This is a genomic window from Chryseobacterium sp. PCH239 (assembly GCF_018924625.1).
Lineage (GTDB): Bacteria > Bacteroidota > Bacteroidia > Flavobacteriales > Weeksellaceae > Chryseobacterium > Chryseobacterium cucumeris.
The window spans coordinates 2,542,672-2,658,014 of sequence record NZ_CP073027.1; the positions used below are offsets into that span (position 1 = coordinate 2,542,672).

A 115,343-nucleotide genomic window follows, 5' to 3' on the forward strand; every position below is an offset into this window, starting at 1 on the left:
CCATATTGTCTAAAATTTTCTTCTGATAAGTTCGCCAGTCGTATTTAAAAGTTGTGTTTTTAGGGAAAACATTCATAATCACAATTTAATAAAACTAAACATACAATCATAGAAAATCATCTGATCTCATGTTTTATTTCTGCAAAGCTAAAATGTACTTGTCTATATAAAGCTGTTTTTCTTTCAATTTGTACTGCTGGATATATCTTGGATGTTCCAACACCGTCATTGTATCAAACAATTTTGCTTCTTTATTTAATTTTGAAATAAAATCGGCATTCTTCTTACCAAGAACAAAAACTTCTGAAGTATCGAGATTAAGGCTGATATGATTATTCAGAGATTCTATCATAAAGTCTTTTACCGCTTCGAAAAGTTTTTTATCATCATAGTAATTGGCATTAAGCCATCCGTTTTTTGTTTTCCTTACGATAGCCAATGGAAATGGAGAGTTGATATAAATATCTTTGTAAAAAAGATCAGCTCCACCATAGCTCTCCATCATGTCATACATAAATACGGAAGAAATTTCATGGGTATGGGCAGATTCCATTTTGATTCCGCAGACACTTTCCAATCTTTTGGTATCGGTAAACGGGACTCCTGTTACTCCAGCTCCATGACGGCTTGGATTGATTCCAATGATAAATTTTCTTCGAGATGAATCATTATAATATTTATGATAAAACTTCTGCATTACCATCAATGTTTCAGGATTTTCCAGATACGGATTCAGAACATCAAAACCTTCAGGTAGATTCCCGATATAGTTCAGATTTTCATTGAATGTAATAACATGGTCTGCAAAAGTTGTATTCATATTTAGTTTTTAGAAAAAATAAAATTTTCAGGCTGATCATCATCAATATCCTCATCTTCATCTTCTTCACTTAAAGCCAGTTCAATATCAATAAATTGAATATATAAACCACATATCTCTCCATTGCCATCATAAGCAAAATAAACAGGGTAGCTGCCGTCACCAAAGCCGCTGGCAAACATCGGAATCTGATAGTCGGTACCTGGAACCGTCCAGTTTATCCAGTCTCCTGCTTCTCTTTGATTGTTGGGATAATCTTTATAGCTTTGTGAGAAAAGCTCTGCAAAATAATCATCATAAACATTGTCGACATTTATTTCATCAACAAATTGATCTACAAAAGGAAGCACTTCTTTATCCGCAATACAACCTAAACCAGCATCCACCTCAAAACCAAAAAAATCATCATCGGTTACGCCTTCCAATTCTTCAATCCCGACCAATGCTTCTCTATAAATAACAGGTTTTTCTTTGGTAAATTCAACTTTTATAACAGCATATCTATCTCCCCAATCTTCAGATTTTACTACAGCAATAGCTACAGGAAAATTCCCTTTCGGAGCCTGAATAAAATAAGGCGATTGATTGCCATTCAGGGATACCAGCGGATCTCTTACCACCACTTTTCCGGAAGGAAGAGAAACATTTCCAATTTTCATGGTCTCCATTTTCAGCCCCATAATTTCATCAGAAATAAAATAGGTTTCCAGATCTGTAGGACAAACCAGAATATTTTTTACTTCTTCCCATTTTTGCATCCAGTTTTCGTTCATTGCTCTCGATTTTATGATTGAATTTTAAAATTAGTACTTTTTTACCAGGGAAAGAAGAGGCTGAAACTAAGAATATGTTAAAACTTAATCATTCACTTAAATAAATTATCGATCAAAAAGAAACTGAATTATCATATTTCATGATCCCCTTCCTAAGTTCTAATTCATATTATTTTTTTTATTAAATTCGTTTTCAATGAAATAGCGATTTCACCTAACTAAAACTTTTAACCTATGATCGGAATTATCATTGAGCTTATCATTTCATGGCTTCTCCTTAAGTTTATAGCAAAAAAGGATCTTTCTGTTTTAGGATTTAAGCCTAATTCAACAAGGCTGGCTCATTGGAGCATTGGTCTTCTTTTGGCTGCTGCTATTTGCAGCCTTTATCATATCATGACAACTGCATTCATCAATAATGGCTGGATTCTGAATAAGCAACTTACATTATCCGCTGCATTAATGGGTATATGGTGGGTTCTGAAGTCTGTATTGTTTGAAGAATTACTTTTCAGAGGAGCTTTGCTTTATCTTGCTATAGAAAAATGGGGTACGACAAAAGCCTGCCTTTTATCTGCTGCGTGCTTCGGAATCTACCATTGGTTTTCTTATAATGCATTTGGAAATCCTTTTCAGATGGGAATTATTTTTGGAATGACTGCTATCTTTGGGTGGATGCTGGCTGTATCTTTTGCTAAAACTCAATCTCTATATCTTCCTATAGGTCTCCATCTGGGCTGGAATTTGTTTAATATTATTGTATTTTCAAATGGTCCGTTAGGCAAACAGCTTTTCATGAAAGCCAATATTAACCATTTGGAAGGAATCCCTTCATTGCTTGTTTTTTTGTTTCAGATATTCGCGTTACCCATTTTAATGTACGGATATTTTAAGTTTAAGAAAAAAATATAAAAAAACTGCCAATCACGAGGAGTAGCAGCTTTGTGTATTGTTTTAAGTTAAAAAAGTCTAAGAATCCGCACAGATATAACATGCTCTGGCAATATCAGGCCATCTTCCAGGAAGACAACAGCTTCCGGGAGGACAAGGATTAAGGGTGCAAGACCAGTTTGGCCCGGCTCCTTTAAGAGATCTCAACTCATGTCTTGAAAGTTTTTTTAAGTTTTTCATAGTGGTTTGTTTTGATGTTCTCTCCTACTCTATATGCTTTTCGGATTTCGCCTATTAAAGTTAGTAATTTTTCAAACAAAAAACCATAACTAACTGAAATAATGAATATTTCAATTTATACAAGACTAATATTCTAAAGGCTTATAATTTCTAAAAACCTTATAGAGATCCTTATCATTTCCTTTGAATACTTTTTCTTCAATAACCTTAAACTTGCCTGTAGAATCTTTTTCTTCCACCACTATTTTATCAGAAACATCCACTCTGGCAAATTCTTGAAGAGAGTCTTTTCTGATTGTAAGAAAGGATGTGATAGTAGAGCCAGTTAAAATCAGTGAATTAATACAATTTAATTTAGGATTATAAGTTAAGTTTGGATAAGATTCAGAATTTTTGATGTGGATGAAATCTTTATTCTCAGGATCATAAACAAATAATGTCATCACTATATTTCCTCCTCTTCCTGCGATTCCACTTTGATAAGTCACATCATTAAAGCCATCATTATTAAAATCACCAATTTGAACATCTAAACCCGTTACTCCATCTTTGATAAATTTAAAAGTATTTTTTAATTCCCAGGTATGAAACATAGATCCTTTACTTTCCACCCAAATATCTTTTAGATCATAAACATTCAAGGTAACAAATACATCACCATTCTTAATATGTCTAAATTTTTCAAACTCTACTTTAGTTTTACCTTTTCTTCCCACATTCAGACTGTCAACAAATTTTTCTTCAGAATAATAGCCGTCTTTATCTTGTTTTAGATTTCCTGAACAGGAAAAAAGAAATAAAATTGAGAAAGCGCAAAAGACAATGTTAAAAGAAGTTTTTAATGATTTCATGATTAAAAATTTTCAAATTTTATTACTTATGTTAAGGTTTCAAACCTTGGCAGGAGTTATTAAAAAGTCCCTTTCAGTTTAAACCGGAAGGGACTCTAAATTTATATTTTATTTTGAATTAAATCAATCCAAATTGTTGGAAGTGGTGTGTAAAATGCTTTTTGTGCATCAGTTCCCACATTTCTTTATTCAGCTTTCCGAAAACGTAATTCATGTGCTCTGCCTGCGGGTTTTCCTTATAGTAGATCACAAACTTCTTCAGGTTATCCATGAATGACAGTTTTGCTGCTTCCAGATTTTTATGTTTGGGTTCCGGAAGTGAACCGTCCTGCGGAAGGAATGGAGCTGTAAATTCTTTTGGCATTGCTCTGTGGTTGTAAAGAGAATCCTGCCATTTTTCAAGATTTTCTTCTGGAGTAAAGCATTTTTCTGCTTCAGGCTCTCCAAAGCTTACCAATACCGTCTGTTCAAGATGTTCTAACATCTGCTGAGGAGACATTTTTCCCCAAAGTGCAGGTGTACTTTCTGTTAATCCATTCAGTATTTTCTGAACATTTTTCAAATTCAGATCAATGAAAGGAGATTGTTTTGCTACCAGTGTTAAAATTGTTGCCACGCAAACTACCTCATCTCTTTGGTTTACAACTTCAACCAGCCATTTTACAACACCTGAAGGAATATTTCTTCCTTTTACTCCTCTGTTGATTTTCTCTTTTGCTGTCAGATAAACAGTGATCGTATCTCCGGCATATACAGGCTTGAAGAAACTACATTCTTCTAATCCGTAATTGGCAATAACAGGCCCTTTTTTACCTGAAACGAATAATCCCGCTGCTGCTGAAAGAATGAAATATCCGTGAGCAACAGTCTTATCGAAAATAGTACCTGTTAAACTTGTAGCATCTGTATGGGCATAGAAATGATCCCATGAAACATTGGAGAAATTAACGATATCTGCGTCAGTAACCGTTCTTCCTGCTGTTTCCAAAGAATCTCCTACTTCCACTTCCTCAAAATATTTCTGGAAAGGATGTTTATCTGAGAATTTTTTCTCTGCTCCCTGCTGGTAGATCTTAGTAATAGCTTTCAACACATCCGGTGATCCCTGAATAGCTGTTTTCTGTAAGAAGAAATGAAGACCGCTAAGTCCGCCCATTTCCTCACCGCCACCAGCTCTACCAGGACCTCCGTGCATTAATGTCGGAAGTGGAGAACCATGACCTGTGCTTTCTTTGGCGTTATCTCTGTTCAATACAAAGATTCTTCCGTGCTGGGAAGCCATTTTCCATGAAGTCTCTGCGATAAAGTTCTCATCGTGAGAAACAATAGATCCTACCAGACTTCCTTTTCCTCTTTTTGCCAGTGCAGCTGCTTCTTCAGCATCTTTATACGGCATCAATGTAGATACTGGTCCGAAAGCTTCTACATCATGAGAGATATTTTTTTCAAAAGGCCTGTCGTTCAGGAATAATTTCGGGCTCATAAATGCACCATTTTCATAGTTAGCATCTATCAGTTCGTGTTTACCGTCATAGACAAGTTCTGTTTCTGATTTTAATAGGTTTACTTTTCTCAGAACTTCTTCGTACTGCTGTCTTCCCACCAAAGATCCCATTTTGGTTTCTCTGCTTAATGGGTTTCCGATTTTTGTTTGATCTAAAGCTTTAGATAAAGCATTCTGAACATCACCGATTAAATGCTCGGGAACGATGATTCTTCTGATCGCAGTACACTTCTGCCCTGCTTTTGTCGTCATTTCGTTACGAACTTCTTTGATGAACAGATCGAATTCAGGAGTTCCCGGTTTTGCTTCCAATCCAAGAATTGAACAGTTTAATGAATCTGCTTCCATGTTGAAACGAACCGCATTTCCTGCAATAGATGGCAGTGATTTTAATTTTCTTCCTGTATTGGCTGAACCTGTGAACAATACAGAATCTCCATCCTGTACATAATCTAAGATATTTCCTGGTTCTCCGCACACTAACTGAACAGCTCCTTCAGGTAATACTCCACTTTCAATCATATCCTGGAATACAGCATTGGTAAGGTAAGACCCGAAAGGAGATGGTTTTACAATAGAAGGCACACCCGCTAACAATGAAGTGGACAATTTTTCCAACATACCCCAAACCGGAAAGTTATAAGCATTGATCTGTACCGAGACTCCTTCACTAGGCGTTAAGATATGTGTTCCCAGGAAAGTTCCGTTAGCAGAAATCTTCTGGGTATCACCATCTACCCAAAATGAAGTATTCGGAAGCATTCTTTTTGCCAATCCGGAATAGGTAAAGAAAGTTCCGAAACCTCCTTCAATATCCACCCACGAATCTATGTGGGTAGCTCCCGTCTTGTATGATAAGTCGTAGTATTTTTTCTTTCTTTCCAGTAAGTAAAGTGCTACTTTTTTCAACATTTCTCCGCGGTCGTAGAAAGTCATTGAAGAAAGGTTTTTGTACCCTACGGTTCTTCCGTAGTCAAGAGCCTGTTCAAAATTAAGCCCTTCTGTATCGGAAACAGCTACCTGTTCTCCTGTAACGGCGTTGTACAAAGGAACTCCGTTTCCGGTACCTTCTACCCATTGTCCGTAGATATAGTTTTTTAACTTTTCCATAAAATATTTAATTTATCAATGTAGAAGTGTAACAGTTTTACCAATAATTGTTTGCTGTGGATTTATTGTTACATTTTTACAGTGGTATATTGTTACATTTATTTTTATTTCGGTTCCTGATAAGGAAACAATTTCACTAATCCTTCATACAAACTTCTGTGAAGAATGGTTGCATGATTGTCTGTTTCCATCATTTTATATTCTAATGTCCAGTTTTTCTTTCCGGCTTTTTTCAAAACATCATAGAAAACTTCTGCATCTTTTATCATTACCGGATGTTCACCTTTTCCTACAGAAACGTAGACAAACTTTTTAGTGTCCGGGGATTTTGAAAGCAGTTGTGGAGCCTGTTTTAACAGGCTTTCATCATCCCACCACAAACTTGGACTGATAATAAAATAGTTATTGAACATTTCCGGCTTTTTTAAAAGGATTTCCGTTGCCAATAGTCCTCCCAAAGACTGACCGAAAAGGTATTTATCTGTAGTTTTAAACTGACTTTCCACATAAGGCTTTAGTTCTTTTTCAACGAATGCAATAAACTTATCTGAATGTCCTGTTGTAGGATAGTCTTTTTGTAAGTCTTTCAAATCCGTATGAAAGGTAAAATCTCTTTTTCTGTCTACATTAGCAACTCCCACCACAATGGTTTCCGGCATGGAATACATCTGATTAAAGAATTGTACTAATCCTGTAACGTGAATAAAATCTTCGTTCATACTTCCATCTAATAAATAAATTACCGGGTATGATTTTGTTTTATCATATCCCTGTGGAAGATATATATTCAGCGTTCTGTCTTCATTTAAGGTTTTGGACTTAATGGTCCTCACTTCTCCTATTGTAAGCGGTTTTGTAGAAACAGTCTGTGCTGATAACGTACACCCCACCGCAAACATTATGCTGCATGCAAGCGCAATTTTTTTAATCATATTTAATTGTAATGGTTATTATTTTATATCATCCCAAATACTGTAATCCACAATTTTAGTTGGGATCTGCTGAACATATTCTGTAAACGGTTCGCAAGGTAGAATAGCTTCTTTTCCTTCTCTTGCCAGCTCCTGATATAATTTTGTTCCTTCTGTTTTCCAGTGAATCATTTCATCAGAAACATCACGGATCACTTTTGCAGGACTTCCTACCACCAGTTTTCTTGGTTCACATCTGAAATTGGCTGGTACAAAAGCTAATGCTCCGACAATACTTTCGTCGCCGATATAGGCTTTGTCCATTACCACAGAATTCATTCCAATCAGACAGTTTTTTCCAATGTGCCCGGAATGAATAATCGCGCCATGTCCGATGTGTGCAGATTCTTCCAGGATCGTTTCTATATTCGGGAAAACGTGAAGGGTACAGTTTTCCTGTACATTAGCTCCGTCTTTAATGATAATTTTTCCCCAGTCACCGCGAATGACCGCATTGGGACCAATATATACTTCCTCACCTATTTCTACATTCCCGATAATGACTGCCTGCGGATGAATATAAGCAGAAGGTTTTATAATGGGACGAATCCCGTGGTATGAGTAGATGTTCATATTTTTTAATTTGAAAATCTGAGAATGGAATAATTTGAAAATTAATAATGGTTTTAAACGTTTTCAACTTCTCAAATTAACTCACTTTCAAATTCATTATACTTTTTCGATGACCATTGCATATCCTTGACCTACACCGATACAAAGGGTACACAATGCATATTTTTTATCCTGCTTCTGAAGTTCCATTGCTGCAGAACCTACGATTCTTGCTCCGGAAACTCCCAGTGGATGACCGATTGCAATTGCACCTCCGTTCGGGTTTATTCTTGCATCGTCATCTTTCAACCCAAAGCTTCTTGTTACAGCCAATGCCTGTGCTGCAAATGCTTCGTTTAGTTCAATAATGTCTATATCTTCAAGAGAAAGATTTAATCTCTTTAATAATTTCTGAGTAGCTTCTACCGGTCCGATTCCCATAATTCTTGGTTCAACACCTGCCACGGAAGATCCCAGAATTTTTGCTTTGGGTTTCAACCCATATTTTTTAACAGCTTCTTCACTTGCTAAAATCAAAGCAGCGGCTCCGTCATTCATTCCTGAGGCGTTTCCGGCAGTTACCGTTCCTTCTTTTCTGAAAGCGGGACGAAGTTTGGCCAACCCTTCCATCGATGAAGTTGGTTTAATGAATTCATCTTTTTCGAAAACGATGGGATCACCTTTTCTCTGAGGAATTTCAACTTTTACAATTTCTTCTGCCAGCCTTCCGCTTTCCTGAGCCTTAGTTGCTTTCTGCTGAGACCAAAGGGCAAATTTATCCTGATCTTCTCTGTTGATCTGGTGAATATCCGCTAAGTTTTCAGCTGTTTCTCCCATTCCATCAACGCCGTATAATTCTTTCATTTTAGGATTGATGAAACGCCAACCGAAAGTAGTATCAAACATCTGGCTGTCTCTTCCGAAAGCTGCGCTTGGTTTTGACATCACGTAAGGTGAGCGGGTCATATGCTCTACTCCTCCTGCAATATAAATTTCTCCTTCTCCTGCAGCAATGGAACGGAATGCATTGGCTACCGCAGACATCCCTGAAGCACACAATCTGTTAACAGTCTCTCCTCCAATTTTATAAGGAAGACCAGCTAATAAAAGTCCCATTCTGGCAACATTTCTGTTATCCTCACCCGCCTGATTGGCACATCCGAAAATAACGTCTTCAATTTCCTCAACTGGAACTTCAGGGTTTCTTGCTACCACTTCTTTGATCACAATAGCAGCCAGGTCATCTGCTCTTACTTCTGATAATCCTCCCTGCAGTTTTGAAATGGGAGTTCTGACATAGTCTATGATGTATACGTTGTTCATTTTTATTTGATTTAGGCTTTAAGCTATATGCAGTAGGCTCTGTCAGCTTCAAAAAAGCTTACTGCCTATTGCTTCAAGCTTACTGCTTATTATAATTCTGTTACTTTTTTCCCGATTTTGTAAACTGTTCCTACAAATTTTGCAATCAGCTCTTTATTTTGATTGGTAATCTGAATGTCATAAACAGCTGTTTTTCTTGTATCATTGACCAAAACACTTTCTGCTCTGAAAACATCACCTTCCTTTCCTGCTTTGGTAAAATTGATGATACAGTTCAATGCTACAGCTGCATCTCCGGTATTATTAGAGGAAAATGCCAGCGCAGAGTCTGCAAACGCAAAGGTAACTCCGCCATGAACTGTTTTAAGCCCGTTCAGCATGTCCTTCTTAATTGGCATTTCTATTAAACAGTAATTTTCTTTTACTTCAATCATCTTAATATTCATCCACTGGGAAAAATAATCCTGATTGAACATATAATCTGCTACTTGTCTTGGATTCATTTCTGTTAATTATATGTTTATTATTTCTTCATACAGCTCATCTGATAATCTGTCGTAAACACTCATGGTTTTCCCAAGAATAATCTGCCCGTATGAAAGGTTTTCTGAGTCTGATGAATTTTCAGAGGGATAGGATTCGTTTAAATCAATTCCATTTTCGTTGGCCAGTCTTTTGATCAGCTCTTTATATTTTTCATTAAATTTTCCTAAAAGCTCAAGTCTTTCATGCTCATCACCGGAGGAAGCTTCCTGAGTTAAATACTGTTTCTCAATTAAAAGTCTGGTCTCCAGTTCAGCCCTGAATTCATCTATATTCATTATTTTTTTAATGTAGCAATTTAGCAATGTATCAGTTTAGCAATGTTTATAAAATGATTGTTCCATTGCTAAACTGATACATTGGTATATTTTATAATTTACGAAGTAAAGGGCTTTGCCTGTATCTTTCTTCCTGATATTCTTCGTAAAGGCTCTGAAGGGTTTCGGAGATTTTTGCATACCCGATTTCTTTCCCCCAGCTTAATAATCCTTTCGGATAGTTAACGCCTTTCTGCATGGCCAGCTCGATATCTTCGTCATTGGCTACTCCTAATCTTTTCGCTTCAACAGCCTCATTGATCAACATGGAAATGATTCTTAAAAAGATCTGCTGGTATAAAGCATCGTCTTTCTGAGGAATAGGTTTTTCTGCTCCTTCGCTGTAATCGTAGAAACCTTTTCCTGTTTTTCTGCCGTGAAGTTTGGCTTCAGACATTCTTTGCTGTAATAAAGACGGCTTGTATTTCGGATCGTAGAAATAATCTTTGTACACAGTAGTTGTTACCGCAAAATTCACATCCACTCCGATAAGATCCATCAGTTCGAAAGGTCCCATTTTGAAATTCCCCAGCGTTTTCATGGCTTCATCAACCTGTTCAGGTGTGGCGATGTTTTCTTCAACAATCCTAAGGGCTTCCCCATAGTAAGGTCTGGCAATTCTGTTGACGATAAACCCGGGAATATCTTTGGCAATAACAGGAGTTTTCCCCCATTCTTTCATGAGGTTGTAAATTTTTTCTGCTAATGTTTTTTCTGTTAATAAGGATGGAATAACTTCCACTAAAGGCATCAATGGAGCCGGATTAAAAAAGTGAATTCCGATGAAACGCTCCGGTTTTTTGAGTTCTGCACCCAGAGAGGTGATAGAAATAGATGAGGTATTGGAACTGAGAACACAACTTTCAGAAACATAGTTTTCAAGTTCTGTAAAGACTTTGGTTTTGATCTCTTTGTTTTCGATAATGGCTTCTATAATCAGCTCACAATCTTTGAAATCTTTCAATTCGGTAGCAATGGAAATATTAGCTAAAATTTCAGTCATTTTCTCTGCCGAAATTTTTTGTTTATCAACCAATTTGGTCAAGGTTTTTTCCAAACCTACCGTTGCCGTTTCTACTTGTTTTGCGTTGGCATCATAAACCCATACTTTGCATCCGTTCGTTGCGGCTACTTGTGCTATGCCGATTCCCATGGTTCCGGCACCGATAATTCCTACATATTTCATAATGTAACAGTGTATCAATGTAACAATGTAACAATCATTGTCATGCTGAGCTTGTCGAAGCATCTCATTGATAAACTGCTACATTGGTACATTGTTATATTAGTTCTTATTTTCCTTTATAATTAGGTTTTCTTTTCTGTAAAAAGGCATTTACTCCTTCAATGAAGTCTTCTGTTTCTGCAGCTTCCTGCTGAAGATCACCTTCCAGTTCAAGCTGTTCTTTCAATGTGTTGTTATAAGAATTGGCAAATGCTTTTTTCGTAAGCTTGATGGCTGCTGTCGGCATGTTTGCCATTCTTTCAAGAATTTCCATAGATTTTGGAATGAATTCTTCTTCAGTGAACACTTCTGCTACAAGGCCATGCGCTTTAGATTCTTCTGCAGATAATTTTTTACCTGTAAATGCTAAATAATTGGCCAATTGTCTACCTAGAAGTTTCGGTAAGAAGTAAGTTCCTCCTGTATCAGGAATCAAACCGATATTTGAAAATGCCTGAGCAAAATATGCTTTCTCATTCGCTAAAACGAAGTCAGAGATTAACGCCAACATTGCTCCAGCTCCTACTGCAGGACCGTTTACTAAAGCAATAACCGGTTTTTTGCAACGGGTAACTTCCATTACTAATGGATTGTAATAGTCTACCACAATTTTTCTGATGATGTCATGATCATGGTGTTCTTTGCCTACTACAAAAGCTTCATCCAGATTCTGACCTGAGCAGAATGCTCTTCCTCTTCCGGAAATGGCAACACATCTTACCGTTTCGTCTTCGCTGCACTCTTTAACAAAGTCTCTAAGATCTGATAAAGCCGGTTTTGTAAGGGCGTTCATCGTTTCCGGTTGATTAAGATATGCGATTTTCAGCTTTCCGTCAAAATGCGTTTCAATATCAAGTTGTGTATACATAGTTTTTATTAATTTATTATTTAACAACGCACTAATTTAACAATATAAATCAATGTAACGGTCTAATAATTTAACATTCTAACAATTCCTTCGTTATGCTTTGCATAGCCGTAAAATTTGTTGTATATGGGTTGATTATTCATCAATGACATTTAAAATAATCAAATGGCTCCAGGCAGTCTAAGCATTGATAAGAGGCCTTACACAAAGTAGACCCAAATCTGCTGATCTGTTTGGTATGCTCGGAACCACAGCGCGGACATTTTTTCGGTTTTCCGATGTGGTGTTCGTCTGCTCCTTTTTCGGGAGGAGTGATTCCGTAAACACGGAGCTTTTCTCTCGCTTCATCAGTAATCCAGTCTGTTGTCCAGATCGGAAACATCTTGGTGACTACTTTGGCATCCCATCCGTTTTCTTTCATGATCTTAATAATGTCTTCCTCAATGGTAAACATAGCTGGACAAGCAGAATAAGTTGGCGTAATCGTTACTTCACAAGAGTTCTCGCTGGTAATTTTCGCTTCTCTTACAATACCCAATTCCACAATATTGATTACCGGAATTTCCGGATCGGGAACCATTTCTAATATTTCTAAAGGATTTTTCAATCTCTTATTATTTTTTTTCTAAACAACATTAAAAGAACAATCACAATAATATCAATAACAATTAATACTTTTTCTCGTTCTATATCCTTACATAAATTTCTTCCTGTTATCTGTGAAACACAATCTCCAGGAATACTGGTTTCGTACTTTAAACTAACCTGCGTATTGATTATTCCAAAGTAAGATATTGGGATTAAAATAATCAATACTATTATCAGCATTTTAAAATATTTCTTTTTCAAAACTGCAATCTCCTACCACGTACAGCCAGGATACGCTCTCTGCATATACTGAAGCTCACAAAGAATATATCCGAAATACTCTGTATGGTATCCTGTTCTTGATTTTGGCTGCATGAAAGCATTTTCAGGATATTCTAACCCAAAATCTGCAAAATCTTTCTTGGTAATTGCAAGAAATTCTTCGTAAAGAACGTCTGTATCCGGAGCAATATTCAAGGCAACAAGATCGTCTTCACCTTCTGTTTTAGCAAAAAGACCTTTCGTATATTCCCAGATATTTTCTATAGCTTTTACCAGACGGGACTTACTTTCTTCCGTTCCCTGAGCAAAGATTTTCATCCAGGATGCAGCGTGTGTATAGTGATATCTTACTTCCTTCAATGATTTTTGAGCAATGGCAGCCAATTCTTCATTAGCAGAGTTTGATAATGCTTCATACATCAGTTTCTGATAGACAGACAATACGTATACTTTAAGAATAGTCTGTGCATAATCTTCATTAGGAAGTTCTACCCAGTGTGCATTCACATATTCATGCTCATATCTTAAAAATGCGATATCATCTTCACTTTTTCCGTTGTCAATCACTCTTGAAGCGTAAACGTAAAAGTTATTCGCCTGACCTAGTTCATCCAACGCAATATTTGTCAATGCAATATCTTCCTCTAAGTAAGGACCTTCACCGCACCATTCAGACAGACGCTGTCCCATAATGAAACTGTCGTCTGCAAGTTTTAATAAATAATTATATAATGGGTTCATTGTTTAGTAGATTTCAGATTTCAGATGCTAGATTTCAGATTGACAAAAAAGTCTAGTATCTGAGATCTCACATCTTAAAGTCTTTATTAATTACATATTTTTTACGTCGTTTGGAATCTCGTAGAAAGTTGGATGACGGTATAGTTTATCATCAGCCGGATCAAAGAATGCTTCTTTATCTACTCCTTCCGAAGTCACAATATATTTACTTGGAACAACCCAAACAGAGGTTCCTTCTTTTCTTCTTGTATAAACGTCTCTTGCGTTCTGCAAAGCCATTTCTGCTGTTGGTGCCTGTACAATTCCAACGTGTTTGTGAGATAATCCCGGTTTAGTCTGAATAAACACTTCCCACATATCTAAATTTGCCATAGTCAAATTAATTTAACAATGTATCAATGTACCAGCTTAACAATGAAATGCTTCGACAAGCTCAGCATGACAATGATTGTTACATTTCTACATTGGTATATTGTTACATTATTATATTACTTCTTTTTGTTGTTTTTCTGCAAAAGCCGCCGCAGCTTCTTTTACCCAAGCATTCTCTCTTTGAGCTTTTCTCTTCGTTTCGATACGCTTTTTGTTGCAAGGACCGTTTCCTTTTAAGATTTCCATGAATTCATCCCAGGGAAGTTCTCCGAAATCGTAATGCTGTCTTTCCTCATTCCATTTCAGATCTTTATCCGGAATGGTTAATCCTAAGAATTCAGCCTGAGAAACGGTAACATCAATAAATCTCTGACGAAGACTGTCATTACTTTCTCTTTTTACTCTGTAGTTCATAGAGATTTTAGAGTTGGGTGAGCTGTCATCATTAGGTCCGAACATCATCAGAGCCGGCCACCAGAAACGGTTTAGTGAAGCCTGAGCCATTTCTTTCTGTTGTTTTGTTCCACGGCACAATGCCATAAGAATTTCATACCCTTGTCTTTGGTGGAATGATTCTTCCTTACAGATTTTCACCATCGCTCTTGAATAAGGACCGTAAGAGTTCCCCATCAACATTACCTGGTTCATAATAGCAGCACCATCTACTAACCAACCGATGGCACCGATATCAGCCCAGCTTAGGGTAGGATAGTTGAAAATACTTGAATATTTAGCTTTTCCTTCCAGCATATCATCATAAGTAGCATCTCTGTCTGCTCGGATGCTTCCGTCTCCTAACGTTTCGGTAGCAGAATAAAGATATAAGCCGTGGCCTGCCTCATCCTGAACTTTGGCTAAAAGAGCCATTTTTCTTCTCAATGAAGGCGCTCTGGAGATCCAGTTGGCTTCCGGCAACATTCCTACAATTTCAGAATGCGCGTGCTGTGAAATCTGACGAACCAGTAGCTTTCTGTAATCATCTGGCATTACATCTTTTGGTTCTACTTTATTTTCTTCGTGAACGTATTGAACAAATTTTTCTAAGTCCATAATTTTTTCAATTTAACAATGTATTAGTCTAGCAATGTACCAATGATTGTTATATTGATACATTGTTATATTGTTACATTAATTTTTAAACATCATAATTAAGCATCACCACATTCGTTGTAGGGTGACATTGGCAGGTAAGAACATAGCCTCTGGCTACTTCTTCTTCGGTAAGCGCATAGTTTTTCTCCATGAAAACTTCTCCTTCCAGAACTTGTGCTTTACACGTACAACAAACACCTCCTTTACATGCAAAAGGTACAGGAAGATTGTCTTTCAATGCTTTATCTAAGATACTCTCTTTTTTAGAATTAAGGTGGAACGAATATTCATCATCATCAATGATAACCGTTACCATACTTTCAATATTGGCAATGGCCTTGAATTCATCGCTCATTTCCTCCGTATTTTCTTCATCCGGAGCGGTGAAATATTCAAATAAAACCTGAATAGCAGGTACTTTTTTATCTTTTTTCAGATAGTCTGCAATCCCCTTAATCATTTCTGAAGGTCCGCAAATAAAATAAGTAGCTTCTTTTACATCAATATCTGTATATCTTTCAAACAGCTGCTCTAATTTTTCTGACGAAATTCTGCCTTCAAAAACAGGGTCCTCGTGTTTCTCACGGCTTACCAGATAAATCACTTTAAGTCTTCCGTTGAAGTGCTCTACAAGTTTATCTATCTCTGCCTTTCTTAAAACATGATTCATGCTTCTGTTACTGTAAAACAGATAAGCGTTACTGTTAGGTTCCTGATAAAGGCTTTCTTTAATATTGGATAATACAGGCGTAATTCCGCTTCCTGCAGCCAGGCCAACGTAAGTTTTTACATTGCTTGGGTGATATGAAGTATTGAAACCACCCATCGGAGGCATTACTTCCAGCACTTCATCCATGTGAAGGTGTTCATTGAAATACCCTGACACCTTTCCGCCTTCCAGCAATTTCACCAATACTTCCAGCGTGTTGCCTTTTTCACTTGGAGCATTACAGATAGAGTAAGAACGTCTTTCTTCATTTCCGTTGATCATCATTCGGAAATTCAGATATTGTCCCTGCTTGAACCTGAACTTATCTTTCAGTTCTTCAGGAATTTCTACCGCCACATTCACTGCTTCGGAAGTATCTTTCTGAACTTTAACTGTTTTAAGTTTATAAAATGAATTCATTATTTTTTAAGTATTCTATTAATTTTTCCACCTTCGCACTTTGGCAGGCTGTCCTGAGCATGAACTTTTACTTTCGTAGTGATTCCTACTCTCTTTTTATTTCGTTTTCTATATTTTTCCCAAAGTTGCCGACAAAATTAAAATAATCATCGGTATTTGATTCTATTTTTTGAGATTTTACCAATTCATCATCGATTTCAACATCAATATCCAAAGCAATACACATATGTTCTTTCTCTACAGGCGTAAGAAAGTAGTTTGGAACCACTCCTTTTACATAAGAAAAAGCATCTTCAATCTGACTTGGATAAACATTGACTCCTCTTACGATCAGCATATCATCTGCTCTCCCGACAATGGGTTTCATTTTTACCATGGTTCTTTTGGCATTTTCATCGTAGTAAAGGCTTGTGATATCATTTGTCCAGTAACGTAAAAGCGGCATTGCTTTTTTGGTTAAAGTGGTAATCACCAATACTCCTTCTTCTCCGAAAGGAACCGGCTGTTTGGTCACCGGATCTAAAATTTCCGGATAAAAATGATCTTCCCAGATATAAGCGCCTCCCTTCTCTTCAAAATCCTCCATGGAAACTCCGGGACCGATAATTTCACTTAATCCATAGATATTGGTTGCATGAACGCCTAATTTTCTTCAATATGGCCTCTGATAATTTCCGTCCATGGCTCTGAGCCTAACACAGCATATTTGAGACTGATCTCTTCTGCAGTAATTCCTCTTCTGGCAAATTCATCCGCAATCGTTAAAGCGTATGACGGTGAACAACAGATCACTTCAGGTTTGAAATCTATAATCAGGTCTACCTGTCTTGCCGTCATCCCTCCGGAAATAGGAAGAACACTCATCCCCAACATCTCGGCTCCGTAATGAAGGCCTAAACCTCCTGTAAAAATTCCGTAGCCATAAGCATTGTGCAATTGCATTCCCGGTCTTGCTCCAGCAGCATGTAAAGATCTTGCCACCACTTCACTGAAAATATCTACATCTTCTTTGGTATACCCTACCACAGTCGGTTTTCCTGTTGTTCCGCTTGAGCAGTGTATACGCTGAAGCTCATTTTTAGGAACGGCAAATAGTCCGAACGGATAGTTATCTCTTAAATCCTGTTTGTAAGTAATAGGAAGTTTAGCGATATCCTCAATCGACCTTATATCCTGTGGAGATATTTGCAATTCATCAAATTTTTTTTTATAAAATTCCGACTTCTCTCCCAAATAGCTGATCAGGCTGATCAACCGGCCGGATTGAAGCTGTCTCAACTGACCCAGCTCCAGATATTCAACTGAAAAATCCATAAAACTAACTAACATTTGTTAGGTGTAAATTTAAAAAGATTTCGGAAGCTGGCAAAATTTTTATGACTTTTGTCATATTTTGAATGATTCTAAATAAGAAAGACGGTTAAAATTATGTTCAATGGTCATTCTGAGCGGAACGAAGTGTAGCGAAGAATCTTTAATCTGATCATTTGGTACGAAATTCATCCTTCGTCAGAAATCGAAGATTCGACGGAGTCAATGACAAACGGAGTGCTTATTTTTTCTGGTTTCCAAGCAGGCCGAAAAGAATTTTCTCTCTGATTTCTTCGGTAATTTCATCCGTAGAATCGCTGCTTCTTTTGAACCAGAAATAGGAATTATTTAAAGTATGAAGGATAAATCTGGTGGTAAATGATGGTGATTTCAGTTCCCAGTTTTCTGCTTTGTAGATCTCAGAAATCAGTTCTTCTACTTCCTGCTGGTAGTTTTTCCTTAATTCTACAAATTCGGGAAGCCTTTCTTCAAGATGTTTCCATTCATTGGAATAGATATGGGTAACATCACGATTTTTAAGAACAACAGATAAGTGTTTATCCAATAAGAGATTCAGTTTTTCTCTGGGAGCGATATTGGTATTTTTTACTTCCTGAAGTTCATCGAAAAACTCCTGGGCAATACCGAAACAAATCCATTCCAGAATTTCTTCCTTTGAACGGATATGTGCATACAGTGATGCTGCTTTGATATTAAGTTTCGTAGCCAGGTCTCTTACTGAGCTCCCCATATACCCTTTCTCTTTGAAAAGTTCTACGGCTACTTCCAATATTTTTCTCTGTTTTTCTTTTAGTTCCATCTGGTAAAATGCAAAAGTAATTATTCTGAATTAAACTGTTCATTTTTTGAGCATAAAAAGAAAAAAGACCCATCGCCTAGATTCTCAATCTTTAGTTATTTTCTGTTACTATGACTTTTTGTTCATGGATTTCCAAGAAATAATTACGAAATCGGAAATTCTGTCAAGTTAAATTTCCGTTAAAAATACAATATCCGGAAAATTTGTCCTATTTTTTTGTAAATTTAATAATTGAATAGTTTTTGCGATACAGTCATCAAATAAATGATTAAATAATTGATGGCATTAAGAAACTAAGCCTCAGAATTTGGTTTCTTGATGTTTTTAAAAACTAAACTTTAAACAAACCATTACCAAAAATATATAAAAATATGAACTTAAACCAATATACCGTAAAATCACAGGAAGCCATCCAGGCAGCACAACAGGTTGCTATGGAACTGGGCAATCAAAGTATCGAACCTCAACATCTTCTTGAAGGAATCTTCCAGGTAGATGAAAATATATCACCTTTCTTATTAAAAAAATCTGAAGCAGATGCTAATTTAGTAAGAGAGCGCAACCGTGAAAATTTAGAAAAACTTCCAAAAGTACAAGGAGGAAACATTTATCTATCACAATCTGCCAACAAAGTATTGCTGGATGCACCCAACATCGCTAAGAAAATGGGTGATGAATATGTAACGATTGAACATTTATGGTTATCCCTTTTGGAAACCACTTCTGAAGTATCAAAAATGCTGAAAGATATGGGTGTGACCAAAAATCTTTTGGAAGGTGCTATCAAAGAATTAAGAAAAGGAAGCAAAGCAACTTCTGCCAGTTCAGAGGAAACTTATCAATCCTTAAATAAGTATGCTAAAAACTTCAACGAGTTGGCAGCAGAAGGCAAACTGGATCCGGTGATCGGGCGTGATGAAGAGATCAGAAGGGTTTTACAAATCCTTTCCAGAAGAACCAAAAACAACCCCATCCTTATTGGAGAACCGGGTGTGGGTAAAACAGCGATCGCGGAAGGAATTGCCCATAGAATTATCAGTGGTGACGTTCCTGAAAACCTGATGGATAAAACTTTATTCTCGTTGGATATGGGAGCTTTGATCGCCGGAGCAAAATATAAAGGTGAATTTGAAGAGCGTTTAAAATCCGTTGTGAATGAGGTAATTAAGTCTGATGGTCAGATTATTCTTTTCATTGATGAGATCCACACTTTGGTAGGAGCCGGAGGTGGTGAGGGAGCAATGGATGCTGCCAATATCTTAAAGCCTGCTTTGGCAAGAGGAGAATTAAGAGCGATTGGTGCCACTACATTGAATGAATACCAAAAGTATTTTGAAAAAGATAAAGCGTTGGAAAGACGTTTCCAGAAAGTAATGGTGGAAGAACCGGATACTGAATCTGCAATTTCCATCCTTCGTGGGATTAAAGATAAATATGAAGCGCACCACAAAGTAAGAATCAAAGACGAGGCAATTATTGCCGCTGTGGAAATGTCTCAAAGATATATTTCAGACCGTTTTTTACCGGATAAAGCCATTGACCTTATTGACGAAGCTTCTGCAAAGCTGAGAATGGAAATCAATTCCAAACCGGAAGAACTGGACGTTCTGGACAGAAAACTCATGCAGATGGAAATTGAGCTTGCTGCTATTTCAAGAGAAGGCAACCAGACCAAGATTGATCACCTTAAGGAAGATATTGCAAAAATATCCGAACAGAGAAATGAGATCAATGCCAAATGGCTGAAAGAAAAACAGAAAAGTGAAGATCTTACCCAGATCAAAAAAGATATAGAATCTCTGAAACACGAAGCGGAAAGAGCTTCCAGAGCCGGAGATTATGCAAAAGTAGCGGAGATCCAATACGGAAAGCTTCGTGAAAAAGAGGAAGAACTTACCAAGGTTGAACTCGAAATGCAGAATCATCAGAATGAGCTGATCAAAGAAGAAGTTACTGCAGAAAACATCTCTGAAGTGATTGCGAAATGGACAGGTATTCCTGTCACCAAATTGCTACAATCAGAAAGAGATAAGTTATTGAATCTTGAAACTGAGCTACACCACAGAGTTGTAGGACAGGATGAAGCTATTCAGGCAGTTGCTGATGCGATCAGAAGAAACAGAGCCGGTTTAAGTGATGATAAAAAGCCAATTGGATCTTTCTTATTCCTGGGAACAACCGGAGTCGGTAAAACCGAGCTGGCAAAAGCACTGGCAGAGTTCTTATTCGATGATGAAAACAATATGACCAGAATTGATATGAGTGAGTATCAGGAACGTCACAGTGTGTCGAGATTGGTAGGAGCGCCTCCAGGATACGTAGGTTATGATGAAGGTGGACAATTGACTGAGGCAGTAAGAAGGAGACCTTATTCCGTAGTGCTTTTAGACGAGATTGAAAAAGCACACCCTGATGTTTTCAACACATTGCTTCAGGTTTTGGATGATGGACGTCTGACGGATAATAAGGGGCGGGTAGTGAATTTTAAAAATTCTATCATCATCATGACTTCTAATTTAGGTTCACACCTGATTCAGGAGAATTTTGAAAACCTTACAGAGGAAAATCAGGATGAAATTGTGGATAAAACAAAAGATGAAGTTTTTGATCTTTTAAAACAGACCCTGCGTCCGGAATTCCTGAACAGAATTGATGAAATTGTACTTTTCCAGCCTCTAAGAAAAAAAGAAATCGGAAAAATTGTTCAGTATCAGCTGAGAGGGTTTAATGAAATGTTGTCTAAACGAAACATCATTATGACTTTCACTCAGGATGCGGTAGATTATCTGATGGATAAAGGTTATGATCCTGCTTTCGGAGCAAGACCATTGAAAAGAGTAATCCAACAGGAAGTTCTAAACAAATTATCTAAAGAAATTCTTGCCGGAAATGTGAATGATGGAGACAGAATTACGCTTGATTATTTTGTAGAAACAGGATTAGTTTTCCGACCTACCGAACAATAAAATAGTTTTTTTCATATACATTATTTTTGTGAATAAGTGCTGCAGAATACTCTGCAGCACTTATTTTTTACACTTTTTATCCTAATTAAGTGAAATAAACTTATCTTTACTATACTAATAACTAAAACAGAATCAGTATGAAAAAGCTAAAAAGAAATGATTTGAAGAAAATTGATGGCGGTCTTATCACTCCTATCATTATGTGTGATGAAAATATGAATTGTCCGGTCAATTTATGTTGTACATCAGGATACATTTGCAGAGACTGGAGAAAGTATCCATGCATTTAAAGAATAGGCGGAGAAAGGTATTTTCTCCGTTTTTTTTGTAACATCCATACAGATTTCAATCGCATGAAAGCTGTATTCTTTACATACAATCCGTAAAAACACGGTAAAAATAACAGTGTAATTCCCAATTAGCAAATACATTTTCTATAATATTTTTTACGAGATTTGCATATTAATTGAGTTTTACCGTAAACCACTAAGCTATGAATACAGAATCAAACAACCCATTACAGCCTGGTACTATGTCAAACAGTCTTATCCAGACTCTGATCGACAATTATCGTCAAAATCATTTAAGTGCTATTAATAACACTTTAGGAATACAAGATGCTCATTCTATTTGGTTTGACCTTCCCAAATTAAAAAATTTTATTGCAAAAATTGAAGAAGAAGCTGCAAAAGTGGATCCTGCTACCTCTGAGGGAGATTTGGGAATAAGATTTTATTACGCTTCTTATCCAAAACAGGAAAACTGGTCTATTATGGACTCCCACCCTGTTCCTGAAGAATATGCAGAAAAACACACACTGGTAATGATCCCAACATTGAAAAAAGCGGACGAAGCAGGAGAACTCATTGATTATGATTTCAATCCTTTCCAAAGCTCTGAAGGGAAATCAATGGCATTAAATGCCCGTTCTGTCAAAGCTATAGGAGGAGGAGAAGATGATGATGATGATAAAGGTCTGGGAGAAAATAGCGGAACACTTATTCCACCATCACCTCCGTTGGGTATATCTTATTAATTATCATTCATATCTTTAAACACAGTATGACTGAGATTCAAAAATTTTTTTCTTCATTTATGTATTGGGGAGAAGCATTTGCTGCCATCACCTCCCTTGTTTATTACAATCGTGTAAAAAAACTGCATTGGAAATATCTGGCCATTTATCTGATTGTTATTTTTTTATGTGAATCAGCTGTAAAATGGGGAGAAAAGCCGCTTAAAATAGACAGAATAAATTTTCATAACTATTTTGTGATTCCATTGCAGTTTATATTCTTTTATTGGCTGTATGCAAAAGAATCTCTGAAGAGAACAAAACTATTCTATATCTTAACAGGAACATATCTTTTAACATATATCCTCAGAGCACTTTTTTTTCCGGAAAAGAAAGTAATCTTTTCTTTCAATTACAATATAGGATGTCTGCTCTTAATGGCTCTTGTCATTATGGAGTATTATAAACAGGTTAATTCATCTGAGATTCTTAATTTCAGTAAAAACAAAATGTTTTATATCAATCTGGGGGTAACGCTTTTTTACATCGCTAACCTACCATTTATGACATTTAACTCTCTTCTTTGGAAATATATTGATATCTGGGATATTTATTTTATATATTTCCAGGTTTCAGGTGCTGTTATGTATATTTTATTTGCAAGTTCATTCATATGGGGAAAACAGAACTCTTAATAACTCTTATTTCATTCAACATCTTTTTTTTGATGTTTGTAATAGCCGTATTTATCTATATCCGGAATTACAGACAACGGAAAAAAGAGTACTTAAATGAAATTGAAAGAAAAAATGAACTTCATCAGAGAGAACTTCTGTCTACCCAACTGGAAATACAACAAGCCACCATGCAGCAGATTGGTCGGGAACTGCATGACAATATCGGCCAGAAACTTACCCTCGTAAGTCTGTATGTACAACAGATGCTTTATGAAAACAAAGTTTCTGAAGCAAGTGAAAGAATTGATCAGGTTTCACAGATTATTAATCAATCTCTGCAGGATCTTAGAAGCTTGTCAAAAACATTGACAGATGATAATATCAACCAGAAGGAAATTGTAACTTTGATACAGGAAGAAGTGGATAACACCAATTCCTTCAAAAAATGTCATGTAAGTTTTGAACACAATTTCAAACAACTGGATCTGGGCTTTGTTCATAAAAATGTTTTACTAAGGATTACTCAGGAATTTATTCAAAACAGTATAAAACATTCCCATTGTAAAAATATTTTTATAAACCTGAATACTTCAGAAGATACTCTTTGGGAGCTTGACATTCGTGATGATGGAATCGGGTTTGACACCTCACAGATCAAGTCCAACGGAATAGGACTCACGAATATGAAAAACAGAGCTGAAATCATAGGAGCAAGTTTCTGTATGGAAAGCCAGGAAAATGCAGGAACACAAATCAATATTATTTTAAAAAAACAGTCATGAAAAAATCTATTGTCATTGTTGACGACCATATACTTATTGCAAAAGCTCTGGAAGGAATTATTGGTAACTTCAGTGAATTTGAAGTAATCTATGTAAGTGAAAACGGGAAAGATCTTATCCAGAAATTCGAAGAGGGCAATACCATTCCTGATATTATTCTTTTGGATATCAGCATGCCTATTATGGACGGTTTTGAAACCGCAGCCTGGCTTAGCAAAAATCATCCTGATATTAAAATCATGGCTCTCAGTATGCAGGGAGATGACAATAGTGTGATTAAGATGATTAGGAGCGGTGCCAAAGGTTATCTGCTAAAAAACACCCATCCAAGAGATCTTGAAACTGCACTTACCCGTCTCAATAGTGATGGCTTTTTTTATCCGGACTGGGCTTCAAAGATCATATTCTCCAATCTTAACAAGGAGACAGAATCTGAGATCGCAATAAGAATTTCGGACAGAGAAAAAGAATTCCTGAAATATACAGTCACTGAACTCAGTTATAAAGAAATTGCAGATAGAATGTGCTGCAGCCCAAGAACAGTAGAAAGTTATCGTGATCAGCTATGTGAAAAGCTGGATCTTAAAACCCGTGTAGGGCTTGCCGTTTTTGCCATTAAAAATGGTTTCGCAAATTAGACTCTACCATAAAAAAATTCTTTCAAAAGCAAATTTAAACGAAAAGTATTCTTATAAAATAATTAAAACTAAGATCATATTAGTACACTATTTCAAATTAATTAAAATTCAATACATTTTAAAAAACATTAAATTAAAACCAACAACACTCAACAATATTTAACGAAATCACAAATAAAAAAGAAAATCATTTGCATATTAATTTTAAATAATATAATTTCACATTCTCAACCTAAATGATTTTGATATGAAAAAACTATTATTTGGAGCTTTTATGCTCACTGTAATGGCTGCATGTAACAATGACAGCATTACCAATCAAAATGAAAACAAAACCGACGAAGCTGCAACTCTTGCAGGTTTAGCTCAAAGAGGCTGTGCTTCTGAGGAGATCAGACAAGAAGCATTGAAAAAAAGCCCTGAACTTCAACAAAGATTTGCAGCATTAGAAAGCAATACAGAAAAATTCGCCAATGATGTGAAATTCGGAAAAGTTCTTGCTGATGGTACTGTAGAAATCCCTGTTGTCGTGAATGTTATCTACAAAACTACAGCTGAAAACGTTTCTGATGCAAGAATTGCAGAGCAAATTGCAGTATTGAACGCAGACTATGCGGGTACGAACAGTGATATTAATAAAATTCCAACCGAATTCCAACCCGTAAGTTCTGGTGATACAAAAGTAAAATTCAGACTGGTAAACACCGTTAGAAAATCCACTTCAAAAACAAGCTGGGCAACTAATGATGATATGAAAAAAGCCTCTAAAGGAGGAATTGATGCTACTAACCCTACCAATTATTTAAACTTATGGGTTGTGGGCAAAATGACCAGCCAGGGACGCACTATTCTCGGATATGCCACTTTCCCTGAATCTGCAGGTTTATGGAATGATGGTGTTGTAATAGCCGCTCCATATTTTGGAAAAACCGGAGCTTCTTCTCCTTTCAACCTGGGAAGAACTGCAACACATGAAGTAGGTCACTATCTGAACTTAAGACATATCTGGGGTGATGCCAATTGTGGAAACGACCAGGTAAGTGATACACCTACACAAACTACTGCTAATTATGGAAAACCTTCTTACCCGCTATACAATACCTGTAGCGGTGTACAAAGATCTGTAATGTTTATGAACTACATGGATTATGTGGATGACGCAGCTATGTTTATGTTCTCTGCAGGACAAAAAACAAGAATGCAATCTGTAGTAGCTTCTTCTGGAGCAAGATCCGGCTTAAGAGTGTATTAAAAATAAAATCTTTTTGCATATTTAAAATCTGTCTCAAGTTTGAGACAGATTTTTTTTCTATCCGTCCTCAAATGAAAAATACTAAAATCAATGGTTTCTTGTTTTTAAAACCTGTATCAGTCGGATTTATTATAAAAAACATTCTACAAAAAACATAAAAACGATAAAATTATTTACCATTAAAATACACTTGAATGTGAAATATAAAATAAATAATAGATTTTAACTAAAATTCAACACATTAATAATTCAATTGATTTTAATTCAAATAAATCAATCAAATATTATTTATTTGTTAAATATTTATGAAAATAATTTGCATATTAATTTCAAATGATATAATTTCACGCCCTCAACCAAATTATATTATAACGATATGAAAAAATTCTTATTTGGAGCCCTGATTCTGGGTCTTATGTCGGCATGCAACAACGACAGCTTAACCAACCAAAATGAGACTTCTCCGGATCAGGAAAACATTGTTCCGAGTGCTCTTAAAAGAGGTTGTCCATCAGAAGAAATCAGACAGGCAATGCTTCTGAAAAACCCTGCATTAAAACAAAAAATGGCTGATATTGAATTCAGTACTGAAAAATTTGCAGAAAATCTTAAAGTGGGAAAAGTTCTTGCAGACGGAACTGTTGAGATCCCTGTTGTTTTTAACGTAATTTACAACACTTCTGCTCAAAATGTTTCCGATGCAAGAATTGCAGAACAAATTGCAGTCCTTAATGCCGATTATGGTGCTACTAATTCTGATATCACGAAAATCCCTTCTGCATTCCAACCTTCAGCAGCAGGTGATGTAAAAATCCGTTTCAAATTAGTAGCTACCAACCGTAAGCAGAGCACGAAGACAGGCTGGAGATCTGATCTCGAACAAATGAAAAAAGCCAGCACTGGAGGTATTGATGCTACTGATGTAAATAAAAACATGAATATTTGGGTTGTTAATTCAATTCTTGACGAAAACAACCAACCTGGAACTCTAGGCTACGCTTATTATCCTGAAAATGCCGGGCAATGGTATGATGGTCTTGTAATTGGATATCAGTATATCGGAAAAACAGGTGCATCTGCTCCATTCAATTTAGGAAGAACAGTAACGCATGAAGTAGGACATTATCTGAATCTTCCTCACCTTTGGGGATCATCCGATGCGGGTTGTCAGACAGATTACTCTAATGACACTCCTACCTCTCCTGGTCCTAACTATGGAAATCCGACCTATCCTCTAAACAGAGTTTGCGGAGGGGTAAGCCGTTCTCAGATGTTCATGAACTATATGGATTATGTGGATGACAAATCTATGTATATGTTCTCTGCGAATCAAAAAACAAGAATGCAGGCTGTAGTATCCGCATCAGGGCCAAGAGCTGGATTAAGATAACCAACAACCTCGATTAGAAAATTATAAAAATATTAAAATAGTCTATCTCAATTTTTGGGATAGATTTTTTTATATTTTTATGCGATTTAAATTTCAACACCACTAAGATGAAAAAAATAGCATTAGCATCAGGAATACTATTGCATTTATACTTTATTAAAGCTCAGGATACGATCAAAATTAAAACACTGCTGGATACCATCCCATCCAGAAATCTCAAAGAAGATCTGGCAATTATCAATTCAGGATATTCTATTCAGGAGAAAACTCCTTTTTTTCAAAAAGAATGGGTAAAAAAATCTGTAGCTCCAGCTATTCTTTTTACTGCTGCTGCTGCAACATGGGGAGAAAAAGAAAATATACGTGAAGTAAGAAACCGCTATCTTCCCAACTTCAAAGTGAAATATGATGATTATCTGCAATATGCTCCTGCGGTAGCTGTTTACGGGTTGAAACTAGCAGGTATAAAGGGGCGTAACAATATAGGAAGAGCAACTTTATCTTATGGTACAAGTTTAGCCATCATGGCCATTTTAGTTAATTCCATTAAATACACAACAAAAGTAGAACGTCCGGATGGATCCAAAAACAACTCTTTTCCATCAGGACATGCGGCAATGGCTTTTACCAATGCCAGTTTTCTGCATAAAGAATATGGTTTGGTAAATCCAGCCTACAGTATTGCGGGCTATGGTTCTGCAACTCTTACGGGACTTGGACGAAATTTAAATAACAGACACTGGGTTCCGGATATTCTGGCTGGTGCGGGTATCGGAATTATATCAACAGAACTGGGATATTTCTTTATTGATAAAATTTATAAGAACAAAGGAGATAATTTAAGCATCTTATCAAGAATACAGGGAAATGATTACCCGTCTTTTCTTGCACTGAAAATGGGAACTGCTTTAGGAACCACCAATTTCCTGAAGGAATCTGAACTGGATGATAAAAAACAAATTGGTTTTGAGGGAGGACTGGAAGGTGCTTACTTCTTTTCAAAAAAATGGGGTGTGGGTGCCGATGTATCCTTCAGCAGCTTCCCTATTAAATCCCAAAGAATAACATTTGATGACGAACAGGATTTTGGCAATCATGAAATCAAAACACAATCTATGGGATTTCTTTCTGCAGGCATCGGACCTTATTTTTCTCATGAACTATCAAAAAAATGGCAGCTTACTTTAAAGGTAACCGGAGGATATGCTGCAACAGCAAGTGGAAAAGTATTTTTAAAAGGAAACGATATTGATGCTCCCAACAACGAACTTCAGATCGCCAGATACAAACCCAGACCGGCTTTCCGCTGGAATACAGGGGCTTCCATGACCTACAAGTTCAATCCGGGATTAGGCCTTACTTTCTATACAGATTATAATAAGATCAACTCCACAATTCAATATTCCTTCAGCGATGAGATCAAGGAAAGTGAAGAACTGGATCAGGAACTGAACAACCTGATTGCTAAAGAAAAAATCAGTTATATTACATTAGGCTTAAGATTAACTGCCTATTTCTAAAAACAAAAAAAGCCTTCGTATTCTGAAGGCTTTTTTTTATAACTTTTTACGATTATCATCCGGAGTATAATCCATAAAGATATCTCCATCCAGCTGTACAGATTTTACTTTCTTTTTAATAGGAATCACCAGATCAGTCAGTTTCTGATCTTTTTCCCAAACTGAAGGAGAAAAATGAATTTTCTCCGTAGTTCCATCATCATAAGACAATATAGCATCAAACGGAATGGCAAAACCTCCTACATTTGCAACGTTTATGGTAAGCATGTCATTCATCTGGGATGCCCCTGTTACTTTTAAGTCAATATAATTATTGGTATAAAACCAATTCTGGAAGAACCAGTTCAGATTTTTTCCTGATCCTGTATTCATAGAATTAAAATAATCCCATGGAACAGGATGTTTTCCCTTCCAGTTGTCCATATAATGGTGCAATGCTTTTTTGAAGAGTTCATCTCCCAAATAATCTTTCAAAGCCAGATAAGACAATGATGATTTTACATAAGAGTTGTTTCCGTATCCGGCGCCACTTACCTGCGTACTCATCGTGATCACTGGTTGATCCTGCTCAGCAGAAGGATCATTGATCCATTTTTTAACACGGAAGTTTTTATAAAATTCTTTAGCTGCAGCCTCACCTTTTTCATCAATTCCTATAAGATATTCCAGCGTGGTTGCCCAGCCTTCATCCATAAATGCATATCTTGTTTCATTGATTCCCATATAGAAAGGGAAATAAGTATGGGCAATTTCATGATCTGCCGTCAACCTGGCATCATTAAGATCATCAGGAATACTGGTATCATTAATCATCATAGGATATTCCATATCTGCATATCCCTGAATAGCCGTCATTACATTGTAAGGATATTCTACACCCGGCCAGTTTTTTGAAAACCAATCCAGATTATAGCGCATCCAGTCTACATAATGTTCAAAATCTTTCGCTCCGTTTTTATATCCTGCCTGAACGCTGGCTCTTTTTGTTTTTAACTCAACACTGGCAGCATCCCACACATAATGGTTACTCATCGCAAAACAGAAATCTGTAATATGATTTGCTTTAAATTTCCAGATATTCCACTTGTTCTGCTTGGTTACTTTTCCTGACTTCATTTCCTGCTCTGTGGCAATATGCATCAGCTTATCACTTTTCAGGGAAGCTTTATACCTTTTTAAATATTCCGGCTGAAGAACAGCTTCCGGGTTCAGAAAATCTCCGGTTGCCCAAACTACATAATTTTTTGGTGCAGTGATGGCAAAACTGTAATCATTGAAATCATTGTAAAATTCCTGTCTGTCTGAGTGCTGAAGCATATCCCATCCATTGTAATCATCATACACGGAAATTCTTGGAAAAGAGTATGCCACATAGAATGTTTCAGGATCAATCTGCCCTTCTCTTCCACTCTGAACTGACAATGGATATTCCCACTCTATTTTAACCTCAGCTTTTGATTTAGATTTTAAAGCAGATTTTAATTTTACTTTTTCAACAGTACTCCAGTCATCACTGTTGATCTCATATTTTATGTTGTTTACAGCAAAGGATTTAATTTTCAGTCCGGATGAAAGAAAATCTTTGGATACAAATCCTGATCTTGGCGACTGTGGTTTGTGAAGGTTATTCACAAATCGTATAGCCAGTTCATTCAGATTATCCGGGCTGTTGTTGGTATAAACAATAGTTTCTTTTCCGGAAACTATTTTTGTAGCAGCATCTACTTTCACCTCTACATTATACACTCCTTTATTCTGCCAGTAGTTTTTTCCTGGCGCTCCGGAGATATCACGTGTTCCACTCTCGTACGCTTTTCTGATATTCCTCGGCATATACAATTCCTGAGCTGACAATTGCAGTAAACAAACTGCAATCAGCATTCCGGAAAAAATTTTCTTCATAGCAATCTTTTTAAAGATAAGCATCAAAAATAGCGAAAATGTACCATCAGACGATTATTCTTTCGCGATAATATTTCACTGTAATAAACTTTTACATTAAAATATTCTACAATCGATCCTGTTCAGCGGTCTTCTTAATTGTTTTTGCATTTTTAACCGATTGATTTCCAAAGTTGAATTTCAATGAAAATGTTACTCCCTGAGTATCGGTATAATCAAGAAAATAATTATCCTGATTTGCATATTTTGTACTGACTTTCTGCTCTGTAGATCTGAAAATATCGCTAAAAATAAGGCTGGCTTCCAGTTTTTTACTAAAGAATTTTCTATTCATTACAAAATAGGCTGACCATAAAGAAGATATTCTGAAAGTTCCCTGTATACCTGGAGAATAGTAACGGTGTCCCATTTCCATTTTCCAGTCGCTGCTTTTATCCAGCGTAAAGCTTGTTGAGATATTGGATACCCAGTTCCAGACTTTATTTTTATACAACATTCCATCAATTCCTTTGAAATAATTTTCATTATGCTCAAGATTTTCAGAAAGGATAATATTCCACCAGGATTTCACCTGGAAATTTTTGTACAAGCTTACTCCAAAAGCTTCTCCTTTCTCAATATTGGTAAAATAATAAATCAAACTGTTGGTACTTGGTTCCTGATAGGAGATTTCCATGGAAGGATATATTTCTTTTCTGTAATACAAATCCAGATTCCAGTCTTTCCAGGAATAAGTAAGATTGAGATTATGAGTAATTGTAGCTTTTAATTTTGGATCTCCCTGATAATAGGAAAAAAGATTATAATAAGATTTTGCAGGATTCAACCATGAATACGAAGGTCTGCTGATTCTTTTCCCATAGGAGAACCCAAATTCCTGTTTGTTTTCTGTGGTATATTGTGCATAAAAAGTGGGAAAGAATTTCCAATAGTTACTTTTATTCAATTCATGAGGTTCTGAAACCACCCCTTCAAGATTGGTCATTTCCGCACGAAGTCCACCTTTGAAGCTCCATTTCCCGACATTGTAGGCTAACGAAGAATATAGGGCAAAATTGTGTTCTTTATAATCAAAAACACTGCTTTTTTCCGGCCTGTATTGTAATGCTCCGTTCTCATTATCTGAGAAATCAAGCTGACTGCTTGTCTTTACAAAACTATATTTTGTACCGGATTCAAGTTCAAGCCTATCATCTTTCCACTGATAATCGAATTGGGTAGAATACAGCTGAACATCCGCTTTATTCTGAGTGAGGAAATTATCTTCTTTCGGTGGCTGTCCTGCAAAGTTTAAGTATGTAATTACATTTTGGTATTTATCCACATTATTTCCGGTAAAATAATTGATCCATGAAAGACTGCTTTTCTTATTCAGCTTGCGATCTATCTGAAAACTTACCGAGTTATTGATGGAACGGGAACGGTGATCATTGATTGTTGTATAATAAGATTCCACTATATCCTGCTGGTTATAGATCAATGTAGGAACATTATAAGTTCCGAAGGACTTTGGAGAAAAATACCCTGAGTAGTTGAGGCTTAGATTGGTTAAACTGTCCAGTTCATATTCCGCATTAAAATTCAGGGTATTCTGGTTATTGTTTTTATCCTTCCTGTTCATCGTACTTACCCATCGGGTTTGGCTTTCCGGATAGTTTACATAATCTGTTCCTTCCCGGTAGTACGTTCCCAGCCCTTTATAATAGCTTCCCATTAAGGAAAGTTTATCTTTTTTATAATATTGAGAGAGACCAAATACACCTTTCGAATATTGTGTCTGCACATATTTGGATGAAAGAATACCACGGTAGCCTTCAATTTTATTCTTTTTCAGAACGATATTCAGTACTGCGCTTCCTGAAGCTTCATATTTGGCAGGCGGATTGGTAATCACTTCTACAGATTTCACTTCATCTCCCTGTGTATTTTCCAGAAGATTTTTAAGCTCATCCCCTGTCAGCATTACTTTTTTATCATTAATCGTCACCAGAATTCCGGTACTTCCCTTTACACTCAATACACTGTTGTTAATGGTAACACTGGGTGTATTTTTTAGAATTTCCCAGGCATTGAGTGAGGAAATATTACTGTTTTCCACATTAAATTCAAGACGGTCTACCTTTCTTTTCACCAAAGGTTTACGTTTCGTCATGACTACTCCTTCTATTTCCTGAGATTCTTTTTTAAGAACAATGTTCAGAGGTTCAAACTCTTTTAAATCCACTTTTTTCTCAAATAAAGAATATCCCTGATTTTTAATGACCAGCTTTATATATTCCTCTGCAATATCCTCCAGTACAAATTTCCCATTGTCATCCGTTTCTAATTCTTTAATTAATTTATCCTGAGTATTATACACTTTCACTTTTACAGATGAGAGCTTTTCGTTTTCAGTATTCACCACTGTTCCTCCAGCTTTTTGTTTCTGGGCAAGAATCAAAATGGGAAAACACAAAAGAAAAAGAATTTTATACATGGTTATTTTTTTATCCTTTCCAACAAAAACTGCTGTTCTGTTCTATGGGAACAAAATTCCATATTGACTGGAAAAAATACGGTTAACAGAAGGTTAATGATGGGTTAATGTCTTTTCTGGTTTCAAAACATCCAGATTCAGACAGAAGGATAAATCTTTATTTTGGAAGATTCAAAACTATGGTTAATGGAAGGTTAATAATAAAATAATCATTTCCTGAAAATGACTAAAGTTTTATCTTTGTTTTAATGATAGCCAAGAGTAAAATTCTCATCCCGGTTTTTGCCGCTCTATTCCTGCTTTTACTGGGAATTCAGGTTTATTTTATGTATAAAACCTATCAGGTAAAAGAGAGGGACATCTACAGATCTGTGAATGATGGGCTTACCAATTACACAGATAATCTTGAGGACATTCAGGAGGGTAAAGAAAGAAATGATGATTCTCTTCAGGAAATCATTATACAGTATCATAATAAGGAGATCAACAAAAAAGATTTTCTCCGCTATTTCATAGAAAACAGAAAATCTGCCAGAGAAAGGCTGATTCATTATATCGACAGCCGCTACCAAAAAGACGGTTACGAAATCTCTGCAAGAATACGGTATCTTTCCATTGTTCATCTACCGGACAGCTCAAAAGTGATTACCGAACCTATTGTCATTTTTGAAACGCAGGATAAACTAAAAAATCCACGCATTGCCAGTAACGGAAGCTGGGAAACCTCAACCACCAAAAGAGATGATACGGAAACAGGGCAAGTTGAAAAAAAGAATACTTTTCTTGTAAAAACCCAGACCGATTTTGAAATCAGAAATATAAAAAGCATTGTTTTCAAAGAGCTTACCTTATTGATTATTTGTTGCATTATTCTTCTTTCAGGAGTTCTTCTGCTTTATATTTTCACGATAAGAAATCTTATTCAGCAGCAGAAGCAGGTGGAAGTTCTCCACAACATTGTGGATAACATTTCACATGAGTTTAAAACGCCTATCGCTACTTTAAAAATAGCTTCGAAAGCATTAAAAAAAGAATGGAATCCTGAAACGCTTCCTCTTATTGACAGACAGATTTCACGTCTTGAAAGCCTGATGTTTCAGCTTCATAAAGATGAAATTCCTGATGATATGACCGCCATACAACCTGAAGACTGGAACTTTTTTATTCAGGATCTTTCCGTTACCTATCCAACTACAGATTTTAAGCTTGAAAATACAGTTTCACAAGAGCTTCCTTTTGATAAAAACTTAATGGAAACAGTCATTAAAAACCTTTGTGAAAACAGTGTAAAATATGGAGCATCGGTTATTACAATACATGTGCGAAACGGTTCTCAACAATTAGAATTTGAAGTTTCCGACAACGGTCAGGGCATGGAAACAAAAGAGCTGAATAATATTTTCGAAAAATTTTACAGAATACAGAATAACAATATTCACAATAGCAAAGGTCTTGGGCTGGGACTCTATTTCGTAAAAAAGATCATTACAAACTATGGTGGAAAAATAGAAGTTTCCAGCCATCTTCATACAGGCAGTACTTTTAAAATATTAATTCCTTATGAAAACTAAAATCCTTCTGGCAGAAGATGATCCGGATTTCGGAATGATTCTTAAGCAGTATCTTGAATTGGAAGATTTTGAAGTCAGCTGGTTTCAGAATCCGGAAGATATCGTACCATTGGTTCAGGCTGATTTTCCCTTTCAGATAGGAATTCTGGATGTGATGATGCCCAATATCGATGGCTTCTCACTGGCGAAAATGATCATTAAGGAAAGAAGTAATTTCCCTTTATTATTTTTAACGGCTAAAAATCAAAAAATAGACCGATTGACCGGATTGAAAATAGGTGCCGACGATTATATTTCCAAGCCTTGCGACCCTGAAGAACTTGTTTTACGAATTAAAAATATTCTGAAAAGAACACTTCCCGCCGTGATAGAAAGTCAGATAAAAATCGGAGAGTTTTCACTGGACACCACCAAACTTCTGTTGTCACATCCTAACGGAAATAATCGGCTGACTATACGGGAACAGGAACTTTTATTATATCTTCTGAAGCATAACCGGACGATCATCACCAGAGATAATATCCTGGATAATCTCTGGGAAACCAATGATTATTTTACCGGAAGAAGCCTGGATGTGTTTATCAGCAGACTTCGTAAATATTTCATCCATGATCCCCAAATAAAAATCCAATCCCTGAGAGGAATTGGATTTGAAATTGATTTTCCAACCAATTGATTTTTATAGAGAAAGATTCACAATCACCGGAAAATGGTCTGAAGGATACAAAAGATTTTCTCTTCTGTCATTGATGTGTCGGTGAAATCTTATTTTAAAGCCTTGTGTAAAAATATAATCTATTCTGTCTTTTGGAACTTCATTCACATTGAAGCCTGTGAAAGTTCCTACCGGGCCGTAATGCTTCGTCTCTGAATGATAGAAAGTATCTTTCATATTCTGGGAAAGGATTTTAATCGGTTCTGAATCATCTGTAAGGTTAAAATCTCCGCTCAGCGTTACCGGAAGATTTTTTGGATTCAGTTCTTTGATCTTTTTCAGAATCAATTCGGAAGATTTTACTCTTGCCACATTTCCTACATGATCAAAATGAAGATTCATGGCCAGGAATTCTTTCTTCGATTTTTTATCTTTAAATATGGCGTAAGTACAGATCCTGTTCAGTGCCGCATCCCAGCCTTTTGACGGTTTTTCCGGAGTTTCAGATAACCAGAACGTCCCGGATTTTACAATTTCTAGTTTGTTTGTGTCATAAAAGATAGCGGAAAATTCTCCTTTTTCTTTGCCGTCATCTCTTCCTACTCCGATATAATCATAGTTTTTTAATCCTGATTTAATATCTTTCATCTGTTCCGGAAGCGCTTCCTGTACTCCGAAATAATCAGGATGATAATACGTCAGTAAATCGGCAACATCCTGCTTTCTTTTTGGCCAGGCATTGTCTTTATCCGACTCTACATTCAGTCTGATATTAAAACTCATTACGGTAAGGTCCTGTGAAAATCCCAATGCAAAAAACATCAGAAACACCATTGAAAATCTGAAATTCATATGTTATTTTATCATTAAGAGACAAAAATAAAACTTCTCTGTGACAGAAAAGCCTTATTGATGTGATTATATTGTTAAATTATCTTTTTCTTCTTCTATAGATATAAAATACTCCTGAAATTCAGACTCCAAAATGGAAATGTTACTTTCTAGCTTTACAACACCAATGGTTTTGTAGTGAGCAGCCAGTTTTATGCCTTTATTTTTGAGGAAAACTTCAAGCTTTTTTAAATTTATATCTTTCTTTAAAACTGCGAGATAAGTGATCATAAGTATATCTGTATTAAACCGTTTCCAATATCTCTGTATTTTATACCTTCAATAGGTCTTGCTTTGTTTTCAATCAGTTCCCAGATCTCTTTTGCTGATTTGTTAGGAAACTGTTCCATATACAAAGCGGCAAGTCCGGAAACATGTGGTGCAGCCATACTTGTACCGCTCATGCTGTAGTACAAATTACTTTTATTTTTTGCATTTTTAGGATACGAACTGATAATATCGACTCCGGGAGCACAGACATTGATACTTCCTCCTGTAGACGGGTTGAGGCCTGCATTTGAAAATCTTGCAATCTTCATCTGAGCGTCAATAGCTCCTACGGCCATAATTGATTTTGAATTGGCCGGCATTGAAACAGGTTGTGGAATCTGCGGTCTGTTGCTGTCATTTCCAGCCGCTGCGATAATAAGGCAGTTATTTTCCAGTGCTCTTTCTCCAATGGTTTCAAAAAGAACAGACGGCTGATCATCAAACTTCACCGGAGAAGCTAGTGAAAGAGACAATATTCTGAAATTCTTCGAAATGGCCCAGTCTATCGCATCAATGACACTGCTGGTAGTTCCTCTTCCATTATCTGCGAGCACTTTTGCTATTTTCAGGTTGCAATCCTTAGCTATTCCGTAACGTCTTCCGTTATCACTTCTTGTATTTCCTGCAGCCACTCCTGCACAGTGTGTGCCATGTCCGTTGGGATCTCTGTTCCAGTCCTCACCATCTATAAAAGATTTCCCTTCAATTTCTTCAGCGGAAAAATCGGGATGGGACGTTTCAAGGCCGGTATCAAGAATACAGATATCAATTCCTTTTCCTGTATAATTTGCATTTTCCAGTCCGATTGCTTTTAATCCCCATTCCATTTCAATGAATGATTTTTGAGGCAAAGGTTTATTTGTGATATATTTTTCAAGTTCTGAAATTTTTTCTGCAAGCCCAGCCGACTGCTTTTTAAGCTCATTAATCAATTGCAATTCATCTGCAGGAAAAAACTCTCTTTCTTTTTCGTAGTATACAATAGAATTGGATTCATCTTTCACAGCACTTTTCAATTGATCTTCATCCATATTTTCCACCACCAAAACCCCAAGATTTTTGTAAAGTACGCCATTGTCCTTATTAATGATTTCAAAAGAACGGTTTTCTTTAGACAGCAATTCTGAAGAGGTGATACTCACTTCCAGCTCTTTTTCAATTTTTTTAAGTGCATTTTTCTGCTGGTTCTGCAGCAGAACAATATATCTTCCAGTTTCCATAATAATCTTTTTTAAATTAATTTCAGAAATATCTTTTCGAGAATAAGAAAAATATCCTCCGGAATAATGGTCAGTCTAAGTTTCTTATTAATCCCGGATATCGCTGTATTCTGTTCAGCCAGTGAAGTCCAGAAACGTTCAATTTTAGGAACGGAATTCATATCTTTCAGCTTTTCATCGTCCAGAATTCCATTCTGATATAATGAGACAATGATTCCTGAAATAAGTTCTTCCGCATCCTCAAGTTTTTTGTTTTCCCTGGCATATATTTCCATCAGAATATCATAAATACTTTCCATCCCGTTAAATGAGAATCCTGCGAGCATTTCTCTTCTTCCCGTTATTATTTTTTCCATTTTAATAGGATTAAAGCCTCTTTTAACGGTAGAAATCATATTCATTACCTTCAGCACTTCAGATTCATGACTGGTGTTTCCTTTGGTACGGAAATACTCCAGAACCTCGTTGAGAAACGCATCGAACCGGGCATCAAAGTCAAATGATTTTGACAGGTATAAAGCCTGAACTTCATTGAACTGTTCCAGCAGTTCTTTGATTTTCTGTACCGTAAAGTGAATAAGTTCCTGCATTACTCAAAAGTTATCTGTTCTATTTCGTTGCCGTCTTTATCTTTGTAAGACACAATCCTGATTCCTTCTTCCTCCATTTCCACATGAAGATTGATGAATAGTTTATCTTTATCTTCTGCTGCGCTTGTATTGGGATCAATATAAATGCTGTTCAACTTTGCATTCACCAGCGTATATTTATTCAGCAGAACTTTTGAAAAAATTTCTTTCAGTTCATCAGTTTCTTCTTCTGTTCCTTCCTGAGGTCTAAATATTCCGGAATTAAGAAGCTGCATTTTATTTCTGAGATCCAGTTTGAGCACTTCATTGGCTGGGAGCTGCCCGAATTTCTGATCATTTTTTTCCAGTTTACTGAACAGGGTTTTAAACTCTTCAGTTTGAATCTGTCTTTTATTTATTTCAGGAATATTAAATTTCTTCTCCTTATTCACCAGACGGATTCTTTCATTTATTTCTGTTACAAACTGATCTTCATTCAGTTTAAAATTATATTTGGAATCCGAATCGATATCAGTGATTTTAATCGGAATATCCATCTTTACACTAGGCAGAGCATAGCGCGGAACCTTAAAATACTTAAGATATTCATGGCGGGCATATTCTTTGGCAATAAGAACCGCATTTTCGTCTGCTTTTTTACGAGCCTGAATTATCTCGTTGTTGAGATAATCCAGGTAATCTGATAGTTTTATCATCTTTCGTAAAATCTTTTATTGTGAAAGAAGTCCAAGCACTTTTTCAAGCCCTGCAGGCATTTCGTCATTGGTGGCACGCACTTTTACCCCAAGAGAATATTCTTTTTCCACTTTGATTCCTGTACTGGAAGTTCTCTTATAGGATACGTCCACTTTGAATTTCACAGGTCCCCATCCACCGGATACTCCGGCATTGATCCCGAATTCATCACTTACGTCTTTTGTGTATGTAGAATTAAGTTTAACATTAAAGTCTACTTCACAGGTCTCAATTCTGAAGCTCGGAACATTCAGCAATGCAATAAAAGGCACTGAAATTTCCACGTCGTTCGGAATCGTTTTTGGGTTACTAGCACTTACCGGCTCATCTTCTTTAAAATCGGGATTCGGAATATTTTTTTTGTACTTGAATTCTGCCATTCTCAGTTTTTTAGGGCTGGCAGCATTGGCTGGATCTGTAAGCTCGAACCCGACTTCGTTGATGAAATTAACGGTGGCAATTGAGGCATTGGACTGCGCTTTTACACAAGCATCCAAAGGTCCGCCAATAATAGTCGCAAAGTCGATGCTTCCCAATTCTGCTGCAAAATCTGCATTGGCAGCATCTGAAGTTCTGAAGATCTCCTCATCGGCAGCCATTCTACCGGCAATCAGTTTCATGATCTCAGAAGAGGCACCGGAAAAAGATTTTTCCCACTTTTCATCATAATTCTTTTTGAACTCGTCTACGATGGCTAATAATTCTTTATTCGTCAATGAACTCAGTTCTGAGGTTTCAATTCCTGACACTTTTTCATAGACTGCCGGAGTCAGTACTTTTTCTACTCCCGATAAAAGGTCGATTAACTCATTTTTTGTTTTTTTGGCGTGGCTTGCTTCAAGCACCGATTTTAATGTTTCCATGTTTTTTGTTTTGATTAATATTGTGGGACAAAATTATATCACTGACTACCAAAACATTGTAGGGAAACCCCTCTACTTATCCCGGAAAAACACCCTAAAAATAAAAAGCCTGAACTTACTGTTGTAAGTTCAGGCTTTTATACTGCACAATTTTATCTTATATGAACTATGCAGGTCTTCTACTATTATTTTCCAGATTGACATCCGGAACAACAGAATTCGGATCCAGTTTCACCTCATCAATTTCCTTGCTGGATTCTACCTTGAATGTCCATTCAGTATTTCTTTTCCAAACTTCAACAGGAATTTTTACCATCTGTGTTGTTCCGTCTTTGAATTTGATTTGTACGGTTGTAGGCATTGGCAGCTGTCCAATATTTTCAACCGTAATCTGAACGCCGTTTTTAAAGTTTCCGTTTACATATTGTACGTTCTTAACCGCCTGATCAATTTTCCATTTATTAAAGAACCATCCTCTCCAGAACCAGTTCAGTTCTTCTCCGGAAACGTTTTCCATCGTATGGAAGAAATCCCATGGCGTCGGATGTTTGAATGCCCAACGGTCAATATAGGTTCTGAATGCTTTGTCAAACTTTTCAGGTCCCAGAATTGCTTCTCTTAAAACTTCCAATCCTGTTCCCGGCTTATAGTAAGCCAATGCTCCGATACTTCTTTCTTTCATATTATCCGGACCTACCATTACAGGCTCCAGGCTGTCGGTTAGCAGATACGTTCCTGATCTTGCTAGATTCGGTTTACGGTAATATTCTCCTTTATTGAAAGCTTCCGTTGAAAGCCCGTTAATGAATGTATTGAACCCTTCATCCATCCATGCAAAAAGTCTTTCATTAGATCCAACGATCATAGGAAACCAGTTGTGTCCGAACTCATGGTCTGTAACCCCCCAAAGATCTTCTCCTTTGGAATCCATATGACAGAAAACAATTCCCGGATATTCCATTCCACCTTCGTTTCCTGCTACATTGGTGGCAGCCGGATAGGTATATTCATACCACTTTTTTGAATAATGCTCTATGGCCGCTTTAGTATACTCTGTAGATCTTCCCCACGCTTTATCACCGGCACTTTCTACTGGATAAGCAGAAATAGCTAAAGATTTCTTTCCACTGGGTAAATTGATTTTTGCAGCATCTAAAATAAATCCGGCAGATGATGCCCATGCAAAATCTCTTGTCTGATTAATTTTAAATTTCCAGGTCTTTGTTCCTGAAGTTTTATTTTTACCGATTTCAGACTCAGGGCGGATCATTACCGTTTTATCACTGTTTCTTGCCTCATTCCATCTGTTGATTTCTTCTTTGCTGTACACTTCTTTCTCATTCAGAAGTTCTCCGGATGCTACGACATAATGATTAGCCGGAACGGTAATATTGGCTGTGATATTTCCATATTCTAAATAAAACTCCGAAGCACCAAGGTAAGGAAGCGTATTCCATCCCATGACATCATCATATACGCACATTCTCGGATACCACTGTGCGATGGTAAATATTTTACCGTTTTTAGTATCCTGAACTCCCATTCTGTCTGAACCATACTCAGGAGAAATAAAAGAATATTCTATTTCTATCTTTGCCACACCTCCATTGGCTTTCAGCTCTTTGGGAAGATCAATCTGCATCCTTGTATCGGTAATGGTGTATTTTACATCTTTCTTACCATCCAGTTTAACTGATTTAATGGTATATCCACCGTTAAATTCTTCACCATGAGCTCCGTTTCTGCTCCCGGATAGCGGCACTACACCATTTCCTCTGGAATCTTTTGCAAACAGATTCTGATCCAGCTGCAGCCAGAGAAAACCTAATTTATCAGGACTGTTGTTGGTATAAGTAATCTGCGCTGTACCGGTAATTTCTTTTTTATCTTCATTCAGGCTGACGTTCAAATGATAATCTGCTGAATTCTGCCAGTAAGCATGTCCCGGCTGTCCGCTTGCAGAACGGGTAGCTGTACCTGTCTGCGGATAAAAGAACGGCTTAAATGCTTCTACATAATCATATTTCGGAGTCTGCTGTGCATATGCAGATCCTGAAAAGAGGACAACTGCAAGCGTCGAAACAAGGGTTGGAAGTTTAAATTTCATTTGAAAAAGTATTATTTAGTGTATAGGTAAAAAAAAATCCCGGATTTGTTACATATCCGGGAACTTTTTTAATATAAGTTTAATTTAGTTTGACTTTTTTGCTTTAATCATGGCTTCCAAAGCATCCCACATTTCACGAGGAATCGCCTCAAGCATATTAAATTCTCCAGCTCCCTGAAGCCATTCTCCACCATCAATGGTTACCACTTCCCCATTCATATACGCTGAATAATCGGAAACCAGATAAGCCGCAAGGTTTGCAAGCTCCTGATGTTCCCCCACTCTTCTCAACGGAACTTTTTTCTTCATATCAAATTTCTCCTGCAGATCTCCCGGAAGAAGTCTGTCCCAAGCTCCTTTGGTTGGGAAAGGTCCTGGTGCAATGGCATTGAAACGGATTCCATATTTTGCCCATTCTACAGCCAGTGATCTGGTCATCGCCAGAACTCCTGCTTTTGCACAGGCTGATGGCACTACATAGGCAGAACCTGTCCATGCATAAGTGGTTACGATATTCAGTACTGTTCCCGGAGTTTTAGAATCGATCCAGTGTTTTCCTACTGAAAGGGTACAGTTTTTTGTTCCTTTTAAAACAATATCAAGGATAGAGTCAAACGCAGAGTGAGTCAGTTTTTCTGTGGGAGAGATAAAGTTTCCCGCAGCATTATTCAATAAAATATCAATCTTTCCGAATTCTTTCAGAGTTGCTTCTTTCATGGCTTCCACCTCATCCCAGTTTCTTACATCACAAGCTACACAAAGCACTTTCCCTCCTGTTTCCTCTTCCAGTTCCTTGGCTGTTCCCTGTAATTTTTCCAGGTTTCTGGAAGTAATCACTACTTTGGCACCCAGTTCAAGAAAGTATTTGGTCATTGCTTTTCCAAGGCCGCTTCCGCCTCCTGTTACAATCGCTACTTTATCTTTTAGTGCACCTTCGCGCAGCATAGGTTGTGTATATAGACTCATAAAATATTTTTTCTTAAAAATACTAAATATTGAAATGCAATCCTTTAAAATGGGTTGATAAATAATGCTACAAATAATTGTTCCTTATATTATTCTTAAATATAGATCAACTATTTAAAAAGAAAATAGCCTGATAATAATTACCCGGCTATTTTTTCATTTGTTAAAACAATATATTAAGAAGCTACCACTCCTTTGAAAGAAAGTGTCTTAGGAGTTTTGCTGTCACTAGTAGTAACGTTTACAGTCTTCATAAATGGTCCTACCGCTGCTGCGTTATAGCTGGCTTCTACAAATCCTTTTTTCCCTGGCTGGATAGGTGTTTTTGTATAATCTGCAGTGGTACATCCGCAAGAAGGAGCTACATTCTGGATAATGATTGGTTTTGAACTTGTATTCGTAAATTCAAATCTGATCAATTTCGGTTTTCCCTGAGGAATATTTCCTACATCGATAGATTCTGATTTCCATTTAATAGCATCTGCTACCATTTTCACAATGGATGGAGCGTCTGCAGTAAGTACATTAGCATAAAAAGGAGAGAATGCCAACACTGCCAAAAGAGCTGTAATTTTTAGTTTTTTCATGAGTATAAATTTTAATATTTGAAACTGATTATTTTCTTTCGATATAGCAAATGTAAAGCAGACTGTGATTACAACTTGTTAACCGCTATCTAACATTTGTTAACGAGTTGTTAATAATAAAAGATAAATAGCTATTTTTGGATAATATTGTTTCAGGAAATGAAAATAAAAAGACTCAATATTATTATAACGCTGGGATTCATTGCTATTATCGGAATTTTAATAGCACAGCTGATGTGGACCCGGCAGGCTTATAATCTTGAAGATAAAAAGTTCGATCAGAAAGTCAATATTGCTTTAATGGAGGTCGCAGAAAAACTTTCCGGAGGAAAGACATCCTATACTGAAAATCCCGTACAGAATATTGCCAACGATTATTATGTGGTTAATATCAACAATGAATTTCACCCCGTAGTTCTTGAATATTATCTGAAAACAGAGTTTACCCGCTTCCAGATCAACACAGATTATGTGTATGCATTATACAATTGCCACAGCGATAAAATGATCTATGGAAAATACATGACCTCTCATCAGGAAAGTCCCGGCAGCAAGGTGATCAATTTTCCGAAGCATAAAAATCTGATCTATTACTTTTCCATACGCTTCCCGGACAAAACTACTTACCTGATCAGTTCATTACGGTTCTGGTATCTGCTTACATTTGCTCTTATTATCATACTTCTGGTATATGTGTATTCTATCTATACCATTATTCAGCAGAAAAAGTTCTCGGAACTGCAGCGTGATTTTATCAATAATATGACTCATGAGTTTAAGACTCCTTTATCCTCTATACTTTTAGCTTCGGAAGCGCTTAATAAACAGGAAATGGTACAGGAAAACTCTAAACTACAGACGTATACTTCCATTATTATCAATCAAAGCCACAAGCTCAATAGCCACATTGAGAAAATATTGAATATTGCGAAGAACGATGCAGCCGGACTATCATTAAAACCTCAAAAAATCCTGTTACAACCTTTTATTCAAGAGATTGCAGATAATATACAGCACAAAAATAAAGATCTCAGCATCGAAATCGATATTGAAAACAGTACTTCGGTAATGGCAGATGAATTTCACTTTACCAACATCATTTATAACCTGTTGGATAACTCCATTAAGTATTGTGAAATAAAACCTGTCATTAAAATTTCAGCTCACAAAGATTCAAAAGGATTATATTTAAAGTTTAAAGACAACGGAATGGGAATTCCCGCTAAAAATATTCCTCATATTTTTGAAAAATTTTATCGGGTACATACCAAAAGAAGTGAAGAAGTGAATGGTTTTGGTCTTGGATTATTTTATGTAAAAAAAGTCGTTCAGCAGCATCACTGGAAAATTTCTGTAGAAAATAATGAGGACAAAGGAATTACTACAACACTCTTCTTCCCGTTTTCAAATTAATCATGTATAAGTATGGAGAAATCTAAAATTTTATATGCCGAAGATGACAAAACAATAGCTTTTCTGGTGGAAGACAGTTTGGAAAGTTATTATGATATCAGCTGTTATTCTGATGGAGAATCTGCGTTGGAAGCATTTAACAGCCAGGATTTTGATATCTGCCTTCTGGATATTATGATGCCTGGCATGAACGGATTTGAGGTGGCACAGCGAATCCGCAGTAAAAATGCTGAGGTTCCGATTATTTTTATCTCTGCAAAAGCTTTAAAAGAAGATAGAATTAAAGGGCTTAAAATTGGAGCTGATGATTATCTGGTAAAACCGTTCAGTATTGAAGAACTGATGTTGAAAATTGAAGTTTTTCTGAAACGCACTAAGAAATCGGATACTTCCCCTCTACAATATAAAGTGGGCAAATATGATTTTGATCCAAAAAATTACACCCTGAAAGGTGCGGAAAACAATATTACCCTTACCCAAAGAGAGTCTGATCTTCTTTTATATTTTATCCGCCATAAAAATCTGGTGGTTAAAAGGCAGGAAATTCTAAAGGCCATCTGGGGTGATGATGATTATTTTATGGGACGAAGCCTCGATGTTTTTATTTCCCGGCTGAGGAAGGTACTGGTTGCAGAACAGAACATTTTGATAGAAAACCTTCACGGAATAGGTTTCCGATTTTCTGAAAAAGAATAAATAGCCCTTAACTACTTTAAAAACACAACAGAAAATGATGATTTTAATTAATTTTAAACTTTGAAAAATTGTCATTAATGAAAAATCGCAAGTCTATTGTTTTTCTTTCTCTAGCATTTTTAAGTGCAACCTTTCATGCCCAAAAATTTGAAAAATTAATACAATATGTCAATCCTCTGATCGGAACTGAAAAGATGGGACATACGTATCCGGGAGCCACCGTTCCTTTTGGTGCCGTACAGCTAAGCCCTGAAACAGACACCATTTCCTATGAACTCAACGGAAAGTATAATGGCGAGGTGTATAAATACTGTGCCGGCTACCGATATGAAGATAAAACCATTGTAGGTTTCAGTTCTACCCATTTCAGCGGAACAGGACATTCTGATCTGGGAGATTTTCTGGTGATGCCTACCATAGGAAAACTTCAGTTGAATCCGGGAACAGCTTCCCATCCGGAAAGTGGCTACAGAAGCAGATTTTCACACCAGAACGAAACAGCAGAAGCCGGATATTATAAAGTAAAACTGGATGATCACAATATCCTTGCAGAACTGACTGCCACACCAAGAGTAGGAATTCATCGCTATACTTTCCCGAAATCTGACCAGGCTCATATTATTCTTGATCTGATGGCTGGTATTTATAATTATGACGGGAAAAATGTATGGACATACGTTCGGGTAGAAAACGGAAATACCATCACAGGTTATCGGCAGACCAATGGCTGGGCAAGGACCAGAACCGTTTATTTCGCCATGAAGTTTTCAAAACCTTTTAAAGCTTACGGTCAGCAAAACTATGATGAAAAGCAGGTTTACAAAGGATTCTGGAGAAAATTCGACCAAAATCAGAATTTCCCGGAGATTGCAGGAAAGAACCTGAAAATGTATTTTGATTTTGATACCAATGAAAATGAAGCGATTGAAGTAAAACTGGCCATTTCTCCTGTAAGCCAGATCAATGCTTTGGAAAACCTCGAAAAAGAAGCCGGAAATATAACCTTCGATCAGGCTAAAACTCAAGCCCAGGACAATTGGAATAAGGAATTAAATAAAATTGTCATCAAAGGTTCTGATACGGAAAAAAACAACTTCTATACAGCAATGTATCATACCTTCATTAATCCTACCACTTATATGGACGTCAATGGAGAATATAAAGGGCTGGATCAGAATGTTCATAAAGCAGATGGCTTTACCAATTATACAACCTTCTCTCTGTGGGATACCTACCGCACACTACATCCATTCTTTAATATCATCCAGCCTAAACGGAATGGTGACATGGTAAAATCTATGATGGCTCATTATAGTCAGTTTTCAATGAAAATGCTGCCCATCTGGTCACATTATGCAAACGACAACTGGTGTATGAGCGGATACCACAGTGTAAGTGTAGTAGCTGATGCCATTATTAAAGGAAATTATAAAGGTGATCCTGAAGAAGCATTGAAAGCTTGCATAGAAACTGCTAATAAAAGAAATTATGAAGGCATCGGACAATACATTGATCTTGGATATATTCCTGCTGAAAAGAACGGAACTTCAGTTTCCAATACATTAGAATATGCCTATGACGACTGGGCGATTGCTCAACTGGCAAAGTATTTAAACAAAACAGAAATTTATAATCAGTTTATCAAACGATCTGAAAACTGGAAAAATAATTTTGACAAAACCATCGGGTTTATGCGTCCACGTCTGGCAGATGGAAGCTTTAAGAAAGATTTTGATGTGCTAAGTACTCATGGGCAAGGTTTTATTGAAGGTAACTCGTGGAACTACAGTTTCTTTGTCCCGCAAAATCCTGATGAACTGATTACGATGATGGGTGGAAAGAAGAAATTTGCATCAAAACTTGATGAGTTGTTCTCCATGCATTTACCTGATGAATTCTTTGCAGACACTGAAGATATTACAAGGGAAGGAATTATCGGTGGATATGTTCACGGAAACGAACCTGCTCACCATGTTGCCTATTTTTATAACTGGGCCGGACAGCCATGGAAAGCACAGGCACAAATCCGCCGTATTCTGGAAATGCAATACAAAGCAACACCAGACGGGCTGGGCGGAAATGATGATGCCGGGCAAATGAGTGCATGGTATATTTTAAGTTCATTAGGTTTTTATCCTGTAGCTCCTGGATCAGAGAACTATTCTATCGGAAGCCCGGCGATTGATCACGCTGTACTGAATCTGGAAAATGGAAAAACCTTTGAAATTGAAGCAATCAACCAAAGTCCAGAAAATGTGTATGTTCAGAAAGTTCTTTTGAATGGAAAAGAGATTAAAAACTTTACATTAAAACATTCTGAGATTATGAATGGAGGGAAACTTACTTTTTACATGGGGAATAAAGCGAAAAAGTAAGATATTCTCGAAGATTGAGCGGATGAGCGGGTTTAAAAATCTGCGTAATCTCCTACATCTATGAGAATTAAGAATAGGTTTTGGCTGAAGCCAATGTGGGAGATCTAAAATAAAAAGAGCGGGCTAAAGCCCGCTCCTATTGATTATTATTTTTCAGCACATTTTTCTTTATACAATTTGGCTCCTTCTGTTTGTTCCAGATCGTTTAATTTTTTCAATGCAGTACATGCAATATCTGATTTATTCTGGGCTAGAGAAATAGAAACTATATTATATAGTGCATCGGTATTAGTATTGTCATTGTCATAAGCTTCATTAAAGAAGTAAATTGCATTATCAAACTTTTGTTTGTTGAGGGCATCCATTCCTTTATTGAAATTATCTGTAGAAGCAAACTTATTTTTAGTAAAAACAGGAAATTCTTTAGCATCATTTGAAAAACCATAAAATCTGATACCCATTGTGCTTAATCCACTTCTATTTCCATTCTTAATGCTCATTTCATAAGGAATAATAATTTTTTCAAAACTCTCAAAGCCTGTTAAATCCCAAAGGTGATAATTTTTCTCAATAGTTGTTTTGAAAAAAGCAATCCCTTTTTGATTAGCTTTAGTCTCGTCTTTATATTCAGTTTCTACTTCAACCTTTTGTTTTTTAGGGAAAATTAAAATATTACCTTTTGAACTAAAATTGTAAAAAAAATCTTTTTGTGAATAATTCTCTAATATTTCAGAAATAATATTTCTTTTTAATGAGGGTGTAAAATTTTTAGAAGCAATTATAATAGAATCATTCTTTTTCTCTTTCACAAAATTATTAAGTACAATTGAACTCTTTATAAACCACGTCTTTTTTATTTTATCTGGAGAATCTATCCCGACAATTCTTTGTATCACAACTAAGGAATCTGCAGTTAATTTTTCAATTTGATACCCCGCAAGATCTGATGTTTTCATTAATTCCTTTTCTAATTTGAAGTCCATACAACTCCCTTTATCTAAAATCAACGCATCTGTAAATAAACAAAGGTTATTTCCTTTTATTTTCCATACTAAAACTTGTGATGGCCTTTGAGATAAGTCTCTGCTGCCATCCAGCATACTAAATTTTACCCTCGTCCATGAAGAATTTGCAAGTAATTGAGTATTTATTTGTGAGGTAAGCTGTAAAGAAACTGAGAGAAATAAGATTAAAAAGAACTTATACATTGATTATTATTTTTTCGCACAAAACTAATTAAATAAAACTTCATGAAAAGTATGCCTCCAATATTTTTCCTTTTCTTTTCCCAATTAATATAAGTTTTGGCTAAAAGCCAATGGAAGTTTTCAAAATAAAAAGAGCGGGCTAAAGCCCGCTCCTATTGAATTATAATAATCTCAGATTAATCTCTAGGTTCAAAAAGTAATCTCTCTCCAAATTTCTCTTCTGCAATTGTACCATTGTTATACACCAAATGACCATTGACAAAAGTATGGATAACCTTAGAGTGAAAATTCATCCCTTCCAGTGGGCTCCAGCCACACTTGTAGAGTAGATTGTCTTTGGAAACCGTCCAATCCTGATTTAAATCTACTAAAACAAGATCCGCTTTATACCCTTCCCTTACAAAACCTCTTTTTTCAACTTTGAAAAGGATTGCCGGATTATGAGCCATCTTTTCAACAATTTTCTCAAGAGATATTTTACCGTTTTTATAGTTTTCAAGCATTACAATCAATGAATGCTGTACCAAAGGTGCACCAGACGGACATTTTGTATATACATTATTCTTCTCTTCTGCCGTATGCGGAGCGTGATCTGTAGCAATCACATCAATTCTGTCATCCAGCAAAGCTTCCCAAAGGGCATCTTTATCTTTCTGGGTTTTTACAGCAGGGTTCCATTTGATAAGACCACCTCTTGTTTCGTAATCCTCATTGGTAAATGTAAGATGATGAACACATACCTCAGCAGTGATTTTTTTGTCTTTTAGAGGAATATCATTTCGGAAAAGTTCCATTTCCTTTGCTGTTGAAAGGTGGAAAACGTGAAGTCTCGCCCCTGTTTTTTTCGCAAGCTCTATCGCCTTGGATGAAGATTTATAACATGCTTCTTCACTTCTGATCAGGTGGTGGAATTTTACAGGAATATCATCTCCATATTCATCCATATATTTCTGAGTATTGGCTCTGATGGTAGCTTCATCTTCACAGTGCACAGCAATCAGCATTTTGGTATTACTGAAAATGTTTTCCAGCGTTTCAGGATTATCAACCAGCATATTTCCTGTAGATGATCCTAAAAATAACTTGATTCCCGGAACATTCCTAGGGTTTGTTTTCAAAACTTCCTCCAGATTATCATTCGTTCCTCCCATCATAAAACCATAGTTGGCATATGCTTTTTGGGAAGCAATCTCATATTTGTCTGCTAATAATTCCTGGGTTACTGCATTGGGAACAGTATTTGGCTGATCGATAAAACTCGTTATTCCTCCAGCTATGGCAGACCTTGATTCGCTTTCAATGTCTCCTTTATGAGTAAGTCCCGGCTCACGGAAATGCACCTGATCATCTATTACTCCGGGAAGAAGATACTTTCCTGAGCCATCAATAATCTGATCTGCATCTTCAGAAATGCCGGCAGCTATTTTAGAAATCAAATCATTTTCTATCAGGATATCACTTTCAAAGACTTTTCCTTCGTTAACGATATTTACGTTTTTTATAAGAACTTTCATTTCAATTTATTTCGCTGTAAAATTAAGATTTTAAGTTTTAATTCACCCCAAAATCGCAAAACGAATGCTTAAAGTTTTACATTTGCAAAAAAAATTCGGCTTTGTACAAGAAACTATTAGGACAGACCATCATCTACGGAGTAGGAGCAATAGCGCCAAGAATCATTCTATTTATCCTTAATCCACTTTTGATTTATAAGATTCCCAATGAAGGTTTTGCGATTTTCACTCAACTTTATGCGTGGATTTCATTTGTTAATATTATCCTATCTTTTGGTTTTGAAACAGCGTATTTCAGATTTTCAGCCGAAGAAGATAACGAGAAAAAAACCTTCAATACTTCATTCTGGTTTTTATTTTCCACATCCACTCTTTTTCTTGCATTATGTTATTTGTTCAATCAACCTATTGCAGATTATGCGGGATACCACAATAACCCTGAATACATCAGATGGTTTGCTATGATTGCCTTTTTTGACAATTTATTGGTGATCCCTTTTGCATGGCTTCGTTTCCACAATAAACCAATCAAATATTCTGCAGTAAGAGTTGTTCAGGCTATATTTCAGGCTGTTTTTACAGCCGCATTATTCTTCTGGATTCCGGAAAACATATCAAGAAGTATGGGGCTGGATCAAAATGTAGATTATCCGTTCTTCAGTAATCTGGCTGGAAGTGCCTTAGGCTTTTTATTATTACTTCCCATTATATTAAAGGTAAGATTTCAGTTTGTCACTTCATTGTTCGGGCGTATGATCAAATACTCCTTCCCACTGATGCTGGCAGGCCTTGCTTTTATGGTAAATGAAAATTTTGATAAATCCATACAGAGAAATCATATTTCAGACGAAGAAGCAGGCGCTTATGGAGGATGCTATAAACTTGCTGTACTGATGACATTATTTGTTACCGCATACAGAATGGGTATTGAGCCATTCTTTTTTAAACAGATGGATAAAGGTGATGCTAAAAAGACTTATGCCAACGTAGCAGAATACTTTGCCTTTTTTGCATGTGCCGTTGCTTTAGGGATCATTGCCAATATATCCTGGCTGAAAGCCGTTTTTATTCCTAATAAATCCTATTGGATCGCGATAGATATCATTCCGATTATCGTCATTGCCAACCTTTGCTTCGGAATCTATTATAACTTTTCAACCTGGTATAAAGTAACGGACAGAACCAGTATGGGAACTGTTATTTCATGGCTTGGGGCAGGGATCAATATAGGACTTAATCTTCTTGCTTTAAATTACTATCACAGCATGATGGGTTCCGCATGGGCTACTTTTGGAGCTTATATAATTATGATGATTGTTTCTTACCTTTTAGGTCAAAAATATTATCCTATTCCTTACAGAATGAAGAAAATGTCTTTCTTTATGATACTGCTTGGGGTTTTTAGTTTCATCATTGTAAAATATCTCAACTATAATATTCTAGCGAGTAATCTCCTCTTTTTCATCTTTACCGGAATTTTGATTTATTCTGAGAAAAACCTGATTTTATCGAGAATCAGAAAGAATTAAACTTTGGTCTTTATTTTGCTTGTACACCAACCTATTGTTAATTTAAACAATTATTTAAAAAGATATAAATCATACTTCGTTAAAGGTTTTAATTATTATCTTTAACCTAAATATTAAAAACAACTAATAAAACATCTTTTATACATATAATTTATGAAAATTATTGTCCCTATGGCTGGACGTGGTTCCAGATTACGTCCACATACACTGACAGTTCCAAAACCTCTTATACCTATTGCTGGAAAACCTATTGTACAGAGATTGGTAGAAGATATTGCTAAAGTTGCAGGAGAAAATATTGAAGAGGTAGCTTTTATCATCGGAGATTTTGGTCCTGAGATCGAAAGATCCCTTATTCAGATTGCTGAAAAGCTGGGAGCAAAGGGAAGTATTTATTATCAGAACGATCCTCTTGGTACAGCTCATGCGATCAAGTGTGCTGAGCAGTCTATGCAGGGAGATATCGTTATTGCTTTTGCAGATACTCTTTTCCGTGCAGACTTCCAACTGGATAAAAATTCTGATGGTGTAATCTGGGTGAAAAGTGTTGAAGACCCATCTGCTTTCGGAGTAGTAAAATTGGATAACTACGGCTTTATTACCGACTTTGTAGAAAAACCTAAGACTTACGTTTCTGATCTTGCTATCATTGGTATTTATTATTTCAACAGCGCTGAAAAGCTAATGGAAGAAATCAATTATATCATGGATAATGATATTAAAAATGGTGGTGAATATCAATTGACAACTGCTCTTGAAAACCTTAGAGCTAAAGGCGCTAAGTTTACCCTTGGAAAAGTGAATGACTGGATGGATTGTGGTAACAAAAATGCTACCGTAGAAACCAACAGCAAAATTCTTGAATATGAAAGAGAGGAAATGACTCATTTTCCTGCTTCTGCTGTGATTGAAAACTCCCTGATCATTCAACCATGCTTTATTGGAGAAAATGTAAAAATATCCAATTCAAAAGTAGGACCTGGTGTTTCATTAGGAAACAATACCATCATTGTCAATTCAAATATTGAAAATTCCCTGATCCAGGAAAATACAAGAATCAACCATGGAAATCTATCCAATTCTATGATCGGTAATTCTGCACAATATTTCGGGGTTTCCAGAGAAATTTCTTTAGGTGACTATTCTGTTTTAGATTTTCTATCTAAATAAGAATAAAAATATTTAACTTAAACAACACATCATCAAGCCACACAAAACATTTTGTGTGGTTTGGCGTTAATATTGCAACGTATTTTTAATTAAAGATAAATACATGAAAAATTGGATCCCTTTTCTTTTATTCCTTCTTACCTTATCATCCTGTAAGACCCGTAATGCTGCTCAAAGCGATACTGATCATACACGGGACAGCATCAATACTACAAAAGATAATGGAGATCCAAAAGACGTAAATGAACCGGTAAGCGACAAATTTACTTTCTATGAACATGTATTAATTCCACCAAAATTCGAGCAGATCAAAATAGACAGTAAAATAAAGGTAGAAACAGGAAGCTATGTCCCTACCCTGGATGCAACCATCTATATTGAAAATGATAAAAAGGTATGGATGAATCTCAGAGCCTTGTTCATTAATGCAGCCAGAGGTATTGCAACTCCGGAAGGGATAAAAGGACAGGACAAGATCAATAAAACCTTTATAGATTCTGATTTTGATTATCTTAATAATCTGCTGAATGTTAACTTCATTGATTATAAATCTCTGGAAAAGATCTTAATGGGAAGAACTTTTGTAAAAATAAATGACAAACAGTTTACGCTGACCCAAAATGCACAAGGATTCAAAATGGTTTCTAACGTCAATCAGAAAATTGTGACGGATGAAAAAAACAGAGAATATAAAATAGCCCTTCAGTACGATACCAATTATGATTTATTGAATGTCAATTTAAAAGATATTCTGTCTTCGGACGAGCTCGATATTTCTTACAGCGACTGGAATGAATACGAAGGCGTCCGTCTTCCGAAAAATGTTAAAATAATTATAAAAGGCTCAAAATCTAGTCAGATTTTAATGGAAAATACGAAATTTGACTTTTCGAGGATGGAAACACCTTATTCTGTACCATCCAGTTATAAGAAAATTGAGATTAAATGATTAAAAAATTTAGCTTTTTAATAGGTGTTTTGATGTTCGGACTGCACCAGGGACAGCAGACCAAAGAACAGCTGCAAAAGCAGAATGCCGAACTTAAAAAACAAATTGCACAAATAAATACCGATTTAGCCAAAACCAGAAGTGAATCTAAACTTTCCGTAGCCTACCTTTCCAATGTCAACCAAAAATTGGTTTTAAGAGAAAAGGTTTATAACAACACGCAGAAAGAAAAAAGGTTTATTGAAGATGACATCTATTTACGTCAGCTGGAAATTAACCGTCAGAATAAAGAACTGGCTGTTTTAAGAAAAAACTATGCTGAAGTTTTGGTGAATGCTTATAAAAACAAAGGTGTACAGAACAAAGTAACGTTTATACTTTCTGCTAAAAATTTAGGAGAGGCCATACGAAGAGTTCAATATCTGAAACAATACTCAGACTATCAGGATAAAAAAGCAGCTGAAATTACAGATGCCGCTAATCTCATCAAAAAAACCATCGCTCAGAAACAAAACTCTGTAAAAGCGAAGGAAAATCTATTGATAAACCAACAAAAAGACCTGGCAACAATCAATGCTGAAAGAGCTCAAAAAGAACAATTAGTAGCCGAATTCAAGAAAAATGAATCCAAATTAACAGCTGAACTGAAGCAAAAACAAGTTCAGTCTAAAGCATTGGAAGGACAGATCAGAGCTATTATTGCAGAAGAGATCAGAATTGCCAAAGCGGAAGAAGAAGCCAGGAAAAAAGCGGAAGCCGAAAAAATACGTTTAGCAAAACTAGCTGCTGAAAGAGAAAAAGCAAGAATCGAAGCCGAAGCTAAAGCAAGAGCTGAAGCCCTTGAAAGAGAAAGAAGACTGGCAGAAGCAGAAGCTAAGAGAGCCGCAGAACTTGCAGCAAAAAGAGCTGAAGAAGAGAGGAAACGTAATGAAGAAGCAGCAAAGGCAGAAGCCAATGCAAGAGATGAAGCCAGAAGAGTAGCTGCTAAAAAGGCCTCTGATGAAGCCAATGCAAGAGCTAAAGAAGCTGCTGATAAATTGACCGCAGCAAGAGCAGCAGAAGCAGCTCTTACGAAAAGAAAAGAAGAAGAGAAAAAAGCAGCTGAGACTAAAGCTATGACAAGCTACGGAGTTTCCACCGCTACTGGGAACAGTTTTGCAGATAGCAGAGGAAGACTTGGTTATCCTGCAGACAGAGCCGGACAAATTACCCACCGTTTCGGAAGACAGCCACACCCGGTTTTCAAAAATATTACTGAAGAAAATAACGGGATTAAAATTTCCGTTCCCTCAGGTACACGTGCAAAATCAGTGTTCCCGGGATCGGTATCTTCGGTTCTTGCCAATAATGACGGAACAAAGACTGTAATCATTAAACACGGCAGTTATTTTACCATTTATTCCAACTTAGGAAATGTAAGTGTTTCCAAAGGACAGCAGGTTTCCTCAGGAACTCCGGTAGGTACAATAGCTCAGGATTTTGATGGTGCTTATACCCTTGATTTCCAAGTATGGAACGGAAGTACACCAGTTGATCCATTAGGTTGGATTTCATATTAAAAAAAGTGTAACTTTGCAAAAATTTTAAGAGATGAATACACTAACAATAATTGCCTTATCTTGGCAGCACATCCTTATCGTAGCAATACTTTTGGTATTACTTTTTGGAGGAAAGAAAATCCCGGAATTAATGAGAGGAGTAGGTTCTGGGATCAAGGAATTTAAAGATGCAGTGAAAGAAGAAGACAAGCCAGGTGCTGAAAATAAATCTTCTTCAAACAACAACAATAATAATTCTTCAAGCAACTAAAATTCCTTAGAATTAATGAAATTTACTGAGACTGCATGGAAAGTCTTCAATCAAGCTATTGAAGACTATCACGTGTCTGATGACGTTAACACTCTAATTAATAACCCGTTCGAAAAAGATAGTTTGGAACGGATTTTGTATGCAAAGAACTGGATTGATACCGTTCAATGGCATTTGGAAGATATAATTAGAGATGAAAATATTGATCCGGCAGAAGCTCTTCAACTGAAGAGAACAATAGACGCCTCCAATCAGAAAAGAACTGATCTGGTAGAATATATTGACGGCTGGTTTCTTAATAAGTTTGAAAATATAACTCCTAAACCTGAAGCAAAAATAAATACGGAAACTCCCGCTTGGGCAGTAGACAGACTATCAATTCTTGCATTAAAGGTTTATCATATGTCGTTAGAAGCTAATAGAGAATCCGCTTCTGAGGAACACAGAAATAACTGCCAGGCTAAACTGGACGTTCTGCTTACTCAGAAAGAAGACCTATCAACTTCTATAGATCAGTTGCTTACTGATATTGAAAACGGTGACGTTAAGATGAAAGTGTACAAACAAATGAAAATGTACAACGATGAAAGTCTTAACCCAATCCTTTATCAAAAAGGGCAACAAAAATGAAACGACTATTTTTCTTTGGAGTACTTATCATATTAACATCTTCCTGCGCAACGGAAAAGCTTAATCTTTCTCCGTTGTCAAATAATTTTTATAGTGATGCTAAAGGGTCTGATTCAGACAGAAGCTCAAAGAAGAATTTTAATATCAATATCAAACAGAATGTCAATGCTTCTGAAATTTCAAACATGATCTCTACTTTTCCCAAGTTTAAAAACAACGGATTAAATGATGAGATTACCAGCTTGAAATATAGTCTTCAGAATTATTTATACGCTATTGATGCCAGCAATTCTGCAGGAAAGAGCAGGGCCCTTAAAAGCTTCGAAAAGTCATACAAAAAAATTCAAAAGCTAAGGCAAAATCTTGACAGAGACGACGATGAAGTGCTTAACAGATATCTGGTTCGTTTAAAAACCAACATTTCTGTTATTGAAGATACTTTGCCAGGAAGTTAAAAACTAATTGAACTATCAATGATTAAAATTCAGGCGGAAGCCAATGTTCCCACAGAGCACGGCACTTTCCGAATGATAGCTTTCTCCGAAAACGAAAACGACTGGATGCCTCATATGGCCATTGTTGCTGAAAATACAGATTTTTCAAAACCGGTCAATGTTCGTTTCCACTCAGAATGTATTACCGGAGAAGTTTTCCATTCAAAAAAATGTGAATGCGGCCAACAATTGGATGCTGCAATGAAATATATCCATGAAAACGGTGGAATTATCGTTTACCTTCGTCAGGAAGGAAGAAACATCGGGATCATCAACAAGCTTAAGGCTTACTCACTACAGGAAAAAGGATTGGACACCGTACAGGCCAATCTGGAGTTGGGACTTCCTGCAGATGACAGAAACTTTGGTGTAGCCATTGAAATTCTGAATCTATTGGATGTAAAAGATATCAATCTTCTGACCAATAATCCTGAAAAGGTAAAGTATGTGGTAGACAGCAATATTCACCTTAATTCAAGAGTACCGCTACAGATTCCTGCCAATGAAATAAGCAAAGGATACCTGCAGACAAAAAAAGATTTCTTTGGACATCTTCTGGATGACAATGATAATTAGATAAAATAATAAAAGCCTCGGAAATTTCTGAGGCTTTTTATTAACCTTTTCCGGCTCATACAAGCCCAAAATTACCTTCTGAATATCTGGCGGAAAGATTATATTAAGTAAAAAAAAAACTTATATTAAAAGCTTAATTAGTCAATATCTTCCTTACCTATAATAATAAATCAAAAGCCCCGGAAGATATTCTTCCGGGACTTTTTTAATTATAAAAAACTGAAAAGATATTTCTAAATTATTTAGTCTTAATTTTAGACTCGTCGATATTATAATATTTGATTACACTCTTATAATCATTATAATCTACAGCAGTACCTTTAGCCATTTTTGCACCACCAGTTCCTGTTCCGTTTGCAGGAAGAATAAGAACTCTGAATTTTTTATTCTGATAGTATGATGGATTAGCTGTTAAGCTAAACGTATTGCTAGAATTAATATTTATAGTAGCAGCATACTTACTGAATTCATAAATATAATCTACAGCGTCATTATTGGCATTCCCTACATAATAAGTATATGGTAAAAGTTTCCATACAGGAGAATCTCCATCCATTCCAATCTGCATATAGATAAGTACCATATCGGATTGTATTAATGGCTTATTAAAATCATCACTCCATCTGTAAAGATTATCGTTAACTCTTGTAAAAGTAGGAGATATATCAAATGATTGGTTTATGGTATCATAATCTGTTCCTTGTACTACAGTATCATCACTATTATCACAGCTATACGCAGTAAAACCTACAGCTCCTAGGAATAAGAAAAGAAGTATTTTTTTCATTTTTAGTAAAGTTTAGTTATTATTTATATTGCGTATTCAAATCATATACCAAAAATCTCAAAAACTTTGTTTTCCTCACTTTTTTAATTGTATTTTTGTTCTTATTCAAAAAAGTTATGAAGAAATTATTGTATACTTCACTCTTTATTGCCGCATTGATAAGCCCTAAAGTGAAAGCTCAGTATCAGCCAAAAAATGCTTCCAAGGAAGATGTAAAAAAAGCACAGCAATGGGTTGATAAAACATATAAAAATCTTTCTCAGGATGAAAAACTAGGACAGCTTTTTATTGTGGCATTGTATACCAACAGAGGGGAAGAGTATATCAGCCAGGTAAGAAATATTGTTACGAATGATAAAATAGGCGGTCTGATCTTAATGCAGGATGATGCCGCAAGAGAAATCAATCTCGTCAATGAATTTCAGCAAAAGTCTAAAGTTCCTTTGATGATTGGTATGGATGCTGAATGGGGAATCTACCAGAGAATTGCTACCGCTCACAAATTTCCATGGGCCATGACATTAGGCGCTATTCAGGATAAAAATCTGGTGTATCAGATGGCGGCTAAAATTGCAGAAGATTGCCACAGAATGGGTATCAACTGGGATTTTGCACCTGTGGTAGATGTCAATACCAATCCTAATAATCCGATTATAGGGAACAGAAGCTTTGGCTCCGAAGTGAATAATGTAATCAGCTCTGCCCTATCCTATTCCAACGGTCTTCAGGATCATAATATCTTAGCTGCAATTAAACACTTCCCAGGACATGGAGATACCAGCACAGACTCCCACCTTGATCTGCCTGTAGTTTCTCACACTACTGAAAGGCTTGACGCCGTGGAATTGGCACCTTTCAAAGCATTGATGAATAAAGGAATCGGCGGCGTAATGGTGGCTCATTTATATGTTCCAAGCTTAGAATCAGGAAAAGGAATTCCTGCTTCTGTTTCTAAAAATATTATTACGGGATTATTGAAAGAAAAGCTGGGCTATAAAGGTTTAATCATTACTGATGCCTTAAACATGGCCGCTGTAGCTAATAAATACCAACCGGGCGAACTGGATGCTATGGCCTTTAAAGCAGGAAATGACATTATGCTTTTCTCACAAGGTGTTTCTGAAGGTAAAAAACTGATCCAGAAAGCTATTGATAAAGGAGAAATTTCACAATCCAGAGTAGAGGAAAGTGTGAAAAAAATCCTTTTAACCAAATATTTCCTCGGTCTTACACAATATACTCCTAAAAACCCTGAAAATATCAATAAGGATTTAAATAATGATTCTCATATCCAATTGGTACAAAATCTTTACTCCAATGCATTGACTTTACTAAAGGATGAAAAGAAATTACTGCCTCTCACGGGAAAACAGACTTATTATGTTCCTCTTGAAGAAGCTCCTTATCAGACTTTTGCCAATAGATTGGGTAACAATGTTATCATTAAAAAAGCAGGAGAAATTAATACAATTCCAGCTGGTTCTACAGTTATCGTAGGTTTCCATAAGGATAATTCAACAGCTTATAAGCCATATAAAATCTCAGCAGAATCTAAAAAAGTACTTTCTGATCTTACCAAAAATCAAAATGTTATATTGAATGTTTTCGGAAGTGCTTATGCATTAAAAGATATTGACATCTCAAAAGTTTCAACCGTTCTTGTTTCTTATGAAAACAATGATGATTCTATGAATGCAACTGCGGATGCTCTTAATGGAAAAACAAAAATATGGGGAAAACTTCCCGTACTGGTTAATGATCAGTTGAAGCCAGGAATGGGTATAGATCTTAATGTGACAACCTCAACAAAAACCAAATAATACAAAATTAAAACAACAATAATCTAATGAAAATAGGCATACTTTGCTATCCCACCTATGGAGGAAGCGGAATTGTAGCAACAGAATTAGGAATGTCTTTGGCCAACAAAGGCTATGAAGTACATTTCATCAGTTCTGCACTTCCTGCAAGATTAGATATCACCAACCCGAATATTTTCTTTCACAGGGTAAATGTTCAGACGTATCCCCTTTTCCAGTATCAGCCTTATGATATTGCGTTAAGCTCTATGATTTATAGGGTTGTCAATCTTTACAAACTGGATCTTCTTCATGCACATTATGCCATTCCTTATGCATATGCTGCTTTTACGGCAAAACAAATGCTCAAGGAAGACAATAATGATATTCCGTTGGTCACTACATTACACGGTACAGATATTACCCTTGTAGGGCAGCACCCAAGTTATAAACACGCAGTAGAATTTTCGATCAATCAGTCTGATGCGATTACTTCAGTTTCTGAAAGTCTGAAAAAAGATACCCTTCAGTTTTTCAATATCAAAAAAGAGATTCAGGTGATTACCAATTTTATTGATAATTCCGAATTTGATGACTGCTCTGAGTGCCAGAGAACCCAGTTTGCCAATCCGGATGAAAAAATCCTGATCCACGTGTCCAACCTTCGTCCTGTAAAACGTGTAGACGAAGTGTTGCAGATCTTTAAGAATGTGGAAAGAAAAGTGAAATCCAAGCTGATTATCATTGGTGAAGGCCCCGATATGGAAAAAGTAAATCAGTTTCTGGAAGAAAATCCCGATCTTATTTCCAAAATCCGCCTTTTAGGAAAGGTGAACGATCTATATAAAATCTTACAGCTTTCAGATGTATTTCTCCTGCCTTCCGAGCAGGAAAGTTTCGGTCTTGCAGCTTTGGAAGCTATGGCTGCGTATACTCCGGTTATCAGTTCCAATGCAGGAGGAATTCCTGAGGTGAATATTCAGGGGGAAACCGGATATCTGGCAGAAATCGGAAATGTAGAAGCTATGAGCAACTATACCATCAAATTGTTGAGCAATGATGAACTTTTAGCCAAAATGAAGCAAAATGCGAAAGATCAGGCAATAAAATTCGATTTGAAAAACATTCTTCCTATCTATGAGAAAATGTATAGAACAACCATAGAAAATTTTAATAAGGAGCTGACGAAAGTATAATATTTCTATTATATTTACGTCACACTTATGACGGAAAAATTACTTCAATATCTTTGGAACTATAAGGTTTTCAAAAATTTTAACTTCAAGGATATTGAAGGAAATTCCGTTGAGATCATCCATTTCGGAAAATGGAATAAAAATGCTGGCCCTGATTTTCTTGATGCTAAAATCAAAATTAACGGCTTACTTCTCGCAGGAAATATAGAACTGCATGTACGCTCTTCAGACTGGATTTTCCACAATCATTCCCAGGATCCCAATTACCGGAATATTATTCTTCATGTGGTATTCCAGCACGACATAGAAATTCGTGAACTTACAGAAAAGCAAGTTCCAACATTGGAATTGCATAGTTACATTGATGAAAATATCATCTCGAAATATGAAAAACTGGTTGATGGAGAGGAATTTATTGCCTGTGAAAAGATTTTTGATCCGAAAAAATTACCCGTCAATTTTCATGAAGAAAATATCCTGAAAAAACTGGATGAGAAATCTTCAGAGCTTGAACAGAGCTTACATCAATATAAAAATAATTTTGAAGCCGTTTTATTTCACAGTTTTGCCTACTCATTCGGTTTAAAAGTAAATGCTTCTATTTTCCGGCAGATTGCGGAAAGTATAGATTACAGTATTATCAATAAAATACGTCAGAATCCTCTGCAGCTTGAAGCCCTGTTATTTGGAATTTCGGGATGGCTTGAGAAACCACAGGACGGACAAATGAAAATATGGAAAAGAGAATTCGATTTTATTAAGGCAAAATTTTCAATTTCTGATTTAAAATTTCATCCCAAGTTTTTAAGACTGAGACCACCGAATTTTCCAACAATCCGGTTGTCACAATTGGCTGACCTGTACAGGCAGCAGAATTTATTTTCAAAAATCATGGAAGCAAGAAGCGCAGAACAGCTGTACACTATTTTCAGCTCCGTAAAAGCTTCTGAATATTGGGATTTTCATTTTAATTTCGGAAGTATTTCTAAAGTACAGCCTAAAACATTGAGTAAAGATTTTGTAGATCTTCTCATTGTAAACACAGTAATTCCTTTACAATATGCTTATTACAGATGTCATCAGGAAGATATTGCAGACGAAATCATTGAGCTTTATAAGACAATTGATAGCGAGAAAAATACCGTCATTAATGGCTGGAAAAAACTTGGATTACAGGTCACCAACGCTCTGGAAAGTCAAAGTCTTATTTATCATCATAAAACCTTTTGTGAACCCAAAAACTGTTTATCCTGCGCTATCGGATTCAAACTTTTAAAAGAATAACAGGATCTGAACCGGATATATCATTAAAAAACTTTGTAAAAAAAATTCCTTAACTTTGAGTATTAGATTAACTCTTAAATAACAATCTGGAAATGCTGAGTAATATCCGTCATAAAATGGAAAGAGAATGGTTTGGTGTACTGACAAGAACAGGTGCCAAGCTGGGAATTCCTGTTTCTAAATTGAGAATTTTCTTCATCTACTCTACTTTTGCAACCGCTGGATTTTTCTTTCTGATCTATTTAGGATTAGCATTTACCCTCTGGATTAAAGATATTTTCATCACCAGAAGACCTAGTGTCTTTGATTTATAAATTATGGAATTTTTACCGATTACTTCTTCAGAAGATCCTAGAGTTCAGGAAATCTATACTTCTTACTCGACGACTTTTCCTGTAGACGAACAAAGAGATAAAGATCAGTTTGATAGCTTATTCTCAAATCCTTATGTAGAATTGATGTCTGTTATCCACGAATCGGAAGCTATCGGCTACCTCATCCTGTGGAAGCTGAGTTCTTTTGTTTTTGTAGAGCATTTTGAAGTGTTTGAAGCATTCAGAAGTAAAAAATTAGGTTCTCATATCATGAATCATTTATCGGACAATTATCCGCAGATTATCCTCGAAATTGAGCCTGCAGAGTTGAGTGAAGATGCTTCAAGACGTTATTCTTTTTATCAGAGAAATAATTTCAGCCTGATTGATACCAATCATGTACAGCCTAGCTATGGCGAAGGAAAAAAATCCTTGAATTTATGGCTGCTTGCTAACTACACTCCTGAAAATGTGGAGGAAGCTAAAAAAGAAATTCATAAAATTATTTATGCTTAAAATATAAAACGCCGGAAAGCTATTCCGGCGTTTTTCTTTTACTGAAATTTATGTTAATTTACTTCATACTCCAGTTTGATGGTAATACTGGCTTCTTTTTCTTTGGATGAAGTATTGAAAGTTCCACCGTAAGAGTAATCTTCATTGGAATTGGGTGCCGTAATCTGAATTACACCCATGGTTGCCTTTTTCAGATTTCCCAGACTGCTTCCCGAGTTTTCCGCAATTTTTTCAGCACGTTCTTTTGCGTCTTTTGTAGCACTGGCAATCATCTCCTGTTTCACTGTAGCCAGTTTGGTGTAGAAATAAGCTGGTGAAGAAGAAGTGAATTCAATTCCTCGGTTGATAATTTCGGTAATATTTCTGGACAGGTTTTCTATTTTTCCCACTTCTTTACTTTCAATAGAAACCTTTTGGGTAAGATTATATCCGGAGAATTCTCCCTGAACATAGTTTCCGTTTGAATCATTATAACTTCTGAACTGTTTCTGAATATCTACCGAAGAAAATACGATCTCCTTCTGTTGTATTCCTTTTGAAAGCAGATAGTCATTGATTACTTTTCGATCCATTGCCAGCTCATCATAGGCTGATTTCAGGTCCACATTATTTTTGGAAAAACTTCCGGACCAGGTGATCAGATCCGATGTAAACTGCTTGGTTCCTAATCCTGTTACGGAAATGGTGTTTTCAGATTTATTTCTGTTTTTAATAGCATTTCCTAAAAACCCGAGACCAATGACAAATCCTAGTGCTGCAATAGCTACTGCAAAAATGTTTTTATTCATAAAATTTGAGAATTTGGATTGTTATTTCATACTGTATCAATTTCTATTCCAATATTTTAAGAATTTATTAACATTCAAATTACTTTTGATTTTGCTGCAACCTCTCTATAAAAAGTGGAGCCGTCTCTTCCAACCTCAGCATAACGCCGGAAAGATTTCTTGCTTTTACATAGGTTCGTACCTGAGGTTTTGCTAAAAATGAAAATTGAATAAATTCAGAGATTCTGTCACCAGGAATTCCTGCTTTGATAAAATATTCATCCTCTATTCTGTCCCGAACCCAGGCAATATGTTCCTGAAGATCGTCATATCTGTATTGTCTCTTCTGCCTTCGGGCTTTCCCGCTGATCAGATCATACACTCCCTGAACATTAAGGTTTCCTAAAAGTATCGGTAAAAGAACACTTTTCACTTCTGCCGGCTTCTCCCTCATTTTCCCTACCGGCTGCGGAAGGCCAACGGCATCTCTTACCTGCTCTCCTTTATCTACTTTGGCTACTATCCGGGAATCTGTTTCCAGATCTCCGGTGAGCTTTTTCACAATTTTAACTTCACCCACATCTCTCGGAATCTGACGAAGTGTAATAAACAGAGGTAAGTTATTACCATTGGTCAGAACTCTTCTGGAGACTCTGTTGAAATCTTCTTTTACAAATCTTAACTCATCGTTAGGATTGGCTTCAATAGAAAATATACCATCAGAATCGGAATATACTTTCTTATCAGTAGACATATTAATCACGATCACTTTACTCAAATTTTCGCCATTGTCATCCACTATTCGCCCCGTTACTTTCTGTTGAGACCAAACAAAAGTACTGCAAAGAAGCAGCAGGAAAAGAAAAGTATTTCTTTGCTTTGATATTTCAATATTTTCAGTGATATAAGCCAACTTTTAATGTATATATTGTTCTTGAGTTCCTTCTAATTTATGGGTTTTACTATATTCTGCGAAGGCAACTTTAAGTTCATATTCAACGACATTTATACTAAAATCTTTTCGATATCTTTTTGCCAATAAACGCGTTTTATCAGCATACAGAAGAAATGCATCAATCTGTTCATCATCCATTCCATATTTTTTCAGGAAATTCAGGTTCACTTCATTTCTTACTCTCCTCAGGAAATCCTGAGTTTCATTGTAATTCGCTTTGGTAACCTTCGGCTGCGCTAATTTCTTTACAGCATTAAATACACCAAACAAATTGACTTGTCCTGCATTGAAATCATGACCGGTAAAAGTCTTCGAAACAGTATTATTGGGTAAGGGCTGATTCAGTGGACTTCTCATATAATCATCCATATCTGATTTTAAGGCCTGAAGTTTTCTGGATTCATTATAGTGCTGATTATCTTTTGCCAGATTTCCGGTAGGCTTGTACTTAATTTTAACCTCGGGAATTTGAATTTCTATTTTCTTCAGAATAATATTGAACGGAGTATTGATCTCTTCTTTGGTCATTTTTTTATCAACACGATAATATCCTTCTTTTACAAATCTGATCTCATCATTTTCTTTGGCTTCAATTTCAAAATTCCCGGACATATCACTTAATGAGCTTTTATTCCCGGAGATATTCACAACGAGTACAGGTACTAAATCCAGTTCATCTCCTGTTATTACCTTTCCTGATATTTTTTGTTGTCCCCACAATTTCGGGGTGATACAAAAAAGCACAAACAATAGAAATCTTTTGATATATCTTATTTCCATATTATCTTTGAGTTTGTGGAGCACGATAGGATGAAATTCTTGTCAGAACAAAACGCTGAAACCTGTTCAGATCTGCATCGCTACAGAACCCATATTTCAGGATCTTTTTCCTTTCAAAACCGCCTGCAAAAACATAATAAATAAAATGTTCTATCAGAGGTTTCTCAATTTTAAGATTGGTAAAATAATCATCACCAAGGCTTGCTCTGATATATTTCATTAAGTCTACATCATCCCATTTATTTTTAACTTTTCCTATAGAAAACCCTTCCCCTTTCGGCTGCACAAATTCTCCAGGTCTCGCCGCCAATATTCTTGGATCTGATTTCTGAGAAATATAACGATCCATTTCTTTGAGCAGTTTTTCAACCTTTTGAGGTTTATTATAAAGTTTCGAATCAATTTTAAGGTTTCCGGTAAGCCCTTGTTTTATTTCCACTTCAGGAATCTGGATGGTTTGGCGTACAAGCCTTATATTCATAGGAGACTCTGTATTTTCCTGAGAAACTATTTTTGTAAGACGTTCATAACCCGCTTTTATAAAACGTAATTCATCTCCCTGTCTTCCGGAAATCATAAAATGACCATCCCGGTTTGAAACCACTATTTCGTCTGTTCTGATATTGACAACATTCACATCCTGCATTTCAGTACCGCTTTCGGAAATAATTTTACCAAATATATAACTTTGGGCATGGGTATGGATAAAAAGAATAAAGGATAAGAAAAAGAATAGTTTAAGTTTCACGGGCTATTTTTTATAAAGCAAAGCTAAAATTATTTTTAATTTATCCCATAAGTTTAACCACAGTTAACGCGTTTTAATATTTCTTTTTAATTTTTGCCATCTAAACTGTTAAATCAGCTGATTAAATTGTTAAAATTTCTTTTAAATTTTAGCTAACTTGCAGTCTCAATTCTCTTTCAACAATGCAAAATTCTTACACAGTCATCAATGCTTCTGCCGGATCCGGGAAAACCTATGCTCTGGTACAAAGGCTTCTGATGATCTGTCTCCGCTATCCTAATCAGCAGCAGTCGATCAGGAATATTCTCGCACTGACTTTCACCAACAAAGCGGCCAATGAGATGAAGGAAAGAATTTTATCGTGGCTGGGAAATTTCTCAGCGAAAGATTATGCTGAAAATACAGATCTGAAAAATATCCAGAAAGCATTTGAAGAACAGGGTTTGAAAATTACCATTGATGAGCTTCATCACCGTTCTAAAAAATTACTGGACTACGTTCTCCACAATTATTCCACACTGAATATCGGAACTATTGACCGTTTTAACTCAAGATTGGTAAGAAGTTTTTCTTATGAACTGGGATTGGCGAAAAATTTTAATCTTGAAATTGAAGCTGAGCCGTTTCTGATAGAAGCCGTTGATAAAATGCTGGATCAGATTGGTGAGAATGAAAACATCTCCAATTCTTTCATGGATTATGTAGATTACAGTCTCGAAAATAATGAAAGGATTAACCTTAATAAAAACCTTTATGATTCTGCGAAGGAATTTGTAAAGGATATTCACTATGAGCATCTGAAAAGCAATAAAAGTTTTGACGATGCCAATTATGAAAATATAAAGAATACACTTCGTAAAGAGATTGTTCTCAACAAAAAACAGTCTGCAGAACTCGCTGCCGGTTCTATTGAATTATTCAAATCAAGAAATATTGATATTGAAGATTTTGCTCAGGGTAAAAACGGAATTGGGGGCTTCTTTACTAAGGTTATAGATTTTTATCAGCAGAAAAGAGCCGGATTTCCTTTTCCTACTACGCAGGAGGAATCTGTTATCAATAATTACAGAAAAGGAGCGTCTTCAAAATCGAAACATAAAGAAGCCGAAATTTTCGAAATCCTGGATCAGCTTCTCGACAACAGAATGAAACTGATTCTTCTGTATATTGAGACTCAAAAGAAAGAGAAAGTTTTATCTGCTCTTCTTCCTTTAAAGGTCAATAAGGATATTCAGGATGAGCTACAAAAAATTGAGGAAGAAAATGATCTTGTTCTGCTTTCTAAATTTAATATTCTGATCAATGAAAATCTTAAAAATGAACCTTCGGCTTTTATTTATGAAAAAGTAGGTTCACAGTTTCAGCATTATTTCTTTGATGAGTTTCAGGATACATCAGAACTGCAGTGGCAGAATTTTGTACCACTGAGAGATCATAGTGTTTCTACAGAATACACTTCATTTACATTGGTGGGTGATCCCAAACAGAGTATTTACCGATTCCGTGGCGGAGAAAGTAAACTGATGCTGGACATTATCAACAAAAAGGAGTTTTCACCTAAGGAAGCAGATCTTCTGGTATTAAAAGATAACTGGAGAAGTGCCAGAAACATTGTACAATTCAACAATGAGTTGTACCGTTTTCATTCTGAAGGACTACTTGAAGAGCATAAAAATATTTTTGGGGAAGATGCTGAGCAAAATCCAAAATCCAAAATGGATGGACGCGTAAAGGTAAATCTGATTGAAAATCTTACGAATGAAGAATTCTACACAGATACTTCGGAAAGAATGCAGAAAGATATTCAGGAATGTCTGGATAATGGTTTTAAGTTTTCTGATATTACGATTCTTTGCCGTGGAAATTTTGATATTTTCAGTTATTCTCAAAAGCTGGGAAGCTTAAAAGTTAAGTATAAAGGAGAAGAAACCAATATTAAAACGATTTCTGATAAAGGGCTTACGCTGGAACTTTCCAATACCTTAAAAGCGGTTATTGAATTTCTTCGCTGGGAGCTCAATCCAAAGAATAAACATTGTCTGATTATGATGATGTACCACCTGAATACATTGGGCAAGATTAATATGCCGGATTTCACTTTAGGAATGAAAGAAATTCTGGATATCGAAGGCCATGAAGAAATTCTGCAGTTTATTCAGCAAAAATATTTGCTACAGCTTAAACAGGATAATTTCCCAAGATTCAATCTTTATAATTTCATCGAATATTACATCAATGAATTTTCTGTTGAAAATAAAGAAACAGACTTTTTACTGAATTTCCTGGAAATGCTTTTCAACTTTACACAGAATGCAGGTGCAAGTACCAAAGAGTTTCTGAAATATTGGGACGAAGAGGCTTCTTCATACACTATTCAGGCTTCAGAAAATATTGATGCTGTCCAGATCATGACGATCCACAAGTCTAAAGGGCTGGAATTTCCCATTGTTTTTATCCCTATGATGAACAAAAACCGGGACAGTGAATTTACCAACTGGTTTGATACCAATGAGAATGAAGCATTAAAATCAGTCAACATTAATCAGTTCAGCAAAAACCTGGAAGCTTATGATGACGAAATTCTGTTCTTCAATACTAAAAATTCTTATAAAAATCTGATTGACAGATTATGTCTCCAGTATGTTGCCACAACAAGACCTGTTGAACAATTGTTTTTTTATCTTCAAAAAGCCAATAAGACTTCTAACAATCTGGAGCTTTTGGAATTCCTTCAAACAAAAAATCCTGAAGAGGCTGATGAGTTTGACGTGTATGCCGTAAATCCTGAGATGCTGAAAAAATATTCGAAAGATAAAAGTTCCTCTTTTAAGACTCAGAATATTGAGAATCTGAAAAACGTCAATGAAAAAAGTACGTCTATCAAGATTGCAACACCTTCAAAAAACTATCAGGTACGAAATGAAAAGGTAAGAATCGGGCTTTTTGTGCATGAACTTTTATCGAAAATCAATACGGAAAATGATATTGCAAAGGTATTGGATGGTTATGCTTTAGAAGGGCAGATTACGCTGGAGGAGAAAAATGAAATACAGGTTACACTGCAGGAAATTGTCAGAACTTATGCAGAATTCTTTGATGAAAAATGGGAAGTAATCAATGAAAAAGATATCATGATTTCTGAAAGAGGAGAAAGCCATATATTCAGGCCAGACCGCATTCTAAAAGGCGAAGAAGGATATATCATTGTTGATTTCAAAACCGGTGAACAAAAAGCAAAGGATGAAGCACAGGTAGAAGGGTATAAAAATATTCTTGAGCGTCTGGGTAAAAAAGTGCTTAAAACACAGATTATCTATCTATAATTTAAACATTCCCAAAAGGTTAATATTATAATTCTTGTAAAAAACCCTTCAAAATAGAAAAGGTTTTATTATTTTTATTCAGTACGAATAAAATATAACCTTTGATTATATTTTGATTAGAACTAACCAGCCATGAGAATATATTTAACTTCCTTTGTAATAAGTCTGATTATGATGTTGTTTTCTACAATGGTCATTTATCATATTGTGGATTACTCAGATTCATCTGCTACAGAAGATAACCGTCATTATATGTCTACTGAAAACATTGCCAATTCATTGTTTCTGAGCTTTGTATTGGGAGCAGTCGTTTTTATTTCTGCAGTGAGAATACAAAGACCTGCGTATAAGAAATAACGATATAATCCTACAATAAAAAACCGCTATTCCTGAGGATAACGGTTTTATATTTTGAAGAATTTTCAATTTTAAGCAGTTGTATCAGGAGTAAATACTCTTTGAGACAATTCCTGATCAAAAAGGTATAATGCAGATGGATTATCACATACCATTTTGATTTTTGTTACATATTGAGAAGCACTTGCTTCTTCTTCTACCTGTTCGTTGATAAACCACTGCAGGAATGATGTTGTTGCAAAATCTCCCTCTTCATTTGCATTTTTTACAATATTGAAAATACTTTTAGTTACGATTTTCTCATGTGCTAATGCTTTTTCAAAAATATCTGTTGCATTTTCGAACTCGTGGGGTGGTTTTGGAATTTCCCCGATGATAATTTCGCCTCCTACATCATTCAAATAATCAAACATTTTATCTGCATGCATCAATTCTTCTTTGCTCTGTACTCTGAAATAGTTGGCAATTCCATCCAGGTCTTTTCCAGAAAACCATGCAGACATTGAAAGATAATATTGAGCAGCGTATTGTTCGTGGGCAATTTGTTCGTTAATTAATTTTGCAATTTTTTCGCTAACCATAAGTATTAAATTTATAGTCAAAAATAGGGAATAAAAGCCCGAAATCAAAAGTTTTAAAGAAAATTAATACAAAAAGGATGGAACAATATCCATCCTTAACACATTAAAAAACTAAAATTACAAGCTGTTATTTTACTTCAGCAGTTCCTGTATTCATCGGCTTTTTCATCATTCTTCTTTCTTTCATTGCCATTTTCATTTTTTCTGCTTTAGCTTTTCTGTCAGCCTGCCATTTATCATATTGATCAGGAGTAAGGATGTTTTTCATATCAGTATCCATTTGTGCCCTTTTGGCCTGCATTTCCTGCATCTTAGCTTGTCTGTCTACTCTATTTTTGTCAAATTCCGCCTTCATTTCAGCTTTTCTTTTATCCTGAAGAGCCTTTATCTGTGCTACCTGAGATGGATTAAGATTAAGGTCTTTCTGCATCTGGTCTAGACGTTCCTGTTGTTTCTGTTCCATTTTCTGCTTCATTTCAACGGCTCTTGCCTGTCTGTCTTGTGGAGTTGTAGTTTGTTGTGCCATTGCAAAACCTCCTATTCCGATAAATGCTATTGCTAAAACTAATTTTTTCATCTTTTTAAAATTTAATTAATTGTTATTTTGTTATTATATCTTTTTGATTATGAACTAAAACATAAGTTAAATTGATAAATTTATAAATAATGTTAAATTTTAATAAAAATAAATTAACAAAACATCAAAAAAAGGACAGATTATAAAAACCTGCCCTTCACACCACTTAAATATAATATATGAAAATTAATTCCTTACTAAACTGCCTCTAAAACCGCCACCGCCATTACCACGGTTCTCTTGTCTTGGTGCAGAATTTTCAGATTTTTGTCTGAAACCTCCATTATTTCCTCTGAATCCGCCATTATCTTCTCTTTTAGGAGCTTCTCTTCTTACTTCACTGTTCCCTCTGAAACCGCCTCCATTATTATTTCTGAAGCCTCCGTTATCGGCATTTCCTCTGTTTCCTCCATTATCAGAATTCCCTCTGAAACCGCCTTCGCTGTTGTTTCTGAAACCACCATTATTCTCATTTCTGAAACCAGAATTATTGTTATTTCCGTTATTTCCACGGAACCCTCCTGAGTTTCCATTGTTTCTTGTGTTTCTGAAACCATTATCTGGTCTGCTGTCTCTTCTGATAATATCAAAAGTAGGATTCTCCATTCTGCGGAATCTTGATCGGTCTACCCTGTAAATATTGATATTAATATTTCTATATCTTGGCATTACAGTATATCTCGGTACATAATAAGTTCTTCTGTAATTCTGGAAATAAACTATCGGGCTGGTTCCTCTGTAATAGTTATTCTGGAAAACCACAAATACTCTTGGTCCTAAAATTCTTTCCAGAGCATAAAATCTGTCATAGTACCATCTGTCCGGATTATATCTGTAGAAATTATTCCATGCTGTAAAGCTTGCATACAGGTTATTCAATCTCATAATCTGATCTACCTGCCATCTGCTTAATCTGTTCTGTACGAAAAAGCCGTTCCAGTCGATATTAATAATACTTCCTCTGTAGTCGTTATAATAGCTTTGGTAATAATTGCTTGGATAATAGTCCTGTGGATAATTGTAATAATAATCGTCAGGGAAATAATTTCTATCATCTTGATCACTGTAATAACCTCCATCATTCTGATAATAACCATCATCATCCCAACCATTATTTGGATACTGCTGAGCTGACGTCAAAACGCCTAACCCAAAAGCTAATCCCAAAAATATTTTTTTCATCTCTATAGTCGTTAATTGGTTAATATATAGCAGAATATCTTAATTCTATCTTTTTGATACAAATAAAAAAAAGAAGTTAAATCATAAGATTAAACTTCTTTCAAAATATTTACAACTACCTGATAATCAATTGTTAAATTTACACTCTCCCACTATCTTTTACCCAGTGAGCAATTTTTTGATTGAAAGATCTTTTCTCTTTCAGATCTTCAAGTTTGATATGCATTCTGTAGCGCCAATAATGGGGGAAAACGGCAGGATTGTTGATTCTTTCGTTATCCATTTTCTTATTGGTAAGTTCTGCATCTGTGGCCAGAAACTCCTGAATCGGGAAAATAGCCAGCATAGCCTCATTATATAAATGCTGCTTCATGATGATCTCTGCAAGATGAGGATTGAGATATTCAGGAGCTTTTCCATACTGGATCAGCTGTTGATTGTAGTATTTCTGTGTCAATACAGGATCTTCTTTCCACCATTGTCTCAATGTTGAACTGTCGTGAGAAGAGGCTGTTACTACATTCATGTAATTCGCATTCTTAGGATTATAGAATGGAATATTTTCAGAAGGCATTCTTTGTACTTTAAGTGCTATAATAGCCAATTCATCCATCACAATGGGTACGCAGGCAGGAACCATTCCCAGGTCTTCACCGCAGATCAGCATTTTAGTAGCATTCAGGATAACCGGAAGTTTCTCCATGGCCTTTTCAAACCATAAGTGATCCTGTCTTCTGAAAAAGTAATCATGGTAGAGGTCATAAATACTCTTTTGTTCTGCTTCAGGAAGGTATTGATAAGATTCTGTATTGTAAACATTGAATCTCGGATGGTAAACTGTTTTCCCATTTCTTTCTTCTGTTAAAAACAAAACGTTGGCACAAAGGGAAACTAATTTTTCTTCAAGAGAACCATGTGGTTTTTTCTTAAAGAAGTTAACGAGTTTTCTTTGAGTATCGAACTCTTCTTTGAAAGTATAAGTACCATCTTCATTACGGTTCATAAACTCAAGAGCTTTTCCGCTTTCTTCCCCAAAATAATCCCATAAGATCTTATTGTTGATAAAAGGCTTACAATACCTGTTAAAATTGAACGGAATCTGCCAGGCTTTAAATTCATCCGCTACAATAGGAACAGCCGGATAAAAGTACCCTAAAATTCCCTGTACAGCAGAAACCGGCATTCTCCATATTCTGAAGAATCCTAAAATATGATCAATTCTCATGGCATCAAAGTACTGTTCCAGAGCTTTGAACCTGTTTTTCCACCATTTGTAATCGTCTGCTTTCATCGCTTCCCAGTTGTATGTTGGGAACTCCCAGTTTTGTCCTAATTCAGTAAACTGGTCAGGAGGTGCACCAGCCTGGAAATCCATACCGAATAATTCCGGTTCTGTCCAGGCTTCTACAGAATATCTGTAAATACCAATAGGAAGATCTCCCTTCAACGAAACTCCCAGGTTATGGGTATAATCAACAGCATCCTTCAGCTGTACATGCAATTGATATTGCACCCAGGCATGAAGCATTGAAGTATCATAATCTTTATTTTTCGTTGTAAAAAACTGTGAGATCTTTCCGGCAATGTATTTTTTGTGGGTCTTCCACTCATTGAAATTAGGTGTTTTATACTTGTCTCTCAAAACACAGAATGCAGAATAAGGAACAAGCCAGTATTCATTATCCTTGATGAATTTTTTGAAATTTCTGTCCTTAAAAATTTTGTCTTTTTCCTTGTGGAAAACAGCAGTAAGATATTTCCACTTGCCTTCTATCATCTTTTCATAATCGATCAGATCCAAAGAGTTTAATTTCTCTTTTTCAGACACATACTCATCAACTAATTCTTTCGGTAAAGAATAATCAAGATTTTCTAAAGAGATATACTGTGGATGCAAAGCATATACGGATACAGCTGCATAAGGATAAGAGTCCGTCCAGGAATAATTAGCAGTTGTATCATTGATCGGGAGAATCTGAATAATTCCAAGATTGGTTTCTTTCGTCCAATCTGCCAGTTTTTTAAGATCTGTAAATTCTCCTACTCCAAATCCGTCTTCGCTTCTCAAAGAAAATACAGGAATTGCTACACCGGCATCATGATACATCTGATATCCTTTAAACCTGAAATAATGGTTGGAAACAACCTGTAAAACGTCGGATAATTGGTTAGCTACCGTGAATCTGTTTTCTCCGGTTTCTACATCTATAACCCTATTTTCTTTAGTATCGTAAACACAATATTTAAATTGGATAAATTCATTCTCCGGAATTTCAACGGAGGCTTCCCACATTCCAAAATCTGTCTGATTAAGATGAATAACTTTCTCATAACTCCAGTTTCCTAAAGATGCCGTACTTCCGAAAAGAACAATTCTCCAATCCGGATTATAAATAGGAGCTTCTATTCTAAAGAGATGGGTATGTCTTTTTAAAACAGTAACTTTTTCAGGAATAAAGTCGTGTAGTTTATTATAAAGAATTTTATTATTTAAATAATTCTCAGGAAAGTTTTTGTTATTCCATTCATCAAAAATGATAAACTCTTTATAATTATGTGGAAAACTCAAATGATGCCCCACAAATTCTTCCCTTAATACATTTCCTTTTTCATTCACTACGCGGTAATGATAGGAAATGAATTTTGAAAAATAGTCTACTTCACATTTCCATAAACCATTCTCCGCGTAAAACATAGTATGGACATGTAAGGTATTCTCCTCTTCACCAAATACCAGCTGCAGGTTTTCTCCAGCATTTACAATATATCCTACATTAAAGTATAGTTTCATCTATATTTTTTTATAAAAGTACATTTTAATATCGAAAAATAAAACTTATTGGATATCAAATAATCATTAAAAAACCTTCTCAAAATAATTTGAAAAGGTCTTTATATGCTGACTAATAGCATCCTATTATCTTGTAACTAAAATCTTTTTATTGAATATAACTTTTCCTGATTCATCGACAATATTTACAATATAAGCTCCTGTCACAAATCCTTTAAGATATACTTTTTCATCTAATGAACCCTCTTTCACAGATAGGTTCTGAGTCATTACATTTTTACCTGCCATATCAAAAATATTCAGTTTAATAGAACCTTTTACATTATTATTAATATGCACATTGATATAGTGCTCATCAACCCTTGTTGGATAAATATCTAGATTTGTAGCCAAACTATTAACTGCTGCAGATTTATCATTAGCAAAATATTTGCTTGCTAAATCATAAATATGAAGTCCCTGTTCTCCCTGAAGCTGTTTAGCCTGCAAAGTTGCCAGATCGACCTCATATAAAGCACCTCCTTTTGCACTTGCTACGACTACTTTACCCTGAGCATTTACTGCAGAACCGTTTACCGAATAGTTATCAGGAATACCTGTAATTTTACCTATAAATTTAGCTATTAAATCCTTTGTCACAACTTTAAAAACATTCCCTGAAGCAGCAAATACATAGAAATTATTATCTGCATCTGCAATCATATCACCTCCAAAACCGGTTTCCATTGCAGTAAATGAGTTTCTGCCATTTGAGGCATCATCTTTTATGATTCCAAGATCATTTACAGTGTATTGTCCGGCTTCTTTTCTGATTTCTAAAAACTGTGTTCCTGCATTATTTACAGCATAAATGTTTCCGTTATATCCGGTTGCCATTCTGGTAATATGAGAATTAATATCACATGAGGATACTCTTGCTATATTATTTTCCACTAAAGTAATTTCCTTTGTCTTTGGATTTAAAATATAAATATTAGAAGAAAACATCGGCATGTATACCAGATTATTATTCGAAGAATCATACGCAAGAGCAGCTAATGTCACAGCTTGAGAATGACTGTAAGAATTTCTGTCTTCCGCGACAATACCTTTTTTTGCTTGGGAAAATACTTTTGATGAAGATTCGGCAGTAAAAAACTTCTCTCCTGAAGTTCCATTAGTTCCATCAATGGCACGAAAATCATTGAATGTAATACTTTGCGTATCTTTTCCTGTAATCGCAAAGAAATCCTGCTGTGCTTGAGCATTCACACCGAATAACAGTAAAAACAGAGGGAATAAATGTTTTTTCATATTATATAATTTAATATTCGTAATCGTTTTTATCTTACTAAGTTACATAATTTTTGAATTAGAAAACTAAAAATCCCTGGTATTTGAATAAAATTTAAATAGTGACCCTAGAGAAATTCCAAATGATGAATAATTTGGAATTCGAAATACGAGGTTTTCAAATTCGAGCTAGAATGATAGGTTTTAAATCTGGGTTTCTTCTCATTACCTATTACTCATTACTTCTGTTTCTGTTTGGATTTTGTGTTAGTTAGTTTGGGGAGTATGTTGAGTGGGTTTGGTGTTGATGTAGGTATATAACAAAAAAACCTTTATCGTAAAGATAAAGGTTTTTTAAAAATAAAATAAAAACTGGCGGCGGCCTACTCTCCCGCGTTAGCAGTACCATCGGCGCTGGTGGGCTTAACTTCTGTGTTCGGAATGGGAACAGGTGAGCCCCACCGCTAAAACCACCCTAAAGAAGGTATATAAGATATCAGAGGATAGATTTCAGATTTCAGACTTCAAGGTCTGGTATCTGATGTCTTATATCTGACATCTGTTTTAAGCGATAAAAACTTTCACAAAGACAAAACCTTCACTGCGCATAAAGCACCTGGTTTATATTAGTAACCATAGACTATAAATCTACGGGTAATTAGTACTACTTGGCTATGACATTACTGTCTTTACACCTATAGCCTATCAACGTCGTCATCTACAACGACCCTTAAAAGATGTCTCATCTTGAGGCGAGTTTCGCACTTATATGCTTTCAGTGCTTATCTCTTCCAAACGTAGCTACTCAGCGGTGCACCTGGCGGTACAACTGATACACCAGAGGTTTGTTCAATTCGGTCCTCTCGTACTAGAATCAAGCCCTCTCAAACATCTAACGCCCGCAATAGATAGAGACCGAACTGTCTCACGACGTTCTGAACCCAGCTCGCGTGCCACTTTAATGGGCGAACAGCCCAACCCTTGGGACCTTCTCCAGCCCCAGGATGTGACGAGCCGACATCGAGGTGCCGAACCTCCCCGTCGATGTGAGCTCTTGGGGGAGACTAGCCTGTTATCCCCGGAGTACCTTTTATCCTATGAGCGATGGCCCTTCCATACGGAACCACCGGATCACTATGTCCTGCTTTCGCACCTGATCGACTTGTAGGTCTCACAGTCAAGCACCCTTATGCCATTACACTCTACGCACGGTTACCAAGCGTGCTGAGGGTACCTTTGAAAGCCTCCGTTACTCTTTTGGAGGCGACCACCCCAGTCAAACTACCCACCACGCAATGTCCTTCTGAAAGAAGTTAGGCTCCAAGTAAGTAAAGGGTGGTATTTCAACGTCGGCTCCACAAACACTAGCGTGCCTGCTTCAAAGCCTCCCACCTATCCTACACATTACTTACTCAAAGTCAATACGAAGTTATAGTAAAGGTTCACAGGGTCTTTTCGTCCCATTGCGGGTAATCGGCATCTTCACCGATACTACAATTTCACCGAGCTCGTGGCTGAGACAGTGCCCAGATCGTTACACCATTCGTGCAGGTCGGAACTTACCCGACAAGGAATTTCGCTACCTTAGGACCGTTATAGTTACGGCCGCCGTTTACTGGGGCTTCAGTTAATGCCTTCGCTTACGCTAAGCACCTTCCTTAACCTTCCAGCACCGGGCAGGTGTCAGACCCTATACAGCATCTTTCGATTTAGCAGAGTCCTGTGTTTTTGATAAACAGTCGCCTGGGCCTCTTCACTGCGGCCAACATTGCTGTTGGCGTCTCTTCTTCCGAAGTTACGAGACTATTTTGCCTAGTTCCTTAGCCACGACTCACTCGAGCACCTTAGGATTCTCTCCTCGACCACCTGTGTCGGTTTTGGTACGGGTTGCTTCACTTCGGCTTTTCTTGGATCAGATTACACTACAGCAGCTTCGCCCGAAGGCTAGGCCTTGACTATTCCGTCAGTCTCCAGCAGCTACATCCAACCGTCCCCTTTTATTGTGAGCAAGTATGGGAATATTAACCCATTGTCCATCCACTACCCCTTTCGGGTTCGCGTTAGGTCCCGACTAACCCTCAGCTGATTAGCATGGCTGAGGAAGCCTTGGTCTTTCGGTGAGCAGGTTTCTCGCCTGCTTTATCGTTACTTATGCCTACATTTTCTTTTCTATCCGCTCCACAATACCTCACAGTACTGCTTCGGCGCAAATAGAATGCTCTCCTACCAGATATATCTAAAATATAAATCCATAGCTTCGGTAATATGTTTATGCCCGATTATTATCCATGCCGGACCGCTCGACTAGTGAGCTGTTACGCACTCTTTAAATGAATGGCTGCTTCCAAGCCAACATCCTAGCTGTCAATGCAGTCCAACCGCGTTGCTTCAACTTAACATATATTTGGGGACCTTAGCTGTTGGTCTGGGTTCTTTCCCTCTCGGACATGGACCTTAGCACCCATGCCCTCACTGCCGTAGAACATTTATTAGCATTCGGAGTTTGTCAGGAATTGGTAGGCGATGAAACCCCCGCATCCAATCAGTAGCTCTACCTCTAATAAACTTATATACGACGCTGCACCTAAATGCATTTCGGAGAGTACGAGCTATCTCCCAGTTTGATTGGCCTTTCACCCCTACCCACAGGTCATCCGAAGACTTTTCAACGTCAACCGGTTCGGTCCTCCACTCTGTGTTACCAGAGCTTCAACCTGCCCATGGGTAGATCACAAGGTTTCGCGTCTAATCCTACTAACTATGCGCCCTATTCAGACTCGCTTTCGCTCCGGCTCCGGTACTTAATACCTTAACCTCGCTAGTAAAATTAACTCGTAGGCTCATTATGCAAAAGGCACGCCGTCACAGCATTACGCTGCTCCGACCGCTTGTAGGCGTACGGTTTCAGGTTCTATTTCACCCTTCTATTCGAAGTGCTTTTCACCTTTCCTTCACAGTACTTGTTCACTATCGGTCTTTCAGGAGTATTTAGCCTTGGAGGATGGTCCCCCCATATTCAGACAGGATTTCACGTGTCCCGCCCTACTCATTTATCATCTCTATATGCCTTTCGAGTACAGGATTATCACCTTCTATGATTGTTCTTTCCAGAACATTCCTCTAAACATAAAAAGACTTTTGGGCTAATCCGCTTTCGCTCGCCACTACTTACGGAATCTCTTCGATTTCTTTTCCTCCGGGTACTTAGATGTTTCAGTTCTCCGGGTTTGCTCCTCTTACGAGGTGACATATCTTCAATATGCCGGGTTGCCCCATTCGGATATCTGCGGATCAATTCGTGTGTGCCAATCCCCGCAGCTTTTCGCAGCTTACCACGTCCTTCGTCGCCTCTGAAAGCCTAGGCATCCGCCATACGCCCTTAACGATTTCTTTCCTATTGGTTACTCAAGCGCTTTATGCGCTCGGTTTTCTCTTTGTGATGTCTTTACCGTTAATGTCAATGATCTTAATTTCTTTCTTTCAAACTGATGAACAAATGTTGTTTTTGGCTCCATTCGTAACTTTTAAATCAGTCCTCCAAAACTGTGGAGAATAAGGGAGTCGAACCCTTGACCTCCTGCGTGCAAGGCAGGCGCTCTAGCCAGCTGAGCTAATTCCCCTCTAGTAGACTTTAGATATCAGATTCCAGATCTCAGACCTAAATGTCTGATGTCTAATAGCTGATCTCTTCCTGTCTTTCAATTAGTAGTCTCGGGCAGGCTCGAACTGCCGACCTCTACATTATCAGTGTAGCGCTCTAACCAGCTGAGCTACGAGACTGTCTTTTAGACGTAAAAGATGATAGACTGATAGATAATAGACTAATTTCTTCGTCTTTCTCTCTCTGCTTTTATCTTCTTTGCCTCTCTCAATCCCTTTACTAATTTCTAGTGGGTTTTGTATTTTTATATATCAACCAAACAAAAAACTAAAGCTATGCTTTAAGTAAGTATTTTGTATCTTACGATACTGATTTTGTTTAACGTCCTAAGACGCTCTAAAATGAGATGTTCCAGCCGCACCTTCCGGTACGGCTACCTTGTTACGACTTAGCCCTAGTTACCTGTTTTACCCTAGGCAGCTCCTGTTACGGTCACCGACTTCAGGTACCCCAGACTTCCATGGCTTGACGGGCGGTGTGTACAAGGCCCGGGAACGTATTCACCGCGCCATGGCTGATGCGCGATTACTAGCGATTCCAGCTTCATAGAGTCGAGTTGCAGACTCCAATCCGAACTGAGACCGGCTTTCGAGATTTGCATCACTTCGCAGTGTAGCTGCCCTCTGTACCGGCCATTGTATTACGTGTGTGGCCCAAGGCGTAAGGGCCGTGATGATTTGACGTCATCCCCACCTTCCTCTCTACTTGCGTAGGCAGTCTCACTAGAGTCCCCAACTTAATGATGGCAACTAGTGACAGGGGTTGCGCTCGTTGCAGGACTTAACCTAACACCTCACGGCACGAGCTGACGACAACCATGCAGCACCTTGAAAAATGTCCGAAGAAAAGTCTATTTCTAAACCTGTCATTTCCCATTTAAGCCTTGGTAAGGTTCCTCGCGTATCATCGAATTAAACCACATAATCCACCGCTTGTGCGGGCCCCCGTCAATTCCTTTGAGTTTCAAACTTGCGTTCGTACTCCCCAGGTGGCTAACTTATCACTTTCGCTTAGTCTCTGAAACTTACATTCCAAAAACGAGTTAGCATCGTTTACGGCGTGGACTACCAGGGTATCTAATCCTGTTCGCTCCCCACGCTTTCGTCCATCAGCGTCAGTTGTTGCTTAGTAACCTGCCTTCGCAATTGGTGTTCTAAGTAATATCTATGCATTTCACCGCTACACTACTTATTCCAGCTACTTCAACAACACTCAAGACCTGCAGTATCAATGGCAGTTTCACAGTTAAGCTGTGAGATTTCACCACTGACTTACAGATCCGCCTACGGACCCTTTAAACCCAATAAATCCGGATAACGCTTGCACCCTCCGTATTACCGCGGCTGCTGGCACGGAGTTAGCCGGTGCTTATTCGTATAGTACCTTCAGCTACCCTCACGAGGGTAGGTTTATCCCTATACAAAAGAAGTTTACAACCCATAGGGCCGTCGTCCTTCACGCGGGATGGCTGGATCAGGCTCTCACCCATTGTCCAATATTCCTCACTGCTGCCTCCCGTAGGAGTCTGGTCCGTGTCTCAGTACCAGTGTGGGGGATCACCCTCTCAGGCCCCCTAAAGATCGTAGACTTGGTGAGCCGTTACCTCACCAACTATCTAATCTTGCGCGTGCCCATCTCTATCCACCGGAGTTTTCAATACCGAATGATGCCATTCAGTATATTATGGGGTATTAATCTTCCTTTCGAAAGGCTATCCCCAGATAAAGGCAGGTTGCACACGTGTTCCGCACCCGTACGCCGCTCTCAAGATCCCGAAAGATCTCTACCGCTCGGCTTGCATGTGTTAGGCCTCCCGCTAGCGTTCATCCTGAGCCAGGATCAAACTCTCCATTGTATGTTTGTCTGACTCACTCAAAGTTTTTAACGCTTTAGTTTTTCCTTACTTGGTTGTTATATTGTATGTCAATGATCTTTATATCTTTCGCTTTTTAACGAAGCAATCTCTCTGTCAGTGTCGCTCCGTATTTGCGAGTGCAAAAGTAAAACTTTATTTTTTAATGACCAAATGTTTTTGAAGAAAATTTTAAAGTTTTTTAAGTGACCTTAACCCTTCTCAAAACCTCAATCCCTATACTCCTGCGCTCCCTCTAATTGGGACTGCAAAGATACAAACTCTTTTTAAACTGACAACTTTTTTTTCAAAAAGTTTTAAAGTTTTTTTCGTCCGTCTCTTTTTGGAAGTAATATCGTTTCTGCCCATCTAAAGGCTCTTCTGCGCTACTGAATGTCTTTCGTTTTTCAGTGGGGCAAAGATAGTAACTTCATACAACGCAAAACAAGTTTATTTAACATAAAAACACAAAATGTGGAAAACTATCTTCATATCTATTTATTATTCAATTATTTAAATACAAATTATACTTATCCACAATTAGCACTAGTAAACTTGAATAAATAGTATTGCTCTATAAGCTACATTCTATCTTCAAAATCTAATAATGATAACTGAGATATACTCAGTATTGTTAGATTTTAGATTAGTATTGTTTTAAATAAACAAAAAGGTGATGAGAAATATAAATAGCTTGCTTATACATCACAAAAGGCATTAAAGTATGAATTCAAAAACATAATAAATGAGAATGGTAGGAATATAGAAAACAGAAGAATGTAGTTCATATACACTTTGTAACAAAATCAATATTTATAAAAAGGAAAATAGAAGTAAAACTAAATCAAAAACTAATATATTTTGGTTTTTAGAAATATAAATCTTGGTCTTGATAATTTAAATTTTTATAATTAAGTTCTATTTAGACTCCTTGGTAGTAACAGCCTGGGAAGAATAAATAGTATTGAAGGTAAAGAACCATCGTTGGATAAAGAATAAAAAACAGAGGGCTGGAAGCAGGATGCCTAAAGCTGGAGGAAGAAGAATAGCAGATAGATGAGATGGGCTACTTACTACGAACATCTATTATCTATATCCACTGCTCATTACCTATTACTCATTACTTCTGTTTCTGTTTGGATTTTGTGTTAGTTAGTTTAGTGAGTATGTTGAGTGGGTTTAGTGTTGGTGTTGGTATATAACAAAAAACCTTTATCGTAAAGATAAAGGTTTTTTAAAAATAAAATAAAAACTGGCGGCGGCCTACTCTCCCGCGTTAGCAGTACCATCGGCGCTGGTGGGCTTAACTTCTGTGTTCGGAATGGGAACAGGTGAGCCCCACCGCTAAAACCACCCTAAAGAAGGTATATAAGATATCAGAGGATAGATTTCAGATTTCAGACTTCAAGGTCTGGTATCTGATGTCTTATATCTGACATCTGTTTTAAGCGATAAAAACTTTCACAAAGACAAAACCTTCACTGCGCATAAAGCACTTGGTTTATATTAGTAACCATAGACTATAAATCTACGGGTAATTAGTACTACTTGGCTATGACATTACTGTCTTTACACCTATAGCCTATCAACGTCGTCATCTACAACGACCCTTAAAAGATGTCTCATCTTGAGGCGAGTTTCGCACTTATATGCTTTCAGTGCTTATCTCTTCCAAACGTAGCTACTCAGCGGTGCACCTGGCGGTACAACTGATACACCAGAGGTTTGTTCAATTCGGTCCTCTCGTACTAGAATCAAGCCCTCTCAAACATCTAACGCCCGCAATAGATAGAGACCGAACTGTCTCACGACGTTCTGAACCCAGCTCGCGTGCCACTTTAATGGGCGAACAGCCCAACCCTTGGGACCTTCTCCAGCCCCAGGATGTGACGAGCCGACATCGAGGTGCCGAACCTCCCCGTCGATGTGAGCTCTTGGGGGAGACTAGCCTGTTATCCCCGGAGTACCTTTTATCCTATGAGCGATGGCCCTTCCATACGGAACCACCGGATCACTATGTCCTGCTTTCGCACCTGATCGACTTGTAGGTCTCACAGTCAAGCACCCTTATGCCATTACACTCTACGCACGGTTACCAAGCGTGCTGAGGGTACCTTTGAAAGCCTCCGTTACTCTTTTGGAGGCGACCACCCCAGTCAAACTACCCACCACGCAATGTCCTTCTGAAAGAAGTTAGGCTCCAAGTAAGTAAAGGGTGGTATTTCAACGTCGGCTCCACAAACACTAGCGTGCCTGCTTCAAAGCCTCCCACCTATCCTACACATTACTTACTCAAAGTCAATACGAAGTTATAGTAAAGGTTCACAGGGTCTTTTCGTCCCATTGCGGGTAATCGGCATCTTCACCGATACTACAATTTCACCGAGCTCGTGGCTGAGACAGTGCCCAGATCGTTACACCATTCGTGCAGGTCGGAACTTACCCGACAAGGAATTTCGCTACCTTAGGACCGTTATAGTTACGGCCGCCGTTTACTGGGGCTTCAGTTAATGCCTTCGCTTACGCTAAGCACCTTCCTTAACCTTCCAGCACCGGGCAGGTGTCAGACCCTATACAGCATCTTTCGATTTAGCAGAGTCCTGTGTTTTTGATAAACAGTCGCCTGGGCCTCTTCACTGCGGCCAACATTGCTGTTGGCGTCTCTTCTTCCGAAGTTACGAGACTATTTTGCCTAGTTCCTTAGCCACGACTCACTCGAGCACCTTAGGATTCTCTCCTCGACCACCTGTGTCGGTTTTGGTACGGGTTGCTTCACTTCGGCTTTTCTTGGATCAGATTACACTACAGCAGCTTCGCCCGAAGGCTAGGCCTTGACTATTCCGTCAGTCTCCAGCAGCTACATCCAACCGTCCCCTTTTATTGTGAGCAAGTATGGGAATATTAACCCATTGTCCATCCACTACCCCTTTCGGGTTCGCGTTAGGTCCCGACTAACCCTCAGCTGATTAGCATGGCTGAGGAAGCCTTGGTCTTTCGGTGAGCAGGTTTCTCGCCTGCTTTATCGTTACTTATGCCTACATTTTCTTTTCTATCCGCTCCACAATACCTCACAGTACTGCTTCGGCGCAAATAGAATGCTCTCCTACCAGATATATCTAAAATATAAATCCATAGCTTCGGTAATATGTTTATGCCCGATTATTATCCATGCCGGACCGCTCGACTAGTGAGCTGTTACGCACTCTTTAAATGAATGGCTGCTTCCAAGCCAACATCCTAGCTGTCAATGCAGTCCAACCGCGTTGCTTCAACTTAACATATATTTTGGGACCTTAGCTGTTGGTCTGGGTTCTTTCCCTCTCGGACATGGACCTTAGCACCCATGCCCTCACTGCCGTAGAACATTTATTAGCATTCGGAGTTTGTCAGGAATTGGTAGGCGATGAAACCCCCGCATCCAATCAGTAGCTCTACCTCTAATAAACTTATATACGACGCTGCACCTAAATGCATTTCGGAGAGTACGAGCTATCTCCCAGTTTGATTGGCCTTTCACCCCTACCCACAGGTCATCCGAAGACTTTTCAACGTCAACCGGTTCGGTCCTCCACTCTGTGTTACCAGAGCTTCAACCTGCCCATGGGTAGATCACAAGGTTTCGCGTCTAATCCTACTAACTATGCGCCCTATTCAGACTCGCTTTCGCTCCGGCTCCGGTACTTAATACCTTAACCTCGCTAGTAAAATTAACTCGTAGGCTCATTATGCAAAAGGCACGCCGTCACAGCATTACGCTGCTCCGACCGCTTGTAGGCGTACGGTTTCAGGTTCTATTTCACCCTTCTATTCGAAGTGCTTTTCACCTTTCCTTCACAGTACTTGTTCACTATCGGTCTTTCAGGAGTATTTAGCCTTGGAGGATGGTCCCCCCATATTCAGACAGGATTTCACGTGTCCCGCCCTACTCATTTATCATCTCTATATGCCTTTCGAGTACAGGATTATCACCTTCTATGATTGTTCTTTCCAGAACATTCCTCTAAACATAAAAAGACTTTTGGGCTAATCCGCTTTCGCTCGCCACTACTTACGGAATCTCTTCGATTTCTTTTCCTCCGGGTACTTAGATGTTTCAGTTCTCCGGGTTTGCTCCTCTTACGAGGTGACATATCTTCAATATGCCGGGTTGCCCCATTCGGATATCTGCGGATCAATTCGTGTGTGCCAATCCCCGCAGCTTTTCGCAGCTTACCACGTCCTTCGTCGCCTCTGAAAGCCTAGGCATCCGCCATACGCCCTTAACGATTTCTTTCCTATTGGTTACTCAAGCGCTTTATGCGCTCGGTTTTCTCTTTGTGATGTCTTTACCGTTAATGTCAATGATCTTAATTTCTTTCTTTCAAACTGATGAACAAATGTTGTTTTTGGCTCCATTCGTAACTTTTAAATCAGTCCTCCAAAACTGTGGAGAATAAGGGAGTCGAACCCTTGACCTCCTGCGTGCAAGGCAGGCGCTCTAGCCAGCTGAGCTAATTCCCCTCTAGTAGACTTTAGATATCAGATTCCAGATCTCAGACCTAAATGTCTGATGTCTAATAGCTGATCTCTTCCTGTCTTTCAATTAGTAGTCTCGGGCAGGCTCGAACTGCCGACCTCTACATTATCAGTGTAGCGCTCTAACCAGCTGAGCTACGAGACTGTCTTTTAGACGTAAAAGATGATAGACTGATAGATAATAGACTAATTTCTTCGTCTTTCTCTCTCTGCTTTTATCTTCTTTGCCTCTCTCAATCCCTTTACTAATTTCTAGTGGGTTTTGTATTTTTATATATCAACCAAACAAAAAACTAAAGCTATGCTTTAAGTAAGTATTTTGTATCTTACGATACTGATTTTGTTTAACGTCCTAAGACGCTCTAAAATGAGATGTTCCAGCCGCACCTTCCGGTACGGCTACCTTGTTACGACTTAGCCCTAGTTACCTGTTTTACCCTAGGCAGCTCCTGTTACGGTCACCGACTTCAGGTACCCCAGACTTCCATGGCTTGACGGGCGGTGTGTACAAGGCCCGGGAACGTATTCACCGCGCCATGGCTGATGCGCGATTACTAGCGATTCCAGCTTCATAGAGTCGAGTTGCAGACTCCAATCCGAACTGAGACCGGCTTTCGAGATTTGCATCACTTCGCAGTGTAGCTGCCCTCTGTACCGGCCATTGTATTACGTGTGTGGCCCAAGGCGTAAGGGCCGTGATGATTTGACGTCATCCCCACCTTCCTCTCTACTTGCGTAGGCAGTCTCACTAGAGTCCCCAACTTAATGATGGCAACTAGTGACAGGGGTTGCGCTCGTTGCAGGACTTAACCTAACACCTCACGGCACGAGCTGACGACAACCATGCAGCACCTTGAAAAATGTCCGAAGAAAAGTCTATTTCTAAACCTGTCATTTCCCATTTAAGCCTTGGTAAGGTTCCTCGCGTATCATCGAATTAAACCACATAATCCACCGCTTGTGCGGGCCCCCGTCAATTCCTTTGAGTTTCAAACTTGCGTTCGTACTCCCCAGGTGGCTAACTTATCACTTTCGCTTAGTCTCTGAAACTTACATTCCAAAAACGAGTTAGCATCGTTTACGGCGTGGACTACCAGGGTATCTAATCCTGTTCGCTCCCCACGCTTTCGTCCATCAGCGTCAGTTGTTGCTTAGTAACCTGCCTTCGCAATTGGTGTTCTAAGTAATATCTATGCATTTCACCGCTACACTACTTATTCCAGCTACTTCAACAACACTCAAGACCTGCAGTATCAATGGCAGTTTCACAGTTAAGCTGTGAGATTTCACCACTGACTTACAGATCCGCCTACGGACCCTTTAAACCCAATAAATCCGGATAACGCTTGCACCCTCCGTATTACCGCGGCTGCTGGCACGGAGTTAGCCGGTGCTTATTCGTATAGTACCTTCAGCTACCCTCACGAGGGTAGGTTTATCCCTATACAAAAGAAGTTTACAACCCATAGGGCCGTCGTCCTTCACGCGGGATGGCTGGATCAGGCTCTCACCCATTGTCCAATATTCCTCACTGCTGCCTCCCGTAGGAGTCTGGTCCGTGTCTCAGTACCAGTGTGGGGGATCACCCTCTCAGGCCCCCTAAAGATCGTAGACTTGGTGAGCCGTTACCTCACCAACTATCTAATCTTGCGCGTGCCCATCTCTATCCACCGGAGTTTTCAATACCGAATGATGCCATTCAGTATATTATGGGGTATTAATCTTCCTTTCGAAAGGCTATCCCCCAGATAAAGGCAGGTTGCACACGTGTTCCGCACCCGTACGCCGCTCTCAAGATCCCGAAAGATCTCTACCGCTCGGCTTGCATGTGTTAGGCCTCCCGCTAGCGTTCATCCTGAGCCAGGATCAAACTCTCCATTGTATGTTTGTCTGACTCACTCAAAGTTTTTAACGCTTTAGTTTTTCCTTACTTGGTTGTTATATTGTATGTCAATGATCTTTATATCTTTCGCTTTTTAACGAAGCAATCTCTCTGTCAGTGTCGCTCCGTATTTGCGAGTGCAAAAGTAAAACTTTATTTTTTAATGACCAAATGTTTTTGAAGAAAATTTTAAAGTTTTTTAAGTGACCTTAACTCTTCTCAAAACCTCAATCTCTATACTCCTGCGCTCCCTCTAATTGGGACTGCAAAGATACAAACTCTTTTTAAACTGACAACTTTTTTTTCAAAAAGTTTTAAAGTTTTTTTTCGTCCGTCTCTTTTTGGAAGTAATATCGTTTCTGCCCATCTAAAGGCGCTTCTGCGCTACTGAATGTCTTTCGTTTTTCAGTGGGGCAAAGATAGTAACTTCATACAACGCAAAACAAGTTTATTTAACATAAATTTTACTGTTTTGTAATATTTGCCGCTAAAGAACTGGGTAGCAGGGTGAAAAATTGTAAACATTTGTTTGGAATGGAAGGAAGGAGTTGGAGTGTGGGAGGGTTTGAGGGTTTGAGGGTTTGAGGGTGAGAGAGCGTGAGAAGGGAGGGATTCGAGATTAGAGATGCGGGATACGGGGAGCGAAGTGCAAGGATGAGTGGTTTCGGGATGATTGCAATATACTATATATAATAAAGGGATAAGTTAGGCGAAAGCTCGTTTCTATTGAATGGTTTTTATTTTTTACCGCGGATGACACAGATTGACACGGATCATGATGGATATTTTATATATGAACTTGTTTTCATTGGGCCAAATTATTACTTATTACTTATTACTTATTACTTATTACTTATATCCTACCCTCCTTCCCTAGCCCTGATAGGAATGGTTACCCCACAGCATGGGTTGGAGAGTGGGTGGGACTGAGCGTTGGAGTGCACGGGCGCGAGGAGTATGAATGGATAGCAGGAAATAGCTCCTGAAAAATTGGAGAGTTGAGTGTGAGTGGGTAAGAGAGTTTTAGAGAAGGGAAGGGAAGCACAAAGAGACATAATCTGAAATACGGATATATTCTCTAGAAGGGATAAAAAACATTCCGTAAGAATCCTTATAATAAGTAACTCCTACGGAATGGGGATAAAACGAAGTTATATTTTAGTTCAGAACGTATGATGTTCCGTCTCTTCCGTCTTTTAATTCGATACCTTCTGCAAGCAGTTTATCTCTGATTTGATCTGAAAGTTCAAAGTTTTTGGATTTTCTTGCCTGGTTTCTCAATTCGATCAAAACTTTTAGGGTCTGATCCAGCTTTTCATTGTTATTTTCTTCTACGGTCTGGAGTCCAAGAACATCAAAGATAAAGGCATTGAGTGTAGTTTTCAAATCTTCAAGATCATCTGTTGAGATTGTTTCCTTACCATCATTCAAAGCAAAGATGTATTTCACTGCTTCAAACAGGTGAGCAATCAGGATTGGTGAATTGAAATCGTCTGTTAACGCTTCATATGCTTTATTTTTCCATTCTTTTAGGCTGAAACCGGATTGTTTGGTGTCATCAGCGGTAATAGAATTCAATACTTTCACTGCTTCCATTAATCTGATGAATCCTTTTTCACTCGCTATCATGGCATCATTTGAAATATCCAGAACGCTTCTGTAGTGTGCCTGCAGGAAGCAGAAACGTACAATTGAAGGATGGAAAGGTTTTTCAAAGAAGTCATTATCTCCTGTAACCAACTGCATCGGAAGGATATAGTTCCCTGTAGATTTGCTCATACGCTGAGAATTCATCGTCAGCATATTGGCGTGCATCCAATAATTTACCGGAGCTGCATCGTTGCAGGCTTTCCCCTGTGCAATCTCACATTCGTGGTGAGGGAATTTTAGGTCCATTCCTCCACCATGGATATCGAATGTTTCGCCAAGATATTTTGTACTCATTGCAGTACATTCAAGATGCCATCCCGGGAAACCTTCTCCCCAAGGGGAATTCCATCTCATGATATGAGCTGGGGATGCTTTTTTCCACAATGCAAAATCCTGTGGGTTTTTCTTTTCACCCTGTCCGTCAAGGTCTCTGGTATTGGCGAAAAGCTCTTCTATGTTACGTTTTGAAAGCTCACCATAATTCAGCCCTCTTTTGTTGTACTCCAAAACATCAAAATACACTGAACCGTTGCTTTCGTAAGCAAATCCTCTTTCAATTAGTTTTTGAGTTAACTCGATCTGCTCTACAATATGTCCTGTAGCAGTAGGTTCGATGTTTGGAGGAAGTAAGTTGAACATATCCAAGACTTTGTGGAAGTCTACGGTGTATTTCTGTACAATTTCCATAGGCTCCAGTTTTTCAAGTCTGGTCTGTTTTACGAATCTGTCGTTATCAACATTTCCATCATCGGTAAGGTGACCTGCATCAGTAATATTTCTTACATATCTTACTTTATATCCCAAATGCATCAGGGTACGGTAGATAAAATCGAAAGACAGGAAAGTTCTTACATTGCCTAAATGTACATTGCTGTACACAGTAGGTCCGCAGACGTACATTCCGACGTTTCCTTCTAAGATAGGTTTGAATATTTCTTTTTCTGCTGTAAGCGAGTTATATATTTTTAATTGCATTTATTTTTAAGTTAAAAGATTTAATGATTTTAAAGATTCAAAATTGAGTTAAAAATTACTTTTGTCACAACAAATAATTGTCGTGATAAAGATCTTATCTGAAACTTTTTTAAATTTTATCATAATTAAATCGCTTTTAAATGATGCTGCAGATGATCTACATAATCATCGATAATAAACTCCAATGTATAGATCCGTGGTTCTGATTTGGTCGTATCACAGGTTCTCTGTAATGCTTCGTCAGGGATATTTTCTACGATATGAACAATCTGATAGTTCAAAGATTTCCACAGGTCAATAAGATCTGAAGTAGGAACATTCTGATAGTTCTGAGCTTTTACCCAAAAATTCTGATCATATACAATATTTTCGTTCTCTTTATATTGTGTCACAACAAATCTACGGATATTTGTAAAAGCACTGTCACAAAGATGGCCAATAATTTCTTTTTTGGACCATTTTTCTGAAGAACTTCTATATGACCATTCTTCTTCAGTGATATTTTGAAATCTCTGAAGCTCGGCATCGATAATATTTCTAAGAATCTGGTAGTTCATTGTTTATTAATCCAGTTTTGCATGGCTTCCTACGTAGTGTAAGAACTCCTGTCTTGTAATAGGGTTTGTTCTGAAAATACCACTCAATTCTGCAGTAATGGTAGAACTTGCCGTATCTTTTATTCCTCTGCAGTTTACACAAAGGTGTTTTGCATCAATGATACATGCCACATCTTTCGTTCCCAAAGCTTCTTTCAAAGCATCTACAATTTGCATGGTAAGTCTTTCCTGAACCTGTGGCCTTTTCGCGTAGTAATCTACAATTCTGTTAATTTTTGAAAGACCGATTACTTCTCCATTGGAAATATAAGCAACATGCGCTCTTCCTATGATGGGTAAAAAGTGGTGTTCACAGAAAGAATATACGGTGATATCCTTTTCTACCAACATCTGGCGGTATTTGTATTTGTTGGAGAAAGTGGAGATTCCTGGTTTGTTTTCAGGAAGAAGTCCTCCGAAGATCTCGTTCACATACATTTTGGCAACACGTCTTGGAGAGTCTTTCAGAGAATCATCTGTCATATCCATTCCCAGCGTTTCCATGATTTCGCCAAAAAGCTCAGTAATTTTTTCAATTTTTTCCTGTGGCGATTTATCAAAAGCATCTTCCCTTATAGGCGTATGTTCTTTTCCAGTGAAAATATCATCGTCGTTATCAGTAAAATCAACCATTTTTATTTAATTTGCAGCAAAAATACGGATAATATCTTTTTCTCTATTTCAAATAAGATGAAAAACATTATCTTTTATAGCCATTTCTGATAAAAAAACATATGATTATTGTCGAAGAAGTACAAAACCATCTCCATAAAAGGGAATTTCTGGAATTCCCGGCCCGCCTTTATGAACACGACAAAAATTATATCCGCCCTTTAGATAAACATATTGAGGAAATTTTTGATCCTGCCAAGAATAAATTCTTTAAAAACGGAGAATGTAAGAGGTTTCTGTTTAAAAAGAATGGCAGCACCGTTGGGAAAGTAGCTGTTTTTGTAAACAGCTGTTATGAGCAAAAGCAGCCTACGGGAGGAATTGGTTTTTTCGACTGTATTAATGATCAGGAAACGGCTAATTTTATTTTTGATTATTGTAAAAACTGGCTTCAGGAAAAAGGAATTGAGGCGATGGATGGACCTATCAATTTTGGGGAACGGGATAAATTCTGGGGTCTGCTGATTGAAGGTTTCATAGAACCTTTGTTTGGGATGAATTATAACTTCCCTTATTACAAAGATCTTTTTGAGAATTATGGGTTTCAGATTTATTTTGAGCAGCTATGTTTTACCAGACCTGTTTTTGCAGAAGTTTCGAGGATCTTTACCATTGCACATGAAAAGAACAGAAGAAACCCTGCGATCTCAGCCCAACCTATGAAAAAGAATAATCTGCCGAAGTTTGCAAAGGATTTTACAGAGATTTATAATAAAGCATGGGCATCTCATGGAGAAGGAAAGCATCTGGAAGAAGCAAAAGTTCTGAAGATGTTCAACACCATGAAACCTATCATCAACGAGCATATCTCCTGGTTTGTATACGAAAACGGAAAACCGATTGCGATGTGGATCAATATTCCTGATCTCAACCAGTGGTTTAAATATCTGAACGGGAAATTCGGGATTTTTCAAAAGCTCAAGTTTTTGTTGTTAAAACGTTTTAAGAAGAATGAAAAAATGGTGGGTCTCGTTTTCGGTGTTGTCCCGGAATGGCAGAAGAAAGGCATAGACGGATATATGATCTGGGAAGGAACTCAACATTTAAGAAAACATACGGATTTTACAATTACGGAACTTCAGTGGATTGGTGATTTTAATCCTAAAATGATTAAGATTGCAGAAGCTCTTGAAACTACGGTTACCCGAAAGTTGGCTACTTATCGATATTTATTTGACAGGAGTAAGGAGTTTGAGAGACATACTGGTCTTTAGAGTAAGGATGACGGAAGATGGAAGTGGGAGGTTTATTTTTAAGGGAGGAAAGATGGAATCAACAAAGTTGATTGTTTCTAAGCGGGTGTATAGCCCACGGCTTTCTTCATTTATTTATTTTATCTTTAAATTAATTCTTTATGAGATTTCAAAAATAAAAACCCTGCTTTTTACAGCAGGGTTCCTTCATTTTGGTACTTTTATTAGAATAGCTCACCAGCTACTTTTTTAATATTATCACTCTTACCCATTGAGTAGAAGTGCAGAACAGGAACTCCGAAATCCAACAATTCTTTGCATTGAGCAATAGACCATTCTATTCCGATCTGTTTTACCGCTTCATTATTTTTTGCATTTTCCACCTCATTGATCAGTTCTTCTGGAAGATCTATTTTGAATACCTGTGGCAGGATTTTCAAGTGTTTCTTAGTGGCAATCGGTTTGATTCCCGGAATAATTGGAACCGTTATTCCCATTTCTCTTGCTTTCTGAACGAATTCAATATACTTTTTATTGTCAAAAAACATTTGGGTAACGATATAATCTGCTCCGGCATCTACTTTTTGCTTCAGCCACTTCAGATCATAATTCATGGAGGGCGCTTCCATATGTTTTTCGGGATATCCAGCAACACCGATGCAGAATTTGTTCAGTTCATCACAAACCTGTTCTTCGTTATGAAGATATTTTCCCCTTCCCAGATCATTAATCTGGTTGACAAGATCCATTGCACTGGCGTGTCCTCCCTGAGTAGGTTCAAAATACTGATGTCCTTTCATGGCGTCCCCTCTTAAGGCCATTACATTATCTATCCCAAGATACATACAGTCTACCAGCAGATATTCTGTTTCTTCTTTTGTAAAACCTCCGCAAAGAAGATGTGGTACTGTATCAACATTGTATTTATGCTGGATGGCAGCACAAATCCCCAGTGTTCCAGGCCGCATTCTTGTAATACGACGCTCCATCAAGCCATTTCCTTTGTCCAGATAAATGTATTCTTCTCTGGATGTGGTCACATCAATGAAAGGAGGTTTGAACTCCATCAACGGATCTATATTGGTATAAAGGTCTTCAATCCCGATTCCTTTTTGTGGCGGAACAACTTCTAAGGAGAATAAAGTTTTTCCATTTGCGTTTTTAATGTGTTCTGTTATCTTCATGTCAATGTTAATCTGCTAAATTGGGTGACAACCATTTTTTCGCTTCCTGGATGCTACAACCTCTTCTTGCTGCATAATCTTCAAGCTGGTCTTCTGTTATTTTTCCTAATCCGAAATATTTGGCATGCGGGCTTCCGAAATAATATCCGGAAACAGATGCTGTAGGGAACATGGCAAGGCTTTCTGTAAGGAAAACGCCTGTATTTTCTTCTACTTTTAATAGATCCCAGATGGTTTTCTTTTCCAAATGATCAGGGCAAGCCGGATAACCTGGGGCGGGACGGATTCCTTTATATTTTTCGGCGATCAATTCTTCATTGCTTAAGTTTTCCTGATTGGCATATCCCCAGTATTCCGTTCTGACTTTTTTGTGCAAAAATTCTGCATAAGCTTCTGCAAAACGGTCTGCAAGAGCTTTTACCATGATGGAATTATAATCATCATTGGCTTTTTCGTATTCCGCGGACAGTTCATCGGTACCAAATCCGGTGGTTACACAGAATGCTCCTACATAATCGGTTTTTCCTGAACTTTGAGGAGCAATGAAATCACTTAGTGCCAGATAATCTTTGCCTTTTGATCTTTGAGCCTGCTGTCTTAGAGTTAAAAATTTCGCTTGCTCATTATTATTTTCATCGAAAATTAAAATATCATCTGATTCATTGGAATTGGCCTTAAAGATTCCGAAGATGGCTTTTGCAGTCAATAATTTCTCATCCAGAATTCTATTCAAAATAACCTGAGCATCTTTGAACAGTTCTTTTGCCTGAACTCCTACAACCTCATCTTCTAAGATATTCGGGTATTTTCCGTGAAGATCCCAGCTTCTGAAAAACGGAGACCAGTCGATGAAAGGAAGAAGTTCTCTTAAATCCTGATTCTCGATTACTTTTATCCCAAGATTATTCGGTGTGAAAATTTCTTCATTTTCCCAGTCAATTTTAAAATGATTTTCTCTCGCTTCTTCAATGGAGACGTAATCTTTATCCACTTGTCTGTTCAGGAACTTTTCTCTGAAATCGGAGTAGTCATTCTTTAAATCCGAAACATATTCTTTATTTCTGTCACCCAGCAATGAGCTCACAACGTTTACCGCTCTTGAAGCATCATTCACATGAACGACGGCATTTTTATATTTTAAATCGATTTTCACTGCGGTATGTGCTTTTGAAGTTGTAGCACCACCGATTAATAATGGAAAATCTAAATTTTGTCTTTCTAATTCTGAAGCGATATACACCATTTCATCCAAACTTGGAGTAATCAGTCCGCTTAAACCAATAACATCTACTTTTTCTTCAATGGCAGTCTGAATAATCTTTTCGGCGGGAACCATTACTCCAAGGTCAACAATTTCATAGTTGTTACAACCTAAAACGACACTCACAATGTTTTTGCCTATATCATGAACATCTCCTTTTACGGTTGCCATTAATATTTTTCCGTTGGCAGGTTTTGTTCCGTCTTTTTCTGCTTCAATAAAGGGCTGCAAATAGGCTACTGCCTTTTTCATTACCCTTGCGGATTTTACAACCTGTGGAAGGAACATTTTACCGCTTCCGAATAAATCTCCTACGACTCCCATTCCGGTCATTAAATTCACTTCGATGACATGAAGCGGTCTTTCGGCTGTTAGCCTTGCTTCTTCTACATCTTCTTCAATAAAACGGTCGATTCCTTTTACCAAAGCATGGGTAATTCTTTCCTGTAGAGGATTGTTTCTCCATTCTAAGTCTTCAGTTTTTTCTTTCTTAACTGATTTATGCTTTTCGGAATAGTCGAGAAGTCTTTCTGTAGCATCTTCTCTTTTATCCAGGATGACATCTTCTACAAGCTCCAGTAATTCTTTATTGATCTCGTCATACACTTCCAGCATTGCCGGATTCACGATACCGATGTTCATTCCTGCCTGAATCGCATGGTACAGGAATACAGAGTGCATGGCTTCTCTCACCGTATCATTTCCACGGAAAGAGAAAGAAACATTACTCACTCCTCCACTCACGGATGCGTAAGGAAGGTTTTGTCTTACCCAGCGTGTCGCTTCAATAAAATCGATGGCATTTCTTCTGTGCTCATCCATTCCAGTTGCTACCGGAAAGATATTTAAGTCGAAAATGATATCTTCTGCGGGGAAGCCAATCTGGTTCACCAAAATATCATAGGAACGTTTTGAAATTTCAATTCTTCGTTCAAAACTGTCTGCCTGTCCTACCTCATCAAATGCCATTACAATGACAGCTGCACCATACCTTTTGATGGCCTTGGCATGTTTGATAAATTCTTCCTCGCCTTCTTTTAAGCTGATGGAATTCACGACACATTTTCCCTGAGCTACCTGAAGACCTGCTTCAAGGATCTCCCATTTGGAAGAATCTACCATAATCGGGATTCTTGCAATATCCGGTTCAGAGGCAATTAAGTTCAGGAATTTGATCATCGATGCTTTTCCATCGATCAACCCATCATCAAAGTTAACATCCAGAATCTGGGCACCTCCTTCTACCTGATGGCGGGCAATATCTAAGGCTTCAGAGAATTTCTCCTCTTTAATCAGTCTTAAAAACTTTTTGGATCCGGCAACATTTGTTCTTTCACCAACGTTGATGAAATTACTTTCCGGGGTTATGATAAGAGGCTCGAGGCCTGATAATCTTAAATACTTCATTTTATTCTTCTAAAATATAGTAGGCATTATTGGCATTCTGCTTCAATAAATCCCTATGCTTACTTAAAGCTGTAATCAGCGGAAATCTTTTGTATGCTAAACCATGTTCTTTAGCAAATTTTTCAATCTCCTCTGTAATTTCATTATAATACATATAACTGTAATTGGGAAACAGATGGTGAGCAACGTGAAAATTGAAATTTCCCAACACATTTCTTACAAACCAGTTATTTTCTTTGAGATCATTGGTTACTTCCAGCTGGTGGCGAAGCCAGCTAAACGGCAGGCCATTCTCTTTATTTAATTTTGGAAAAGCATTATCAGGAAGCGGATGCAAAGGCAGTAAAACAAACAATGCAAAAATACTTGCTGATATCACCTGTAAAAACCACGCTCCTAAAGCCAATCCTATTGATACTTTAAAGAACATTACAGGAACCACAATCTGATAAAAGAAATAGAACAGCTTATAGCTTATCATTTTTACTTTTTCAATGGTGGGTATCTTTCCCTGGGTTTTTAAAATCACCCTTTCTTTATCAAAAAAGTCTCTGAAGTCTCTTATAAACATCCAATTGAACAAATACAACGGATAGACTAAAAAGAAAAACTTGTCCTGATACTTCTGTACTCCTTTCGCTTTAATCCACGGTACAATTAAAAGCAGTCCGCTCTGTTCTATATCCGTATCCCATCCATCTACGTTCGGATAGGCGTGATGGCTTGCGATATGTCTTTTTTTCCAGATATATGAATTGGCGCCTACAAAATCAAAAATGTGAAGAACCAGCCCGTTTAATCTTTTACTTTTATAAATATTGTTATGGGCCGCTTCGTGGATTAAGTTTAAATAAATTAAAACCAGAGAAATTCCCATTAAAACAAAACTCAGAATATAGATCCAATGCTTTTCGGCATTAAGAACAGCGAGAAAATATAAACCAATATAGACCAATGGCAGGATGACTGCTTTGATCTGAATGTAGATATCTCTGTTTTCAGAAATGGCTTCTACTCTTTGGTTCACTTTCTTTCTCAACTCATTAAATAATCTGACATCCTCGGAATCTTTTAAGTAAATTGGCTTTTCCATATTTATAACTTTGTGGTTTACTTAAAGTTAATATTAATATTTCAGCCTTTATTCTTGATTTTAATTAAAAAAATCTATCAAATCATACAAATTTCTTCAATTTCCTTGGCTCATATTTTTCTACCAGATCAGCAATCGCTTTAATATGTTCAGGCGTTGTACCACAGCATCCTCCTATAATATTTATTAATCCTTTCTCTACATATTCTTTGATCTGCCTTGCCATATCTTCCGGAGTTTCGTCATATTTTCCAAAAGCATTCGGTAAACCGGCATTCGGATATGCTGAAACATAGAATTCTGAATTATGAGCCAGTGTTTCAAGATAAGGAGTCAGCTGATCTGCTCCCAATGCACAGTTGAAACCTACACTTAATAAATTCAGGTGGGAAACTGAGATCAGAAAAGCTTCTGCGGTCTGTCCGCTCAAAGTTCTTCCGGAGGCATCGGTAATGGTCCCTGAAACCATGATCGGGATCTCAATTCCTCTTTCGTCCTGCAGTTCATCAATAGCGAATAAAGCAGCTTTTGCATTCAAAGTATCAAAGATGGTTTCTACCAGAAGGATGTCTGAACCCCCATCCAACAAAGCTTCACACTGCTGTTTGTAAGCTACTCTCAATTCTTCAAAAGTGATGGCTCTGTATCCCGGATCATTCACATCAGGGCTTAAACTTGCGGTTCTGTTGGTAGGTCCTATAGATCCTGCTACAAATCTCGGTTTGTCTGGATTTTTCGCAGTATACTCATCACAGGCTTTTCTGGCAATTTTTGCTGACTCATAGTTCAGGTCGTATACCAGATCTTCCATGTGGTAATCTGCCATCGCAATGGTAGTTCCTGAAAATGTATTGGTTTCAATAATATCAGCTCCGGCTTCCAGATATTTCTTATGAACTTCTTCAATCGCCTGTGGCTGTGTCAGAGAAAGCAGGTCATTATTTCCTTTTACCGGATGTTCCCAGTCTTTAAAACGCTCTCCACGGTAGTCTTCTTCTTCGAATTTGTATCTCTGAAGCATGGTACCCATCGCTCCGTCAAGAATTAAAATTCTTTCGGATAAAGCTTTATATAATTGTTCTGAATTTTTCATTTTAATCTATTTTGGCTAAAACCAGTTGCTATTTGAATTAATCCAAAGCTTGTTTTAAATCTGCAATGATATCTTCTACATTTTCCAATCCTACTGAGCAACGTACCAGTCCTGCAGTAATCCCTACTTCATTTCTTTCTTCGTCTGATAATTTGGAATGCGTTGTAGAAGCCGGATGCGTAACGATGGTTCTTGTATCACCTAGATTAGCAGACAATGAACACATTTGTATCTTATCTAAAAAGTTTCTTCCTCCTTCTATTCCCCCTTTTATTTCAAACGCCACAATATTTCCTCCGAGTTTCATCTGCTTTTTGGCGACTTCATAACTAGGATGGGATTTCAGGAATGGATATTTTACCAGTTCAACATTTGGATGACTTTCTAAAAACTCAGCTACCTTCAAGGCATTCTCACAGTGTTTTTCTACACGGATCGCCAATGTTTCTAAACTTTTTGATAATACCCAGGCATTAAAAGGAGACAATGCAGGACCTGTATTTCTTGCGAAAAGATAAATTTCTCTGATCAGGTCTTCTTTTCCTACTGCAATTCCTCCTAAAACTCTCCCCTGTCCGTCAATCAGTTTCGTTGCTGAGTGTACCACAATATCTGCACCATATTTGATAGGCTGCTGAAGGTAAGGTGTTGCAAAACAATTATCTACAATAAATATAAGATTATGCTTTTTGGCGATCTGACCGAAAAACTCAAGATCCAGAATTTCAATAGCGGGATTGGTAGGAGTTTCAAGGTATAAGATCTTTGTATTAGGTTTGATGTATTGCTCCACATTTGCTGCATCTTCTGCTTTGAAATAAGAGGTTTCAATATTCCATTTCGGGAAATATTTGGTAAACAAAGTGTGGGTAGACCCGAATACTGACTGGCAGCTCACAATATGATCTCCAGCGTTTAGCAATGCTGCAAATGTTGAATAGATGGCTGCCATTCCTGTTGCAAAGGCATATCCTGCTTCTGCACCTTCCATTTTAGCGATCTTATCTGTAAACTCAGTTACGTTTGGATTAGAGAAACGGCTGTATAAGTTTTTTGGTTTTTCTTCTGCAAAGCTTGCTCTCATATCCTCCGCATCCTGAAATATAAAGCTGGAGGTAAGATAGAGCGGCGTAGAATGCTCATCAAACTGAGTTCTTTCCGTCTGGGTTCTTATTGCTGATGTTTCAAAATTTTCCATATAGTTTTAATTAATTTACCAATATAGCAGTCTAACAATGTACCATTAAAATCTTCGCTTTGCTCAGAATAACGACACCAATTATTGGTAAACTGATACATTATTAGACTGTTACATTAAATATTATTTTGTTTCACTTACTCTTAAAATATCTCCGAATACTCCTCTTGCGGTTACCTTTGCACCAGCTCCGGCTCCCATAATCACGATTGGATTTTCTCCATAGCTTTCTGTGTAGATTTCAAAGATGGAGTCTGAACCTTTCAGTTGTCCCAATGCTGAAGTTGCAGGAACAGAAACCAGTTTTACATCCAGTTCACCTTTATCTTTCTGTAAATCTCCGTGCAGATCACCTACATATCTCAATACATGTCCCGGTTCCTGGTTTTCTTTTATTTTCTGGTATTCTTCGTCAAGCTCCTCTAGTCTTGAAAGGAATTCTGATTTTGAAACTTCAAGTAAATTTTCAGGAACCAGATTTTGAATGCTGATATCATCAAATTCATTGATTAAGTCTAATTCTCTTGCCAGAATCAATAATTTTCTTGCCACATCATTTCCTGAAAGGTCTTCTCTTGGATCCGGTTCGGTGTATCCTTTTTCCAAAGCTTCATTGATGATGGTTGAAAATTTATCACCTCTTAAAGAAAAATTGTTGAAAACATAGCTCAGTGTTCCTGAGAATACCCCTTTGATTCTTGTGATATTTTCTCCTGAAAGGTGTAATAACTTGATGGTGTCAATTAACGGTAAACCAGCTCCTACATTGGTTTCATACAAATACCGTCTGTTGTTTTATTCAACGTATATCTTAGTTTTCTGTATTCTTCAATCGGAAGGGTATTGAAAATTTTGTTGGAAGAAACCAGATCAAACCCGTTTTCTGCCAAAGCGTGATAGTTTTTAACAAAATCCTTGCTTGCCGTGTTATCCACAACAATCAGGTTCTCCAGTTGATTTTCATTAGAGAAATTAATTAACTCTTCAACATTAGATGGATGCTCTGCTGTTAAAACCTCATCATTCCAATGGGCATCAAATCCTTTTTTGTTGAAGGCAATTTTCTTTGAATTGGCTACCGCAACGACTTTAAGGTCTATTTTTTTGCGTTTTTTAATCTCTTCTGCAGATTCAAGTACTTGTTCTATCAAGGTTTTCCCTACGTTTCCATGGCCAATAATGGCCAGATGAACGGTCTTTGGCTTTTTGAAAATTTCAGATTCTATGATGTTTCTTGTTTTTTCATCCTGTGAAGACGTCACTACGATATTGACTCTGTTTTCTCCTGCTACCTGGTTCAAAAGCAATGGAAAAACATTGTTTCTGGCAAGTTCTGCAAAAACTTTATTGAAATCTTCTGCAACAAAACCAATCACAGAAACATTATTGATACTATATATTTGGGAAACTTTTCCTGACTTTCTTTCTGCTTCGAATTCATCAATAAGACAAGCCACTGCTTTCTCTGCATCATTTTCATGCACCAGAATAGAAATTCCGTTCTCTACAGCCTGCTGAGAGATTACGCCTACACTGATACGCGCTAAAGTAAGCGCTTTAAAAATTCGTCCGTCAATACCGATTTCTCCCAGGAAATCTTCTCCTTCAAATTTGACGATTGATCTGTTCTTCAAAAATTTTATTTCGTTAGCATTTTTCATTACTTCTATAAAATGTTTTTAATGATATTATTTAATTGTTGATATTCCATTAGGAAGGCATCATGGCCGTGTATAGATTGGATCTCGTGATAAGACACATCCTTATTTTTCTCTTTTAAGTTTTCAAAGCACATTCGGATTTCAGAAGCCGGGAAGAATAAGTCTGTATCTACGGAGATCATGTGCATTCGTGCCTGTATGTTCTCCAGTGCTGTATCAGCAGCATTTATATTCATCAAGAGATGATTCATCAGTTTGTAACTCTTTAAACTAAACCTTTCGTTTAGTGCGTTACCATGATAAACCAGCCAGTCTTCTGATTCCAGGCGTTGTTTGGCCTGGTTATATTGGTTTTGAAATCTGTCATTGAGCGACTGCGGTGTTCTGTAGCACAACATGGCATGAATTCTCGCTTTCTGTAATGGTTCTTCTTTATCATTTAATAAAAATTTCTGAACCAGACACTGTGCATGAAGCCAGTCGTGTGTTCTGTAATCACAGGCTATGGGAATAAATATTTCTGCAAGATCCGGCTGCTTGGAAAGCATTTCCCAGGCAATCCCTCCTCCCAGAGAGCCTCCTATAATGGCATATAAGTTTTTGATATGTAGCGCTTCAAGTCCTTTCAAAAATATCGCTGCGATATCTGAAGGAGTAAAGTCTTCATAATCTTCAATTAAAAAATCGTCATATCCGTTTCCTGGTATGTTGAAGCACAGAACGGTATATTGATCAGTATCAACAATCTGATTTTTTCCCACCAGCTGTTTCCACCAGCCTTTTTCTCCGGATACGTTTGAATTTCCGGTAAGAGCATGGTTGATTAAGATAACTGGGGCTGTAAACAGATCTTTCCCAAAGAGCTGATAGCTCAACGGGATATGGTATTCCTTTTGGGAATAAGTTTGATACGTAAGATTAATATAGTTTAGTTCTGTTTTCAATTCTATTAAATTTTAATACAATTGAAAATGCCACAGGAAATGGCTGAAAAGAACTTCAGTGAGTTATCTGTCCAAAATACTTTGGTAGAACGTAGCACCTTCTTTGCTTGCGCAAAGGGTTGCTAAGGTTTCATAGGGTCTAATCCCTCAACCTTTCTTGATAACATTTTCAATATTTGAATGAACGAATGGTGCAAAGGTAGTTCTTTTCTTTTAATTTCAAAAAAAATTATTTTAATATTTAAAAAAGCCCTTAAATACAAGTATTCCAAGAGTATATTAATAATTATTCAGATGAAAAAAATTGGAATTACTTCTCAAAAAAACTAACTTCGTATGGAAAAGTGATGAGATATGACCGCCGAAAAAGATAGATTACAAGATACCAAATGGAAAAACTGGGGACCTTATGTAAGCAACCGGCAGTGGGGAAATGTACGTGAAGATTATAGCCCGAACGGGAATGCCTGGAATTTTACCAACCATAATAATGCAGAAAGCTATGCCTACCGATGGGGAGAAGAAGGTATTGCCGGAATTTCTGATATAAAGCAGCTTTTGTGTTTTGCTTTTTCATTCTGGAACAAGAAAGACAAAATGGTAAAGGAACGATTCTTTGGGTTGAGCAATCCTCAGGGAAATCATGGGGAAGACATCAAAGAAATCTTTTATTATCTGGATAATACACCTACTCATAGCTATATGAAAATGGTGTATAAATATCCGATCAATGAATTTCCTTACGATGACCTTGTTGCAGAAAACGGAAGACGCAGTAAAAAGGAACCGGAATATGAAATTTTCGATACCGGAATTTTCGATAATGATGAATATTTGATATTTTCATTGAATATTGCAAGGCTGATCACAATGATATTCTTGCCAGAGTAACGGTCTGTAACCGAAGCCAGCATGAAGCACCTATTGTGGTGGCACCTACAGCATGGTTCAGAAATAACTGGAAATGGGGATACAACACCTATAAGGCAGAGCTTAATGCTTCTCATGACGGAAGTATCAATATTGGACACGACAGTATCTCCATTAAAAAACTTTATTCCCGAAATACCAATGCACAAAGCGTATTTTGTGATAATGAAACCAACAATTCTAAGCTTTATGGAGCTCCTGCAGGTGAAAACACTTATTTCAAAGACGGAATCAATAATTATATTATCCATCAAACGAATACGATAAATCCCGCAAAGAAAGGGACAAAAGCTTCTTTTCTGATTGATGAGCTTATTGGTGCCGGAGAATCCAAAGTTTTTGAATTCAGATTATGCCCGGCTGAAGCTGATGAGCCTTTTGAAAAGTTTGATGAAATATTCAATACGCGACAGGCTGAAGCTGAAGAATTTTACAAAGAAATTCAGAATGATACCGTTAATGAAGATGAAAGAAATGTTCAGAGACAGGCTTTTGCAGGACTTCTCTGGAATAAGCAGTTCTATCATTACAATATTGGAAAATGGCTGAAAGGTGATCCCAACTTTGAAGCCCCAAGAAATTTCAACGAATATGTAAGAAATACGGAATGGAATCATCTCCATAATAAGGATATTATTTCTATGCCCGATAAATGGGAGTATCCATGGTATGCCACATGGGATCTGGCATTTCACTGTGTTCCGTTTTCCATCATTGATGCGGAATTTGCCAAGGGACAACTTTTGCTCCTTACTAAGGAATGGTACATGCATCCTAATGGACAGCTTCCAGCCTATGAATGGAATATGAGTGACGTGAACCCGCCGGTACACGCCTGGTCATGCTTCCGTGTTTTCAAAATTGATGAAAAAGCTAACGGAAAACCGGATTTATTATTTTTAGAGAAAGTTTTCCAGAAACTGCTTCTTAATTTCACCTGGTGGGTGAACCGAAAGGATAAAAACGGAAAAAATATCTTTGGTGGAGGGTTTCTTGGTCTCGATAATATCGGAGCTTTTGACCGGAATATGGAACTAAAGGACGGGCAGCATCTTGAACAGGCAGACGGAACCAGCTGGATGGCCATGTATGCATTGAATATGATGCGTATTGCAATGGAGCTTGCCCAGTATTATCAGGTATATGAAGATATGGCCATCAAGTTTTTTGAGCATTATCTTTATATCGCTGAAGCTATGGAAAACCTGGGCGAAGGAACGAAAGGACTTTGGAACGAAGAAGACGGATTCTTCTATGATGTCCTACAGCTAGGAAATGGAGACAGTGTTTCTTTAAAATTACGAAGTATTGTGGGTTTGATTCCTATGTTTGCTGTTGAGATTGTTGACCACCGCTTACTGGAAAAGATGCCGAATTTCAGAACCCGAATGGAGTGGATCTTAAAGAACAAGCCGGAGTTGACCAAACTGGTTTCTCACTGGGATGAGGAAGGACAAGGCCGAAAACACCTTATGAGTATCCTCCGCAAAAACAGACTGACAAAGGTTCTGACCAGAATGCTTGATGAAAATGAATTCCTGAGTTCTTACGGAATCCGCGCCATGTCTAAGGTATATGAGGAAAATCCTTTTGTCTTCTCTGTACATGGGTCTGAAAATATAGTCTACTATACACCTGCAGAAAGTGACAGCCGTATGTTTGGCGGAAACAGCAACTGGCGCGGTCCAATTTGGTTTCCAATCAATTTTCTGATTGTGGAAAGTCTTCAGCGTTTCCATTATTACTATGGGAACAGCCTGAAAGTAGAATTCCCAACGGGAAGTGGTGATAAAAGAAATCTTGATGAAGTGGCTCAAAATATAAGTAAAAGGCTTTGCTCTCTATTTTTAAAGGATGAACATGGACAAAGAGCTTTCAACGGAGGTAATCCAAAGTTCAATTATGATGAACACTTCAGAGATTATATTACATTTTTTGAATATTTTCATGGAGATAATGGCCGTGGTGTGGGTGCTTCCCACCAAACAGGATGGACAGCTACAGTGGCAAAACTGATAAAACCAAGACTCACCTTTTAATAAGCAATGAGGAATTGGTAATGAGTAATATAAAAGCCGGATGTTTCATCCGGCTTTTTACTATTTTATGTAAGAGATTAAATTTTTTCTCCGTTCACATACACTTCGTATCCGATTTCTACATTCGGTTCTAACGTTTTTGATACAGAGCAGTATTTTTCAAAAGAAAGTTCTGCAGCCTTTAATGCTTTTTTAGGATCAATTTCTCCTTCCAAAAGGAACTTAACGTTAATCGATTTAAAAGGTTTTGCATCTTCTACCTGCACTCTTTCGCCTTCTACTTCTGCCTGAAAGCTTTTAATTTCCTGACGTTGCTTCTTCAGAATAGACACCACATCAATTCCGCTGCAGCCTGCTACAGCCATCAGTACACTTTCCATTGGGGAAACTCCTTTGGCTCCCGGCTGGGAAGTATTATCTAAAAGGATAGAATTTCCTTGTGAGTTTGTACATTTAAATAAAAAATCGTCGTTTATTCTGTTGAGTGTAATTTTCATTGTATGGGTTTATATTTCAGATTTCTTTTTATATTCTTATTCAAATATAAAAAACTTTATGGAGTAAACCTCAGGCTAAGACATGATATCAACCATAGCCTGAAAAAGATTATCCGGATTTTCTGCAATGCGGTTACACATGTACAGATACCATTCATCACCATACACAATATACTGTCTGCACGGGTAACCTTCTTTATAGATTTCATTCAACAGATCTTCCTGTATTCCCAGTAACATTTCAAATTCATATTTAGATTTTGGAATATCATATTGTTCAATGAGCTCTTTAACTCTCTTCTGAACGATATTATGATGGGTAGCAACAGAACATTTCCTCTTTTTAAGGAAAAGAGTTTCAATATATTTAATATATAAATCGTCTAAATGTTTTCCTCTCTCTACAGCATGTCCCGGAGGAACAGCAAAAGCACCTTTTACAATTCTTATTTTCCCTTGTGTTTCATTCAATATCCGTTCAAGGTCTTTTGGAGTACGGTTTAAATATGCCTGCAGGGTAATTCCAACATTTGGAAAATCAGGCGATATTTTACAAAAGGTATTAATAATATCATCAGTTCTATCAATACCCTCTGCACTAATCACTATTTCAATATCTTTTTTGTAAGCTGATTCTGCTAATGACATTAAATTATTATAAGCAAGATCCTTATCAATTGCAAGACCAATATGTGATAAATCCAAAGAAATGATAGAATTGATATTCTCTTCTTTCACTTTATTAATCAAATCAAAAAAATGTTGAGTTACTGATTCTGATTCTTCCACGGAACGGGTACTTTCTCCCATAAACTCTAGTGAAGCTGGAAGTCCTTTATCATTAATTCTTTTAGCAGTGGCAATAGCTTCTTCCATTTTTTCGCCTCCTATATATCTTTTAGCTGCTTTCAGTAAGAGTTTAAAGAGCTCAGGATTGTTAAGAATATATTCTTTTGCACCTTCATTTAAGGCAGCTATTTTCAACAGCGCACCTGCCTTTTCTTTTAGTTCCATTTTATTTTTTGATTTGTATTTAAAATATTTTATAAAATTCCTCTCGCTTTTATCTCCAGATATTTATTGATAACATCGATATTCAAATTTTCCGGAAGGGTATATACGGTATAAATTCCGTATTTACGAAGTTCCTGGATGATCAGTTTCTTTTCAAATTCAAATTTTTCAGCAATAATTTCATCATAAATTTCCTGCATATTTTCAGGATTTTTGTTGATCAACGTCTGCAGTTCTGAATTTTTGAAGAATACCACTACCAGCAAGTGATTTTTAGCAATTCCGCGAAGATATTTCAACTGTCGGTTCAATCCGTCAAGAGTTTCAAAATTGGTAAAAAGCAGAATTAAGCTTCTTTGATTGATGGAATATTTTACATCCTGATACAAACGGTTGAAATCACTCTCGAAGAAATCGGTTTTAATATTATAAAGCGCTTCAGAGATTTTCTTCAACTGTCCGGATTTATTATCGGCAGCAATTTTATTTTCAGCTTTCTTGGAAAAAGTCATCATTCCCGCTCTGTCTCCTTTTCTCAAAATAATATGAGAAAGTGCCATGGTTGCATTGATGGAATAATCCAGTAAACTTAATCCATTGAACGGCATTTTCATGGTTCTTCCTTTATCGATCAACATAAAAATACGCTGTGATTTTTCATCCTGAAACTGGTTTACCATGAGTCTGTTGGTCTTGGAAGTTGCTTTCCAGTTGATCGTTCTGATATCATCTCCGGGAACATATTCTTTGATCTGCTCAAACTCCATGGTGTGTCCCAGCTTTCTGACTTTCTTGATTCCACCCAATAAAAATTCACTCTGAATAGCCATCAGCTCATATTTTCGGAGATGAATAAAAGAGGGATAGGCAGGAAGCATAGCATCTTTCTGAAAAATAAATCTTTTTGAGACGAATCCCAAAGGTGATGATGCATACACATTCAATCCTCCGAAATGATATTCTCCCCTTTCTTTAGGCTCTAATGTGTATTGAAAAAATGTATTGCCTCCAGAAGCGATCTGCTTTTCAATCAGAAAATCTCTCTTTTGAAATTGAAACGGAATTTCGTCAATAATTTTAGTGGCTATGGTGAAGCTGTAATTATTTTTAATATCGATTTTTACAAAATTCTCATCTCCGTTGGACAATTTTTCAGGCAAAATTCTCTGAACCTGTAAGGCATTCTTTTGATTAAACAGCAACAGAAAATCTACCATTGCTGCAAGAAAACAGATCAACAGTGCAAGATGGGCTCCCCACATCATCACCGGAAAGAAAAATGCAAGGACATACAGGATCCCCACTCCGATGAGTGTAAAAAAGAAACGTGTATTGATGTATAAGTTTTTCATTGGTTAGGTGGCAGGTTGCAGATGAAAGGTTTTAGGAATGATGATCCAAGCCCCTCTTTCTACTACCCTATCTCGGTATTTCTATTCCTTCTAAAATCTGACGGATAATTTCATCTGCGCTAAGACCTTCCATTTCTCTTTCGGGAGAAACGATTACTCTGTGCCTTAAAACAGCATAGCTTGCCTCTTTAATATCTTCAGGGGTTACAAAATCTCTTCCTCTTAGTGCAGCAAATGCTTTGGAAGCTGTCAGAAGTGCCAGTGAAGCTCTTGGAGAAGCCCCCAGATATAAGAACTGATTTTCTCTGGTGTTGATGATAATCTTAGCAATATATTCCATCAGCTGTGCTTCCACAATGATTTGTTTTACCAGATGCTGATAGTTTTTCAACTGCTCTGCACTGATGACACGATTGATTCCTTCTGTTTTATCTTCTTTTTTACTTTCGTGCTGATTTTTAATGATCGCAATTTCCTGTTCAAGATTAGGATATCCTACATTGATTTTGAATAGAAAACGGTCCAGCTGAGCTTCCGGAAGCCGGTACGTTCCCTCATGTTCAATAGGGTTTTGTGTAGCGATAACAAGGAAAGGTTCATCCATCGCATACCGTGTACCGTCCATCGTGATCTGCCTTTCTTCCATTACTTCAAATAGGGCAGACTGCGTTTTTGCCGGCGATCTGTTGATCTCATCAATCAGTATGAAATTGGAGAAGATAGGTCCTTTTTTAAATTCAAATTCTGAGTTTTTCACGTTGAATACAGAAGTTCCCAAAATATCGGAAGGCATCAGATCCGGAGTAAACTGAATTCTGCTAAATCCTACATCAATGGTTTTGGCTAATAATTTTGCCGTGATTGTTTTTGCTACTCCCGGAACTCCTTCAATAAGCACGTGTCCGTTTGAAAGTAATGCAGCCAAGAGATGTTCAATCATTTTTTCCTGTCCTACAATTACTTTTCCGATCTCAGATTTTACTTTCTCTAAACTCGCACGAAGTTCAATCATATCAATTCTCGACTGAAATTGCTCTTCCTGTTTGTTAAGATTGATAGCGCTTTGGTTTTCTATATTCGGGTTATCAAAGTTTTCCATAATAATTTTAATTTGCTAGTTTAACAATGACTATCTACAATTATATGTGTTCTAACGAACAGACATTTTAGCATTGAAAAACTGTTATATGGTTAGGTTATTCTATTATTATATTATTTGAGTATTTCATCAAGGAGCTTATTGATCCTTGTAAGATCTTCCTTCATAACACTGGCGTAAGGATCCTGGGCTTTTTTGATAAGTACTATTGCTTCACTGATCATTTCTAAGGGTTTACCAGTTTTCAGATGCAATTTTTTTGTAAACTCTTCATCTAAATTCTGAGTATCTATCAACAGATCCATTCTCACTTTGTTCAGAAAATACTGCGCCTTCTTGGCCATCATATCATGAAAATCGCCTTCCTGAAGATACAGATTTCCAATGCTTTTCACAAAATCCAGGGAAGTATTTCTTAATGGCTCTTCTACAGGAACTATCCTCTGTTTCCTTTTTGCACTAAAAAAGATAAAAAGAATAAGTCCTCCTAAAAATACCCACCATGCATATTTTAAAGGTGGATTTGACAATATAAATCTCATGAAAAAGCGTGATTCAGAACTTTTGTTGGATACGAACCAAAGGGTTTCTCTATCCTGAAGATATGAAAACACATCCTGTGCATATTTTACATTGCCGGGTTTCAGAAGATAATAATTCGTCAGGAAAAGAGGTTCTGTATGAGCATAGATATGTCCTTTACCAAACTTTACTTTAATAAAATTGGCCTGATCTGTATTCTTCTTCTCAACTGTTTTCCCCAGTACTTCCACTTTAGGTTTGATAAAGGAAAATCCTCTACCCGATGGAAATTTATCTAATTTAATAAAATCATTCTGAAATTTTTTATCGGTAAGTTTCAGGACATTTTCTTCTTCAAAAGAGATCTCAGAATCGTAATATCCGATACTATCAGAAATTTCTTTAGGCATGCGGGTTACCATCAGAAATGCATCTGAACCTTCAGATATCTGAGACAGAAGTTTTTTCCATGACTCACCGTCAAGGTTATTTTCAATGACTACAATATTGTGAGCTCCCTTTTTGTGCTGGCTGTAATATTCATAAGGAACCTGTTCAATCTTCTTAAGATTATTTTTAAAAAGATATTTCGCTTCATTATTAAAAACAAACAGTCCAAACGGAGACTTCTCATTGATATCAAAATTCTTCCGCCAGTCTGTCGTTTCTTTTTTGTTAACTTCAAGCAACGCCAAAATAATCATCACAATGACGAAAATTACAGCATATGTTTTGAAAGTTTTGTTCATGGTTACTATAGTTATGGTTTAAATGCCTGATACTGATTTTTAAATTTCTGATAGCTCTCTTCTTCAATTCTGAATTCACCATACCATACATAATCAAAAATATAAGACAGATTGGAGAAGTCACCCTTCAGATGATGAGCTTTTAACTCTGAGGCATAGTCCTTATTGGTTTTTTCCGGATTCCAGTTGATCAATTTTTTGTCACTCAGTTTTTTAAGAACAAACAGGAATTGATACCGAACTGCGGAACGATAATCTCCTGCGTGTTCAAATTTCGCGATACTTTCAGGGAAATTGATTTCATGGATATTCTCATGAAGTTCCTGTACATTGAGATCCAGTTTTTTATTTTTTTTACCAAAAATAAAATTCCCGTCTTTTCCCATGATATATTTAATAATAAAATACAACAGAAAACCGACAAGAATAATTGCAAACAGACGAATAATGATCGTGGTCAGCTCTGCCGATTTAGTGAACGCTGTTTCTCCAAAAATACTCTGTATAATCTGATTGATTTTTCGCATCAGCTTTTGAAAGAAAGATTCTCTCGGTTTTGATACGGAATAGTCAAATTCATTTCCTTTATATCTTGACGGAATATTTTCTTTGAATGTTTTCGGATACACCTCATTCTCCGATACCGGATTTTTCATCAGCACAGAATCCGCACGCAGCATATTTCTGTAATGTCCGGTGGTGTATAGTGAATCTACCAGATCATCAGAATCGGAATTATCATCCTGAGCATGAACCAGCCCAAGTGAGAAAAAAGCAGTATGAAAAAAATAATTTTATTCATTGATTCCAATCGTATCTATTTCTGCCAATTCTACTTTCTGGTGAAGATCTGTTCTGCTGTCATAATACATCAGTCCTGCATTCACATACATCAGGTTTGAAAGAAAAAATGAAAATAACATAGAAAATCCATAGAATACAAAAAATACAATTCCGGCAGCTCCGGTAAAAGGATTCTGCTCAAAATTTCCGTCCGGTGTAGAGGTAAGCAGGGATCCGTAAAAAAACATCATAGGGATAAATGTGAATATAGATGTTATCATATACATAATAATAAACATCACAAATGCAGATCCCCAATATTTCCAGTATGGTGATTTTTCACTTCCATTCGGGTAAGAAAACTGAGAACGTAAAGCATAGCTCAAGCTTCCCCAGAAACCTCTGTCCGAATTAAAATAATCATACATCAGAAAGGTAGTAAAATTAAATATCGTTGGATAAAGAAGCAGGATCAAAAACAATCCGATAATAATAAAAATCAGGATATAAGAAAAACCTACTACAAATAAGATTGCCGGAGTAACGATAAAGATCATTCCCAGACATAGTTTTCCAATTCTTCCGGCATTGTTTTTAAAGTCGCCGAGAATTTCATCAGTCTTTATTTTTTCTGCTCCCTGTGCAATTCTTTTTAAATAAAAAACAGGATACAGATAATTGACAATCATCAGGATCATGAAAAGCAGGAAAGTCAGTAATCCTACTGTGATCAGCATTCCGGAATTTTCTGAAAAATACTGTTCAAAATAATAGGTTTCACCGCCAAGATTAGATCCGAATATCTGTGAAAACAGTTCCTTATATCCGAAGATAACAACAGTAACCATTAAGATCAAAAGCAGGCCATTGATCAGAATATAGTTTTTGAAATAATTCTTTCCGTATAATTTGAAAAAATTGAAACTGTCACTGATGAAAGTTCCAAAATCTCTTTTTTTATAAAATTGTATCATTGATGTGTTTATTAGTTTTTTTGTAAACAACAGACGGATATACAAAATAGTAGTATCCAATAATTGCAAGTGAGCCAAAAATGATGATAAGGTTTAAAATTAAAGGCATCTTCAATGCATGTCTGGTGACATATCCTTCTATAATCCCTGCACAAATAGTGAAAGGGACAGTACTTAAAATATTTTAAATGAATCTTTAAATCCTTTTTTAAACGAGTTAAATCTTGAAAATGTTCTTGGAAATAAAATAGACGCGCCCAGAATCAATCCGCACATCGCTTCTACTACCATGGCAAAAATTTCAAAAACCCCGTGAAGCCATATTCCTCTTGCACTGTCTTTCAATGCTCCGTAATCATAGAAGAAATATTGAAAAGCTCCCAGCATCACACTATTCGAAAGCAATGCGAACAATGTTCCCACTCCCCCGGCAATTCCGTAAATATATAATTTTGCTCCAACCTGAATATTATTAAAGATAATTCCGATGGTGCTTCCCCAAGTGCTTCCGCTCTGATAAACGCCTACGGCATTATTATTTTTAATATTTTCGATCGTTTCATTCACATACCCTTCCCCTAGTATAATATTCACAAAGCCTTTATCATAAATGGCAGAAAGCACTCCTATTGATGTAAACAAAATGAAAAAGAGAAAGGCATACATCAGATATCTCCGGTATTGATACATCAGCAACGGAACTTCAGTTTTGAAAAAGTAAACCAGCCTGTTCTCCTCTACTCTTTTTGTTTTATAAATTTTCTGAAAAATCTGGGCAGATAAATGGTTCAGATAAACAGTAGTATTGCTTTTGGGATAATAAGTCTGGGCAAAAGAAAGATCATTGATCAGGTTTATATACAATGAGGACAGGTCATCAGGATTTTTTTTTATTTTCCCTTGAATAACCTGTTCGATTCCCAACCATTTTTCTTTATTTTGTTTAATGAAATAAACTTCTCTCATAATTATTAAGGCTAAAATAATAAAAAATATGTCTCAAATTGCGATAAATACCTCACAAAATGTAAATATTAATTTTAATATTGCAGGCGTAGGAGAAAGGATGCTTGCCTTCATTATTGATCTCCTGATCAGAATTGCCTACGTGGTTATTATCCTGTATCTGTTCTTCAATATTCTTGATTTGGGATATCTTCTGGATGGTCTTGACGGCTGGTCGATACGGGCTGTCTATCTTGTTCTTACCTTTCCTGTTTATATTTATCCTCTTGTGTTGGAAAGTTTAATGGAAGGTCAGACTCCCGGTAAAAAACTCATGAAAATAAAAGTAGTGAAAATTGACGGTTATCAGGCTAGTTTCGCAGATTATATGATCCGGTGGGTTTTCAGAATTGTAGATGTTTCATTTGCCGGAGTAGTAGGACTTATTTCTATGATTGTTTCTAAAAATAATCAGCGTTTGGGTGACATTGCTTCCGGAACGGCCGTTATCTCTCTAAAAAACAACATTAATATTTCTCATACAATCCTGGAGAATATCCATGAAAATTATGTTCCTTCTTTCCCTCAGGTAATTGCTTTGAGTGATAATGATA

The 115,343-nt window shown here is 37.1% G+C and carries 94 protein-coding genes, 4 tRNA genes, 6 rRNA genes, 2 pseudogenes and 1 riboswitch (2 of these 107 only partly in view); of the genes and pseudogenes, 33 read left to right on the plus strand and 73 right to left on the minus strand.

The features are described from left to right. The 3 genes in view from KBP46_RS11770 to KBP46_RS11780 are tightly spaced (at most 57 nt apart) and all read right to left on the minus strand, a layout consistent with a single transcriptional unit that may run on beyond the window. Window positions 1–76 carry the 5' portion of a DEAD/DEAH box helicase family protein gene (locus tag KBP46_RS11770; protein WP_216445424.1) on the minus strand. The gene continues 2,609 nt to the left of window position 1, outside the view, so 76 of the gene's 2,685 nt are visible here — the first part of the coding sequence; it begins with the start codon at window positions 74–76; its stop codon lies off the left edge, out of view. A gap of 57 nt (window positions 77–133) precedes the next feature. Next, entirely contained in the window at window positions 134–820 is a 687-nt protein-coding gene (locus KBP46_RS11775) for an SMUG2 DNA glycosylase family protein (protein WP_123279569.1), read from the minus strand. A gap of 2 nt (window positions 821–822) precedes the next feature. Next, window positions 823–1,593, minus strand: a complete 771-nt coding sequence (locus KBP46_RS11780; protein ID WP_062672185.1) for a DUF4241 domain-containing protein — start codon at window positions 1,591–1,593, stop codon at window positions 823–825. 234 nt (window positions 1,594–1,827) lie between these two features. On the opposite strand from KBP46_RS11780, the gene KBP46_RS11785 reads away from it, so the two are divergent. Further along, window positions 1,828–2,505, plus strand: a complete 678-nt coding sequence (locus KBP46_RS11785; protein ID WP_062672187.1) for a CPBP family intramembrane glutamic endopeptidase — start codon at window positions 1,828–1,830, stop codon at window positions 2,503–2,505. Between the two features lie 57 nt (window positions 2,506–2,562). Here the strand turns inward: KBP46_RS11785 and KBP46_RS11790 are convergent, their stop codons facing one another. The 18 genes from KBP46_RS11790 to KBP46_RS11870 all read right to left on the minus strand — a co-directional run bounded on the left by KBP46_RS11790 (window position 2,563) and on the right by KBP46_RS11870 (window position 18,323). Further along, on the minus strand, window positions 2,563–2,724 hold the full coding sequence (locus KBP46_RS11790; protein ID WP_157885761.1) for a hypothetical protein: 162 nt from the start codon (window positions 2,722–2,724) through the stop codon (window positions 2,563–2,565). Between the two features lie 125 nt (window positions 2,725–2,849). Beyond that, window positions 2,850–3,575 carry a hypothetical protein gene (locus KBP46_RS11795; RefSeq protein ID WP_062672188.1) on the minus strand — a complete coding sequence of 242 codons (726 nt, stop codon included), beginning with the start codon at window positions 3,573–3,575 and terminating at the stop codon, window positions 2,850–2,852. Window positions 3,576–3,693: 118 nt separating this feature from the next. After that, window positions 3,694–6,189, minus strand: coding sequence for a phenylacetic acid degradation bifunctional protein PaaZ (gene paaZ, locus KBP46_RS11800; protein WP_120233610.1), 2,496 nt, complete (start codon window positions 6,187–6,189; stop codon window positions 3,694–3,696). 104 nt (window positions 6,190–6,293) lie between these two features. After that, entirely contained in the window at window positions 6,294–7,121 is an 828-nt protein-coding gene (locus KBP46_RS11805; RefSeq protein ID WP_216445425.1) for an alpha/beta hydrolase, read from the minus strand. An 18-nt stretch (window positions 7,122–7,139) separates the two neighbouring features. After that, window positions 7,140–7,733, minus strand: coding sequence for a transferase hexapeptide repeat family protein (locus KBP46_RS11810; protein WP_047373921.1), 594 nt, complete (start codon window positions 7,731–7,733; stop codon window positions 7,140–7,142). A gap of 96 nt (window positions 7,734–7,829) precedes the next feature. Continuing rightward, window positions 7,830–9,035: a 3-oxoadipyl-CoA thiolase gene (pcaF, locus tag KBP46_RS11815; protein ID WP_216443341.1), complete on the minus strand. Its 1,206-nt coding sequence runs from the start codon at window positions 9,033–9,035 to the stop codon at window positions 7,830–7,832. 89 nt (window positions 9,036–9,124) lie between these two features. Further along, window positions 9,125–9,538 carry a PaaI family thioesterase gene (locus KBP46_RS11820; RefSeq protein WP_034695815.1) on the minus strand — a complete coding sequence of 138 codons (414 nt, stop codon included), beginning with the start codon at window positions 9,536–9,538 and terminating at the stop codon, window positions 9,125–9,127. A gap of 9 nt (window positions 9,539–9,547) precedes the next feature. After that, window positions 9,548–9,856, minus strand: coding sequence for a hypothetical protein (locus KBP46_RS11825; protein WP_216443342.1), 309 nt, complete (start codon window positions 9,854–9,856; stop codon window positions 9,548–9,550). A 91-nt stretch (window positions 9,857–9,947) separates the two neighbouring features. Further along, window positions 9,948–11,081 (minus strand): 3-hydroxyacyl-CoA dehydrogenase NAD-binding domain-containing protein, encoded by a 1,134-nt coding sequence (locus tag KBP46_RS11830; protein WP_216443343.1) that lies wholly within the window; start codon window positions 11,079–11,081, stop codon window positions 9,948–9,950. Window positions 11,082–11,187: 106 nt separating this feature from the next. Next, complete coding sequence (locus KBP46_RS11835; RefSeq protein ID WP_216443344.1) at window positions 11,188–11,988, minus strand: enoyl-CoA hydratase/isomerase family protein; 801 nt, start codon at window positions 11,986–11,988, stop codon at window positions 11,188–11,190. A 142-nt stretch (window positions 11,989–12,130) separates the two neighbouring features. Next, a complete protein-coding gene (paaD, locus tag KBP46_RS11840) occupies window positions 12,131–12,595 on the minus strand; it encodes a 1,2-phenylacetyl-CoA epoxidase subunit PaaD (protein ID WP_216443345.1) in 465 nt (154 codons plus the stop codon). Between the two features lie 254 nt (window positions 12,596–12,849). Next, window positions 12,850–13,599: a 1,2-phenylacetyl-CoA epoxidase subunit PaaC gene (paaC, locus tag KBP46_RS11845; RefSeq protein ID WP_216443346.1), complete on the minus strand. Its 750-nt coding sequence runs from the start codon at window positions 13,597–13,599 to the stop codon at window positions 12,850–12,852. Between the two features lie 90 nt (window positions 13,600–13,689). Continuing rightward, the gene (paaB, locus tag KBP46_RS11850) at window positions 13,690–13,971 is read right to left on the minus strand and encodes a 1,2-phenylacetyl-CoA epoxidase subunit PaaB (RefSeq protein ID WP_002981782.1); all 282 of its coding nucleotides are present in this window, start codon (window positions 13,969–13,971) and stop codon (window positions 13,690–13,692) included. Between the two features lie 111 nt (window positions 13,972–14,082). Further along, window positions 14,083–15,021 carry a 1,2-phenylacetyl-CoA epoxidase subunit PaaA gene (paaA, locus tag KBP46_RS11855; protein WP_110010672.1) on the minus strand — a complete coding sequence of 313 codons (939 nt, stop codon included), beginning with the start codon at window positions 15,019–15,021 and terminating at the stop codon, window positions 14,083–14,085. Window positions 15,022–15,106: 85 nt separating this feature from the next. After that, on the minus strand, window positions 15,107–16,192 hold the full coding sequence (locus tag KBP46_RS11860) for a 2Fe-2S iron-sulfur cluster-binding protein (RefSeq protein WP_062672212.1): 1,086 nt from the start codon (window positions 16,190–16,192) through the stop codon (window positions 15,107–15,109). An 85-nt stretch (window positions 16,193–16,277) separates the two neighbouring features. Further along, the gene (locus KBP46_RS23730; RefSeq protein WP_253297024.1) at window positions 16,278–16,778 is read right to left on the minus strand and encodes a phenylacetate--CoA ligase family protein; all 501 of its coding nucleotides are present in this window, start codon (window positions 16,776–16,778) and stop codon (window positions 16,278–16,280) included. Between the two features lie 56 nt (window positions 16,779–16,834). Beyond that, on the minus strand, window positions 16,835–17,506 hold the full coding sequence (locus KBP46_RS23735) for a phenylacetate--CoA ligase family protein (RefSeq protein WP_253297025.1): 672 nt from the start codon (window positions 17,504–17,506) through the stop codon (window positions 16,835–16,837). A 238-nt stretch (window positions 17,507–17,744) separates the two neighbouring features. Then, window positions 17,745–18,323, minus strand: a complete 579-nt coding sequence (locus KBP46_RS11870; protein ID WP_062672216.1) for a TetR/AcrR family transcriptional regulator — start codon at window positions 18,321–18,323, stop codon at window positions 17,745–17,747. 371 nt (window positions 18,324–18,694) lie between these two features. Between KBP46_RS11870 and clpB the strand changes: the two genes are divergently transcribed. The 9 genes from clpB (at window position 18,695) to KBP46_RS11915 (ending at window position 28,563) form a co-directional block, all read left to right on the plus strand. Next, on the plus strand, window positions 18,695–21,289 hold the full coding sequence (clpB, locus tag KBP46_RS11875) for an ATP-dependent chaperone ClpB (RefSeq protein ID WP_062672218.1): 2,595 nt from the start codon (window positions 18,695–18,697) through the stop codon (window positions 21,287–21,289). A 137-nt stretch (window positions 21,290–21,426) separates the two neighbouring features. Continuing rightward, entirely contained in the window at window positions 21,427–21,579 is a 153-nt protein-coding gene (locus tag KBP46_RS11880) for a hypothetical protein (protein ID WP_157885762.1), read from the plus strand. Window positions 21,580–21,782: 203 nt separating this feature from the next. Continuing rightward, window positions 21,783–22,325 (plus strand): hypothetical protein, encoded by a 543-nt coding sequence (locus tag KBP46_RS11885; protein ID WP_120233622.1) that lies wholly within the window; start codon window positions 21,783–21,785, stop codon window positions 22,323–22,325. Between the two features lie 26 nt (window positions 22,326–22,351). Next, window positions 22,352–22,999: a hypothetical protein gene (locus KBP46_RS11890; RefSeq protein WP_120233623.1), complete on the plus strand. Its 648-nt coding sequence runs from the start codon at window positions 22,352–22,354 to the stop codon at window positions 22,997–22,999. Between the two features lie 32 nt (window positions 23,000–23,031). Further along, a complete protein-coding gene (locus tag KBP46_RS11895; protein ID WP_228436906.1) occupies window positions 23,032–23,763 on the plus strand; it encodes a sensor histidine kinase in 732 nt (243 codons plus the stop codon). Further along, entirely contained in the window at window positions 23,760–24,401 is a 642-nt protein-coding gene (locus KBP46_RS11900; RefSeq protein ID WP_062672226.1) for a response regulator transcription factor, read from the plus strand. The genes KBP46_RS11895 and KBP46_RS11900 overlap by 4 nt, the downstream gene beginning before the upstream one ends. A gap of 247 nt (window positions 24,402–24,648) precedes the next feature. Then, window positions 24,649–25,653, plus strand: a complete 1,005-nt coding sequence (locus KBP46_RS11905) for a zinc metalloprotease (protein ID WP_062672228.1) — start codon at window positions 24,649–24,651, stop codon at window positions 25,651–25,653. A gap of 376 nt (window positions 25,654–26,029) precedes the next feature. After that, window positions 26,030–27,043, plus strand: coding sequence for a zinc metalloprotease (locus KBP46_RS11910; protein WP_062672230.1), 1,014 nt, complete (start codon window positions 26,030–26,032; stop codon window positions 27,041–27,043). Between the two features lie 107 nt (window positions 27,044–27,150). After that, complete coding sequence (locus KBP46_RS11915; protein ID WP_062672232.1) at window positions 27,151–28,563, plus strand: phosphatase PAP2 family protein; 1,413 nt, start codon at window positions 27,151–27,153, stop codon at window positions 28,561–28,563. A gap of 36 nt (window positions 28,564–28,599) precedes the next feature. Here the strand turns inward: KBP46_RS11915 and KBP46_RS11920 are convergent, their stop codons facing one another. Then, on the minus strand, window positions 28,600–30,465 hold the full coding sequence (locus tag KBP46_RS11920; RefSeq protein WP_216443347.1) for a M1 family metallopeptidase: 1,866 nt from the start codon (window positions 30,463–30,465) through the stop codon (window positions 28,600–28,602). 106 nt (window positions 30,466–30,571) lie between these two features. After that, complete coding sequence (locus tag KBP46_RS11925; protein ID WP_216443348.1) at window positions 30,572–32,941, minus strand: outer membrane beta-barrel family protein; 2,370 nt, start codon at window positions 32,939–32,941, stop codon at window positions 30,572–30,574. A 248-nt stretch (window positions 32,942–33,189) separates the two neighbouring features. Between KBP46_RS11925 and KBP46_RS11930 the strand changes: the two genes are divergently transcribed. Both KBP46_RS11930 and KBP46_RS11935 read left to right on the plus strand, forming a co-directional pair. Further along, a complete protein-coding gene (locus KBP46_RS11930) occupies window positions 33,190–34,512 on the plus strand; it encodes a sensor histidine kinase KdpD (RefSeq protein WP_216443349.1) in 1,323 nt (440 codons plus the stop codon). Further along, window positions 34,502–35,188 carry a response regulator transcription factor gene (locus KBP46_RS11935; RefSeq protein WP_062672238.1) on the plus strand — a complete coding sequence of 229 codons (687 nt, stop codon included), beginning with the start codon at window positions 34,502–34,504 and terminating at the stop codon, window positions 35,186–35,188. Before KBP46_RS11930 ends, KBP46_RS11935 begins: the two co-directional genes overlap by 11 nt. 3 nt (window positions 35,189–35,191) lie before the next feature. On the opposite strand, the gene KBP46_RS11940 is transcribed toward KBP46_RS11935, so the two are convergent. The 9 genes from KBP46_RS11940 to KBP46_RS11980 form a co-directional block, all read right to left on the minus strand. Continuing rightward, window positions 35,192–36,019, minus strand: coding sequence for an endonuclease/exonuclease/phosphatase family protein (locus KBP46_RS11940; protein ID WP_216443350.1), 828 nt, complete (start codon window positions 36,017–36,019; stop codon window positions 35,192–35,194). 66 nt (window positions 36,020–36,085) lie between these two features. Further along, on the minus strand, window positions 36,086–36,289 hold the full coding sequence (locus KBP46_RS11945) for a hypothetical protein (protein WP_062672242.1): 204 nt from the start codon (window positions 36,287–36,289) through the stop codon (window positions 36,086–36,088). Beyond that, entirely contained in the window at window positions 36,286–37,548 is a 1,263-nt protein-coding gene (locus KBP46_RS11950) for a S8 family serine peptidase (protein ID WP_123279584.1), read from the minus strand. Before KBP46_RS11950 ends, KBP46_RS11945 begins: the two co-directional genes overlap by 4 nt. A gap of 11 nt (window positions 37,549–37,559) precedes the next feature. Beyond that, the gene (locus KBP46_RS11955; protein WP_062672246.1) at window positions 37,560–38,138 is read right to left on the minus strand and encodes a hypothetical protein; all 579 of its coding nucleotides are present in this window, start codon (window positions 38,136–38,138) and stop codon (window positions 37,560–37,562) included. Beyond that, on the minus strand, window positions 38,138–38,833 hold the full coding sequence (locus tag KBP46_RS11960; RefSeq protein WP_062672247.1) for a hypothetical protein: 696 nt from the start codon (window positions 38,831–38,833) through the stop codon (window positions 38,138–38,140). The genes KBP46_RS11955 and KBP46_RS11960 overlap by 1 nt, the downstream gene beginning before the upstream one ends. Window positions 38,834–38,848: 15 nt before the next feature. Then, window positions 38,849–39,736, minus strand: coding sequence for a DUF2589 domain-containing protein (locus KBP46_RS11965; RefSeq protein WP_062672248.1), 888 nt, complete (start codon window positions 39,734–39,736; stop codon window positions 38,849–38,851). 166 nt (window positions 39,737–39,902) lie between these two features. Further along, the gene (locus tag KBP46_RS11970) at window positions 39,903–41,843 is read right to left on the minus strand and encodes a M1 family metallopeptidase (protein ID WP_216443351.1); all 1,941 of its coding nucleotides are present in this window, start codon (window positions 41,841–41,843) and stop codon (window positions 39,903–39,905) included. Window positions 41,844–41,927: 84 nt separating this feature from the next. Further along, complete coding sequence (locus tag KBP46_RS11975) at window positions 41,928–42,809, minus strand: SDR family oxidoreductase (RefSeq protein WP_062672250.1); 882 nt, start codon at window positions 42,807–42,809, stop codon at window positions 41,928–41,930. A 176-nt stretch (window positions 42,810–42,985) separates the two neighbouring features. Next, entirely contained in the window at window positions 42,986–43,396 is a 411-nt protein-coding gene (locus KBP46_RS11980; RefSeq protein ID WP_062672251.1) for a DUF1573 domain-containing protein, read from the minus strand. A gap of 159 nt (window positions 43,397–43,555) precedes the next feature. On the opposite strand from KBP46_RS11980, the gene KBP46_RS11985 reads away from it, so the two are divergent. From KBP46_RS11985 to KBP46_RS11995, 3 genes are all read left to right on the plus strand, one after another. Continuing rightward, window positions 43,556–44,809 carry a sensor histidine kinase KdpD gene (locus KBP46_RS11985; RefSeq protein ID WP_216443352.1) on the plus strand — a complete coding sequence of 418 codons (1,254 nt, stop codon included), beginning with the start codon at window positions 43,556–43,558 and terminating at the stop codon, window positions 44,807–44,809. Between the two features lie 12 nt (window positions 44,810–44,821). Then, window positions 44,822–45,505 carry a response regulator transcription factor gene (locus tag KBP46_RS11990; RefSeq protein WP_216443353.1) on the plus strand — a complete coding sequence of 228 codons (684 nt, stop codon included), beginning with the start codon at window positions 44,822–44,824 and terminating at the stop codon, window positions 45,503–45,505. Between the two features lie 77 nt (window positions 45,506–45,582). Beyond that, on the plus strand, window positions 45,583–47,880 hold the full coding sequence (locus KBP46_RS11995) for a GH92 family glycosyl hydrolase (protein WP_216443354.1): 2,298 nt from the start codon (window positions 45,583–45,585) through the stop codon (window positions 47,878–47,880). Between the two features lie 146 nt (window positions 47,881–48,026). Here KBP46_RS11995 and KBP46_RS12000 read toward each other — a convergent pair whose 3' ends face one another. After that, on the minus strand, window positions 48,027–49,088 hold the full coding sequence (locus KBP46_RS12000) for a hypothetical protein (protein ID WP_216443355.1): 1,062 nt from the start codon (window positions 49,086–49,088) through the stop codon (window positions 48,027–48,029). Window positions 49,089–49,264: 176 nt separating this feature from the next. Then, entirely contained in the window at window positions 49,265–50,602 is a 1,338-nt protein-coding gene (locus KBP46_RS12005; protein WP_216443356.1) for a dihydroorotase, read from the minus strand. A 101-nt stretch (window positions 50,603–50,703) separates the two neighbouring features. Here KBP46_RS12005 and KBP46_RS12010 point away from each other — a divergent pair, with 101 nt between their 5' ends. The 8 genes from KBP46_RS12010 to ribA all read left to right on the plus strand — a co-directional run bounded on the left by KBP46_RS12010 (window position 50,704) and on the right by ribA (window position 57,759). Beyond that, window positions 50,704–52,131, plus strand: coding sequence for an oligosaccharide flippase family protein (locus KBP46_RS12010; protein ID WP_062672259.1), 1,428 nt, complete (start codon window positions 50,704–50,706; stop codon window positions 52,129–52,131). A gap of 153 nt (window positions 52,132–52,284) precedes the next feature. Next, a complete protein-coding gene (locus tag KBP46_RS12015; RefSeq protein WP_062672261.1) occupies window positions 52,285–53,301 on the plus strand; it encodes a sugar phosphate nucleotidyltransferase in 1,017 nt (338 codons plus the stop codon). A 103-nt stretch (window positions 53,302–53,404) separates the two neighbouring features. After that, entirely contained in the window at window positions 53,405–54,250 is an 846-nt protein-coding gene (locus tag KBP46_RS12020; RefSeq protein WP_062672264.1) for a DUF4292 domain-containing protein, read from the plus strand. Then, on the plus strand, window positions 54,247–55,809 hold the full coding sequence (locus KBP46_RS12025) for a peptidoglycan DD-metalloendopeptidase family protein (protein ID WP_120233638.1): 1,563 nt from the start codon (window positions 54,247–54,249) through the stop codon (window positions 55,807–55,809). Before KBP46_RS12020 ends, KBP46_RS12025 begins: the two co-directional genes overlap by 4 nt. Window positions 55,810–55,840: 31 nt before the next feature. Then, a complete protein-coding gene (locus tag KBP46_RS12030) occupies window positions 55,841–56,059 on the plus strand; it encodes a twin-arginine translocase TatA/TatE family subunit (protein ID WP_216443357.1) in 219 nt (72 codons plus the stop codon). Between the two features lie 15 nt (window positions 56,060–56,074). Next, window positions 56,075–56,689 carry a DUF4254 domain-containing protein gene (locus KBP46_RS12035; protein WP_062672269.1) on the plus strand — a complete coding sequence of 205 codons (615 nt, stop codon included), beginning with the start codon at window positions 56,075–56,077 and terminating at the stop codon, window positions 56,687–56,689. Continuing rightward, window positions 56,686–57,144 carry a hypothetical protein gene (locus KBP46_RS12040; RefSeq protein WP_079240316.1) on the plus strand — a complete coding sequence of 153 codons (459 nt, stop codon included), beginning with the start codon at window positions 56,686–56,688 and terminating at the stop codon, window positions 57,142–57,144. Before KBP46_RS12035 ends, KBP46_RS12040 begins: the two co-directional genes overlap by 4 nt. 18 nt (window positions 57,145–57,162) lie before the next feature. Further along, a complete protein-coding gene (gene ribA / locus KBP46_RS12045) occupies window positions 57,163–57,759 on the plus strand; it encodes a GTP cyclohydrolase II (protein WP_062672273.1) in 597 nt (198 codons plus the stop codon). A gap of 238 nt (window positions 57,760–57,997) precedes the next feature. On the opposite strand, the gene KBP46_RS12050 is transcribed toward ribA, so the two are convergent. Next, a complete protein-coding gene (locus KBP46_RS12050; RefSeq protein ID WP_120233639.1) occupies window positions 57,998–58,546 on the minus strand; it encodes a hypothetical protein in 549 nt (182 codons plus the stop codon). Between the two features lie 116 nt (window positions 58,547–58,662). Here KBP46_RS12050 and KBP46_RS12055 point away from each other — a divergent pair, with 116 nt between their 5' ends. The 5 genes from KBP46_RS12055 to KBP46_RS12075 all read left to right on the plus strand — a co-directional run bounded on the left by KBP46_RS12055 (window position 58,663) and on the right by KBP46_RS12075 (window position 63,655). Beyond that, window positions 58,663–60,366 carry a glycoside hydrolase family 3 protein gene (locus KBP46_RS12055; protein WP_216443358.1) on the plus strand — a complete coding sequence of 568 codons (1,704 nt, stop codon included), beginning with the start codon at window positions 58,663–58,665 and terminating at the stop codon, window positions 60,364–60,366. A 26-nt stretch (window positions 60,367–60,392) separates the two neighbouring features. After that, a complete protein-coding gene (gene bshA / locus KBP46_RS12060) occupies window positions 60,393–61,541 on the plus strand; it encodes an N-acetyl-alpha-D-glucosaminyl L-malate synthase BshA (protein WP_034695707.1) in 1,149 nt (382 codons plus the stop codon). A gap of 27 nt (window positions 61,542–61,568) precedes the next feature. Next, complete coding sequence (locus tag KBP46_RS12065) at window positions 61,569–62,825, plus strand: DUF2851 family protein (RefSeq protein WP_216443359.1); 1,257 nt, start codon at window positions 61,569–61,571, stop codon at window positions 62,823–62,825. A 92-nt stretch (window positions 62,826–62,917) separates the two neighbouring features. Next, a complete protein-coding gene (locus KBP46_RS12070) occupies window positions 62,918–63,139 on the plus strand; it encodes a PspC family transcriptional regulator (protein WP_034695702.1) in 222 nt (73 codons plus the stop codon). 3 nt (window positions 63,140–63,142) lie between these two features. Continuing rightward, a complete protein-coding gene (locus KBP46_RS12075) occupies window positions 63,143–63,655 on the plus strand; it encodes a GNAT family N-acetyltransferase (protein WP_216443360.1) in 513 nt (170 codons plus the stop codon). Window positions 63,656–63,708: 53 nt separating this feature from the next. Here KBP46_RS12075 and KBP46_RS12080 read toward each other — a convergent pair whose 3' ends face one another. The 4 genes from KBP46_RS12080 to KBP46_RS12095 form a co-directional block, all read right to left on the minus strand. After that, complete coding sequence (locus KBP46_RS12080; RefSeq protein ID WP_076596918.1) at window positions 63,709–64,443, minus strand: SIMPL domain-containing protein; 735 nt, start codon at window positions 64,441–64,443, stop codon at window positions 63,709–63,711. Between the two features lie 79 nt (window positions 64,444–64,522). Further along, complete coding sequence (locus KBP46_RS12085; RefSeq protein ID WP_253297026.1) at window positions 64,523–65,335, minus strand: carboxypeptidase-like regulatory domain-containing protein; 813 nt, start codon at window positions 65,333–65,335, stop codon at window positions 64,523–64,525. 3 nt (window positions 65,336–65,338) lie between these two features. Continuing rightward, complete coding sequence (locus KBP46_RS12090; RefSeq protein WP_216443361.1) at window positions 65,339–66,157, minus strand: hypothetical protein; 819 nt, start codon at window positions 66,155–66,157, stop codon at window positions 65,339–65,341. A 1-nt stretch (window position 66,158) separates the two neighbouring features. Next, window positions 66,159–66,905 (minus strand): hypothetical protein, encoded by a 747-nt coding sequence (locus KBP46_RS12095; RefSeq protein ID WP_062672288.1) that lies wholly within the window; start codon window positions 66,903–66,905, stop codon window positions 66,159–66,161. 182 nt (window positions 66,906–67,087) lie between these two features. Between KBP46_RS12095 and KBP46_RS12100 the strand changes: the two genes are divergently transcribed. Together KBP46_RS12100 and KBP46_RS12105 are read left to right on the plus strand one after the other, a co-directional pair. Beyond that, window positions 67,088–70,228 (plus strand): exodeoxyribonuclease V subunit beta, encoded by a 3,141-nt coding sequence (locus KBP46_RS12100; RefSeq protein WP_216443362.1) that lies wholly within the window; start codon window positions 67,088–67,090, stop codon window positions 70,226–70,228. A gap of 132 nt (window positions 70,229–70,360) precedes the next feature. Continuing rightward, window positions 70,361–70,585, plus strand: coding sequence for a hypothetical protein (locus KBP46_RS12105; protein WP_147367645.1), 225 nt, complete (start codon window positions 70,361–70,363; stop codon window positions 70,583–70,585). 71 nt (window positions 70,586–70,656) lie between these two features. Here KBP46_RS12105 and KBP46_RS12110 read toward each other — a convergent pair whose 3' ends face one another. The 18 genes from KBP46_RS12110 to folE all read right to left on the minus strand — a co-directional run bounded on the left by KBP46_RS12110 (window position 70,657) and on the right by folE (window position 92,752). After that, window positions 70,657–71,166 carry a ferritin gene (locus tag KBP46_RS12110; protein ID WP_002981834.1) on the minus strand — a complete coding sequence of 170 codons (510 nt, stop codon included), beginning with the start codon at window positions 71,164–71,166 and terminating at the stop codon, window positions 70,657–70,659. 127 nt (window positions 71,167–71,293) lie between these two features. Next, window positions 71,294–71,743 carry a hypothetical protein gene (locus tag KBP46_RS12115; protein ID WP_120233646.1) on the minus strand — a complete coding sequence of 150 codons (450 nt, stop codon included), beginning with the start codon at window positions 71,741–71,743 and terminating at the stop codon, window positions 71,294–71,296. Window positions 71,744–71,929: 186 nt separating this feature from the next. Further along, the gene (locus KBP46_RS12120) at window positions 71,930–72,925 is read right to left on the minus strand and encodes a hypothetical protein (RefSeq protein WP_062672295.1); all 996 of its coding nucleotides are present in this window, start codon (window positions 72,923–72,925) and stop codon (window positions 71,930–71,932) included. 139 nt (window positions 72,926–73,064) lie between these two features. Next, window positions 73,065–75,716, minus strand: coding sequence for a 4-alpha-glucanotransferase (locus KBP46_RS12125; RefSeq protein ID WP_123279599.1), 2,652 nt, complete (start codon window positions 75,714–75,716; stop codon window positions 73,065–73,067). Window positions 75,717–75,842: 126 nt separating this feature from the next. Then, the gene (locus tag KBP46_RS12130; RefSeq protein ID WP_123279600.1) at window positions 75,843–77,009 is read right to left on the minus strand and encodes a T9SS type A sorting domain-containing protein; all 1,167 of its coding nucleotides are present in this window, start codon (window positions 77,007–77,009) and stop codon (window positions 75,843–75,845) included. 349 nt (window positions 77,010–77,358) lie between these two features. Next, window positions 77,359–77,466, minus strand: a 5S ribosomal RNA gene (rrf, locus tag KBP46_RS12135). Window positions 77,467–77,626: 160 nt separating this feature from the next. Further along, a 23S ribosomal RNA gene (locus KBP46_RS12140) occupies window positions 77,627–80,381 on the minus strand. 153 nt (window positions 80,382–80,534) lie between these two features. Next, window positions 80,535–80,608: transfer RNA gene (locus KBP46_RS12145), tRNA-Ala, on the minus strand. 86 nt (window positions 80,609–80,694) lie between these two features. Then, window positions 80,695–80,768: transfer RNA gene (locus KBP46_RS12150), tRNA-Ile, on the minus strand. Window positions 80,769–80,988: 220 nt separating this feature from the next. Next, window positions 80,989–82,504: ribosomal RNA gene (locus KBP46_RS12155) — 16S ribosomal RNA — on the minus strand. Between the two features lie 1,247 nt (window positions 82,505–83,751). Further along, window positions 83,752–83,859, minus strand: a 5S ribosomal RNA gene (rrf, locus tag KBP46_RS12160). A 160-nt stretch (window positions 83,860–84,019) separates the two neighbouring features. Further along, a 23S ribosomal RNA gene (locus tag KBP46_RS12165) occupies window positions 84,020–86,774 on the minus strand. A gap of 153 nt (window positions 86,775–86,927) precedes the next feature. After that, window positions 86,928–87,001 (minus strand) — tRNA-Ala (locus KBP46_RS12170). 86 nt (window positions 87,002–87,087) lie between these two features. Next, window positions 87,088–87,161, minus strand: a tRNA-Ile gene (locus KBP46_RS12175). A gap of 220 nt (window positions 87,162–87,381) precedes the next feature. Further along, window positions 87,382–88,898, minus strand: a 16S ribosomal RNA gene (locus tag KBP46_RS12180). The 16S, 23S and 5S rRNA genes sit together here with 4 tRNA genes alongside, the layout of an rRNA operon. Before the next feature lie 1,158 nt (window positions 88,899–90,056). Further along, window positions 90,057–91,523, minus strand: coding sequence for a cysteine--tRNA ligase (gene cysS / locus KBP46_RS12185; protein ID WP_062673722.1), 1,467 nt, complete (start codon window positions 91,521–91,523; stop codon window positions 90,057–90,059). Window positions 91,524–91,648: 125 nt separating this feature from the next. Next, window positions 91,649–92,080: a DinB family protein gene (locus tag KBP46_RS12190; RefSeq protein ID WP_062673720.1), complete on the minus strand. Its 432-nt coding sequence runs from the start codon at window positions 92,078–92,080 to the stop codon at window positions 91,649–91,651. A gap of 6 nt (window positions 92,081–92,086) precedes the next feature. Then, the gene (gene folE / locus KBP46_RS12195) at window positions 92,087–92,752 is read right to left on the minus strand and encodes a GTP cyclohydrolase I FolE (protein WP_034694807.1); all 666 of its coding nucleotides are present in this window, start codon (window positions 92,750–92,752) and stop codon (window positions 92,087–92,089) included. A gap of 101 nt (window positions 92,753–92,853) precedes the next feature. On the opposite strand from folE, the gene KBP46_RS12200 reads away from it, so the two are divergent. After that, the gene (locus KBP46_RS12200) at window positions 92,854–94,005 is read left to right on the plus strand and encodes a hypothetical protein (protein WP_123278478.1); all 1,152 of its coding nucleotides are present in this window, start codon (window positions 92,854–92,856) and stop codon (window positions 94,003–94,005) included. A 203-nt stretch (window positions 94,006–94,208) separates the two neighbouring features. On the opposite strand, the gene metF is transcribed toward KBP46_RS12200, so the two are convergent. The 8 genes from metF to KBP46_RS12235 form a co-directional block, all read right to left on the minus strand. Next, the gene (gene metF, locus KBP46_RS12205) at window positions 94,209–95,168 is read right to left on the minus strand and encodes a methylenetetrahydrofolate reductase [NAD(P)H] (RefSeq protein ID WP_110008601.1); all 960 of its coding nucleotides are present in this window, start codon (window positions 95,166–95,168) and stop codon (window positions 94,209–94,211) included. Between the two features lie 7 nt (window positions 95,169–95,175). Next, complete coding sequence (gene metH / locus KBP46_RS12210) at window positions 95,176–97,836, minus strand: methionine synthase (protein ID WP_216443363.1); 2,661 nt, start codon at window positions 97,834–97,836, stop codon at window positions 95,176–95,178. Window position 97,837: 1 nt separating this feature from the next. After that, window positions 97,838–98,929: a fatty acid desaturase gene (locus KBP46_RS12215; protein ID WP_216443364.1), complete on the minus strand. Its 1,092-nt coding sequence runs from the start codon at window positions 98,927–98,929 to the stop codon at window positions 97,838–97,840. Window positions 98,930–99,011: 82 nt separating this feature from the next. Next, window positions 99,012–100,022: a homocysteine S-methyltransferase family protein gene (locus tag KBP46_RS12220; RefSeq protein WP_062673710.1), complete on the minus strand. Its 1,011-nt coding sequence runs from the start codon at window positions 100,020–100,022 to the stop codon at window positions 99,012–99,014. 37 nt (window positions 100,023–100,059) lie between these two features. Beyond that, entirely contained in the window at window positions 100,060–101,220 is a 1,161-nt protein-coding gene (locus tag KBP46_RS12225) for an O-succinylhomoserine sulfhydrylase (protein WP_120232628.1), read from the minus strand. A 123-nt stretch (window positions 101,221–101,343) separates the two neighbouring features. Then, window positions 101,344–102,000 carry a hypothetical protein gene (locus KBP46_RS23740; protein ID WP_253297027.1) on the minus strand — a complete coding sequence of 219 codons (657 nt, stop codon included), beginning with the start codon at window positions 101,998–102,000 and terminating at the stop codon, window positions 101,344–101,346. Next, window positions 101,982–102,881 (minus strand): ACT domain-containing protein, encoded by a 900-nt coding sequence (locus tag KBP46_RS23745; protein WP_253297028.1) that lies wholly within the window; start codon window positions 102,879–102,881, stop codon window positions 101,982–101,984. The genes KBP46_RS23740 and KBP46_RS23745 overlap by 19 nt, the downstream gene beginning before the upstream one ends. Window positions 102,882–102,886: 5 nt before the next feature. Then, window positions 102,887–103,825: an alpha/beta fold hydrolase gene (locus tag KBP46_RS12235; RefSeq protein WP_062673704.1), complete on the minus strand. Its 939-nt coding sequence runs from the start codon at window positions 103,823–103,825 to the stop codon at window positions 102,887–102,889. A 60-nt stretch (window positions 103,826–103,885) separates the two neighbouring features. Further along, a riboswitch (SAM riboswitch) is annotated at window positions 103,886–103,992 on the minus strand. Window positions 103,993–104,179: 187 nt separating this feature from the next. Between KBP46_RS12235 and KBP46_RS12240 the strand changes: the two are divergent. Continuing rightward, window positions 104,180–106,794 (plus strand): annotated as a pseudogene (locus KBP46_RS12240) (glucosidase). 77 nt (window positions 106,795–106,871) lie between these two features. Here the strand turns inward: KBP46_RS12240 and KBP46_RS12245 are convergent. The 8 genes and pseudogenes from KBP46_RS12245 to KBP46_RS12280 all read right to left on the minus strand — a co-directional run bounded on the left by KBP46_RS12245 (window position 106,872) and on the right by KBP46_RS12280 (window position 114,750). Next, window positions 106,872–107,291, minus strand: a complete 420-nt coding sequence (locus KBP46_RS12245) for an OsmC family protein (RefSeq protein WP_216443365.1) — start codon at window positions 107,289–107,291, stop codon at window positions 106,872–106,874. Window positions 107,292–107,366: 75 nt separating this feature from the next. Continuing rightward, window positions 107,367–108,305 carry a proline dehydrogenase family protein gene (locus tag KBP46_RS12250; protein ID WP_216443366.1) on the minus strand — a complete coding sequence of 313 codons (939 nt, stop codon included), beginning with the start codon at window positions 108,303–108,305 and terminating at the stop codon, window positions 107,367–107,369. 29 nt (window positions 108,306–108,334) lie between these two features. Next, on the minus strand, window positions 108,335–109,657 hold the full coding sequence (locus KBP46_RS12255) for a DUF58 domain-containing protein (RefSeq protein ID WP_216443367.1): 1,323 nt from the start codon (window positions 109,655–109,657) through the stop codon (window positions 108,335–108,337). 67 nt (window positions 109,658–109,724) lie between these two features. Beyond that, window positions 109,725–110,756, minus strand: a complete 1,032-nt coding sequence (locus KBP46_RS12260) for a MoxR family ATPase (protein WP_216443368.1) — start codon at window positions 110,754–110,756, stop codon at window positions 109,725–109,727. A 113-nt stretch (window positions 110,757–110,869) separates the two neighbouring features. Further along, the gene (locus KBP46_RS12265; RefSeq protein ID WP_216443369.1) at window positions 110,870–112,027 is read right to left on the minus strand and encodes a hypothetical protein; all 1,158 of its coding nucleotides are present in this window, start codon (window positions 112,025–112,027) and stop codon (window positions 110,870–110,872) included. 11 nt (window positions 112,028–112,038) lie between these two features. Next, window positions 112,039–112,707: a DUF4129 domain-containing protein gene (locus KBP46_RS12270; protein WP_253297029.1), complete on the minus strand. Its 669-nt coding sequence runs from the start codon at window positions 112,705–112,707 to the stop codon at window positions 112,039–112,041. Between the two features lie 114 nt (window positions 112,708–112,821). Next, the gene (locus KBP46_RS12275; RefSeq protein WP_216443370.1) at window positions 112,822–113,784 is read right to left on the minus strand and encodes a DUF4013 domain-containing protein; all 963 of its coding nucleotides are present in this window, start codon (window positions 113,782–113,784) and stop codon (window positions 112,822–112,824) included. After that, window positions 113,768–114,750, minus strand: a pseudogene (locus KBP46_RS12280) (stage II sporulation protein M). Before KBP46_RS12280 ends, KBP46_RS12275 begins: the two are co-directional and overlap by 17 nt. Window positions 114,751–114,778: 28 nt before the next feature. On the opposite strand from KBP46_RS12280, the gene KBP46_RS12285 reads away from it, so the two are divergent. After that, a protein-coding gene (locus KBP46_RS12285) for an RDD family protein (protein ID WP_216443371.1) crosses the window boundary here: on the plus strand, window positions 114,779–115,343 show its 5' portion. It continues 185 nt past the right edge of the window; the window shows 565 of its 750 coding nt (coding positions 1–565); it begins with the start codon at window positions 114,779–114,781; its stop codon lies off the right edge, out of view.

Excerpts from the sequence above, each read along its gene's own strand:
- KBP46_RS11775 (WP_123279569.1), bottom strand. The coding sequence starts at position 820 with ATGAATACAACTTTTGCAGACCATGTTATTACATTCAATGAAAATCTG.
- KBP46_RS11780 (WP_062672185.1), bottom strand. The coding sequence starts at position 1,593 with ATGAACGAAAACTGGATGCAAAAATGGGAAGAAGTAAAAAATATTCTG.
- KBP46_RS11785 (WP_062672187.1), top strand. The coding sequence starts at position 1,828 with ATGATCGGAATTATCATTGAGCTTATCATTTCATGGCTTCTCCTTAAG.
- KBP46_RS11790 (WP_157885761.1), bottom strand. The coding sequence starts at position 2,724 with ATGAAAAACTTAAAAAAACTTTCAAGACATGAGTTGAGATCTCTTAAA.
- KBP46_RS11795 (WP_062672188.1), bottom strand. The coding sequence starts at position 3,575 with ATGAAATCATTAAAAACTTCTTTTAACATTGTCTTTTGCGCTTTCTCA.
- paaZ (WP_120233610.1), bottom strand. The coding sequence starts at position 6,189 with ATGGAAAAGTTAAAAAACTATATCTACGGACAATGGGTAGAAGGTACC.
- KBP46_RS11805 (WP_216445425.1), bottom strand. The coding sequence starts at position 7,121 with ATGATTAAAAAAATTGCGCTTGCATGCAGCATAATGTTTGCGGTGGGG.
- KBP46_RS11810 (WP_047373921.1), bottom strand. The coding sequence starts at position 7,733 with ATGAACATCTACTCATACCACGGGATTCGTCCCATTATAAAACCTTCT.
- pcaF (WP_216443341.1), bottom strand. The coding sequence starts at position 9,035 with ATGAACAACGTATACATCATAGACTATGTCAGAACTCCCATTTCAAAA.
- KBP46_RS11820 (WP_034695815.1), bottom strand. The coding sequence starts at position 9,538 with ATGAATCCAAGACAAGTAGCAGATTATATGTTCAATCAGGATTATTTT.
- KBP46_RS11825 (WP_216443342.1), bottom strand. The coding sequence starts at position 9,856 with ATGAATATAGATGAATTCAGGGCTGAACTGGAGACCAGACTTTTAATT.
- KBP46_RS11830 (WP_216443343.1), bottom strand. The coding sequence starts at position 11,081 with ATGAAATATGTAGGAATTATCGGTGCCGGAACCATGGGAATCGGCATA.
- KBP46_RS11835 (WP_216443344.1), bottom strand. The coding sequence starts at position 11,988 with ATGTATACACAACTTGATATTGAAACGCATTTTGACGGAAAGCTGAAA.
- paaC (WP_216443346.1), bottom strand. The coding sequence starts at position 13,599 with ATGAACCCATTATATAATTATTTATTAAAACTTGCAGACGACAGTTTC.
- paaB (WP_002981782.1), bottom strand. The coding sequence starts at position 13,971 with ATGGCAAATTTAGATATGTGGGAAGTGTTTATTCAGACTAAACCGGGA.
- paaA (WP_110010672.1), bottom strand. The coding sequence starts at position 15,021 with ATGGACTTAGAAAAATTTGTTCAATACGTTCACGAAGAAAATAAAGTA.
- KBP46_RS11860 (WP_062672212.1), bottom strand. The coding sequence starts at position 16,192 with ATGAATTCATTTTATAAACTTAAAACAGTTAAAGTTCAGAAAGATACT.
- KBP46_RS23730 (WP_253297024.1), bottom strand. The coding sequence starts at position 16,778 with ATGGAGGATTTTGAAGAGAAGGGAGGCGCTTATATCTGGGAAGATCAT.
- KBP46_RS23735 (WP_253297025.1), bottom strand. The coding sequence starts at position 17,506 with ATGGATTTTTCAGTTGAATATCTGGAGCTGGGTCAGTTGAGACAGCTT.
- KBP46_RS11870 (WP_062672216.1), bottom strand. The coding sequence starts at position 18,323 with ATGGAACTAAAAGAAAAACAGAGAAAAATATTGGAAGTAGCCGTAGAA.
- clpB (WP_062672218.1), top strand. The coding sequence starts at position 18,695 with ATGAACTTAAACCAATATACCGTAAAATCACAGGAAGCCATCCAGGCA.
- KBP46_RS11880 (WP_157885762.1), top strand. The coding sequence starts at position 21,427 with ATGAAAAAGCTAAAAAGAAATGATTTGAAGAAAATTGATGGCGGTCTT.
- KBP46_RS11885 (WP_120233622.1), top strand. The coding sequence starts at position 21,783 with ATGAATACAGAATCAAACAACCCATTACAGCCTGGTACTATGTCAAAC.
- KBP46_RS11890 (WP_120233623.1), top strand. The coding sequence starts at position 22,352 with ATGACTGAGATTCAAAAATTTTTTTCTTCATTTATGTATTGGGGAGAA.
- KBP46_RS11895 (WP_228436906.1), top strand. The coding sequence starts at position 23,032 with ATGTTTGTAATAGCCGTATTTATCTATATCCGGAATTACAGACAACGG.
- KBP46_RS11900 (WP_062672226.1), top strand. The coding sequence starts at position 23,760 with ATGAAAAAATCTATTGTCATTGTTGACGACCATATACTTATTGCAAAA.
- KBP46_RS11905 (WP_062672228.1), top strand. The coding sequence starts at position 24,649 with ATGAAAAAACTATTATTTGGAGCTTTTATGCTCACTGTAATGGCTGCA.
- KBP46_RS11910 (WP_062672230.1), top strand. The coding sequence starts at position 26,030 with ATGAAAAAATTCTTATTTGGAGCCCTGATTCTGGGTCTTATGTCGGCA.
- KBP46_RS11915 (WP_062672232.1), top strand. The coding sequence starts at position 27,151 with ATGAAAAAAATAGCATTAGCATCAGGAATACTATTGCATTTATACTTT.
- KBP46_RS11920 (WP_216443347.1), bottom strand. The coding sequence starts at position 30,465 with ATGAAGAAAATTTTTTCCGGAATGCTGATTGCAGTTTGTTTACTGCAA.
- KBP46_RS11925 (WP_216443348.1), bottom strand. The coding sequence starts at position 32,941 with ATGTATAAAATTCTTTTTCTTTTGTGTTTTCCCATTTTGATTCTTGCC.
- KBP46_RS11930 (WP_216443349.1), top strand. The coding sequence starts at position 33,190 with ATGATAGCCAAGAGTAAAATTCTCATCCCGGTTTTTGCCGCTCTATTC.
- KBP46_RS11935 (WP_062672238.1), top strand. The coding sequence starts at position 34,502 with ATGAAAACTAAAATCCTTCTGGCAGAAGATGATCCGGATTTCGGAATG.
- KBP46_RS11940 (WP_216443350.1), bottom strand. The coding sequence starts at position 36,019 with ATGAATTTCAGATTTTCAATGGTGTTTCTGATGTTTTTTGCATTGGGA.
- KBP46_RS11945 (WP_062672242.1), bottom strand. The coding sequence starts at position 36,289 with ATGATCACTTATCTCGCAGTTTTAAAGAAAGATATAAATTTAAAAAAG.
- KBP46_RS11950 (WP_123279584.1), bottom strand. The coding sequence starts at position 37,548 with ATGGAAACTGGAAGATATATTGTTCTGCTGCAGAACCAGCAGAAAAAT.
- KBP46_RS11955 (WP_062672246.1), bottom strand. The coding sequence starts at position 38,138 with ATGCAGGAACTTATTCACTTTACGGTACAGAAAATCAAAGAACTGCTG.
- KBP46_RS11960 (WP_062672247.1), bottom strand. The coding sequence starts at position 38,833 with ATGATAAAACTATCAGATTACCTGGATTATCTCAACAACGAGATAATT.
- KBP46_RS11965 (WP_062672248.1), bottom strand. The coding sequence starts at position 39,736 with ATGGAAACATTAAAATCGGTGCTTGAAGCAAGCCACGCCAAAAAAACA.
- KBP46_RS11970 (WP_216443351.1), bottom strand. The coding sequence starts at position 41,843 with ATGAAATTTAAACTTCCAACCCTTGTTTCGACGCTTGCAGTTGTCCTC.
- KBP46_RS11975 (WP_062672250.1), bottom strand. The coding sequence starts at position 42,809 with ATGAGTCTATATACACAACCTATGCTGCGCGAAGGTGCACTAAAAGAT.
- KBP46_RS11980 (WP_062672251.1), bottom strand. The coding sequence starts at position 43,396 with ATGAAAAAACTAAAAATTACAGCTCTTTTGGCAGTGTTGGCATTCTCT.
- KBP46_RS11985 (WP_216443352.1), top strand. The coding sequence starts at position 43,556 with ATGAAAATAAAAAGACTCAATATTATTATAACGCTGGGATTCATTGCT.
- KBP46_RS11990 (WP_216443353.1), top strand. The coding sequence starts at position 44,822 with ATGGAGAAATCTAAAATTTTATATGCCGAAGATGACAAAACAATAGCT.
- KBP46_RS11995 (WP_216443354.1), top strand. The coding sequence starts at position 45,583 with ATGAAAAATCGCAAGTCTATTGTTTTTCTTTCTCTAGCATTTTTAAGT.
- KBP46_RS12000 (WP_216443355.1), bottom strand. The coding sequence starts at position 49,088 with ATGTATAAGTTCTTTTTAATCTTATTTCTCTCAGTTTCTTTACAGCTT.
- KBP46_RS12005 (WP_216443356.1), bottom strand. The coding sequence starts at position 50,602 with ATGAAAGTTCTTATAAAAAACGTAAATATCGTTAACGAAGGAAAAGTC.
- KBP46_RS12015 (WP_062672261.1), top strand. The coding sequence starts at position 52,285 with ATGAAAATTATTGTCCCTATGGCTGGACGTGGTTCCAGATTACGTCCA.
- KBP46_RS12020 (WP_062672264.1), top strand. The coding sequence starts at position 53,405 with ATGAAAAATTGGATCCCTTTTCTTTTATTCCTTCTTACCTTATCATCC.
- KBP46_RS12025 (WP_120233638.1), top strand. The coding sequence starts at position 54,247 with ATGATTAAAAAATTTAGCTTTTTAATAGGTGTTTTGATGTTCGGACTG.
- KBP46_RS12030 (WP_216443357.1), top strand. The coding sequence starts at position 55,841 with ATGAATACACTAACAATAATTGCCTTATCTTGGCAGCACATCCTTATC.
- KBP46_RS12035 (WP_062672269.1), top strand. The coding sequence starts at position 56,075 with ATGAAATTTACTGAGACTGCATGGAAAGTCTTCAATCAAGCTATTGAA.
- KBP46_RS12040 (WP_079240316.1), top strand. The coding sequence starts at position 56,686 with ATGAAACGACTATTTTTCTTTGGAGTACTTATCATATTAACATCTTCC.
- ribA (WP_062672273.1), top strand. The coding sequence starts at position 57,163 with ATGATTAAAATTCAGGCGGAAGCCAATGTTCCCACAGAGCACGGCACT.
- KBP46_RS12050 (WP_120233639.1), bottom strand. The coding sequence starts at position 58,546 with ATGAAAAAAATACTTCTTTTCTTATTCCTAGGAGCTGTAGGTTTTACT.
- KBP46_RS12055 (WP_216443358.1), top strand. The coding sequence starts at position 58,663 with ATGAAGAAATTATTGTATACTTCACTCTTTATTGCCGCATTGATAAGC.
- bshA (WP_034695707.1), top strand. The coding sequence starts at position 60,393 with ATGAAAATAGGCATACTTTGCTATCCCACCTATGGAGGAAGCGGAATT.
- KBP46_RS12065 (WP_216443359.1), top strand. The coding sequence starts at position 61,569 with ATGACGGAAAAATTACTTCAATATCTTTGGAACTATAAGGTTTTCAAA.
- KBP46_RS12070 (WP_034695702.1), top strand. The coding sequence starts at position 62,918 with ATGCTGAGTAATATCCGTCATAAAATGGAAAGAGAATGGTTTGGTGTA.
- KBP46_RS12075 (WP_216443360.1), top strand. The coding sequence starts at position 63,143 with ATGGAATTTTTACCGATTACTTCTTCAGAAGATCCTAGAGTTCAGGAA.
- KBP46_RS12080 (WP_076596918.1), bottom strand. The coding sequence starts at position 64,443 with ATGAATAAAAACATTTTTGCAGTAGCTATTGCAGCACTAGGATTTGTC.
- KBP46_RS12090 (WP_216443361.1), bottom strand. The coding sequence starts at position 66,157 with ATGGAAATAAGATATATCAAAAGATTTCTATTGTTTGTGCTTTTTTGT.
- KBP46_RS12100 (WP_216443362.1), top strand. The coding sequence starts at position 67,088 with ATGCAAAATTCTTACACAGTCATCAATGCTTCTGCCGGATCCGGGAAA.
- KBP46_RS12105 (WP_147367645.1), top strand. The coding sequence starts at position 70,361 with ATGAGAATATATTTAACTTCCTTTGTAATAAGTCTGATTATGATGTTG.
- KBP46_RS12110 (WP_002981834.1), bottom strand. The coding sequence starts at position 71,166 with ATGGTTAGCGAAAAAATTGCAAAATTAATTAACGAACAAATTGCCCAC.
- KBP46_RS12115 (WP_120233646.1), bottom strand. The coding sequence starts at position 71,743 with ATGAAAAAATTAGTTTTAGCAATAGCATTTATCGGAATAGGAGGTTTT.
- KBP46_RS12120 (WP_062672295.1), bottom strand. The coding sequence starts at position 72,925 with ATGAAAAAAATATTTTTGGGATTAGCTTTTGGGTTAGGCGTTTTGACG.
- KBP46_RS12125 (WP_123279599.1), bottom strand. The coding sequence starts at position 75,716 with ATGAAACTATACTTTAATGTAGGATATATTGTAAATGCTGGAGAAAAC.
- KBP46_RS12130 (WP_123279600.1), bottom strand. The coding sequence starts at position 77,009 with ATGAAAAAACATTTATTCCCTCTGTTTTTACTGTTATTCGGTGTGAAT.
- cysS (WP_062673722.1), bottom strand. The coding sequence starts at position 91,523 with ATGCAATTAAAAATATATAACTCGCTTACAGCAGAAAAAGAAATATTC.
- KBP46_RS12190 (WP_062673720.1), bottom strand. The coding sequence starts at position 92,080 with ATGAACTACCAGATTCTTAGAAATATTATCGATGCCGAGCTTCAGAGA.
- folE (WP_034694807.1), bottom strand. The coding sequence starts at position 92,752 with ATGGTTGATTTTACTGATAACGACGATGATATTTTCACTGGAAAAGAA.
- KBP46_RS12200 (WP_123278478.1), top strand. The coding sequence starts at position 92,854 with ATGATTATTGTCGAAGAAGTACAAAACCATCTCCATAAAAGGGAATTT.
- metF (WP_110008601.1), bottom strand. The coding sequence starts at position 95,168 with ATGAAGATAACAGAACACATTAAAAACGCAAATGGAAAAACTTTATTC.
- metH (WP_216443363.1), bottom strand. The coding sequence starts at position 97,836 with ATGAAGTATTTAAGATTATCAGGCCTCGAGCCTCTTATCATAACCCCG.
- KBP46_RS12215 (WP_216443364.1), bottom strand. The coding sequence starts at position 98,929 with ATGGAAAAGCCAATTTACTTAAAAGATTCCGAGGATGTCAGATTATTT.
- KBP46_RS12220 (WP_062673710.1), bottom strand. The coding sequence starts at position 100,022 with ATGAAAAATTCAGAACAATTATATAAAGCTTTATCCGAAAGAATTTTA.
- KBP46_RS12225 (WP_120232628.1), bottom strand. The coding sequence starts at position 101,220 with ATGGAAAATTTTGAAACATCAGCAATAAGAACCCAGACGGAAAGAACT.
- KBP46_RS23745 (WP_253297028.1), bottom strand. The coding sequence starts at position 102,881 with ATGAAAAATGCTAACGAAATAAAATTTTTGAAGAACAGATCAATCGTC.
- KBP46_RS12245 (WP_216443365.1), bottom strand. The coding sequence starts at position 107,291 with ATGAAAATTACACTCAACAGAATAAACGACGATTTTTTATTTAAATGT.
- KBP46_RS12250 (WP_216443366.1), bottom strand. The coding sequence starts at position 108,305 with ATGGAACTAAAAGAAAAGGCAGGTGCGCTGTTGAAAATAGCTGCCTTA.
- KBP46_RS12255 (WP_216443367.1), bottom strand. The coding sequence starts at position 109,657 with ATGAAAAACTTATACATCAATACACGTTTCTTTTTTACACTCATCGGA.
- KBP46_RS12260 (WP_216443368.1), bottom strand. The coding sequence starts at position 110,756 with ATGGAAAACTTTGATAACCCGAATATAGAAAACCAAAGCGCTATCAAT.
- KBP46_RS12265 (WP_216443369.1), bottom strand. The coding sequence starts at position 112,027 with ATGAACAAAACTTTCAAAACATATGCTGTAATTTTCGTCATTGTGATG.
- KBP46_RS12270 (WP_253297029.1), bottom strand. The coding sequence starts at position 112,707 with ATGCTGCGTGCGGATTCTGTGCTGATGAAAAATCCGGTATCGGAGAAT.
- KBP46_RS12275 (WP_216443370.1), bottom strand. The coding sequence starts at position 113,784 with ATGATACAATTTTATAAAAAAAGAGATTTTGGAACTTTCATCAGTGAC.